The following is a 115,343-nucleotide window of genomic DNA, read 5'->3' on the forward strand; positions in this document are numbered from 1 at the left end:
AATCACTCGAAAGTGAATTAGTTCTGCTGTTAGAACTCAATCTGTACGAGTGCCCACACAGATGATTGCTTCATATTTTTAAAGAACAATTTATGATTACGCTTTGGTAATCAAGGCGGTGATGAAGCGCTTTGCTTTATCTCGCTAGGGCTGCGCATGTTACGCTTTCCTATTTTTTTGTCAATACTTAATTTGAAGTTTTTGTTTTACTAAAAAGTCATTTTAAGTTTTACTCGACGCTGACTCGTTTTGCTTTGCTTGTTAGCGCCGCTCTCCGTGTCAGTGGGGTCGCATTATAGGGCGATCCTTTTTTTGATCAAGTGTTTTTTTCAACTTTTGTTAGATAAATGAGAAAAACAGCCATTTCGAGTGAAAAGCATACTGAAATAGCTTAAATCTCAGCTTTAAGGAAGATTTTCCTCATCAAAATATAAAATGCCGCTTTATTTGAAGCGGCATTTTTGTATTTTACTTCTAGTTAAGCATCATCAAACTTTATATTTAGCTACTGCATCTTTGAGTACTTTAGCTTGCTCAGAAACTTCCTCGCTACTTTGTGCATTTGCTTGCGCATGCTCAGAAGCAACCTGCGCAATGTCACGAATACGCACTACATTTTTATTAACTTCGCTGGCTACTTGGCTCTGTTCATCGATTGCCGTAGCTATATGAGTGCTCATATCCATAATATTTTGCACGTCTTCTGTAATCATACTCAACAACTCACCCGCCTTTTCCGCTTGCGCAACACTTTCTCCACCTTGATTACGACACTGCTGCATTATATTAACGACCTCTTGAGTTCGCTGCTGTAACGTGGAAATAATGCTTTCAATTTCTTGTGTCGAGTCTTGAGTTCGCTGTGCAAGCGATCTCACTTCATCCGCTACAACCGCGAAACCACGTCCTTGCTCACCTGCTCGAGCAGCCTCGATTGCGGCATTTAACGCAAGTAAATTAGTTTGTTCTGCTATACCTCTTATAACATCAAGTACAGATCCAATCGTTTCCCCATCTTTTTCTAACTGTGAAACAACATTTGAAGCACCACTTAGCGACTCTGACAATGCAATTATATGCTTAATAGTAGCATCAACTTCTGAGCGACCTTGCTGAGCATTGCCATTTGTTGACTCTGCTTTTTGAGAAGCAGCTTCTGTATTATGTGAAATATCTTGAATAGTCGCTTGCATTTGGGTTGCTGCAGTTGCCACCATATCAGCCTCATGGAGCTGCTCGCTCACACCTGCACTAGTTTGTGCTGTTGATTCTGTTAAATGAGAAGTTGCATCATTAATTGTATGCAATGCACTATTCACCTCTGTTATTAAAAGCTTAAAGTCATTAATTAAACTATTAAAGTCTTGAGTCATAATAGTAATTTCATCGTTACCGCTTTGCTCTATTTGCAACCCCAAGTTATTTTCCTTACGGATCCGCTCTATGGTTAAATAAACCCGCTCCACAGGTCTAACAATAGAGTTACTCGTAGATAATACCAGCGCCATAACTATGATTGATGCTGTAGCAAAAACAGAAAATGCAATGAATTGAACTGAATCAGAGCTTGTTGAGATCACTTTTTGAGTTGCTGCTACTACTTCGGTGACCAACTCTTCGCTTCTTTCGACGCTACTTTTCATTTGACCTAATGCGCCGTCATCTAAATGCAAACCTAATTCTACTTGAGCATCAACCAAAGCTTGAAATTTAGTTTGATATTCGTTGAGTAAACGAAGCAGTTCATTTTGATACCCACTCGGAAAGCCTGCTGATTTAATTTGCTCACTAAATGTTGATACCAAACTCAATAATTTAGTTAAATATTTTGTATCCAAACGAAGCATAAAATCTTTTTCTGCTCGTCGTAAGTGCAGCATAGTCGACAACAACTCATAATTTTCGCGCTCTTTTAATAACGTTTCAACACCATGAACAGCCGCCCTCAATTCACCGTAAAGGGCATCTTTCGGATGTAAGCCGATTGCTTTTTGTAGCGTCACCACATGCTGAAAATCTGTATTATATTGTTTTGCCAATCGCTCAAAGTCATTAAGCTTGTTAGCTTCAATGTCAAAATGTGCAAATGTTTGCTCAAGTAATGCTAATGTATTTTGTAACTTTGCATACTCGTCATCAAATTTATCTAATGAGTTTTCCTCTTTGTAAAACAAAAAGTTTTTTTCGTGTTTTCTCATTGTAAGTTGATGAACATTGAGTTCTTTTGAATATTGAATAGCATTATTAAGCTGCAACATCATTTTTGCTTCATAAATGATCACACCCAACATAACAACCAAAGCAATACCAACAACCAAAGCGTTTAACTGCAAACGCCGCTTTATTGTCAAATTCTCTAACAAAGCCATACTGTTACCCAAATAAAATAAACCTAAGGCAAGTATAGCTGAGAACTATATTTACTGCTGCAGTTAACATTGCACAATTTGGAACTTTCCTACAGAAGGTACAATTCTGTGATTTACGCTGCGTTTGACAACTTAGAGCTTATTGGTTGCCACAATTTGTTATGCAAACCCTCAACATCATCCCACTTGCTATTTATTAGCCAATTTACTAAAGGCGAAGGGTCTGATGGAAAGTGGACTGCCTCAGCCATAGGCAGCTCTAAAAACTCTTCTAACGCATTAGTACTTAAATAATGCATGACTTTCGCTCGCCCCATACTTTCTAACGTTAACGCATTACTTAACTGCTCAAATTGACCATTTAAAGGTTTTAATAACAGCTTTTTGCCGAATTTCATCGCTTCACTGGAAAGCTCAAAACCGGCGTTTGCGACGATGCCACTGGTATTTGCTAAGTCTTTCAAAAAGCCACTCCGACTGGGAGAGCGTAAATGGATATTGGCCAAAGACTGGTTTTGTGCATTTGGGTGATAACAATAAAACTCTTTATCAGGAAAATCCTGTAACAACTCAATAATTTTATTTAACTCTTCAAAAGGTAAATATACAAGCACCTTATTTGCCACCGATTGACATTGTTTATCTGGTACTTCATAAGGGATAAATGGTGGAATTATATTCTTTGCAAATGGTTGCCAATGTACCCCCAAATATATATCGGCAGGGGCAAATTGTTTCAGTAACGTGCGTTTTATAAGCCCTGCCCCCTCTACGGGTACTTCTGGAAATAAAAAAGAGGCTTGGTGACTCATCGCAATAACAGGCACCTTCGCCAACTTTCCAGCCCAAGCGGTAACTGGCTCAAAATCATTAAAAACTAAATCATAACGAGCAACATCTAAATGACGTATGTCCTTATAAAGCTGGCCTAGTTTTAGCTGTTTAAGTGTATCAAACTTGTTTACCTGACCACTTTGAGTCGAAAAACTCAAACCATCTCGGCTTTTGTAGTCACCAAATACACTCATGTCAAAATACTTTTCCCTTCGCCTACCTGAGAATAAATAATCAACTTCTACGCCGTGTTCAGCAAAACACGCGGCCATAATTCGCGCACGTGTTGTATGACCATTTCCGGTACCTTGTACTCCATACAATATCTTCATAGCATTCCTACTAGCCCAATAGCCAAACTGGCACAACCTATTCCCATTAAAGCCCCCACTACTACATCTAATGGATAATGTACTCCAACTACAACCCTAGACAACGAAACACCTGTAGCCCAAATCAATAATGGAATAGACAAGATGGGAATGTGCTCTGATAGACATGTCGCATATAACCATGCCCCAGCACTATGCCCCGATGGCAAACTAAATTTATCACCCGGTGTTAACAAAGCCTTTTGTGAAAAGCAGTCACAAGGGCGCACTCGAGCAATACGCTTTTTTAAATAAAAATAAACTGGTCGCTCAAGCGCAAACGCTAACACAGCAGTTAATGCAAACTGTTGCCCCAGCTGTTCTAGAAAAATGGCACAAATAATAGCTAGCAACACATATAAACCACCATTACCGCTTTTAGATAAGCCTAATGCTACAATTCGCCACCAATGCTTAGGGCTTGGAGTGAAAACTGCAAAATATAAAGCCGTATCAAGCTGTGCTAGTTTACCTTTCATGATGTTTAACTCACATATTGTGGATAAATTCAGCATAGAAGAGCTAAATAACAAAACCGTGACAATTATGAGACACTAATATGTAACTTACTGTTTGGCATTGCTAAGGTTATATATGGGAGTATACTCACCCTGACTTAATGTTATTTTCTGAGGATAATAGTTATGGATTACAGCACTTCCGATTTATGTGACCACTTTGCTGATGTAGTTGATGTACTCGAACCAATGTTCATTAACTTTGGTGGCCAGGCTTCATTTTGTGGCCGTATTACCACAGTTAAGTGTTTTGAAAATAACGAGCTCATCCAGAGCATGCTAGAACAAGATGGAACTGAACGAGTCTTGTTAATTGATGGCGGCGGTTCTACACGTCGTGCGCTTATTGACATTGACCTTGCAGAACTTGCTGTAGAAAATAACTGGCAAGGTATAATCGTTTATGGTGCTGTTCGTCACGTAGATGAACTTGAAGAATGCGACTTGGGGATCCAAGCAATAGCCTCTATCCCTGTCGCCGCAGATAGCGAAGGCTCAGGCGAACAAGCAATACCTGTCAACTTTGCTGGAGTGTCATTTTTTGAAGATGACTTTTTATACGCAGACAGTACAGGCATTATTATTTCTGCACAAGAACTACTCTTAGAGCCTGAAGAAGAACAAGAATAATTGGTATGAATAACTGGTTACATGTTTATAGTGAGGCTGATGTTATCAACCTCACTTCGACAAGAGAAAATGAGCTGAGGTATTGGCAGTCTCTTACTTTTTTAGAGCCCAACTCACAGCTTAATGTAGCACTAAAAGATGCAGCAGCATTTGGTATTAAGTATGTATTAGTTGGTATTAATGAAGATTTTGGACCAAAAGCAAATTGCGGAAAAGGAGGCGCGACATTAGGCTGGCAAGCATTTTTACAGCGCTTTTTAAATTTACCGTGTAATGACTTTTTAACGCCAAAGGATGTACTGCTATTAGGTGAAGTTAATTGTGATGACTTACAACAACAAAGTAGTAATTTGGATAACTCTAATCCTGAACAACTGGTTGCCCTTCGACAACTATGCGAGCAATTAGATGAAAGAGTCGTATATGTTTTAAGTATGATATTTGCTGCAGGGCTTGAGCCTATTATTATCGGTGGTGGTCATAACAATTGCTTTGGTATTTTAAAAGCGCTCGCACAAACCAAAGGAACAGCATGCCATGCTATTAACTTTGATCCACATGCAGATTTTAGAGCATTAGAGGGCAGACACAGTGGCAATGGGTTTCATTATGCACATCAAAATTCATACCTTTGCGACTACCATGTAGTAGGGATGCATGAACAAAAAAATAACCAAGCTATTATAGCTGCTTTGAACCAAGCTCAATATAGTTATATCAGCTATCAAGATATTTTAGTAAGTCGCAAATATTCATTAACTCAAGCTTGCGAGTTAGGCTTGAAACGCTTTGCAAACAAAGCGCCTTTAGGTGTAGAGGTAGATGTTGATAGCATTAGTTATATGCCTGTAAGTGCTTTTACTAACTGTGGTTTTAGCGTCAGTGATGCAGAACACTTTGTCTATTTGGGCGCTCAACAAGCAAACGCTTCTTATTTACACCTCTGCGAAGCGGCACCTGGCAATCACCCTCAAGGTTTAGCCCAAGGCATGCTTGAAGCTGGGCAAGTACTTAGTGGCTTAGTATGCAGTTATTTACGTGCAAAAAGGCATAAAGCCTAATCCTTTCGTTGAGCCTTAAAATTATGTAGCCAACCAATGAGCCCTTTACAGCTCATTGGTTGAGCTAAAAAATGCCCTTGAATTGCATTGCAACTAAGCTGCTCAGCAAATTCTAACTGCACTTTATTTTCAACTCCTTCACATATCACTTTTATACCCCTTTCATGTTGCATCGCAACAATGTTATGTAAAAGAGCTTCAACGCCAGCAGGTTGAGGTTGCTCAGTTAATGCTGAAGAGAGCTTAATAAAATCAACTTGTAGATTAAACAAATTGCTCAATTTCAGTGCTGATTCACCAAACCTATCAATCCCTATATGAACACCCAGCTGTCTTAATTGAGTTATACAAACCTGTGTTTGTTGATCTATATTAGTAAATAGGCTGGCTGGGAACTCCAATAAAATTTCACCGTCCTGCAAATAATGCTCTAATAAAATATGTTCCATAAAGCTCAAAAAGTCTTTTTGCAACATTTCAGGGCCAAAAATATTAATGCTCAAAGGCACTTTAAGGCCTTCCATCTTTATAGCCATTGCTATTTCTGCAGCACGCTCAATAACAAAATGCGCTACGGGTAAAGATAAACCAGCTAAACGTATATCTTCAATAAAGTACTCTGCAGTCAACAGCCCTTGTTTAGGGTGTGGCCAACGCAATAACAATTCTAAGTAAGCGATTTCTCCGCTTGGATGCGAAAAAGCAGGCTGAAAATATACTTCTAACTCCTCACTTATCATCACTTTTGCCAGTTCCCTCAATCGAGTTTGCTGCTCTACTTGGCTAATTTGCATCTGCTGCTGATACGCACATACCGCCTGATTAGAGAGTTTATCTAGTGCCAAGTATGCACACGCTATCAAACTATCAATTTGACCTAGCTCTTCATCACAATTGACATAACTTGCTCGAGCCGATATATCTAAGGTACAACTACCAACATGGAATGGTTTTTCAACACTTAATAAAATATCATCAATAAGCTGCTCATGAAGATATTCAAAACGTCCCAAACGACACACAAATGCAAAGTGTAACCCTCCTAGGTGTGCGAGTCTTGATACCGAGTTGCCATCAGGAATAGGAAAAATGTCTGTAGCACTATTAAGCTGCTGCTTTATTCTATTCGCTGATTCAGCAAGCAAGGTATCCCCAAACTCTCTGCCTAAATGAATATTAACTTGCTCAATTCCCTCTAAAAATATTAAAACAAGCATGGCAGGCCCAGGGTCTAACTTTCTTTGTATCTCATAGGCATGCCTCAAACTCGCTCGGTTAGGTATACCTAAGTCATTACCACTTAGCTCTTTATCATAAGAAGTTGAGCGCTGCTCTTCACGAGTTTCATTGATAGTGGCATAAAGTAGTCCGAAATAAATAGGAAAAAGCGCAATAACAGCTAAATTCACAGGCCATTGCGACAATAAATAGCCACTTAAAATAGCGGCATATATACATGTACTGGCCGCAACTAACCTACTTATCCACGATACAGAAAATGAAAAAGAGTAGGCAAGATAAATAGCAAAAACGATAACCAGCACAAACATTGCCAGCGGCACATTTAAAAATAGTAAAAGCAACGTGATAATACACAAAGAGAAATGTAAGCCTTTTAGTAATAGCTCTTTGGTAACAACACATAACATCACACCGGCGGTAACAATACCACCCGCAGACAAGACATCAAACAACGGCACTGAGTGCGCCGTTGTATCTGAGAGTGAAGGTAATAAAGCGGCAAACCAAGTTAATGACTGTAACAACACCTGCTTACCATTAAATAAACGATTAGTAGTGAATAAGTTTACCCGAGATCCACAAATTTGATAGGTCACTTACGCCAAATTGATAACTTAGTTCTGCAGGGTGATCTACTTGCCACAAAGCAATATCTGCTCGCATACCGACTTTTAGCATACCTCTATCGCTTAGTCCTAGGGCTTTTGCAGCGTTAACTGTTACCCCCTCTAACGCTTCTAGTGGTGTCATACGAAATAGTGTACATGCCATATTAAGCATTAAACGTAATGAACATAGTGGTGCGGTGCCTGGGTTAAAATCACTGGCAATAGCCATTGATACTTTATGTTTTCGCAATAGCTCAATCGGTGGTAACTGAGTTTCTCTTAAGAAATAAAATGCGCCAGGTAAAACAACCGCCGTAGTGCCAGCTTTTGCCATAGCCATGACACCTTGTTCATCTAAATACTCAATATGATCTGCTGATAGGCCTGCAAATTCCGCCACTAACTCACTACCATGCTGGTTAGATAATTGTTCAGCATGACATTTTATTTTTAGTCCTAATTGCTGTGCCTTTGTAAATACTTTTTTGGTTTGTTCGTAGCTAAAACCCACATTTTCACAAAATACATCCACAGCAACGGCCAGACCTTGCTCAGCAACTTGAGGAAGCATTTGCTCACAGACTAAATCAATATAGTCATCTGCTCTATCTTTATACTCGGGAGGAAGTGCATGTGCACCTAAAAAAGTACTTTGCACATCAATTGGGTGACATTCATTTAGTAACTTATTCGTTTGTAGTAATTTCAGCTCGTTGTCACAATCTAATCCATACCCTGATTTACTCTCAACCGTTGTTACACCTTCACGCAACAAGCTATTAAGACGCTCTTTGCCTGTAACAAATAAAGTTTGTATGTCAGCTTGTCGAGTCGCACGTACAGTACTTGCGATACCACCACCTTGTTGCGCAATATCTTGATAAGAAACTCCATTTAGCCGCTGTTCAAACTCAGCTGCTCGGTTTCCAGAAAATAAAATATGTGTATGGCAGTCAATCAATCCTGGTGTTAGTAACTGACCTTTTGCATCATGAAGTGGTGTTGCTAGCACATCAAACTCAGGCATATTACTTTGCTCTCCAAGCCAAGCAATGCTACCCGCTTTAAGCATAATAGCGCCCTGTTCAATTAATCCGTATGGATTCGATATATCAGGGTCCATTGTGGCGAGTGTGACATTGGTGATCACTAAATCTACTTCCAGCATAACAGCCTCTTTAAATAGTAAAACTGTAATGAGTGTAGCAATCTAGCTTGTATATACAAGACATGTGTGCCATGTTTATTTTAATAAGAAGCGTGTAGAGCAGAAAAATATGGAAAATACACCAAAGTTTGCACAAATAAAGCAGCATATCATCGACAATATCCGAGCAGGCGTTTGGCATGAAAACCAACAAGTTCCCTCTGAAAACGAGCTAGCTAATCAATTTAAAGTAAGCCGTATGACAGCTCGACGTGCGCTAACCGAGCTAACTGATAGTGGTATTTTAACCCGCAGTCAAGGGCTGGGCACTTTTGTCGCAAGTTTTAAGTCACAATCATCATTGTTAGAGATAAAAAGTATTGCCGAAGAAGTTCGTCAAAGAAATAGTCACTACTCATGTACTGTTTTATCTCTGGAGTCTATCGCAGCGCTTGCACCAATTGCTATTGCTTTAGGCGTTGAAATTGATAGCCAGGTTTATCGTAGCGTATTACTTCATAACGAAAATGATACACCACTGCAAGTGGAGGAACGTTTTGTTAATCCAGCACTTGCGGCCGATTATTTACAACAGAACTTTAGTGAACTTACCCCTCATGAATACTTATCAAATGTTGCACCACTTACCGAGGCAAGACATACCGTCGAGGCGATTATGCCCAGTGAAGAAGTTTGCCAATGGCTCAATTTATTCAACGAAGAGCCTTGTTTACAAGTGATCCGTCGCACATGGTCATCTTCAGGCATTGTGAGCTTTGCACGCTTGGTTTCACCAGGCAGTAAATATCGTCTAGGGGGTCATTTAACATTTAAGCGACCCATTTAAACGTAATAAACCCAACCACCCTTATCTAAATGTCATGCTGGTAACTAAAACCTAATTGATGAATTGCTGAGCCGTCAATTATACGCTGTGAATGTTCCTCACTTGCATACGTTGGCACTTGAGTATCAAATTGTGCGCATTTTTGTTGGTAGTAGCTTGCTCTTGTTGGGTGCCAAGGGTTACACACATTGTAAATTCTTGCTGCTTTTTGCCACGCGTCCAATAGGCAGAATATGGCTTCAATTACATCTTGTTGATGCACCATATTAATTGCCCCTTGAGATGAGCTTGCTAGTTGCTTACCCGAAACAAAGCGCCCCGGTTCTCTATTCGGTCCAACTAAACCAGCCAAACGAAGCACCTTTCCGTTCATATTAAGCACCATTTGCTCTGCTTTTTGCAAAATACTTTGCCGAGCATCGACAGCTTGAACATCATAGCTTTCGTAATATCTACCACTTTCTTTCGGGTAAACTCCCGTACTTGAGCATAACAAAAAGCCTTTACATGTAAATCGCTGGCTAAGTTTTAAAGCGTTATCTAACAACTGTAAGTAGTTACTGCTTTCATGTCGAGCTCTGGGGGGAATAGCACACACCCAGTAAGCCTCATTAAGAGAAATACTGCTGATTAATTGCTCATTTTCCAAGCGAAATATACGTTCATATTCCTGCTCGCAATTATCTTGCGTACGCGTGCCTTCAACAAGCCACCCTTTTTGTTTGGCTTGCAAACACAAAGGTTTTCCTAACCAACCAGCTCCTAACACTACGAGCTTATTCATAAAGCCGATGACCTCTAAAGAAATTATGTATTACATGCAGGCAAAACAACTTCGGCGCTTAAACCTCCACCGTTTCTGTTTCTGAGTTTAACTCTGCCACCATGGGTGGTGACTATGCGTTTAATAATAGCTAAGCCTAGACCACTCCCTTCACTACCACGTGCTTGATCTCCTTGTTTAAATGGCTCAAATACGCTTTCTAATTCAGCTTCAGGAATACCAGGGCCACGGTCTTTTACTTTTATCATGACCTCTTTAGTTCTGGCACTGTAATGCGTACTGACTTCTATTGCGTCATCGGAATAACGTATGGCATTTTCAATCATATTGGTTAATACGCGTTTGAGTGCAACGGAGTTCATAAGTACTTTGGGCACATTTTGCTCTTTGATAAAGCCAATAGTGCGCTTATGTTTCTTTTCTGCTTGGACAACATCCTCTACCAATGCGTTTAAATTTTCAGGAGACATTTGTCCACTATGATGGTGGCGAAGGTATTCTATAAATTGATCAATAATAGCATTCATATCTTCGATGTCGTCAATGATCCCTTCTTTTAGATAATCTTCTTCATCAGCCATCATCTCTGTTGCCAATCTAATGCGTGTAAGCGGCGTGCGAAGATCATGAGACACCCCCGCCATTAATAATCTTCGGTCATTTTCAAGCTCAGCTATTCCTTTTGACATCTGATTAAAAGCGCGAGTTACTTCAATCACCTCTGTAGAGCCTCGTTCGACCAAACGCGTTGAAAAATCCCCAACGCCAACACGGCCTGCGGCCATTTGCAATGCTTTTAAAGGTCGATTGAGATGACGAGCAAACCACCAACCACCAAGAACACTCAAAAAACCAATACTAGAGAGATAAAAAACCAAAAACTCTAGCTTGGCTTCACTGAGCCCTGTCAGTGGCACCCTCACCCAATAACCGGGGGCTTGAGGCGCTTCTACCCAATATACTATAGGGTCTCCTTGGCTGATCCGTACTCGTGCTGAGCCATTTAGTTGCTCTGACATACTTTGTGATAACAAGCTGTATTCTTTAGCCCTATCTAATCCATTAATATAAGCCTGCCGTTGAGTCATTACTTCAATACCTGTAATTTCAAAAAACTTTTCCGACAGTTCATCATTGACCTCTACACCCTCTTCCCAATCTATAAAAACCGTTTTAACCTGTTTCGCAAGCATTAAATTCACTTGCTCAAATGTTGGTTTAAATACATAAAGAGTGACGGTAATGTAGGAAACAATCTGATTTAACAGCAGCAGCGCACCAACAAAAAAAACGGTTTGTCCGAAGGCGCTTCTTGGGAATAAACTCATAAAAAACAACTAACCTTGACCGTCAGGTACAAATACATATCCTAAACCCCATACCGTTTGGATATAACGCGGGTTAGCTGCGTCATCTTCGATCATACGCCTTAACCTTGATACCTGAACATCGATACTACGCTCAAGCGCACTGTAATCACGCCCGCGCGCTAAATTCATTAACTTGTCACGACTAAGTGGCTCCCTTGGATGGCTGACCAGCGCTTTTAAAACAGCAAACTCACCACTGGTTAGAGACAGTACTTCATCCCCTTTTTGCATTTCTCGTGTTGCTAGATTGAGCTTAAAAATACCAAATGACACTTCGTTTTCTTCTGAAGAAGGCGCACCTGGCACTTCTTTGGCTCGACGACGTAAAATTGCCTTTATCCGTGCAAGTAACTCTCTAGGGTTGAATGGTTTTGGGATATAGTCATCTGCACCTAACTCCAAACCTATAATACGATCTACTTCATCACCTTTTGCCGTCAACATAACAATTGGAATTTCATTTTCTTTTTGTCTTATTCGTCGGCAAATAGATAACCCATCTTCACCCGGTAACATCAAGTCTAAAACCATAAGGTGAAAATTTTCACGCTCTAGTAAACGATCCATTTGTTCACTATTGGCAGCTGTACGAACAATAAAACCTTGCTCAACAAGGTAACGCTCGAGCAAACTACGCAAACGCATATCATCATCGACAACTAATACTTTGGTGGTTTCGCTTCCCATACTATGTTCTTCTTGTTATTAAATACCTTAGCTTAATATAATTGAAAAATGACAAACTAGACACCATACCTTATAAGAACTTTTGTTACTGAACGTTACAAATTTAGTAACTGGATAAATAGCAAACAATGTCGTGCCTGTCTCATTAGGCTTACTTAACTTTAGCGTTCAATAAAATTGACTAAATACCAAATATGAAAACCAACTTGATCACCCCTGAAGGATATCGACAACTTCAACAAGAGCATGACCATTTATGGCATGAGAAGCGCCCTGAAATTACCAAGATTGTGTCATGGGCTGCAAGCCTAGGGGATCGTTCAGAAAATGCAGATTATACTTTTAATAAGCGTCTATTAAGGCAAATAGACCGTCGTGTACGGTACCTACGAAAACGCTTACCTGATCTAAAAATCGTAGAATACTCTGAACAACAGGCCGGTAAAGTATATTTTGGGGCTTGGGTAGAAATAGAAAATGAACAAGCTGAGACAAAACATTTTCGCATTGTTGGACCTGATGAAATATATGAGCGTAAAGATTATATTTCTATTGACTCACCCATGGCGCGCGCCCTACTTGGTAAACAAGTAGATGATGAATTTAGCGTTCGTACCCCTGAAGGCGAAAAAACTTGGTTTGTAAATAGCATTGAATATAGTATCTGAGGTTATTATTCATCGCTGCTATGGTATTATTTGTATTATTCACGCTCATCATGCACAAAGAGCGTATATGACTGAACTTTATAAGGATTTTGCATGAGCAACATCTCGGCTCGTTTAGCACAGGAGCTAAACGCCAAAGAACAACAAGTATTAGCAGCCACAGCTTTACTTGATGAAGGCGCCACTGTGCCATTTATCGCACGTTACCGTAAAGAAGTAACGGGAGGCTTAGACGATAGTCAATTGCGCCTGTTAGAACAACGTTTAGGTTACCTCCGTGAGTTAGAAGAGCGTCGTACCTTTATTCTTAATACTATTGCTGAGCAGGGAAAGCTATCTGACCCTCTCGCATTAGATATCAACAATGCTCAAAGTAAAACTGAGTTAGAAGATCTTTATCTGCCTTACAAACCTAAACGTAGAACCAAAGGTCAAATAGCAATTGAAGCTGGCTTAGAGCCTCTTGCAGACGCGCTGTTTGCCAATGATAGCTTGGTGCCTGAAAACTTAGCTGCTGACTTTATCAATGTTGATAAAGGCATAGCCGATACCAAAGCAGCATTAGATGGTGCTAAATTTATTCTTATGGAGCGTTTTGCAGAAGATGCCAAGTTACTCGCTAAGTTCCGTCGTCATATTCAACAAAATGGCCAACTTGAAGCTACGGTGATATCAGGAAAAGAAGAGACAGGTAGCAAATATCGCGACTATTTTGAACACCATGAAACGTTAGCTAAAATACCATCACATAGAGCGCTCGCTATGCTAAGAGCACGCAATGAGGGTATTTTGCAGCTTGCTATAAACCCTGAACCTGAAGTAGACGACCCACAACAGTTCTGTGCACAAATGATTGCAGATCACTACCAGCTTAATATCAGCACAGCTAATGCAAGCAAGTGGTTAATGACTATTGTGCAATGGGCATGGAAAGTAAAGCTGGCCTTACATCTAGAAAATGAGTTTTTAGGTGCACTGCGGGAGCGTGCAGAAACGGGCGCAATTGATGTCTTTGCTAAGAACCTAAAAGATTTACTAATGGCTGCGCCTGCTGGACCAAAGGTTACCATGGGTATCGACCCCGGCTTACGTACTGGTTGTAAAGTTGCGGTGGTCGATGCAACAGGAAAGTTATTGGCTACTAATACCATTTTCCCGCATGCTCCACAAAACCATTGGGAAAAGTCACTGCGTACATTAGAGCAAGTATGCCGCCAATACAAAGTTGAATTAATTGCGATTGGTAACGGAACAGCGTCTAGAGAAAGTGACAAACTAGCTGCAGAATTACTGAAGATAGCCAGTGAATTGAAACTAAATAAAATCATGGTCAGCGAAGCTGGTGCTTCCGTCTATTCGGCGTCTGAATTTGCAGCTAATGAATTTCCGGATCTTGATGTTTCCTTAAGAGGTGCAGTCTCTATTGCACGCCGCTTACAAGACCCTCTTGCCGAGCTTGTAAAAATTGAACCTAAATCTATCGGTGTAGGTCAATACCAACATGACGTATCGCAAAGCCAGTTAGGCCAAAGCCTGACCTCCGTTGTTGAAGATTGTGTCAACTCAGTGGGTGTCGATGTAAATACAGCTTCAGCTCCGTTGCTAACACGTGTTTCAGGGTTAAACAAAACACTGGCGACGAACATTATCAAATATCGCGATGAACATGGTTCTTTTACCAACCGAAGTCAATTAAAAAAAGTTGAGCGATTAGGGCCCAAAGCCTTTGAGCAAGCAGCTGGGTTCCTAAGAATTGTAAACGGTAAAGACCCACTTGATGGTTCAGCAGTGCATCCAGAAGCATATCCTGTAGTAAAGCAAATATGCGAAGTAAAACAGGTTCCTGTCTCAAATCTAATTGGTAATACCGAACTACTGAATAAACTTGTCGCCAATGACTTTACGAATGAAAAGTTTGGCCTACCCACAGTAACAGATATTCTTAAAGAGCTCGATAAGCCAGGCCGAGACCCTCGACCTGAATTTAAAACTGCCACATTTAAAGCTGGCGTAGAGAAAATTAATGACCTTAAAGTAGGTATGATTTTAGAGGGCGTAGTATCCAATGTCGCTAACTTTGGGGCTTTTGTAGACGTTGGTGTACATCAAGATGGTTTAGTACACATATCTGCAATTACTAACAAGTTCATCTCAGATCCGCGGGAAGTTGTTAAAGCCGGTGACATTGTGAAAGTGAAAGTAACCGAAGTGGATGCTGCACGCAAACGTATTAGCTTCACAATGCGCCTAGATGATGAAACCCATCATGCACCTAAAACGCAACAAACCACTACAAGTTTGAAAAAACCAAGCTCAACAAAGGCAGCCAATAAACCAAAGTCTAAACGAGATGCTGGTAATGCCGCTATGGGCAATGCTTTTGCTGAAGCTTTTGCGAAACTGAAAAAGTAAATGAAAAGCCGTATCCGCAGATACGGCTTTAATACACTATTTGCCTAAACGCTGAGAGATAAAGATGCAGGCGTATCAGGCGAGGCTATATGTTGATAAAAATCATTAATTCTCAGTGCTCTAGCTTGGATCTGAGGATCTCTTTCAATAGGCAATGCCATAGCGTAAGGATCAACATCTTCTTTTAACCTCACCCGTTCTTCATCAGAAACTCGCCCATCTTCTTCACCTTCTTTTAAGCGGCGAGTTTGATAAGTGCCAATTGGGGCTCGTTCAGATTGTTCGTCATTTCCACTAATACGCTGTTTTGCTAACTGTGCTTGCGCCGCCGATAGCTTCTGCGTTGCATCAGCAGCAATAGCTCGGTCAGCGCCTGACGGTTCTGCTGGTGCAAGCGCAGCAGCCCTAACAGTTTGCATTTTATCAATCGTCTGTTGCGGGTCACCAGGCACCTCAGCAACATCGATCATCACCTCACCACCAACGGCATAATTATTACCGTCAGGGCCTCTTTGATACTCATAACTAGGAGAACCAGCATATTGCCCACCAACACGGGCATGTGCTTGCTCATGCAATCTAACTTCTTGATCTCTGGCTTTGAGCTCTTGTATTTCTTGCTGCTTTACCTGCTCTTCTTGCTCATTATTAACCTCTTTGCTTTCATCCTGCGCACCATCACCTTTTTGTTGCCCTTGTTGACGACCTTGCTGCTCTTTGTCCTCAATGGTCTTGTTTTTGTCTGCTTGTGCATTTGAGCTATAAAGAGGTGAATCATCAGGCGAATTTGCCTTTGCTTTGTCGCCTTCATTTGCGCTTTTATTTTCTGTAAAGCTTGCTGCTGCGGGAGGTGCTTTTGGGATTATTTCGCGCACCTGATTGTCACGCCTAGCAGTTTCAGTGTAAACGTTTGCAGTATTGAGGTTCATCGCCGGTGGTGGCGTTACTATGTTCATAACATATTTATAAATCTAAACCCTAATATCAATTAAGGTGCCTAAAGCTTCATCCGCTGTTCGGATTGTTTGAGTATTTGCTTTAGCATTAAACTCTTCGACTTTTAAATTAACCAAAGACTCATCTATCTTTGCGGGCTGTGAAACGGGCGCTGTCGTTGCTTCATTTGCACTGGCTGCTTGCAATTGACGCTGTTGCGATTGCTCCTGATCACTTTGATTTTGCACCGTAGCACGATTAATTTCAGCACTAGCACGTTCGATGCCTTGACTGGCTCTATTAAAACCTTCCAAGCCTGTATTTAATACGTCACCTATTGGCATATCTCTCTCCCGATACAAATACACATGATTAATTATTGCTCAAAAAGCAGTAAAGATAAAGTATTAGTGACTAAAAAAACTACCATTCAAAAGCGCTAGTTTTAAAGTATTGATTTTAGATAGGATATAAATTCATCACGATGAGAAATAAAAGGAGCATGAGATGCTTTTTCAATCATTTTGTAGCTAAAGTCAGGGTTTAGTTCTGACATCCGTGCGCAAACTCTTTTGGGCACCAACGTATCAAGACAACCGAAAACACCATACATAGGTATAGATAAGCGACTAAACAAAGTCCGCAAATCTTGCTTTTGAAGTAATTCCAACCCAACAGATAAGGCTTGCTTACTTGCAACCGGTTGCAGCTTAAGTAGTGCCCGTAGAGCTTTGATATCTTCTTTTGCATGCTCGCTACCCATTGCTTGGATAGCCAAAAACCTGTCTATGGTTTTATTACTATCTTGCACAAGTTGATCTTTAAATTTATCAAGTACTTGTCCACTAACCCCTTCCCATTCGTCCTGTTCAACAAAACAAGGTGAAGACGAAACTAACACAACTTTAGAAACTTTTTTGGGGTAATACTTGGCTAGGTATAATGCAAACAAACCACCTAAAGACCACGCAACAATTGTGCTATTGTCATTTATCTGCTTAGCAAGTTGCTGCACGGCAGAAGCCAATGAATATTCTTTATCAGGTACCGCAGCACCGCCAAAGCCCGGTAGATTTAAGCTATAAATAGCGCCGTTATACTCATTACTCAGCTCTTTTTCACACAACTGCCATACCGACTTGTTCATTCCCCAACCATGTAAAAGAATTAGGTCGTTTTGCATTTTTATTATCCTATACCACACTTACCATTATGATAACCACTTAGCCTGATAAAGTAACGAAAGGACTCAATATGCTTTTAGATTGGTTGTTTTCAAAGCAATGCCCATGCTGTCAAAGTGCGCTAATTAACACACAAGGATTATGTGCTCACTGTTTGTACGACTTCCCCTTATTTTGCGTTAATCAAGGAAACCTTTTATTTCGACCTGATATTAATAGAATTATCACCTTAAAAAATTGTGATGGCCTATTTGCTTGTGGCTGGTATCAAGGTTGGTTGCAAACTTGGCTCAGTGATTACAAGTTTCATCATCGTACGTATTTAAAGCAAATCCTAAAACAGCTTATTCATTACCAAATGCTACAGTTTTGGCAATCCAATTACTTTATGCCTGATATTTGCTTTTTCATGCCATTGTCACAAACTCGATACATTAGAAGAGGATACAATCAAGTCGCGCAAACTTGGCTTCCCTCAATAAAGCCCTACACTCATATTAGTCTTGGACTCACTAGAATAAAAACGACAAAACCACAAAGTGAGCTTTCAAAAAAACAGCGTAAAGATAATGTAAAAAATGCATTCTTAGTACAAGAAGATATTAAAGATAAAAAAGTGGCGATTATTGATGACGTCATTACAACGGGCAGTACAATGAGCGCGGCAGCACAAGCATGTATACACGCGGGCGCTGCACAAGTTTGGGCTTTTTCGACAGCCTTAACGCCCTTGAACGCTCAGTAAGTCACCAAAAAATATTGCATTGGTTAACACTCTGCTTGTGCCATACCAATAGCCTCTAAATACGGGGTTATCGGTCATTGCTATCACTCCCCCTTGACCATAACCATGTGCCAAAATGCTGGCTTTATTGGCGATTTTAGCTACGTTTTCAGGCGCGCTGTAACCTGCCATGAGGGGTGTACTTGTATATTTTCCCACTGTGACGAAAGGCTGCTCTGATGGCTTTAAGAGCCAAGTACTATTTTTGAATACAGGCAATAATGCACGCTGAAATCCATAGTTCAAGGGATGAGAAAGATCGACTTCAGTAGCAAATATAGCGCCTGCAATACGTTGCTTTGCTGATAACTTGTCACGGTCTTGATAACTTAGCTGATGCGTATCAAATTGCTCCGCCATCTCTTTACGAGAAATACTTTGTGCTTTTAAAAGTTGATTTGCTAATAACCATTTGGCACCGCGTTTGTGGCCCCAAATTATGCCTCCCCCCTTAACCCAACGCTTAATATTTTTAGTTACTCTCTCGTTAAGATCCGAATACAGCCCATCGACTAAAATTATATGGCTATATTTTTCAAGTGAAATTTTCGATAGGCGACGTTGTTCAACTAAAGTGGGGGCTACATCTAAATGCTTATCTAAATGATACCAAACCTCCCCAACTTCATACTGGCTAACTCCCTCACCACCAACGAGTAATACTCGAGGCGCTTTGAGTGGACGCATAAAACGCGAACCTAAGTCTATCCCTTGTGCTGTTAAGCCACTGTGAATGCCAAGCACTTCAATATCAAATTTTTTCTTTGCTTGATTTAATGCCTCTAACCACTTTTGTTCCGTTTGTAATACAGCTGGAATAATAATACTGCCAGATTGAAACTGTTGTTTACCATCTGTTGTATCTGCAGTAAATTCACTCAAAGCAACTCGAGCCTTCACTCCTTTTTTTAATAAGAAATTTAACATTTTTGGTGCATAGAAGTGTTGCCAAGAAAAACCATAAGCATAAGTGCTTTGCAAATCAGCTTTAGGCATTGCTTTTTCAGGGAGCCAAGCCTTGCTTGCTAATTTTAAGTTACGCTTATTTTTAATTTTTTCAAAAGGTAAATTAAAGGCATGCGGTAAGGTCCACCCTGATACATCATAAAATGTATTGTCTTTAAACGATGTTTGCTCCGAAAAAGCGGCTTTTAACAAACGATATTGAGGTTGATCCAGTGGAATAAATACATCACCTTTACGGTAAGCTTTATAACTTGCTTGAAGCGAGTATGACTTTATTTTATGTTGCTTAAGTAGAGTTAAAAAAGCTGTGAATTTTTGTTTATCACCATCCGCAGCAACAAGGTAGCCGGCAAAGTTTTCTGCCTTTGCAAGCTGGTTAGCCTCATTATAAAATTTACGCTGATAGGCCAATAGTTGTTCTTTATTCTCTACCACTCCCTCAAAAGTAGACAAACTAGTAGTTAGCTGATTTTTTATTGTTTGAGCAAATGTCAACTCACCATTAATTGTATCTTGCACATGGCCTCGACTACTGGCTTGTTCAAACAATATTCCAATTGCACCATTAATATCTGGATAAGTTGAACCTTTACCGTAATAAAAATCATCAAAGCTTTCTTGTGTAAAATACAATTGCTGCTGTTTATCCAGTGCCCTAACATGGTATTGAGCTAAAATATTCGTTAACTCAATATTTTTCTGCGGAGTTATTGGATGCGTTCGAGATGGGACGCCAGGTTGAAAGAAATAACTACTATTAGAGCCCATTTCATGAAAGTCAGTTAATACATTCGGTTTCCAGTGGTGAAATTGAGCAACCCGAGCTCGCGACTCTGGGTGCTGTAATAATAACCAATCACGATTTAAATCAAACAAAAAGTGATTAGTGCGTCCTGAAGGCCAGCGCTCTACATGCTCTCGATGGTTCGGATCAGCAGATAAAACACGGCCTCTATTGCTATTGGCCCACTGTGCAAAACGCGCTAAACCATCAGGGTTCAATGACGGGTCAAGTAAAATCACCGTGTTGGCAAGTAGCTGCTCAATTTCTTTTCCTTGGGAAGCTGCCAAGTAATAAGCAACCAACATAGCTGCATTACTACCTGAAGACTCATTTCCGTGTACACTATATCCCATCCACAGTACCGCAGGCCCTCTATTATCGCTTGTCATATCAATTAAGCGTGTTAAGTGTTGCTGGCGCACCGTATCTATATTATCTAACTGACTTTTACTGCTAATTGTCAATAACAACAATGGACGCTGTTCATGGCTATAACCAATTGTATTAATATTTATACGCTCACTTTGCTTTGCAAGTATGTGTAAATACTGTACGAGCTGATCATGCCTTACATGCCATTGCCCAACTTCATAACCTAGCATTTCACTGGGCTTTGTTATATTGGTATCAAATGTGACTTCATCTGAAAAATAGAAGCTTAAAGGTTTTGCCACAGCCAAAAAGAGACTTTGCATTACCATCAAGACCATAAACAAAACAATACGCATAAAATACACTCTAATAATTTTTTATATGCAAACGCTAACAGGGCAAACAAACTGTGCCAAATTTTTACGTTCAACACTGGCGACAATACGACGAGGGGAGTATCATAGGCATTACCCGAGTAATTTAGTCAAGTATAGTAAAGTTATGATCACAATTTCAGAATCAGCACAAACACATTTTGCAAAACTACTTTCAGATCAAGCACCAGGCACTAATGTCAGAGTGTTTGTGGTTAACCCTGGTACTTCTCAAGCCGAGTGTGGTGTATCTTATTGCCCAGCCGACGCTGTTGAAGAGACCGATGTCCGTTTACCTTTTAATGGTTTTGATGCTGTTGTCGACACCGAAAGCGCACCATTTTTAGAAGAAGCAGAGATTGACTTTGTCACAGACAAAATGGGCACTCAGCTAACACTAAAAGCGCCCAATGCAAAAGCTAAAAAGCTGAGTAATAATGCATCATTACACGAGCAAATTGAGCATATGCTTACCACTGAAGTAAATCCACAGCTAGCAAATCATGGTGGTCAAGTCAGCTTAATTGAAATTACTGCACAAGGTATTGCAGTCGTACAATTTGGTGGTGGATGTAACGGTTGTTCAATGATTGATGTCACTTTAAAAGAAGGCATTGAGAAAGAAATGATCGCTAAGTTTGATGAAATCACAGGTGTAAGAGATATTACAGAGCACCAAGCAGGCGAACATTCATATTACTAGATGATGTTCAAACAAGTTATTTACCGGTTAGGCCAACAGCCTAAATTAAGCCTCAAACGATTTTTTATCGGCTTGGGGCTATTTTGTATTGCTGTTGGCACGATTGGTTATGGATATTATTACCAGCCAATTGTGCAGTTAATTGGCCTAATACTCTTAGTACCCGCACTGTTTTTTGCTCTGTGGGGTTATTTGGGTATATTTGCAAATCGATTTGCTCAAATTATTGTAACAATATCCCCTGACGACGAAGCTGTTGATAACGATAAAACAAGCTAACACCTCTGAGCGCCATAAAACATGTCATGGAGAACCACAAACCATGGTTTTGCCATGATGTTGTCAACATAAATGGTAAGAAAAACCCCATTGTTGCCGCTAAAAGCATGCTATTACGCATTTCTCTCGCACGTGTTAACCCGACAAAAACACCATCAAACAAAAAACATGCCATGGCAATGATTGGCAGTATAATAAGCCAAGGTAGGTAGCGGTATGCATGTGTTATTACTTCTGGAATATCAGTTAATAACATAATAATTTGATTACCAAATATAGCGAAAAGTAAGGAATAGAGTAGCGCAAATACCGCCCCCCAAAATACACTCAGCTTTACCCATAATTGAATTTTATTTGTATCATTTTGCCCTTTAGCATGTCCAACTTTTGCCTCAGCGGCATACGCTATGCCATCAAGTGCAAAACTCACTAACATTAGAAAGTTCAATAACACCGCATTGGCGGCCAAAGTCAACTCACCAAGCCTTGCACCATAAAATGTCATAAAACTAAAGCACAGTTGCAACATTAAAGAACGTAAAAAAATGTCGCGGTTTAATGTCAGTAACTGTGACACTTCAGTACGTGCAGGCAAATGCCACAACCACGCTATTTCATTTCTTTTAAATAGACACTTTACTAACAGTAATGCAAAAACCAAACCGCTATAATCTGCAATAAGTGATGCCCAAGCTGCGCCTGCTACCCCCCAATCAAAACCCACCACAAATACAATATCTAGTACGATATTAATTAAATTAGTAAACAAGACCAAATAAAAAGGCCCTTTCCCATAGTGCATTCCTAACATAAAACCCAGCAACACTAAGTTACACATGGCTGCTGGAGCACTGTAAATACGAATCGAGAAATATAAATTAGCCTGTTCTATCACTTGCTCTGATGCACCTGACAACTGCTCAATTGCCGTCAAAAAAACACCCTGTAGTGAAACAATGAGCAATGCAAAACTCACCGCAAGTAATAAACTACTTTGTAATAACATAGTTAGCTTTCGAGTGTTTTTTTGCCCAAATGCTTGTGAGATAACGCCAGTGGTGCTCATCCGTAAAAAGCTAGCTAACCAAAATAAAACCGAAATTGTACTAGCACCCAGTGCTATACCTGCTAGATAATGTGCTGATGACATATGACCAATCACCGCGGTGTCAACCAACCCTAGCAGTGGAACGGAAATATTTGATAAAATCATTGGCCCAGCCAAAAGTAATAGACTCAGGTGGTAAGATTTATAATGGTTAAAAAACTGCTTCATTTATTGACTCTGATATTTTTATTAAAAGTACAACACGCAACTGCAGCGGTGATCTTACAGTATCATCATGTCAGCGAAAAGTTACCGCCAGTCACTTCAATCAGTGCAGAACAACTTACAGCACACCTTAATTATTTACGCGATGGGCAGTTTAACGTGATGCCACTAGATGACATGCTAAATGCGCTAAAAAATGGCAAAGAGCTGCCCTCCAAAAGTGTTGCCATTACCTTTGACGACGGCTATGACAATAATATCGAGCAAGCAGCACCAATATTAGAAAAGTTTGGATTTGCCTATACAATATTTGTGAACCCTAAATTAATCGATGAAAAACAAGATTATGTCATGACATGGGAGCAACTGAGAACACTAGCCAAAAAAGGCGCGCTTATTGCCAATCATAGTGCCAAACACGATTACTTACATCACCTTAAAAAGAGTGAGACGATAAAACAATGGCGAACAAGGGTTGCCGAAGATATCACTTGGTCAGAGCAACGTATAAGTGCCGAAGTTGGCCATAATGCAAAATTGCTGGCTTATCCTTATGGTGAATTTAATCGTGAATTACAAAAACTGGTACACTCTCTTGGCTTTATAGGTATTGGACAACACTCTGGTGCTGTAGGAAAATACACTGATTTTACGCGTGTCCCTCGATTCCCTGCATCAGGAATTTATGCAAATTTGAATACATTAACAGTTAAACTCAACTCACAACCATTTGACATTGCTAAATTAACTTACGCCGATACAGTAACTAACCAAACTCAACCAAGTTTAATTATCGATTTTGAACACAAAAACTTTCTTCGTCACCAGTTTGCTTGTTACACGTCAGGGCAGGAAAAGGCCGATACAAAATGGTTAAATGAGCTACAGGTCATTATTACCGCCAAAGACAGGCTCTCTAATGGTAGAGCTCGCTATAATTGTACAGCACCAGTTCAAGGCCAAACTAAACAGTTCTTCTGGTTCTCTCAGCCTTGGGTAATTGCAAAATCCTAGGGACTGTTGATCTTTGAGGTATGAATTTTTTCAAATCAAAGGCTTTCATTACGCAAATAAGCAATGCAGCATAATAGTTTATGTCAGTTGCGAATGACAAAGTAGTGGAAACCTTTGGTTGAGCTCTTTGGGCAGCGCCATTCGGGCATTTTTCTACGTTATCACCTAGCTTACATAAAACACTATGGATGCAGGTTCTGCCTTGGGAAAATACCCAAATGACTGCTGCAAAAACACATAGCAAAGGTCAATAGCCCCTAATACAATTATTTTTTACATGCTGTGAGTAACGCATGCGTTACTTCTTGCAGTGGTACAATCGAGCGCGCTGCCTTCAGCTCAACTGCAGCGCGTGGCATTCCCCATACTACAGATGTATTCTCATCTTGCGCTACCGTAAATGCACCAGCTTGCAACAGGCGTAACATTGCTTTTGCTCCATCACTACCCATACCAGTTAACAAAGCAGCACAAACAGCTTCACCAAGAGGAAGTAACGAGTCGAACAACACATCAACCGCAGGTTTATGCCTATTGACTGGCTCTGTATCATCAAGTTCACAAACGAGCTTTCCGCCTTTTTTTACCACTTTTAGATGCTTATCACCAGGAGCAATAAACACGTGGCCCGCTAAAAGCTCATCTCCAACTGCAGCTTCTTTTACTTTGACGGTACAGCACTTGTCCATCCTTTGTGCAAATGACGTACTAAATACAGGTGGAATATGCTGTGTCACAACAACAGGTGGTGCATTTAAAGGTAACCTAATCAACACCTCTTTAATTGCTTCTGTGCCACCCGTCGATGCACCAATCGCCAAAACCGCACCACTTTTAAAGTACATATTAGGGATCTTTGCAGTGCTCGATTGACTAGCCAGCATCTTATATGAACGCACTCGTGCACTGGCTGCTATTCTTACTTTTTCATGCACTGATTGAGTATAACTTTTCAATTGATTCACTACATTGGAAACAGGTTTAGCAATAAAATCAACCGCACCAATTTCAAGTGCTTCAATTGTTGCTGGAGACCCCTGCTGCGTTAATGTCGATATCATCACAACAGGCATAGGTCGAAGCCGCATCAAATTTCTTAAAAAGCTAATGCCATCCATTTTCGGCATTTCAATATCTAATGTTAAAACATCAGGGTGTAAAGACTTTATCATTTCTCTAGCTTGATAGGGGTCTGCAGCGGCACCAACTACTTTGATATCAGACGCTTGATTTAGAATTTCTGTGAGAATTCCTCGGATCAGAGGGGAGTCATCAACAATAAGCACTTTGATCATACTCACCCCTAAAACAACTCAATATCAGTTTTAGCATCTTGAGCCTCAATATCATGTAAGTAACGCACCTCACGCTTTTCAATCGTATCATTATGCATTTCTCTTAACTTTTTAACTTGTGCTTTGCCAGTTTGTGGGTGAAACATAACTTTTCTTGGCCAAGGCCCTCCCACATCATGAGAAACCAAGTTTAGGCCTTCCTCTTGAACATAAGCATGTGCAAAACGAATATTACCCACTCCTATATCAGTCATAGAGCGTATAATTTTCCCTCCACCAAATAGCTTAATCTTCAAATTGGCTCGTGCTGCGCCATTTTTTATTACTTCATTGATTAAGAATTCCATCGCCCAGTTGCCATATCGGCAATTTAAATCATCAGCATGGATATCTTCTACATTTTTTGCCCCAGGGAGCATAAAATGATTCATCCCCCCTATACCTCTAACTTCATCATACACACAAGCAGCAATACAAGACCCTAAAACAGTAGAGATATATTCATCATTTCTTGATACATAGAACTCACCCGGTAATACTTTTGCAATCACGGCTGCACGACCAGAATCCCAAAACCGTTTTACGTGCTCAAATCCAGCCAGTACCGGTGCTAAGTCCCTATTCATAAGAAGCCTTTTGATACATGGTTTTCCCTAAATTAATAAATTCCGTGTGCTCTTTTCCCATAGTCTCAGAATGACCAATAAACAAGTGGCCACTTGGTGTTAATAATCTGTGGTATCCTGAAAATAATTTATCTTTAGTTTCTTTATCGAAATATATGAGCACATTTCTACAAAATATAAGATCAAAGGGCCCTTTCATAGGCCAACTTTCTAGCAGATTAAGACGTTTAAATGAAATCAAAGATTGAAGAGTTGGCTTCACTTTGTAAGATTCACCATCTGCGCTTTTCAAAAACCACTTTCTTAATTCTTCCTGCTCTAAACCATTAATGCTACGCGCACTATAAACACCTTCCTGAGCTTTAGCTAACACACTAGAATCTAGATCAGTTGCAAGAATCTTCACATCCCAATCAGTAGGAAAACGGCCTTGAATCGTCATTGCGATGCTGTAAGGCTCTTCACCTGTGGAGCACCCAGCAGACCAAATACGTACTCTTTTAGATGCTGAGTTCCTCTTTATCATCTCACTTACTAATACATTAGATAAATGTTCAAAGTGATGACTTTCCCTGAAAAAAGACGTTAAGTTTGTAGTTATTGCATTGATAAAGTGGCTAAACTCTTGCTCTGAATCATTATCAACTAATGCTATATATTGCTTAAATGACGTTAGCCCATTGGCTCTAATTCTACGAGCTATCCGAGAGTACACCATTTCTTTTTTATGCGGCCCAAGAACAATACCGCACGCCTTATACACACGCTTTGATAACCCTTGAAAATCATCGTCCGTAAAGAGAAACTCTCTCATGTTTACTCCAATTTAAAAAAACCTCTAATATGAGCGGCGCTTAGCCGCTCGGGAAGCACGCTTAGAACTCTTCCCACTCTTCAGAGGCATCGGCAAACTTGTTCCCGTTCGACATAGGTTTATTCTCTAACTTAGTATGCTCAGTCGTCTTATGGCTTTGTAAGTGAGAACTGGTCGTTACGTTGGCGGTAGACATTTGAGGAGGGAGCATTGCTTGCTCATTACTGTTATCAATCACAAAAAAGTGAAGCTGCTTGCGCATATCATTTGCTTGTTCAGCCATGGATTCCCCGGCTGCAGAAGCCTGTTCAACGAGCGCAGCATTTTGCTGGGTCATCTCATCCATTTGTGCCACGGCTTTGTTAACTTGCTCTATACCCGAACTTTGTTCCACTGACGCTTCGGCAATGTCTGATATCATTTCTGTAACACGCTTAACCGAAGCAACAATATCTTTTAGAGTTGACCCTGACTCGTTAACAAGCAAAGTACCATCTTCCACTTTTCCTACACTATCTCTGATTAAGTCTTTAATTTCCTTTGCGGCACCAGCGGAACGCTGAGCCAAGTTGCGTACTTCACCAGCAACTACCGCAAAACCACGACCTTGCTCTCCTGCTCTTGCAGCTTCTACCGCTGCATTTAACGCAAGTAAGTTTGTCTGAAATGCTATTTCATCGATTACACCAATAATATCGGCTATTTTCTTACTAGATTCATTAATAGCCGACATGCTTTCCACTGCACGACTGACCACTTCACCACCAAGAATCGCTTTATCACACGTCTCCTCAGCCAATCCATTCGCTACTTTGGCATTGTCCGCATTTTGCTTCACTGTACTGGTCATCTGCTCCATACTAGAGGCTGTTTCTTCCAATGATGAAGCTTGCTCCTCGGTACGCTGGCTCAAATCTGCATTACCTTGAGATATTTCCTCTGCACCACTGGCAACCAATCCTGCTGATGAGCTAATTTTGTTTATCACATCAGTTAATCTGTCAGCTGTACTATTTGCATCTCGTTTTAATTTATCAAAAGCGCCTTCGTACTCTCCTGTAATACGACGAGTTAAATTACCATTGGCCAATGCGTCTAGCATCTGTGCAGTATCTGACACCGCATCGTCTACAATACCAATTAACTCATTTAAGCCCTTGGCCAGACGTAAATAAAACCCATCCTTTCCTTGTTCATTTAAGCGAATGCTCAAATTACCTCCACCTGCAGAGATAACTAAATCATTCACTTCTTTTTCAATTGCGACTTCTATGGTTCTATCATCCCACTCCACAACCGTGCCAATTCTCTCACCTTCGTCATTAAGAATCGGATTGGCAACTAAACCAAATGTGCGCCCACCAACTGAAATTTCAGTTTTGTAAACTGTTGTCAGCTTATCTAATAAGCCTCGTTGGTGAGCTGGGTTCTTGTGAAATACATCCACATTGGCTCCAAGAAGTGAATTGACATCAAACTGAGGCAAGTCTTTACGAATATCACTTTGTGCATTACTCATCATATTTGTCACCGCTTTATTCATATAAACGATGTCATGTTCGTGATTGGCAATCATGGTGTTTGTCGCTACATTATCAAGTGCTCGTTTCACTCGTACATTTTCATAAGCTGCTTCTTTTTCTTTTTTCTCTCTTTCTAATCGTTCAGTTTTATCTTCCCATTCAACCACTGTGCCTAAACGGTTATTCTCTTCATCAAACACTGGGGTTGCAATTAACCCGAACGTAAATCCTGCTACTTGTATCTCAGTGATATAGGTTTCAGTTAATCCCTCTAGTAACTTACGCTGGTGACTTGCGTTAACGTGAAAAACATCGATGCACTCACCAATCAGGTTCTTTGTGTCGAAATTAGGCAACGCTTGGCGAAGTTGAGCTTGATTCTCCCCCAGCATTTGTAATACAGAGTGATTAGCATAAACAATATTACAATCTCCATCAGCCAGCATGACATTCGCTTGGCAAACATCCAAAGCACTAGAAATCCTTGCATTATTCGCTGCAAGCACCGCTTGCTTGTGTTCAGATGCAAGCTTTTCAGTAATATCTTTCCACTCAACTAAAGTTGATATACGTTCATTTTCAGCGTTAAAAACGGGGGTTGCGATTAAATCAAAAGTCAGACCAGAAACTTCAATCTGCGTCGTATAGACCCTGTTAAGGGTGGCTAAAATACCTCGCTGATGAGCTGGGTTTTTGTGAAAATCATCAATATTAGTACCAACTAAACTATCTACGTTAAATAGCGGTAAGCCCTCTTTTAAACGGCTTTCGTTTGCCTTAAGCATTTTCCGAACTGACTCATTTAAATATGTAATATTCAAATTAGTATCTGCAATCATGATGTTAGCCTGGCAGGTATGTAAGGCATTGAGCAGACTCTCAATATGATTTTTATCTTTATCAGCTTCGACATTTGTGCTAACTGCCCGTGCCAGTTCAGGCAAAGCACTCAAATCTAATCTAGCAAGCACATCCTGATCGGTTAACCGCAAGTAAGGTATTGCCGTATTTAAACAAACAAGCTTACGAGTAAGGCTATCAAGAAGTTGCTTCACATATAAAGTAGCAGCCAACGTAACTATCACTGGAAACCCGATAATTAAGCCACTTTTACCAGTGATTGTTATACCCAATAGCTGGAATGATCCTATAATTGCTGCCACCAGCACTACTGCAATAACTAATAACTTATTATTGTTCTCACTTTGCATGCTCTCACCCTTTCCTTTAATCTCAACCTTTGCGCGATTTACTTTGCATTAAGATCCAGTACTTTTGCTAAGTTGAGCAAAACCACCATTTTTTCACCTACATTGACTAAACCAGAAACATATTGTGCATTGTTAGAATCTTGAAAGTCTGGAACATCCTTTGCTTTTTCTTCCGAAATGCTATAAACATCTGATACTGCGTCAACAACCAACCCCATTACTTTTTGCTGTTCGCGTATGTATACAGACACCACAATGACAACTGTAAGTGGTCCGTAGTCGATACTAGAGATCCCAAATCTAAGCCTGAGATCTATAATTGGTACTATCGTGCCGCGTAAATTAATTGCACCCTTAACAAAATCAGCCGCATTAGGGATAGCGGTGATCTCCTCCCAGCCTCGAATTTCTTGCACAGCTAATATATCCAGGCCATACTCTTCATCGGCCATCATAAACGTTAAATATTGGTTTTCGTCCTGCTGCTTCCCAAGGCTTAACTGCTGGTTTAACTGAATACGCTCACTCATCAAGCCACCTCACTACCCTGTTGTTCAACCAACAACTCCTGTGTTCCTGGCCGCTTTAAACCGCTTAACTTTATTAACCCTGTGATGTCTACTATCAAAGACACTCTACCATCGCCTAATATTGTCGCACCTGAAATGCCATCAACCTTTTGATAGTTAGCTTCTAAACTTTTTATTACAACTTGCTGCTGTGCTAATAGATCATCAACGAGTATGCCTACTTTGTGATTATCACTTTCAACCACCACCAGAAGAGTCTTATCTAGCTCTTCGATTGCGCCTTGATGATTAAAAATATCGTACAAACGTAAAATAGGTATGTACTCATCTCTGAGTCTAAGTACATCTAAATCTTTGCCCACTCTACTCACTTTAGTGATATCAATTTGCAAGGACTCAACAATCGAAATAAGTGGAATAATATAAGTATGACGTGCTACCTGAACCAGCTGCCCATCAAGAATGGCCAAAGTTAACGGCAAACGAATGGTAAACGTAGACCCAACGCCTGACGCAGAAGCGACTTCAACAGAACCATTTAGAGCTTGAATATTTCTCCTGACTACATCCATGCCAACACCTCGTCCAGATATATCACTCACTTCATCAGCCGTAGAGAAGCCCGGCATAAAAATAAGCTCGTTGATCTCATCTGCTGTCAGTTCATCGTGTGCTTGGATTAGGCCATTTGCGATGGCTTTACTACGAATTTTATCAGTATTTAATCCCTGACCATCATCCATAATCTCAATCACTATATTGCCTCCTTGGTGGAAGGCATTAAGCGTAACGGTACCGACTGGTTCTTTACCTGCTGCAATGCGCTTGTCGGGCGTTTCTAAGCCATGATCCAATGAGTTGCGCACCAGATGAACCATAGGATCAGATATTTTTTCCATAACTGTTTTATCTAATTCTGTTTGCTCACCAATTAATTTAAGCTCCACTTGCTTATTCAGTTTTTGGGAAATATCTCTAACTAGCCTCGGAAAACGACTAAACACAAAACTGATTGGTAACATCCGAATACGCATAACATTCTCTTGTAAGTCTCTGGTGTTATGCGCTAACTGGGCAAGGCCTTCTTGTAAGGCTGTTATTGTAGACTCGGTGATCTCTTGCTCACCAATTTGACTCAGCATAGCTTGGGTAATCACCAATTCACCAACCATATTAATTAATGAGTCTACTTTATCTATCCCAACACGAATTGACGTAGAGGTGGATGACTCATTGTTTTTTTGCGGTTCTGCTTTTTTGTTGATTTCTTTAGGTGGCGTAATGGACGCTGAAGATATCTCTGCAGATTTACCATCTGCGCTTTCAGGTTCTGATAGTGTTTCTGTAGATGCTTCAAAAATACCACCGCATACAGTTATCGTGATCTCGGCATCATCTTCTACCCATTCAAATATCTCTTCTATTGCTTTGCTGTCACTGTCTGTAGTTAAGAAAAAGCGCCAACTTAAAAAGCACTCATCAGGATGAAGCTGCGCAATGTCGGGGATCGCATCATGAAATACTTGTGTTTCAATTTCTCCTAGCTCCCCTAATTCACTGATCATAAATAGCGGCTCATTACCTGTTTTAAACAAGTGCGCTTTAGGCTTAAAATCAATTTGATAGGTGCTTTGTGTTATCTCATCGGCTTTTTCATCATTAGACTCACAAGCAGTGGCCTCTGCAATGCCTAAAATCTCTTCAAACTTACTTCGTAACGCATCAGCTTCAGTCAAATCAGGCTCTTGCTCTGATTGTAGCGCTCGCAGAAGGGTTCTTAAGCAATCGACCGACTTTAACAGCAAATCTACATGTTCTGTGGTGAGGGTACGCCGACCATCACGTACTTGATCCAGCAAAGTTTCAAGTACATGGGTAAAATCGGATACAGAAGTAAAACCAAAAGTACCGCTGCCGCCTTTAATAGAATGTGCAGCACGAAATATGGTATTAATTGTTTCGCTGTCTTCTTTGCCTGGTTCCAAGTTCAATAACTCAGACTCCATTGCATCGAGTCCTTCAAAACTTTCTTCAAAGAACACCTCAAAAAACTGGCTAAGATCAATACTCATAAACCCAGCTCCTTAAGTTAACGTATTACTTTTTTCAACACTGCTAGTAACTGCTCGGGATTAAAGGGTTTTACTATCCAGCCTGTTGCGCCTGCAGCTTTGCCTTCAGTCTTTTTTTCTAGGCCTGACTCAGTTGTCAGCATCAACAAAGGCGTAAATTTATAGTTAGGTAGATTGCGTAACTCTCGAATTAATGTAATGCCATCCATAATGGGCATATTCACATCAGAGATAACAGCATCAAACCCTTGTTGTTTTGCAATACTTAGAGCCTCACTACCATCACGTGCTTCGGTAACATCAAACCCCGCTTTTTTTAATGTAAAACCGACCATTTGCCTCATTGATGCAGAATCGTCCACAGCTAAAATTTTCTTCATACCAACCCCTTAATTTCTATCATTGAGAGCCAAGAATTCCGTTAAACCAAGCTCTTCAACTGAATTTAAAAGTGCTTGGCTGTTTCCATGCCAAATGAGCTTGTGGCTAACTGTAAGAAAGTGCTTTTGCAATGCACAAAGCAATTGAATTGACGCTGTATCAATACGAGTTACTTCAGATATGTCTATAGTTATATCCTGTTCTATCTCCAGTTCTTGTAATAGTAACTGGTGTAACTCTTCAACTTGGCTAACAGCTAACTCTGAAGGAAGCTTTAACATATATGGGCACAGTTTAGATTTAATAACTCATAAATTTAGCTTAGACGTAGATATCAAAAAAGCCATAAAACTTATGCTAATAAAGACAAATTAATGAAGGTGTTAGAGAGTAATGCGAATGTCAGCACGCCAACTAAAATTTGTTGGCATACTGTGCGGCAATGATTTGAAAGTCTTCAGCAATTAAACTTGCATCAATAAGTGGCACTTCTCCCGCCAAAAATTTAGCTTTAAAGATTGCGCTTAAGTTACCTTGAGGATTTATCAATGCAACTGATGCACTGTGATCAACATAATAGTCAGGCTGGTCTGAATTACTAATTGCATAGATTAAGCCCATATTTCTCACTAATGGAAAGAGCTGAGCGTGAACATTACTTAATCCTTTAAACTCTTTATTGAAATAGTCAATATATGCTCTTCGTTTTGAGGCATCATCTCGATTAGGATCAACCGAGATAAACCATACGGTTAGCTTGTTATTCACCTGCAATTGATCATAAACTTGGCTTAGTTTTGCTAATGTCATTGGGCAAATATCAGGACAGTGGGTATACCCTAAAAAGACCAAGGTCCACTGCCCTTTCAAGTCTTTATTCGTGACCATCTGTTGATGTTGATCATATAATTCAAATGCACTCAATGACTTTGCGTTTTTATAGTGAAGTGTATGCTCTGAGACCTCTGGCAGTTCAGTACAAGAGGCCAAAACCATCACAACTAATATCCATAGCCATTTCATTGTAGCAACCATTGGTCAATAAATAATGCAATGAATAATATCAGTAAATAGCTGATAGAAAAACGAAAAAGTGCCATCGCTTGTTGCTCACTCTGGTGCCAGTATAAGTTAATACTTTTACTGATAAATACAGCGTTGAGTAAGCATGCACTACTCAAATAAACCCAGCCTGACATGCCAATTAAGTAAGGTAATAAGCACACAATGCCCAGCAACACACTATAGGCGATAATACATAACTTAGTAAAAGCTACACCATGCGTTACTGGCAGCATAGGAATATTAGCTCTTTGATAATCATTTTTACGCGCTATTGCCAGTGCCCAAAAGTGAGGTGGTGTCCATGTAAATATAATCATCACAAGCAGCCAAGGTGGTGCACTTAAAGTGCCTGTTTCACTTACCCAACCCAGCAATGGCGGCATCGCACCGGCGAGCCCACCTATCACTATATTTTGTGGTGTGGCTCGTTTCAAAAACAAAGTGTAAATCACAGCATAGCCAACCAATGCGCCAAGAGTAAGGATTGTGCACAGCAGGTTACTCCAAATAATTAACAGCGCACAGCCTAATATGGAAAGTATCAAAGCAAACAGCAGTGCATTTGTGATACTCAGTTGGGCACTGGCAATTGGTCTATGCCGAGTTCTAGCCATTTTTTTGTCTATTTCTCTATCTACAATGTGGTTAATGGCAGCAGCAGCCGCTGACAAAAAACCAATCCCTAGCAGACTCATTACTTGAGATACCCAACCACGTTGCATATCTGGTGCCAGTGCAATACCAATCCAAGCAGTCAATACCAACATAAGTACAACTTTAATTTTACAAATTGCTAAGTAGTTGCTTAACACTTGTTTTGGAGATAAATGCCACTTGGCAGGCACATGTAATACTGTCATATTGCAACTCCTTGTTTAGACGTTAATAAAAAGCATAACCGGACCATAGCAAGCAGTAACAATGCTGCCATAATGTTATGAAAAAGAGTAAGCAGTAATGGAAATTGAAGATGAACTATCAATCCACCAAGTACGAGCTGCGCCACTAAAAACGTACAGACTAGTTTTACAGCACTTTGTATTTCAACGTTTTGTTCTTTATAAAAAATTCGCCAGCTAACCCAAAAAAGAGTTACTGCTGTAACAACAGCCCAAATACGATGTAAAAAGTGAATAGATAACCTAGTTTCAAACGGTAATACACCAAATTCATAGTTACTTTGCCCAACGGGTAAATGAAGTAAGCTTTTGATGGAGAATAACTCAATGTTACTGCAAATAGGCAAACCGGAACAATGTGGAGCCGCATAGTTAGCTGCAACCCAACCCCCTAGTGCAATTTGTATAATCAACACACAGAGTGCAAAAATTGCTAATAAAAAAGACCTGTGCTGGTTAGGCCTCGCTTGCGTTATACCACTGTGATGTGTACGTAATAGTAACAACACCAATAACGCGAGAATTGTAAACCCTCCTAATAAATGGCCCATTACAATAAACGGTTGTAGGTTCATAGTAACCGTCCACATACCGAGCATCCCTTGAAACAGCACCAGTACCAGTAACCCAATTGAATGCTTCAATCGAGGACTTACGTGAGGACCATTAGAGAAACGATATTTGAATGCGATAATACATAACACCACGATTAACAACCCCAATAGGGATGCAAAGTAGCGATGTATCATTTCAATCCACGCTTTTTTGGGCTCCACTTGCGCATTCGGAAAATTTTCCTCAACAACAGAAAGCTCATGAGACTCATTAGGCACCGTTAAAAAGCCATAACAGCCTGGCCAGTCTGGACAACCAAGGCCGGCGTTACTTAAACGCGTATATGCACCTAAAGACACCACAACCAAAGCCAACATACAACTTGTCAAAACTAGCAGCTTATATCCTTTATTCATCATTTATTCCTTAGCTACTACGCGCATATTTTAATAATTTTTTTAGATCTTTAATGAGTCCTTTTTGTTCGATACGATTTTTATCCTGATCATCAAAATATGCATACTGTAATACCAACAACCCGCGATGATCTATCAAGTACAAACTTGCTGGTGGCAGTTTCTCATGTAAAGTATAGCTTTGATATTGAGGTGAAATTTGCTCACCAAATGTTCGGTTAAATACCACCAGAGAAACATCTTTTTGATGTTTCCCAAGTGCGATGTAGAGCTTTTCCAATGCTTCAAATTGTACATCACACTGACTTTGACAAGAGTCGGGGGCATTAATGGCAATGCTCCAAAGCTGCTCCCCCTTTGATTGCCAACTGGGAACTCGTAACTCTGAAGGTAAAAACTGACCATGATTTGTAGTGTGCTGCGGTAACCAATCAAGTTTTATAGCAGCATACGCCAATATCAAAGGTACTAAACAGCAAACGATAAAGATTCCAAGAGGCCTTTGTATCATTCGTATTTTCCTCTTTTAATAGCAAAAAAAGCGATGGCACCTGCAGCAACAGCAATTAATAGCCACTGCAATGCATAAGCACGGTGTTTATCAGCAGGCATAACAACATGTTGGTAATGTGGGATTGCCACAATAGCATCAACACCTTGTTGATAAGCGACCAATTGAAATAAGGACTGCTGCGTCGATCGACTTAAAAACTCTAAATCCACATATTGTAAAAGCTGTGGTTGCTGTATATTCATATTTGACTTAGAAGCTAAGGTGAAGCCCTTGATATCTTTGGACTTGATAATCACTTCAAGGGATACCTCATGTTCAGGTAAAGAAATAGAAGGTGTTTTGCGCATACCCAAAGCTTCAACAAACCCCAAATTGACCAACACCTTTTTGTTTGGATAGTCATTTAAGGTAAAAAGTGCCAAAGCGTCAAACCCCGCCTTACCATTGAGTACTTGGTTGTCTAGAAACCAAATTAAGTGAGAAGAGAAGCGCCCTTTAAGTATCGTAGACAAACCGTTATTTTTTGCAGCCGATAATGAAAGTGTTTGTATTGCACTTAGCCCTAACTGCAAATCTTGTTGCTGTTGCAGTTGTTGTTTATCTGCAGCACGCTGCCACTGCCAAAGCGCTAATGCTAAACAACTAAAAATTACTACGGTGACTAACACCAAGGTAATAACTGAACTAGACTTGAGCTTAACTCTTTGCTGCATAAGGACTCACTATGCTAATTAAATTTATTATTATTTTTTTACTGCTATTTATTATTTTTAATTTATTTAGAGCATTATTTTTGATGCTGCAAAATCCTACTGAAGGAAAACCCATGTCGCTCTATTTAGGTCGTCGAGTTATTTTCTCCGCAGTTGTTTTAATCATTATAATCATTGCTGCGAAGTTAGGTGCGATTCAATTGAATCGCACCCCAAGCCTTACAGCACATATACAAATACAAATAAACATAACCAAACAACGTCCACAAAATGCCAATACCAAGCAGCTGCTTGAAAGGCAAAATGTTGTTTAGCAGTAAAATGTCCTTTGAAAAGTCTTAACAATACAATCAATAACAATATTGTTCCTAAAGTCACATGCACGCCATGAAAGCCAGTAAGCATGTAGAAGGTATTTCCATAGATACCCGCTTGTAAAGTCAAATCTAAATCAGCATATGCATGCATATACTCAAGTACCTGTAGCGCTAAAAATATACATCCCAGCGCTACCGTTGCACCCAAGAATAGTTTTACTTTTGCACGTTGGTCTTGTTCAATTGCCACATGTGCAAAATGTAAAGTAACAGACGAAGTAAGTAGTATAAGAGTGTTGATCAACGGCAATCCCTGCCATCCCATTGCTTGTGTCGTCTCTCCTGCAGGGGTTGACAGCAGGGGCCAAACAGCTTCAAAAGTAGGCCACAATACCTCATTGGTCATTGCGTTATTACCCGCACCGCCAAGCCAAGGAACAGACAGCACTCTTGCGTAGAATAAAGCACCAAAGAATGCTCCAAAGAACATTACTTCAGAAAATATAAACCAACTCATACTTTGTCTAAATGAGCGGTCCATTTGAGCTGAATACAGCCCAGTTTGAGACTCATGGATAACATTTTTTATCCAACCAAATAGCATATAAAACAGAATAATTAGGCCTGCATATAATACATATTGGCCATAGCCCACATCACTGGATAACTGCATTACCGTAAGGCCTGCGCCTACGGCTATCAAAAACATCGCCACGGCTCCAACTATTGGCCAATGACTTTGCTCGGGTACATAATATTGCTCATACTTTTCCATTATTATCTCCTAACCTGCCTGTTGCTTAGCCGCTACCGTATTGCTTGCCGTAGCTTCGCTAATATCAAATACGGTATACGACAGGGTAAGCTCTTCAATCTCTTCGGGTAATTCAGTATCTACATAAAATACTAACGTGAATTCAACTTCTTGGTTGGCAGAAAATGGCTGCTGATCAAAGCAAAAACACGCCATTTTATGTAAATATTTAGCTGCCTTACCTGGACTAACCGAAGGTACTGCTTGCATAACCCTTGCTTCAGAGCTGAGGTTCTTCGCACTAAACTTCACTTCTACCATTTCGCCAGGGCTCACATTAACGCTATATTGGCGTGAATTAACTTCAAATGGCGCATTTCTTTGACTGTGGGTAGTGAAACTCACATCAACAGTCCTAGAAGTAAGTACCTTATTACTCTCAGTAGCTACTTCTAAGGACGGTTTTCCATTTAAGCCTGTTACATCGCAAAACACATCGTAAAGTGGCACCAACGCAAAGGCAAAGGCAAACATACCAATCACTACTAGTGTCAGCTTTTTTAACAAGCTACTGTGAGGCATTACTTCACCTCTGGCGGTGTTGAGAAAGTATGATAAGGCGCAGGCGAAGGCACTTCCCATTCTAGCCCCTCAGCACCATCCCATACTTTATCTGGCACAGCTGCACCGCCTTTCGCACACTTGTATACAACGGCAACAAACAGGAGTTGAGATAAACCAAAAGCAAACCCACCGATACTTATCAGAGCATTAAAATCAGCAAACTGAAGTGCATAATCAGGGATCCGTCTTGGCATACCTGCAAGACCAACAAAATGCATTGGGAAGAACAGCACATTGACACTCACTAAAGATAACCAAAAGTGTAATTTTGCTAACCTCTCGTTATACATATGCCCAGTCCACTTTGGTAACCAATAATAGGCACCAGCCATGATTGAAAATATTGCTCCAGTCACTAACACATAATGAAAATGTGCCACAACAAAGTAGGTATCATGATATTGGAAATCTGCAGGTGTAATTGCCAACATCAACCCAGAGAAACCACCTAAGGTAAACAATACAATAAATGCAATTGAAAATAGCATTGGCACTTCAAAACTAATTGATCCTCTCCACATCGTTGCGACCCAGTTGAATACTTTCACACCCGTAGGTACTGATATCAACATGGTTGCGTACATGAAAAATAGCTCTCCAGCTAACGGCATTCCCGTTGTAAACATGTGGTGTGCCCATACGATGAATGACAATAAAGCGATGGATGATGTGGCATATACCATCGATGCATAACCAAATAACTTCTTGCGAGAGAAAGTAGGTATGATGGTAGAAATAATACCAAACGCAGGTAAAATCATAATGTACACTTCAGGGTGACCAAAGAACCAAAAAATATGCTGGAACATCACGGGGTCCCCCCCACCTGCCGCATCAAAAAAGCTAGTACCAAAATACTTGTCGGTCAAAACCATTGTGACAGCACCTGCCAATACGGGCATGACTGCAATTAACAAAAATGCCGTGATCAACCAAGTCCAAACAAATAATGGCAGCTTCATCCAAGTCATACCTGGGGCTCGCAAATTCACTATAGTTACAATGACATTAATGGCACCCATAATAGAGCTAATACCCATAATATGAACGGCAAAAACGAATAGCGCTGTATTGTCATTACTGTAAGTTGTAGAAAGAGGTGCATAAAAAGTCCAACCAAATGCAGGTCCGCCTCCCTCCATAAACAAAGACATCAATAAAATTGCAAAGGCAAACGGTAATATCCAAAAGCTCCAGTTATTCATTCTAGGTAATGCCATGTCAGGCGCACCGATCATCATCGGGACCATCCAATTTGCAAGGCCAGTAAAAGCAGGCATAACAGCCCCAAATACCATAATCAAACCGTGAACTGTTGTCATTTGATTAAAAAAGTGAGGGTCAACTAACTGTAAACCTGGCTGAAAAAGCTCAGCTCTAATTACCATCGCCATGGCGCCGCCGATTAAAAACATCGTCAGCGAAAAAATTAAATATAATGAACCAATGTCTTTATGATTGGTGGTATATAACCAACGTTTAAATCCCTTAGCTGCATGATGATCATGATGATTTTGTTCTGATTGCGCTACGGTGCTCATTTACCAGCCTCCTTATTTGCATCTATACGTGCCTGTACTTCGCTCGGTTGTATTACTTGGTCTAAGTCATTTCCCCAGCTATTGCGCTTATATGTCACAACCCCTGCAATTTCTTTTATAGATAATTGCTTGGCAAATGCTTGCATTGCGGTTCCAGGTTTACCATGCAAAATAATATCAATGTGATCTTTGACCTCACCTAACACAATAGGGCTGCCTTTAACCGCAGGAAAGACACCGGGTAAACCCATACCTGTAGGCTGGTGACAAGCGGCGCAATATGCCATGTACACTTGTTCACCTGTTTGCATTAATTCGTCTTTACTGAGGGTTTGATCTAACAGTGCAACGCTTGCAGCAGCAGCCTCTAGTTTTTGCTGCTTTGCATTAGTTAACCAATGTTCAAACGCTTCTGGCGAGCGCGCATCTACCACAATCGGCATAAAACCATGATCTTTACCACATAGCTCAGCACACTGACCTCTGTAGATGCCCTCTTCATTTACACGTGTCCAAGCTTCATTGATAAAGCCTGGATTCGCATCTTTTTTAACCGCAAAATCAGGTACCCACCACGAGTGAATTACATCATCTGACGTCATTAAAAAGCGTACTTTTTTGTCTGTAGGAATAACCAAAGGCTTATCTACCTCTAGTAAATAGTTTTCTGATTTTTCTTCTAAATCATCAATTTGTGCTCTTGGCGTAGATAGCACAGAGTAAAAGTCAACATCATGCCCCATATATTCATAATGCCACTTCCATTGTGAACCAGTTACTTTAATGGTTAAGTCAGCCTTACTCACATCCTCCATTGCAATCAGAGTTTTTGTCGCCGGAACAGCCATGGCTACTAAAATAACAAAAGGAATTGCAGTCCAGAGTATCTCAACCTTTGTGCTTTCATGAAACTGCGCTGGTTGAGCACCTTTAGACTTTCGATGGTAGATCATAGCCCAGAACATTACTGCAAAAACCACTACCCCTATTGCACAGCAAATCAAGAATATAGTCATATGGAGCTGATAAACATTTTGACTGATATCTGTGACACCTTCGCGCATGTTAAATGCACTATTGCCATAGGAAAATAAAGGAGTAGTAAGCAAAAATGCACTGACCACCGATAGGTATTTGTTCATTTGACGCCTCCTGCGTTATCCATTTGCTAACTGAGGCAAACGATGAATAACCATTATTATTATTTGGATGACTGTCTAAACATGTGAACTTCATCACAAGTTAACTACACGACAACTAAACAATTAGTCAATAAATGAACAATTAGCAAGTTTTAGCTGTTTTTGATATAAAACTTTGGAAGTGCTTGATTGCAAGAGAAACTACTTAGTGCATTTTCACATCAAACAACACAATAAAGACACAAAATAGTCTATTTAACTCATATTTTTAGATTGCTTAGAGCATTGGCAGCGCATATAAGCAAATTTGTTTAATCATAAGGGTTTTGCAGTTTGTACCTGCTTACCTAATACTAGGTTTAAAGTGACTGTTTTTTATAAAATATTCGACCTTTAAACAAAATAATATCAGATACGTTCATATATATTTTCTCCCCTTCGATACTGGTTTCCAGACTTAAACCGTAAACAAATGATGACAAAGACCCCCAAATCAACACCATTTATTTCACACTAAATTTACATTCAATCTATAATCAATGAGCCGATTGTTTAAAAAGGATACAACATGAAAACAATATCAACTGCATTAATACTAGGTAGCTTACTACTCTCAAAAGCAGTCATAGCACAAGGGCAGCATAGTCACATCAGTGAATTCACTTTCGATGAACAGGCTCTTAAAAGCCTCCAGTTATATTCAATTCAAGTAATAGAAGAGCAGTCTTTCTTGTTTAGTAATTCGTTACAACATTATGATTTAGAAAACTTCCTCATGAGTTATGCTCCACATTTAGAAAGTAAAAAAGAAGTCCTGCTGCACTGGTCAGGTTATAGCAGCATCAGCCCTAAGTTATTACTTGCTTTGATGGAAACACAGAGTCAAGTGCTCAGCACACCCAATAAACAAAACTTAAATGCACCGTTTGGTAACCTTTCAACTCATAAAGGGTTTGATAAACAAGTTGAAGATATCGCGCTGTCACTCAGTAAACGCTATTATGCATATCAGCAATATGTCGAACTGAATATAAAAAATACGCTTGTGTCCACTAATGCCAGCACCGTAGCGATTGTGAGCATGTTGGAAAATCAGCGCACTGATTTAAATAAACTACTTGTTCAATACGAGCTCTTATTTGGTAAAAGCATGTTGCAAGCCAATGAAAAAAACCATATTCAAGTGCAAAATGTACAGCCACAAGTCAATTTCACTATGCGACTACCTTGGCCTTCTGGAAATGCATGGTACAGCGGTGGAGCTCATTCAAATACAGGCTCAGGTTACCCTTATTCTTCATTAGACTTTAACAATGGTTCAGGTGGCTGGGGAAGCAACACGCCCTGGGTACAAGCATCCCACAGTGGGCGTGTTACTCGCTACTCATCTTGTAGTATTCGCGTAACTCATTCTAGTGGCTACGCTACTCAATACTACCATATGGACAACTTGCAATATCAAAGCGGCGATACGATCTCCTCGGGTGCGTGGCTAGGTCGTTATGCTAACAATAGAAATCAAGCTTTATGCCAAGGAGGTAGCTCTAGCGGGCCACATGTTCACTTTTCATTACTTAATAATGGCCGTTTTATCTCGTTACATAACTGGTACATCAGCGGCTATCGAATAGATGTAGGCAACTCGAACTATGATGATAATTGTTGGAATTTTTATTTTGAAAAAAATGGCTATGTGACTTGTGCATGGAACCGTTTATATAAGTAAATTCTTATATTGCACACTGACTAGTAACTGTAAGTTAAGTGTGCATCTTCCTCATTTATTAGGCTCTTTTTTACAAGCTGTAGGTGCGCCATCAATTCTGCTATCTCAACTTGTGCAATGTAATAATTACTTTGCTGCTCCCCAAAATTACTTGCCAAAGATAACAAAATAATGGGCTGTATTAACAAGTCTTTAAGGTGATAACAAATAGGTAGCTCAAATTGCGGAAGTAAACTTTGAATATATTCATCAGAACGCTGTTTTAAAGGATTTATTTGCAACTCATTTGATATTAATAACAACTGCGAAATATAGTCCACGCACTGTGATTTTTGATCAGCAAATACTGCGAGCATGGTTTGCGCCGTGATATGAAGCTCATCACTTTGTGTTTTAAGCGCTTGCCGCTTTACATCTGCATATAAAGCAAGCTGTAACTTTTGTAGCTGTTCACTATATGTATTCAACAAAACCAACAATTTAGGCGAATCATGCACTTGCAAAGATTTATTTTGCTCAATACACGCTGTAATAACTACACATGCTATTATCACAGCGAATGTTTTAATCATTAAAATTGTACCTACTCAATGCCAAAAACTATAAAAAAAGCCGCATTGACGCGGCTTTTTTTAATTATTTAGTATTAAGGCATCGCATCAAGATCGGCGCCTTCTTTTTCTACTTCAACTGGAATTAAGTCTTCTTTACTTACCCCCATTGCAACAGCAACTGAGCTGGCAACATAGACAGAAGAATAAGTACCGATGAAAACACCAAACAACAGTGCTGTGGCAAATCCATGAATTGTTTGTCCACCCCATACAAATAACGCGACCAATACCAATATAGTGGTAATTGATGTTACTAATGTACGGTTAAGTGTTTGAGTTAAAGAAATATTAATTATTTCAATTGTATCGTCAATGCGCACTTTTCTGAAGTTCTCACGGATACGGTCTGAAACAACAATCGTATCATTTAACGAGTAACCTATAACAGCCAAAATCGCAGCTAATATGGTTAAGTCAAACTCAAGATCAAGTAACGAAAACAATCCCATCGTCAAGATCACATCATGGAACAAAGCAGCAACCGCACCAAGTGCAAAACGCCACTCAAAACGAAATGCGACATAAATCAAGATACAGATCATGGCAGTTAACATAGCTAAACCACCTTGTTCTTTGAGATCCTCACCGACACTTGGTCCTACAAACTCGATACGACGCATTTCTACACTACTATCAGCCTGTTGTAATGCAGCAATAAGTTGATTACCTATCTCTTCAGCTTTAACATCATCGCCACGAGGCGCTAAGCGAACCAGTACTTCTTGACTGGTACCAAATAGCTGTACCGATGCATCTGCAAACCCATTTTCAGCGAGTACATCGCGAATATTTTTTAAATCAGCTGGCTGTGAAAAACCAACTTCAACGGCAGTACCACCCGTGAAATCTAAGCCAAAGTTCAATCCACGAATTGCCATTGAAGCAATTGACGCCACTATCAGCAGCGCAGAGAAAGCCATTGTAAGCTTTCTTGCCGACATGAAGCGGATAGTGTCTTTTAAGTTTAATAACTGCATACCCGTCTCCTAGATAGAAAGCTTCTCAACACGTTTACCACCAATACAAAAATTGATCACCGCACGGGTGCCAACGATGGCTGTAAACATGGAAGTAATAATACCAATCGCCAACGTCACTGCGAACCCTGCAATTGGTCCTGTACCAACTGAGAACAAAATAATTGCAGCAATTAGCGTGGTGATGTTAGCATCAAAAATTGTGCTAAATGCACTATCATAACCGTGATGTACAGCTTGCTGAGGACTACGACCATCGGCTAATTCTTCTCGAATGCGCTCAAAAATAAGCACATTTGCATCCACAGCCATACCTACCGTTAACACAATACCTGCGATACCCGGTAAGGTTAGTGTCGCCCCAGGGATCATCGACATAACGCCAACGATTAATACTAAGTTCGCCGCTAATGCAAGGTTTGCAACTAACCCGAAACCTTTGTAATAAGCCAACATAAAGGCTAATACAAATGCAAAACCTAGCCCCACAGCCGTCATACCTGCATCAATATTTTCTTGACCTAAACTTGGACCTACCGTGCGCTCTTCTACAATTTGGATTGGTGCAACCAAAGCGCCTGCACGAAGTAATAAGCTCAAGTTATGTGCTTCGGCGGGGTTATCAATTCCAGTAATACGGAAAGAGTTATTTAACCGTGCTTGAATTGTTGCAACATTAATGACTTCTTCGACTTTAATTGGCGGTAGTGCTTTACCACTTGCATCTTTCTTACCTGATGGTTTGTACTCAATAAATACTGTTGCCATGCGCTTACCGATAGCACGTTTAGTAAACGCATTCATTTTTGCGCCACCTTTACTATCAAGGTTAATACTCACTTGTGGACGCTGGTATTCGTCCATGCCAGACTGCGCACCAGTTATATGACTCCCTTCTAGGATGATACGTTTTTTCAATACCACAGGAAAGCCATCTTTGTGGTTAATGACTTCAGTACCCGGTGGAATACGCCCTTGTGCAGCAGCGCGCACATCAGCATTTTCATCCACTTCACGGAACTCTAAAGTGGCTGTGGCACCTAAAATCTCTTTCGCTCTTGCAGTATCTTGTACACCTGGCAATTGCACAATAATACGCTCGGCACCTTGTCGCTGAACATTGGGCTCAGCAACACCTAGTTGGTTAATTCGATTGCGGATGATAGTTTCGTTTTGCTTGATAGCATAGTCACGAATTTCTTTAAACTTCTGATCGCTTAAATTCACATAAAATGCAACATCATTGCTACTGTCATCAATAAAGTTATAAAGCGGATAACGACTTTGTAAGAAGCGCTCTGCAGCTTCTTTATCAGTCGCCTCACGCATCGTTACTTGTAATCTATCGCTGCCAGCGACGCGACGTACTGAGCGATAACGTAACTTTTCTCCACGCAAGTCGCTCTTAAAATCTTGTTCCATGGTCTCAAGCGCGTTATCAAGCGCAGTAACCATATCTACTTCCATAGTAAAGTGCACACCGCCACTTAAATCCAAGCCCAACTTCATTGGATTACCACCTAAGGCTTTTAACCATTCAGGTTGTGCAGGGCTCATATTAATCGCAGAAATATAGTCTTCACTCAAATTAACACGCAATATGTCTTGCGCTTTCAGTTGCTCTTCTACATTTTTAAACCGCACCAATACTTGACCATTCTCAAATACTGACGACTTTACTGTGATGTTGTTCTTTGCGAGTGTATTATTTACTTGATCTAGCACGCTTAAGTCAGCACTAGCACCTTTGGTACCAGAAATTTGTATAGCCGGATCACGGCCATACAAATTTGGTGTGGCATATAAGATACCCACAGCCAACACAACGAGTACCAGTAAGTATTTCCACATTGGATACTTATTTAACACTGGATTATCCCTTTTATTATTTTTCTTACAGTGACTTCATTGTACCTTTCGGTAGAACAGCAGAAACTGCTGATTTTTGTACCGTTACTTCAGCTTGGTCATTAAGTGCAATAACGACAAAATCTTTATCATCAGCAACCTTCGTAATTTTACCTACCAAGCCACCTTGAGTCAGTACTTCATCACCCTTCGCTAATGCACCCATTAGGCTTTTATGATCTTTAACACGCTTAGCTTGTGGACGGTATATTAAGAAGTAAAATACCAGACCAAAAATAGCCAGCATAATCAACATTTCCATACCACCACCTGCAGGCGATGCACCTGCAGTGCTTGCATGCGCACTCGACATAAATAAACTCATAACACTTCCTCTTTAAATTTTATATTTAATCTTATTCAGTTTCTGCTAACGGTGGTACAGGTTGACCACGGCGTGCATAAAAATCTGCTACGAAGGCATCTAACTCACCTTTACTGATAGCATTGCGTAATCCTTCCATAACACGTTGATAATAACGTAAGTTATGAATTGTATTTAAGCGTGCTCCTAAGATTTCATTACATTTATCTAAATGATGTAAATAAGCACGAGAATAATTTTCACAAGTATGACAGTCACACTCAGGGTCTAATGGACCCGTATCCGTTTTATGTACTGCATTGCGAATTTTAACGATGCCACCGGTAATAAATAAATGACCATTGCGCGCGTTTCTTGTAGGCATGACGCAATCAAACATATCAATACCACGCCTTACGGACTCTACTAAATCTTCAGGTTTACCAACTCCCATCAAATAGCGAGGTTTATCTTCTGGCATTTTATAAGCACAATGATCAAGGATGCGGATCATATCCTCTTTCGGTTCACCGACAGATAATCCACCTAAAGCGTAACCATCAAAGCCAATATTTTCTAAACCTTTTTGTGACTGTGCACGCAACTCTGGATACATCCCACCTTGAATAATGCCAAACAGCGCAGATGGATTATCACCATGCCCTTCTTTAGAGCGTTTAGCCCAGCGCAGTGACAATTCCATTGAATCTTTAGCTTCTTTCTCTGTTGCAGGATAAGGGGTACATTCATCAAAAATCATGACGATATCAGAGCCTAAATCACTCTGTACTTGCATCGCTTTTTCTGGAGATAGCATGATTTTCTCACCATTTACTGGTGATTGAAACATAACGCCTTCTTCAGTGATTTTACGCATAGCACCTAAACTAAACACCTGAAAACCACCAGAGTCAGTCAATATAGGCTTGTCCCAGTTCATAAAATCATGAAGGTCACCATGTTGTTTAATAATTTCAGTACCTGGGCGCAACATTAAATGAAAGGTGTTACCAAGACAAATTTGCGCGCCAGTGCCTTTTAACTCATCAGGAGTCATACCTTTAACAGTACCATACGTACCCACAGGCATAAATGCGGGGGTCTCTACTACACCTCGTTCAAAAACAAGACGACCACGACGCGCTTTACCATCTGTACAGTCTAATTCAAATTTCATTATTACCTCAAAGTCGGAAAAACAGTCCAACGTTAACAGTTGCTAACAACAAAGCAGTTTAACAATCTGGTGAAAAAACTGCCCAATTCTACCTTGTTTGCTTGAGTAATTCTAATTATTGGGCCGAAAATACGGTTTTAAAGATAAGGGAGAGTAAAACAACGTAAACAAATAAAAAACCCAGCATTCGCTGGGTTGATATTATTTTACTTCAAGTTTGGATAAGGGTTTTCAAATATGGAATACTTTGTCACCTATATTACTTGCATCCAATGATGATATCTCTTTCAACAGAAAAACAATCCAGAGAATAAGCACTACAGCCTTATTAGACAAATTCGCTTATTCAGAACTAAGACTACTTTGTAAGCTGTTTAGATAAAAACATTGCATCACCATAACTGAAGAATCGATATTTTTGTTCTATCGCTGTGTTATAAGCCTGCATAATATTATCTTGACCAGAAAATGCACTTACGAGCATTATCAAAGTTGATTCTGGTAAATGAAAGTTAGTCACCATCGCATCAACTACGTTAAATTCATATCCAGGGTAAATAAAGATATCAGTGTCGCCAGTAAAAGCTTTTAGTTCTCCACCATGCACCTTAGCTGCTGACTCCAAAGAGCGCACTGAAGTAGTTCCAACAGCAATAACTCTCCCGCCTTTAGCTTTTGCTGCCGCAATGGTATCTACCACCTGCTGTGGTACTTCAATATATTCGCTGTGCATGACATGCTCATCAACCGACTCTACACGCACGGGTTGGAATGTACCTGCGCCTACATGCAACGTAATAAACGCCATTTCTATGCCTTTATTTTTGATGTTTTGCAACAGACTTTCATCAAAATGCAGCCCCGCTGTTGGCGCTGCGACAGCACCTGGCTTTTCATTGTAAACGGTCTGATAACGCTGTTTGTCTTCTTCTTCATCCGGTCTATCAATATAAGGTGGCAAAGGCATATGGCCAATTTCTTCTAGAATATCAAATACACCTTGCTCACCAGCAAATTGTAATTCAAACAACTCCCCCTGACGACCTAACATTTTAACTTCGGCTTTACCTTCAAGAATCAAAGTAGTACCCGCTTTAGGCGATTTACTAGAGCGAACATGTGCCAACACTCTATGCTCATCCAGCACACGCTCGACTAATACTTCGACCTTTCCTCCTGTCGATTTTTGTCCAAACATACGTGCTGGAATCACTTTAGTATTGTTAAAAATCATGACGTCATTGGGTTGCAGCATATCCACAATATCAGTAAAAATTTTATGGGAAATAAGACCGCTATTTCCATCAAGAGCCAGTAAACGGCTACTTGAACGCTCTTTTTTTGGATGACGAGCAATTAATTCATCTGGAAGTTCAAAACTAAAATCAGCTACGCGCATGACAACATCTCATGTAAGGAAATTGGCGCCAAGTCTAGAGATCCCTGTAGGCTAAATCAAGTGCTTGTAACCTTGCGAAAATAGCATTAACCTAGCACCGTTATATAAAGCCTAAAGTTGATAATTTGCAAGTAATTATAAATGTTCTGTTATTTGAAGTGATTAACAATAAAAATCAGCTAGTTAAAGTTTATTCAGTACCGAGGTGTCGCTTGTTGTTTAATTTTAAATTGGAGTTAAGGCGTTAATTGTGGCCAAACAATTAAATTTATTGATTGTAAACTCTAGTGAGCAAGAGCGAAATACAATAAAAAATACCCTACATAGCCTTGATGTCTTCACTTTTGTTGAATGTGAAGACAGTCAAATTGCCTTGCAGTTTCTCAAAAAGCAGGCTGTCGATGTGGTAATTACTGGGCTGGACGTTGGCAAAATAGATGGCTGGCGTTTTTCACGTATGGTTCGTTCAGGTTTACTACAAACCCCAAAAAATACACCTATTCTATTAATTCCACCTATTTACTGCGAGCGTATAGCTGAAACAACAGCTAGAAGCTATAGCATTGATGCTGTATTGCCTTTTGAGCGCCATGCTCAACTGCCACATACTTTAGCGAACGTGCTATCTACACATTTAGAGAAAAGTAGCCGCCTAAACCTTTTATTACTTGAACCAAATCAGCAAAGAGCTGATGAAATTTGCCAACACCTATCTCTGGGCTTTGCTTGCCAACACGTCCATACCACCCATGATGCCTTATCGCTTTTTAGGCAGCAAAGCTATGCTATTATTTTACTTGATGCAACAGCAACCCGTGGTAATGCAGCTAAAGAACTTGTTGGCAGTATTTTAAAACATAACCCCAACCAAGCTATTGTCACCATAATTGATAGCAGAGATGCCGATTATGCTGAACAGCTATTATTACTTGGTGTGACCGATTTTGTTCGTGAGCCCTACGATATTTCAATTTTAAGCAAAGTCTGTGACCACGCTGCTCGTCGTGAAGATTTTATGGTTAGTTATGCTGAATTTGAAGAAAAGGTATCGCAATTAAGTCGCAGCGAACAAAACTATAAGGACCTATTTTCTGCGCATCAGCGTATCTTATTACATCTCAATACGGTCGTCATGGAATTAGATCAACAAGGGTTAATCCGCTTTATTAACCCTGCTTGGGAAGCATTATCTGGGTTTGGCATCAAAACAAGTTTGGGGCAGTCTCTGTGCCAATTTGTCACAGCAGAGCATCGTAATGCGCTACAAGAAGTGCTTAAAAAGATAATTAATGCGCAGCAGCAGCAAGCCAAAATAGAACTACAAATAGCTCACCAAAAGCAACATCAAATATGGGTTGAGTGTCGCTTTCAATTAATCAAAAATAGTAAAAGCAAAGTAACGATTACAGCAACGCTAGATAACATTCATGAACGAAAACAAGCAGAACTACAACTACGCCACTTAGCACTACATGATACATTAACGGGTTTGCACAACAGATATTATTTTGACCAACAACTGAACAAAATATGTGCTTCAGTAACACAATCTAAACATGTAGAGCATGCTTTACTGTATATAGATTTAGATCACTTTAAAATCATCAATGATAGTAAAGGACACCAGCAAGGCGACATTGTTTTAAAAGAAGTGTCGCAGCTGTTTGGCAAAAATATCAGTGATGAACATTTAACCTTCCGCATTGGCGGTGACGAATTTGCAATTATTTTAAGCAATACCAACTTACTTGATGCGCATATAGCTGCTGAAAGTATTTGTATGGCAATTGAAAAACATAAATTTCACTCTGAAGAACATAGCTACTCGATAAGCTGCTCAATTGGCTTAACACAAATTACGATAGAAAATCATGATGCGAATGAGTGCTTAAAACAAGCGGATATTGCCTTATACATTGCCAAAAACTTAGGCCGTAACTTAGTGCATTGCTACACTAAAGAAGACGCTAATAATAGCACATTGCAAGCAGGTTTAGAGTGGGGACATAGTGTCAGAGAAGCGCTGCAAAACAACCTAATAGAGCTACACTATCAACCCATTTGGGACTTTAAAAATAATACCATAGCCTATTTTGAGGCACTATTGCGCTTAGTTATAAAGAACGAACTCATTTATCCAAATCAGTTTATACCTGCACTGGAGCTACTTAATGATACTTTCTTGATGGATCAATGTGTGATTAAAAATGCCATTGCAGCTGTGGCTGCTCACGACTCACTAAATCAAATAGCAATCAACCTCTCTGCACAATCATTTTTAGATGAGCGACTACTTCCTCATATACAAGCCTGTTTAGTAGAACATCAGGTGGCAGCTGAAAACATTATTTTTGAAATTACAGAATCTGCAAGCATCAATAATCTTAGCGCAACTCAGTCTATGATTGCGAAACTAAATCAACTAGGTTGTCATTTTTCAATTGATGATTTTGGTACTGGTTTTAGCACCTTTAGCTACTTAAAACAGCTACCAGCACAGCATGTAAAAATTGATGGCTCATTTGTGCGCGATATGCTTAATGACCCAATTGATTTAGCATTAGTAAAAGCCGTGCACGACATTAGTCATTCGCTAGATAAGCGCTCTGTTGCGGAGTATGTTGAAAATATCGAAATATTTAAAGCGCTAAAAGAAATTGGTGTTGATTATGGCCAAGGCTTCTTTATTGCTCGCCCAATGCCTATTTATGAACTCAAAAAAGCCATTCCAACTATTTTATCCTGTAAAACAATCTGATAAAAGATTTATACAAAAGTCGACTTTTCCTTCCGGTAAAGTCATCTATAATTACCTTATTATAGGCTGTCCAGCTAAGCTGTTGATTTTTGCTTTTTAACTGGACATTCAATGGATTGAGTTACATCACCTTATGGATGGCTAGGAGTGTAATCATGTACCAATTAATGATTTTTATTTTTATAATCAACACGTTAATCGCTATTCAATGTTACCGTAATGCGCGAATAAAAGGCTATCCCAGTAAGCTATTTGCTGTTTTGGGCTTGATACCTTATTTCAATTTAGTGGTTTGGGTTTATTTATTGTTCTTACCTAACCTTAGCTCAGCTAATAAATTTGAGCCTTCTTAGAGCGCTTTGCGCTCTAATTTTCTTTTTTTGCTTGCTCACACTGTTGATTTACAAACTCTCCAACTTTTTCGCTAAATAAACGAAAATCGTGGATCCGACCCGTTGTTTTACGCCACAATAAGCCAATCTCTCTGTATGCATCACCCAAAACCCCATTAGTAACAATAGGCTTACCTTGTAAAATACCCGCATTAAGCGCCATTTGAGGTAAAAAAGTAACTCCATTTTGATACTCAACCATGCTCAGCAAAGTATGTAAGTTAGCGGCTTCAAACGGATTAATACAATCACTTCTATTTAAATGACAAGCACTCAACGCATGACCTGTCATGCAATGTTCTCTTTCTAACAAAAAAACACTTTTATCTGGTAGTAAATTCAGGTCGCTAACATCAGCGGCAATTTCATAATCTTGGTGATGCACCAGTGAAAAATGATCTTTAGCCAATACTTGCGTATGAAAACGCTCTGTATGATAGGGTAAAGCCAACATGGCCATGTCGATATGCCCATGCTCTAATTTATCTAATAATTTGTCACTGGTATCCTCAACGAGCACCAATTGCAATTGATTAAACTGCTGTAAGCAAAATTGATAAAGGGGAGCCGCTATAAAGCTGGCCACAGTGGGGATCACTCCAAGTGTCAATTTGCCTGATAATGGGTGCTTATAGCTTTTAGTTAGCTCTTTTACACTCATGGTATCAGCGATTATTTTTTTCGCACGTATTACTACTTCCTCACCTATATCGGTGAACATCAAACTTCGATTTTCACGCTCAATCAGCTGACAACCTAAGGTCTCTTCAAGCGTCTGAATCGCACTACTTAATGTAGACTGACCTATAAAGCAGGCTTCGGCTGCTCTACCAAAGTGCTGATGTTGATGTACGGCAATTAAATATTGAAGTTGTTTGATACTTGGCAAGTTGGTCACGATACATGAATTTACATAGAAATATAATGGCACTCAGTATAACCATGATAACTAACTAGTAAAACCTTCTTTACCAATTACATTAAATAAATGATCAGATATTGCGATAGATAAATAACTTAGAAACAAGGAAAAATTCTGGTATGTAATTCTTCAAAATGAGAAGTTTTGAACGCAATTAGCATCAAATCAGTTCCCCAAAATGATTAAGTGTTATTGCAAATTGGTATTAACTAAAAGGACCCATATAAATAAAAAGACCCCAGCACCAGGTACTGAGATCTTTTCAAGCTAAAAGTCTGTCTTTCTAAGTTTAAACGCCGAAGGCAGTTCTTAAAATGTAGAATATAACAATAGCAAGCGCAGCGCCAACTGGCAATGTAATCACCCAAGAAACTACAATGTTTCGGATAACACCCATATTCAGTGCGGCAATTCCACGAGCCATACCTACACCCAATACAGCACCAACCAACGTTTGCGTAGTAGATATCGGTAAGCCAGTACCCGATGCAATTACAACCGTTGATGCTGCAGCTAACTCTGCCGCAAAACCTCGACTTGGTGTTAAATGAGTAATCCCTTCACCAATGGTTTTAATTACTTTTTTACCGAGAATAGCAAGACCCGCAACAATACCTAAGCCACCTAAAGGTAAGATCCACCAAGCAAGTGCAGCTTTTGCAGTCATCATACCTTCATTCTCAACAATATTAACAACAGCAGCTAATGGACCTATTGCATTGGCAACATCATTAGAACCATGTGCAAACGCCATACAACAGGCCGTTAATACCATTAATACCGCAAATACTTTTTCAACATTATTAAACTGCATTTGCTTATCGGCTTGAGGGTCTATTTTCAAGCGAGCAATAGCCATCTTACCAACCAGTCCTACCACTACCGCAATACCAATCGCTAAAGCATACCCTTCAACGGCGCCTAGATTAACTCCGATATGCTTTAAGCCTTTTTTGATAGTGACTAGCGACATGATAAAGCCCGCTAACCCCATATATATAGGTACATAACGTTTGGCATTTTGTAGCGGTGCAGAAGTGTCAAATATGAGTTTCTGTGCACTCATAAAAATCAAATAGGCTATAAAACCGGAAATAGCAGGAGTAACCACCCAGCTACCAACAATACCCGCAACTTTACCCCACTGAATTGCTTCACTACCCACAGCAACAAGTGCAAAACCAATAATTGCACCAATAATAGAATGAGTTGTCGAAACTGGCCAACCTAACATTGAGGCCAATAATAACCAAGCTCCAGCGGCAAAAAGTGCCGAAATCATACCTAAAACCATTAGCTCAGGAATATCAGCAAAAGGTGTGGCATCAATAATGCCCTTACGAATTGTTGAAGTAACTTCACCACCGGCTAAGTATGCACCCGCAAACTCAAAAACCATGGCGATCAAAATTGCCTGCTTGATAGTTAGCGCTTTTGAGCCAACCGACGTACCCATCGCATTAGCAACATCGTTTGCGCCAATACCATAAGCCATAAAAAAACCAACTGCTGCTGCAATTAATATCAGCACAGTGCCGTAGGATGCAATGAATTCCATTGTAAAACCTTAATTATAAACGTCTTAATTTCTTAAATTAGCGTGCGAGCATCAGCTCTAATCGAGAGCCTACACGCTCTGCAATGTCTGCCAGTTCACCAACCCATTCAATGATTTTATACAAAAACATCACATCAACAGGGTTTAGTTCAGCTTCAACAACACGTAACTCTTGGCGGATTTTAATTTGCATTTCATCCGTATCTTGTTCGATCGCATCCAATTCGACCAACATTTTTTCTACCAAGGTCACTTCACGGCCACGGAAGCCAGTCTCTAGCAACTCATCAAGCTCATTGATAGCGTTAGATGCTTGCTTTGTTGCATCTACACAACGTTGTAAGTAAGCTAAAAAGTCAACTTGGATAGATTTGGGGATCACCATTTCACGGCCCACAACGCGACCAGCGATGTCTTTGGCCTTATTGGCAATTTTATCTTGGTGGGTAATCAGTTCTAGTAGATCAGTTCTCTCTACTGGCATGAATAAGCCGCGAGGTAACTGTAAGCGAACTTCTCGCTTCAATTTATCAGCATCGCGCTCTAAATTACGGATCTGAATCCGTAGCGCTTCAGCTTCGGTCCACTCTCCATTGAAGACGTGATTAAAAAACGGGATTAAAGCTTTACTGGCTTTATGAACGATTTTAATGTGCTCTTCCACAGGCTTTATAGGCGATTTTGCAAAAACCCCTAAAAACGCATTAGTCGGCATAACTGACCCTTAAATCATAATTGTATGCTTTGCGATAGGTGATTTTACAGCATTGAGCAGCTTTGTGAACGATTTTTATTGATAAGATAGATTAAGTTGACCTTAACATACTATGTAAAGGTCAACTTATTTAATATAAATTAGAGAGACTTTTCTATATCTTCTTGAGATATATGACGAATATCTTTACCATTTACGAAGTAAATTACATATTCTGCAATATTTTGACAGCGATCTCCTATACGCTCCAAAGAACGTACAGACCAAATTAAGTCCATTATTTTTGGAATAGAACGTGGGTCTTCCATCATGTAGGTCATAATTTGACGTGTAAGCGCTTCATACTCTCTATCAACTTTAGCGTCTTCTTTATGCACTTCAAACGCACGTTGTGCATCCATCCGCGCAAAAGCATCTAATACATCATGTAGCATTTTGGACACTTGGCGACCCATATTTTCAATATTAACCAACAAGTCTTGCTGGTCTTTAGTAAATGAGTCTAAAGCCACACGAGCAATACGCTCTGCTTCATCACCAATGCGCTCTAAATCAGCAATTGTCTTTGCAATTGCTACCACTAAACGAAGATCACTTGCAGCTGGCTGGCGTTTGGCAATAATCCGAGTACATTCTTCGTCAATATTTACTTCCATTGCATTAACTTGATAGTCGTTTTCACTGACCTTACGTGCTTTTTCTGCATCACACTCATTGACCGCGTCTAATGCTAGATTAAGCTGTTGCTCAACTAATCCGCCCATACTCAATACATGGTTGCGAACACTTTCTAGTTCATCGTTAAAACGACCAGAGATGTGTTTATTTAAATTATGTTCCATATTAAACCCCTTTAATCAGCCAGTTAACCGTAACGACCTGTTATATAGTCTTCGGTTTTTTTCTTCGATGGGGTAGTAAATAACGTGTTCGTATCCGCATATTCAATCAACTCACCCATGTACATAAATGCAGTCTGATCAGATACACGCGCTGCTTGTTGCATGTTATGAGTAACAATCACCACCGTATACTTATTTTTTAAGTCATTAATAAGCTCTTCAATGACCAAAGTCGAAATTGGATCTAGTGCCGACGTTGGCTCATCTAGCAGCAATACTTCGGGTTCAATTGCAATTGATCGAGCAATAACTAGACGTTGCTGCTGACCACCCGATAGACCAAATGCACTATCATGAAGTCTATCTTTCACTTCATCCCAAAGGGCTGCACCACGTAACGACTTTTCAACTACCTCATCTAACTTACGCTTATCTTTAATACCTTGTAAGCGTAAACCATAAACCACATTTTCGTATATTGATTTTGGAAAAGGATTTGGACGCTGGAACACCATACCCACGTTACGACGCAATGCAGCAACGTCAACACGCTTGTCATAAATGTTCTGACCATGCAAAATAATCTGGCCTTCAATGCGGCAACTATCAACCAAATCATTCATGCGGTTAATACAACGAAGTAATGTTGATTTACCACAACCTGATGGACCGATAAACGCAGTTACCTGACCTTTTGGAATCAGCATATTCACATTGCCAAGCGCTTGCTTATCACCATAGTAAAGATCTAAGTCTTTAATCTGCAGAGATGTCTGCTCTGGAGTCAAATTTGCAAGATCTAGCTTTGTTTGGCCATTGGCCTGATTAACTTCTGGAGCTACTGTAATCATTACTTTTACCTACTTAAAATCTTTACTATTAATGTTCTAGTGATCTGAACTTCTCACGTAAATGGTTACGAATACCAATCGCAGTAATGTTCAATGTAATAATCACGGTCACTAACAAAAATGCAGTTGCATAGACTAATGGTCGTGCTGCCTCTACATTTGGACTTTGAAAACCCACATCATAAATATGGAAACCCAAGTGCATAAACTTACGGTCTAAATGAATATACGGGAAGTTACCATCTAGCGGCAAAGTTGGTGCCATTTTCACGACACCAACCAGCATCAGTGGTGCAACTTCACCCGCTGCCCGTGCAACAGCCAAAATCAGACCCGTCATAATAGCAGGGCTTGCCATTGGTATAATAATTCTCCATAACGTTTCTGCCTGAGTTGCACCTAGAGCAAGAGAGCCATGGCGCACTGTACTAGGAATACGTGATAACCCTTCTTCTGTAGATACAATAACCACAGGCAACGTTAAAATAGCTAAAGTTAATGCTGACCAAAGCACGCCGGGGGTACCGAACACAGGACTCGGCGCGGCTTCTCGATAGAATAATTCATCAATAGACCCACCAAGCATATATACAAAGAAGCCTAAACCAAACACACCATATACAATTGAGGGTACACCCGCTAGGTTAATAACAGCAATTCGAATCATTTTTGTCACCGCATTTTTCGCGGCATACTCATGTAAGTATATTGCAGCAACTACTCCAAACGGCGTCACAATTACAGCCATTAGCATAACCATAAAGACGGTACCAAATATGGCCGGGAAAACCCCACCTTCGGTGTTAGCCTCGCGAGGATCGTCACTCACAAACTTACTAATTTGAGTAAAATAGTGCCCTACCTTGGCAAAGTACCCCATATCATTCGGGAACCACACGTCTAACACTTGATATAGTGGTAACGTTACTAACTCACCGCGCATATCACGTACAATAACCTGATCACGCTTCGCTTTTTTACGCAATGCAAATAAACGCTCTTCAAGTACTTTGTAATCGTCACGCAATTGCGCTCGCCTAGCCTGCAATTGCGCCACTCGCTCGTCAGTTAACGCGTTATCAAATACATAGCCTTTTTCTGTTAGTCGTAAGCGCTCTAATTCATAATTTATATGACCTATATCACCATTTTGTAAGTCAAGGGCGTCTTCATTTAACTCAACAGCACGCTCAACTAACTCATACAAGCGTTCTGTTGCGTTGTCTGTGACTACATTTCCATTTTCGATAACCTGCTCAACATAGCCATAAAAGTTACCATTTTTACTACGTTCAAAAACGGCAAGTTTTTCAGGTGCAGACTGCTGCTTAATATCAGTTGAGAGTACCCAGCGAAAATCTAACTCTACATATTCACGGTTACCAGTTTTAACGAGTATACGTTCTATAAATTCACTGTCGTATGCTGATAAATCAAAACCTGCCGCTTCAAGACGAGATTTAGGTACTTGCTCACGGTCGTAAATTTCACCAATCACAACCTGCTCACTAACAGAGCCATTTAAATGCAACTCAACAACTTGTGAAGGCCAAAAAAAGCTAAGACCTTTCCAAGCAATCATCGCTAATAAACCCAGTACCGAGATTAAGCTAATACTAACGGCACCGCCTGTCATCCAGATCCAAGGAGACCCTGACTTAAACCACTGTTTTACCATGTCATGAACTCCAATAATTACATTGAACTGTATTTTTCACGAAGCTGCTGACGAACAAATTCAGCCACCGTGTTAAATACAAAGGTGAAAATAAATAAAACGAATGCCGCAAGGAAGAGAATTCGATAGTGTGAACTTCCCACTTCTGACTCTGGCATTTCAACCGCAATGTTAGCTGCGAGCGTACGCATACCTTGAAAGATACTCCAATCCATAATTGGCGTATTACCTGTTGCCATCAGTACAATCATAGTCTCACCTACAGCACGACCTAACCCCATCATAACCGCTGAAAATATACCCGGACTAGCGGTAAGCAATACCACTCTAACCAATGTTTGCCACTGCGTAGCACCTAAAGCCAGTGAACCATTAGATAAATGTTTTGGTACACTAAAAACAGCATCTTCAGCAATCGAAAAGATTGTTGGAATAACCGCAAAGCCCATGGCGATTCCAACCACAAGAGAGTTACGTTGGTCAAATGTCATGCCAAGTTCATTGGTTAAATATTGACGAACGTTACCATCAAACACCCATTCTTCTACACCACTGCTGATAGTAAACGATAACCAACCTACAAATAACACAACCGGAATCAGTAGCATCGAGTGCCAACCGTCAGGCACCTTATGACGAATATTTTCAGGCAGCTTTGTCCAGAAAAATGCCGTTGCGATAATCGCCGTTGGCAGTAGCAATAGTAATGCAACAATGGCTGGTAAATGAGCTTCAATCAAAGGTGCTAACCAGAGACCAGCAAGGAAACCAAGAATTACTGTCGGCAGAGCTTCCATAATTTCTACTGTCGGTTTTACCACTCTTCGTAATTCACTTGACATAAAATAAGCAGTGTATACAGCCGCAGACAATGCAATTGGCACGGCAAAGAGCATTGCATACATCGCAGCTTTAATAGTACCAAACGAAATAGGCACCAAAGAGAACTTTGACTCAAAATCGTCTGAAGCTGATGTTGACTGCCATGTATAGGCCGGTTCTGGATAGCCCTCATACCACACTTCTTGCCACAATGCAGACCAAGTAACTTCAGGGTGCTCATTATGTACATCAAATACGGATAACTGCTCACCTGAAAGTAACAATACCGCATTAGATCGTGGAGATACCGCGAATAACTCAATGGCACCATCAGTGACTTTACCCTGCCATAAATGCGCCTGACTCGTGGTGTAGTAAAGGCCTAAGTCTCCACTACTATTGGTTGTAAAAAATGTGCGACGATAATATTCGCTATAAATATCTACTTCACTATTTTTAGGCGTCTCAAACGCTCTAATTTTTTGAAACTTACGACCCGTATCTGAGTTCACTTCAAACCACTGAGATACTTCACCATTATCGTTTGCAAGCATCAATGAGTTGGCGCCAGCAAGTAAAGAGATACCGACTAAGTTTGCGTTTTCTTCATTCGCGGCAAGAACCTGAAGTTGCTCAACTTCACTAGGGTAACGCGTATCAAAAATATAAACTTGATTAGCAGAACGAACAAAAGTACGTGTGGTATCAGGTGTAATAAGTAGTTCGTCAATCCGGCCATCAATTTCAAGCTCAGTGCGCTCAACCACCCACTCTACTTCACCGCTAAACATGTTTTCTTCAGCCGTAAATGAAGCAAAAATAATGCGTTTATCTGCGGTTAAAGCCACAACGGCTGTTTTATCTTCATAATGGCTGAATGCAAAACGCTGTATCGCTTCGCCTTGCTCATCAACAAGTAGTTGTTTGCCATCAAGGGGGTAGCTTAAGCGCGGCGAAATAACACGCTCATTACCGGGAAAGGTGACTAAAAACGAAGGCTTGACTAAATTAACTTGACCGTTATCTAAGCCGTACGCATATTGCCCTAGAAAAGGAGCACTTTTAGCGACACTAGTCACTTGTCCATCAAGATTAACAGAAAGACGTTCAATCAGCCCACCGGCCTGCTTACCTTTAACATGATAAAAGTCTACATGCCCTGTATTACTTAATAAATAAGCAATTTCAGTTTGCTCCTCAACACCAACACCAACATATTGTTGCGCATTACTTAACGTGACATCAACACGCTTTTCTACTTTTGCTGATTCAAATATTGGCTGAACTACATAGAGTAAATAGAAGAAGATCAACAATAATGCGATCAACACCATCACTCCACCAGCTGATATACCAAACTGTGCAAACCGGTCTTTGAATAGACGGCTTCTATCCGTTTTAAAAGACGGTTTCTGCGGATTGGAAGACATCAAAACACCCTTTCATTTTAAAGTTGGCGGGCATTATATTTCATCAAGATGACAGTTGTGTTACATCAAGTTCGACCAAGCATTATAATATAAGGTATTATTTGTGACGGTATTATTACGCTCATAAAAGAAAAAAGAGCATTCGTCACTAAGTGTTTTGTCGAGTTAGTTACCAAAGTTGCGCTATATTACTCTACTGATTAACGAGCCACTCACTTCAATGATTGAGCAAAAAAAGAGCTGTAACGGCTTTTTTCTAAGCCATCTCGCCACATGATTATTCATTATTCACGTACAATACAACTCTACATACCTCTTTTTGAGACATTACATCACTATGAATTAGAAAGTACATACATCAAACAAGCATACATACATACATACATACACGTAAGTAGAAATCGTTTTCATTTCTTTACAAACTAACAAATAATTCTGTTGGACATCATAGTTTGGTGAACTAATCTTAGAGCGCGGTATCTACCTTTGTAGGCTATGTATAAGGATTGTACCCTCATTTTCTTAAACCGTTTTTTTTCCACAGCTATGCTTATTTGAATAGCAAAAATAATTAAAGAGACACGCATTATGAAGCAGTTAGTTTTAACAATAATAGGAAAGGACCGACCCGGTCTGGTAGAAGAGATATCTTCAGCCGTACTAGCGCATCACGGCAACTGGCTCACAAGTAACCTTAGCCACTTGGCAGGGCAGTTTGCAGGGATTGTTCAAGTAGAAGTGGCCGAAGAACATATGCAACAACTTCAGGATGGTTTGAGCACGCTGCCTGGACTCGATGTAAAAATGGAAACTGGGGATATTTTAAATGATAATAATGCTCCTGAAACCATTAACCTTGTAATAACTGGTAATGATAGAAAAGGTATAGTACAAGAACTTGCGAGCGTAATCCGTCATAAAGGTGCCAACATCACCCACCTTAACTCTCGTCAGCAAAGTGCGCCTAACTGGGGTGTACCTATATTTAGTGCTTTTGCCACAGTGACACTGCCTGCTGGTATGAATAAAGAAAACGTTATTGATGCGTTAGAATCCATAACCAGTGATTTAATCGTGGATATTGAAACAGAGTAATTGCAACTCACAGGCACTTCATTATCTTTTCACCAAAAATATTCCTATATGACAAGTTGTCAATTTACAAGACACTTGTCATACCTACGTCACATAGTGGACCTATATTTGACGCAGCGTATTTTTTGTGGGTGTCACAATGCAAGCTCTGCCTTCTCAGCCTAAAACGGTTAGTTATTTTGCCAAAGAATTAAGTTGGCTGTCCTTCAACGAACGAGTGTTACAAGAAGCTAAGGATAATAACAATCCAATTATCGAACGTATTCGCTTTTTAGGTATCTTTTCCAATAACCTTGATGAATTTTTCCAAGTGCGAGTCGCTGATGTAAAACGTCGTATCTTGCTCAACAACTTACCTAATACAAACTTTGATGAAGACGAGGCTCTGCTAAGCCAAATTAATCAGAAGGTTTTGCAGCTAGGAAAAAAATTCAATTACATTCATCAACTAATTTTAGCTGACTTAGAAAAACATCAAATTCACCTTAGCCAACCACAAGTATTATCAGAGTTTCACCAGTCATGGCTAAAAGATTATTTTGAAGATCAAGTTTTGCCTAATATGTCTCCAATATTATTGGCTGAAAGCAAAGATTATTCAGATAACATGAATGACACCATGACCTACCTATTCGTTCACATGAGTGGTGAAAAACAGCACTATGCTCTTTTAGAGATCCCCACTGATCGACTAGCTCGTTTTGTTCAGCTTCCTCCTGAGCGTTCGCGCCGTCAAAAACACATTGTTATGCTCGACGATATTGTGCAGTTTTTTTTAGCTGAAGTATTTAAGAGTTTTTTTAATTTTGACAGTATTGAAGGCTATGCAATTAAGTTAACGCGTGATGCACAGTATAATCTTGATGATGAGATTGAAGAAGGGTTACTAGATAAGATGTCTAAGGGCTTAAAACAACGCCTTTATGCAGAGCCTGTTAGGTTAGTTTATAACGAATCAATGCCAGAACACATGCTGAAGGTCATGAAAAAGCGCCTTGGCGTCACTAATCAAGATGACCTAATACCTGGTGGTCGCTATCGAAACTTCAGAGACTTTATCGCCTTTCCAAATGTAGGTAGACGCCATTTAGAAAACAAGCCATTACCCCCACTACAAAGCCAGGCATTTAAAAAGCATGCCAGTGTTTTCTGTGCCATTACAGAGCAAGACATTTTACTGTATTACCCTTATCACACATTTAATCATATGCTCGAATATGTTCGTCAGGCGGCATTTGACCCGAATGTGACACAAATAAAGGTCAATATTTATCGTGTGGCGCGCCAATCAAGGTTAATAGCATCACTGATCAGCGCGGCTAAAAATGGAAAGCATGTCACGGTTATGGTTGAACTTAAAGCGCGCTTTGATGAACAGAATAATATTGAATGGGCTAAGCATTTAAGTGAGTTTGGTATTAAGGTTATGGTAGGGATCCCGGCTTTAAAAGTACATAGTAAGCTGTGCATAATCCACCGTAAAGAAAAAGGCAAAATAGTCAAATATGCTCATATTGGTACCGGTAACTTTCATGAAAAAACCGCAAAAATATATACTGATTTTAGCTTATTTACTCGCCACCCAGATATCTGTGAAGAGTGTGATAGTGTATTTCGTTTCATAGAAAGCAGTTATCGTCCTTTTCATTTTGAACACTTAATGATTTCACCACTCAATGCAAGAGACCGTATTTTAGATCTGATTGATCAAGAAGTGAAACATGCTGAGCAAGGGGAAACCTCTAGAATAACAATAAAGATCAATAATTTAGTGGATAAACAGTTAGTTGACAAACTCTACTTTGCAGCCCGACATGGGGTGAAAGTTCGGATTATTGTGCGCGGTATGTGTGCGTTAGTTCCGGGGTTGCCGCGTTTTAGTGAAAATATTAAAGTTATCAGTATTGTTGATCGATTTTTAGAGCACCCTCGTGTTATGGTATTTGAAAATATGGGCCGACCTTTGGTATATATTTCGTCAGCTGATTGGATGACCAGAAACTTAGATCATCGTGTTGAAGTCGGTGTACCAATTTACAGCAAAGAGCTAAAACAACTTATTATCGACACCCTTGAGCTACAATTTAGAGACCGAACTAAAGCGCGGATCATTGATGCCGAACAAAAAAATAACTACGTAAGGCGTGGCAATCGCAAAAAAATTCGTTCACAAATTGCCATCTATGATCACCTTAAAAAGTGGGAAAGCAACAAGAGTACCCTATGACAGAATACCCTCCCATAGCAGCAGTTGATTTGGGCTCAAATAGTTTTCATTTGTTAGTGGCTAGAGAAGTCGATGGCAGGTTTCAAGTGCTTCATAAAGAAAAGCAGCGAGTAAATTTAGCAGCGGGCTTAAGTGCTGACATGGTGCTATCCAATGAAGCAATAGACAGAGCGCTTGCTGTGCTTAAGCAATTTTCAGCTACTTTACAAAACTTCCCTCACAGTAACGTACAAGTAGTTGCCACCTACACTTTAAGAAACTGTAAAAATATCAAACAGTTTTTGGCTAAAGCTAAGCAGTGCTTCCCATTTAAAATTAATGTAATATCAGGTCAAGAAGAAGCTCGGCTAATTTATCAAGGCGTAGCTAATTATGAACACAGTGAAGGAAACCGCTTAGTCATAGATATTGGTGGCGGTAGCACTGAATTAATTATTGGTGAGCATTTTACTCATAAACTGCTAACTAGCAGAAACATGGGATGCGTTAATATCACCAAAATGTTTTTTAAAGAAGATAGGCTCAATGAAAAGCGTTTTACAAAAGCACAAATAAAAGCACAACAGTTATTAGAACCCATCACGGCTAGTTACAAAAAGCTCGGTTGGCAACGCTGTTATGGTACATCAGGCACGATTAAGGCACTTAGTGCCATAGCACAAGCTCACTTTAACACGCACATACTCACCCACTCGATACTCTTACAAATAAAAACGCTAATTTTACAAGCAGAGCACTGTAATGAATTCGCTATTGAGGGCTTATCAGATGAAAGAAAATCCAGCATTTGCGGTGGAATAGCTATATTGATAGCTATTTTTGAACAACTTGATATAAGGCAATTATTTTACAGTGATCATGCACTTCGCGATGGCTTACTACATGAAACTTCAACAAATAAAGCGTTTGATATACGAGCTAGAACAATTCAAACACTCAGTGAACACTATAATGTTGACAGGCAACATAGTGAACATATTTGCCATACGCTAACACAGTTTTATCAACAGATTTCATCAAGCTGGTCTTTAAAAGAGATAGATTTGCAAATGCTGTACTGGGCTGCGAAGTTGCATGAAGTTGGGCTTGCTATTAATTCATCAGGATTGCATAGACACAGCGCATATATAGTCAGCCATAGTCAACTACCTGGCTTCACACAAGAGCAACAGCAACTTTTGAGTAACCTGATCCGATTTTATCGCAAAAAAATCCGTATTTCAGAACTCAAACTATGTAGTTCAATAGAGTTAGGGCACTTTTCCAAGCTCTTGAGCCTCTTTAGACTTGCAGTATTACTCAATGCAAAAAGGCAAGATAACTTGTGTACCGAGGTAAAGCTCAGCAGTTATGCGGATGCCTTGCTGATAGAATTTAAACCAAATTGGCTTAATGAACACTCATTAATGGTGGCCGATCTCAATCAAGAACAACAACATTTAAAAAAGCTTAATCTTACTTTAGTGTTTAGTTAACTTTTCACTACTGAGAAAACATCATCAGCATAATCCCTGCTTTGCATTGCAAAGTTGTACAGCAGCTTTGTTTGGGTTGCGGGGCGAATTGCTTTTAGAATCACCTGTGCCTCCTGCCAGTCATTTTTTTCGACCTGCAAAGTTAATTGCAAAGCGCCACCCAACAAGCCTTGATAACTTAATAAAGCACTACTCAATGAGCTATCAAGTGAGAATTCAGCAACAATAATAGACAGCTCTACTTCCAATACTGCATCCAATACCGACATTAAGCCAATCAAATAACCTTGCTCAGCCATTTCATCACCACCTGGGGCCAAAAATAGCTGCATAAATTTAGCACGCATAAGCCCCATTTTGGTTAATTCAGCTGGCTTATCAACGCCTAACTCACTCAATGCTAAAACTCGAACAAACTGTCGAATAGCATCTTCTCCAAGGTAAACCACGGCTTGTGAAATAGACTTCATCTCTATTTTATTCTCACCCGCCTTCGCGTTTGCAAGTTTAAGTACTCTAGCCGTTAAACTTAAATCTTTTGCAACACGTTGCTGCACCTCTTTAAAACATATATCTCTTTTAGCTGTGCAGCGCAGCAAATCAAACACGATCAATTTTGAAGGTTCAACATTGCCATGATTTAGCATTTCAGGACGAGCAAAAAAGAACCCTTGAAAATAATCGGCTCCTGCATTTTTAACAAACGCATAATGCTCTTGTGTTTCAATGCGTTCAACGATGATTTTAATATCAGGGTAACTGCGTTTGAGCTTTTTGATCATCATTGTCGTTTTGATAATGGGATCTTCTATTTCTAACTTAATGTACGACATCAATTCGACTAGCGGCTGCCACTTTGCGTCCCCATCGTAGTCATCAAGAGCAAAACGATAGCCTTTCTTTTTAAGCGCCACGACTGTTTTTACGAGTTCGGGAATATTTTTGGACCGCTCTACAATCTCTATTACGAGATTATTAGGCTTTAATAATTTAGGAAGCTCTTGTAACAACGATTCATCAGACAAATTTATAAAAGCACAATGACCCGCAGCCAAACGTTCAACACCAACAAAGATCAAAGAATTAAAAAACATCCTGCCAGTTGCTTGGCCATCGGACACGCCCATAGGGAATGCATTATCGTTGGAGTCTCTATACAAAAGCTCATAAGCGTAGACATTTTGCTCGGTGTCTAGAATAGCCTGACGAGCAATGTATTGTACGGCCGTGTTTTTCACTTTTGCAACAGTACCACTCATTAACATCTATTTCCTTTTTTAGCGCATCAATAATTGATACCTTATTTGAGAATACGTTAACCACTACGACCGAGCAAATAAAACTTCATGTTTATTGCGATGAGGATAGCTAACATGCAATCGAAAATATATAAAATTTCCTACAGTGAATTTTTTATACGAGTATAATTTTTTATGCGGACTTTAATAATCATAGCTGCTTTTTGCGTCAGCGACCTGTCAAGCGCAAATACATATACACAACTACTACAGTGTCAGTGGTTTAAGAAGCTATTTCCCCTATTATACGTATGATCTCGTGCACCTAGGTATCTTACCTAAAAAGTAGAGAATGCTATTTTACGCGAAGCTAAAATTGATGGTGCAAATATTTATTACTATGGTACGGGTTGTTGAAGTAATCATTAAACACGGCGCACAAACACTCTCTTCCACTGGCACACAATCAAACTGAGCAGTATAATGCGGGTTTTGCCGACGGAAAAAGTTATGAGTATCGAGGCGACCCTCCAAACACGCAGCACAAATCAGTGTGAGTTATGCACAAGTACAAGTGAGCTATCTGTTTATGAAGTGCCTCCTGTTGTTGAAGCACACTCTGATAAGAGTGTTTATTTATGCCAAAGCTGCCTTTTTCAAATAGAAGAAAAGCGTGATTTAGATGTGAACCATTGGCATTGCTTAAATGATAGCATGTGGAGCCAAGTACCTGCTGTACAAGTTGTGGCCTATCGCATGTTGAAACGCTTATCTGTAGAAAATGGATGGGCACAAGATGCATTAGATATGCTCTATTTAGAAGATGAAATTCGCAGCTGGGCAGAACAAGCATTAGCTCAGGAAGAAGAAGTTATTCACCAAGACAGTAATGGCGTGCGTTTAAATGCGGGTGATACCGTGGTTTTGATCAAAGATTTAGATGTTAAAGGCAGTTCTTTAGTAGCCAAGAGAGGGACTGCGGTTCGAAATATCGGACTAACCTCAAACCCGGAACATATTGAAGGTAGGGTCGATGGTCAACGTATTGTTATTCTGACCAAGTTTGTAAAAAAATAATCATACAAAGCCCCTAAAAATAGGGGCTAGCTTTGAGCGTATTTAGCTTCAGGTTTGGATAAGGGTTTTGGAATAAAAATATTTTGTAACCAAACATTACGTACAATCCAATGATGATATTTTGTTCAATATCAAGGCGCTTTTATGCAGTCATAGCGGGCTATTACAAATGAAAGCAACGCCGAGAGTGAGAAAAATAGCTTTATTGAGCAAATTCGCTTATCCAGAGCTGAGGTTATTTAACCAAACTCATATTTTATTCATCAACTAACTGCTGAATTCTAAAAAAACCACTATCTTGACTTAACAGTTCAACCAGCTCGGGTAATACCTCATCCATTGCTTTTTTCAAAGTCCATGGTGGGTTTATCACTATCATACCTGATGCGGTCATACCATGTAGCTGTGTATCTTGCTCTGTTGCAAGTTCAAACAATTGTATGTTTTTCATCCCGGAATCTATCAGTGTTTGCTCTAAGAGATCAATGCGCTGGCGATCAACAACTGGATACCAAATCATATAAGTACCAGATGAAAAGCGTTTATAGGCTTTGTTGATCATTAACGCAGCCTGTTGGTAGTCCGTTTTTATCTCATAGGGTGGATCCATCAATATGCAGGCCCGTCGAGATGCCGGGGGAACTAATCCTAATAACCCTTTAAACCCATCTTCCCCTCGTACTCGTAACGATTTTTTACCTTGCATATTTTGTTCAAGCAATTGTAAATCTTTAGGGTGCAATTCAAAAAACCAGCCTTTGTCTTGTCGACGTAAGTAACGCTCAGCAATTTTTGGTGAGCCAGGGTAAAACGCCAAAGACTCGTTGTTAAATGATTTTATTAAGTTCACATAATCTACAAGTGCGCTACTCTCACCTTGATACTCCCAAAGCTTAGCAATGCCTTGTTGGTATTCTTGCGTTTTTTGTGCGTCAGCACTGTTAAGCTCAAACAACCCTGCTCCTGAGTGTGTATCAATATAATCATACCCAGCCTCTTTACGCGTCATATACTCGAGCACATGTGCCAATACCAAGTGTTTTATAATGTCTGCAGGATTACCTGCATGAAATGAATGTCGATAGCTAAGCATAGTGTCGCCTGTTGCTAAAACGGTGCAATTTTGCTGAACCGTTTCTGAATATAATGATGTATTAGCGCTATTATCACTCAAAGTCACATAAAAATCAGTATAAAGCCGTGTATTCACTAGCATCCGAGGCGACTTTGTTTTACATTTGCATGACAAAACACTGTGATAAGAGCGCATTTATGAATAATGAAACACTTCCCCAACTCGAACAGCTAATTGATCAACTTATTGCTCAAAATAATCGTTTAAATAACGAACTTTCTGAGCTTAAAGAACAAAAGACTAAATTAATTGATGAAAATGAAACTTTACAATTAGAAGTCCTTGAAAGTGAAGAAAAGCAAAAAGATACAAGTAACACTTTAGCTAATTTGCTAGAAAAGCTACAAAGTGCGACTCAGGTTAGCTAATGACTGAGAAAAGCAATCAGGTTGAAGTCACCTTATTAGGTAAGACTCATCAATTTGCCTGTACCGAGGGGCAAGAGCAAGTGCTCCTCGATGCTGTTGCTTTACTAAATAAAAGAGTTGAAGATATGAAGCAACGTTCAACGGTCAGAAACGAGCAAAATGCACTGCTGCTAGCAGCTCTGCATTTATGCCACGACTTACAAGCACAGCAACAGTCCAATAAATCTCAACAAAGTCAACAACAAGCCCTTATTGATAAGCTTTCAGTATATTTAGACAATCATTAGCTACTTCCCAATGAACGCATTTTCGGTTAAATTATCATCTCTTTTGTTATAAATAAAAGGCGACTATGCGTTTAATTTTTGCAGCTGCGCTGTGCCTACTTACTAGCATAACTTATGCTAATCAATGGCATAATGTTGATGATACGACTTGGTTAGTATCACCACCTAAAGTCGCGCGTTATATTCAGGCAAATCAAGCTATCATCATTGGTAAGCGGTGTGCCGCAATTATCAATGCGCATGGTAATTTTGTAGCGCTGGAAAAAATGATTAATACTGCCAAGCGCAAATTACAAGTACCTGTTTGTTACTTACTTAGCCCCTCAGCTGAAGCTCATCAAATAACCGGCATGGCAATGTTACAACGCGCATTTCCAAGTGCAAAATGGTATGCAGGAGAAACCGTTGCAGATAACTTAGTACTTTATCAACAAGCTCTAACGCAGCAGTTGTCACTTCACGAAAAAAGCATTTCACTGAGCACCAAGCGACTATCTTTGTCTGAACAAGACAATCCACAACTCAAAGCACACATTGAAATAGCAAAGCAACGATTAGCTGATTGGCAAAATCTAAGCTTGCAGGCGCCATCAGTATTACCTCCTAACACGCAGCATATGCTACAGCTCGGTGAAAATAAATTAATCCTCAATACCAAACGTGCTTTTAGCACGGGTGATGTGTTTATTTTCAATCCTATCAATGGCGCGTTGTTAGCAGGTAATAGCGTTGATATCTTGCCGGATGTGAGACATGAGCGGCTATCTACATGGCTAAATCAACTTAAAAACCTACAAACTGATAACAGAATCAATTGGCTACTGCCGTCATATGGTAAACCTTATAAAAAAGAGGCATTGAGCCAGCCTATAACTTTCCTCTTAGCACTTACTCAAGGCCTTGATGTCACCGAAGCAAAGCAATACTTTATGACTCATTACCACAATCTGGATGATGATGAGCAAGCACGCTTACTGAATTACTATCAACTCGCCCAGCGCCGTTTAAGCGCATCAACAAAGAACCAAAATGATGTGCTGCATTAACGTAAAACCACAAAAAATGCAGCTAAAGTATCACTGCATGATCGGTCTTTTGATATTGTTGCTTTGTGCTTGTCAATCAACAAAACCTAAAGCACCCACTCAACAAGATGTCGCAGCGATAAGTCAATCATTGTTGCTAACTCAAACTACCAAAGAAAATTTAAAATCCAACTCAGAAAGTACCGAGATAGCACCAGTAAAAGTGTTACCTGAAGTGGCAAAGAAACCTAAAATCACCGATCTTTGGCTACGAATTAGCACTAAACTGAGCTTTGCAAATGATCCAAATGAGCGGCTAAAAAAGCGACTCAATTGGTATTTATCACAACCAAACTATCTAGTTTCAGTGTCTAAGCGTGCAAGTCCTTACCTTTATCATATCGTAGAAGAGATAGAGCGACGTAACCTCCCTATGGAGTTAGTACTTTTGCCTTTTGTTGAAAGTGATTTTAGACCTGAAGCTGTTTCTTCAGAGCACGCTGTTGGAGCATGGCAGCTAGTCAATGCAACGGCTTATCATTTTGGCATTACCACTGATAGATGGTACGACGGAAGAAAGGATGTGCTAGCGTCAACACATGCAGCACTAGAGTATTTAAGTTATTTGCATAAACGTTTTAATGGTAATTGGTTACATGCATTAGCTGCATATAATAGTGGTGAAGGGCGTGTAAAAAAAGCCATTGCACGAAATAAACGCAGAGGTAAAAGCACGAATTTTTGGCACTTATCTTTACCTAAAGAAACGGCAGAATATGTACCAAAGTTAATGGCACTGAGTTATTTATTGCAAACCGAACACCCTAATTTTAAACGCCCTAAATTACCAAACTATGCACTCACTAGCCCTTTAGATATCGGTCAACAGTTTGATTTTTCAATTTTGGCATCAATATCAGGAGTCAGAAAAGCAGCTCTACACAAACTAAATCCGGGCTATTTGCTCCATGAAAGCTCACCAAATGGCCCACATAAAATATTACTCCCCTTTAGTGAGCAAAGTTTGATAAAAAGTGATTTTTTTCAACGATACTTTAGCCAAACATACACTGTTCGCAGCAATGATACACTTTATCGACTCGCTCAACGCTTTAACACCTCTATCAGTAACATTAAGCTTTTGAATAATAAACAAAGCGATATGATACGCATTGGCGAAGTGTTAAAGGTAAAACAAACTCAGAAATTTGGTAATTTACTCGTGGACTACAAGATTAGCCCCTACGTTGCGAAAGTTCAGCAACCTAAACCTTTGACCATGGAGTTTCACCACACCATTAACGACGGTGATTCATTATGGAAAATAAGTAAACACTATAAAGTGTCAGTCAAAGACCTTTTAGTGTGGAATGAACTTAACGCGAATAAAGTGTTAAAACCCGGTAAAGTACTCATTTTACATTTACCAAAAGCCAACGAAACCCCAAAAAAACCGAATAAGAGCGTTTTTTTATCTGACCTTGAACAACTTGTAAAGCCAGAAACTCGCTCGAATCGCTAGCTCTAAGTGCTATGCTCACGTAAAATGACAGCAAATGGATAGAAAACGAGATAGTTATGCAAATAGCCAAAAATACCGCGGTTGAATTTCACTACACATTAAGTGAAGCGGAAGAGCAAATTGAAACAAGTACCACTGATGAAGCACTTACTTACCTACATGGCAACGATAGCATGCTGCCTGGCCTTGAAAATGCGTTGGAAGGCAAAACTAGTGGAGATAAATTCAGTGTTACTTTAGCGCCTGAAGATGCGTATGGTGAATTTAAAGAAGGCCTTATTCAGCGGGTTCCAATTAAGCACTTGCAAGGCTTGGGCAACAATAAAGTTTGGAAACCTGGTATGCCCGCTATTGTTGAGTCAAATCAAGGCCGTCACCAAGTGACGGTTGTAAAAGTAGGCCGTTTTAACGCGGATTGCGACCTCAACCACCCGTTTGCAGGAAAAACACTGACATTTGATGTGGAGGTTATCTCTGTTCGTGAAGCAACAGCCGAAGAGCTAGCACATGGCCACGTTCATAGCAAAGATGGCTGTGGTCATTAAGGGCATCGTAAAATGAGTAAAGTTGCCATTGTAACCGGTGGCAGCTTTGGCATTGGCCTAGCCATTGTCGAAAAGCTGCTGACCCAAAAGTTCCAAGTCTTCAATCTTGATATTAACCACTGTGAAGTAGGTCAGTATATTTACTGTGACGTCAGTAATACATTGGAAGTGAAAGAGAAAATAGACCTAATAGTTGAACAGACAGGCCGCATTGATGCCCTTGTTTCAAACGCTGGAAAACACCTCAGTGCTAATATTGAAAATACCGATGAAGCCACTTTAGACAGCTTATTTGCGCTGAATGTTAAAGGCGCTTATGCAGCGACTAAAGCGGTACTGCCTACTATGAAACAGCAAAATAATGGCGCGATTGTATTTATGTCTTCAGATCAAGCATTAGTAGGGAAAACAAACTCATTTGCCTATAATCTGACGAAATCAGCACTTGCATCTATGGCACGCACCACAGCTCTTGACTATGCGCCATTTAATATTCGTGCCAATGCAGTATGCCCTGGCACCATAGAAACCCCACTATTTCATGCAGCTATCGATAATTACTGTACAAAAAGTGGGGCAAATAAAGCAGAAATTGTGGCCGAAGAAGCTAAACAGCAACCACTAGGACGACTTGGACAAGCCACTGAAGTGGCGGCATTAGTCGCATTTTTACTCAGTGATGATGCTAGTTTTATCACAGGTAGCCTACAAAGTATTGACGGTGGGTACACAGCCCAATGACGCCAATTATTGACCCACATCTACACTTTTTTGATTTAGCTCAGGGTCAATATCAATGGCTAAGGGGCTCCACACCGCCACCCTGGCCAAATTTAGAGAAAATAATTCGTGATCATAGCCTAATTGATTTACAGCTAGACAGTGAGTTTTATCTGGCGGGCCTTGTGCATATAGAGGCCGGATTTAATAATACGCGCCCTGATGCAGAACTTTACTGGCTGGCTGAGCATATCAAAACACTTCCCTATCAAGCCATCGCCTATTTAGATATAGCCCAAGACCCAACTGCCTTTAGCATGCAGTTAAACTTGCTCAAGAACGCCCCCGGGTTTATAGGCATACGAGATATTACAGAGGGGCATGAAGCACAAAAATTACTTCATCCAAATACAGCAATTAACCTTAGCCGCTTAGCCGAGCTTAATATTATTTTTGAGGCGCAGTTTGAACTCGAACAAACGGATGTAACTAAACAATTCTCAGCTTTGTGTGCACAGCTAAATACATTACAAGTCATCATTAATCACAGTGGCTTTTTACGTCAAAACACAAACTGGCAAGCCGGGTTACATCAAATGGCAACCTGTTCAAATATCGCTATCAAGTACTCAGGTCAAGAACATGTAACGAAGCCCTTAAGCAACACAGCACAATTGGCTTTTTTATTAGATGCATTTGGGCCAGAACGAGTTATGTTTGCCTCTAACTACCCAGTATGTTTGATAAGAGCAGACTATGCAAAAGTTTGGCGTCAGTATTACCAGTTAGTTGACGATACAAAATTGTGGGAGAGGTTAAGCTTTACAAATGCTAAGCGTATTTATAGGCTTTAGGAGCGGATCTGCACCAAATCATAAGCAGCTAGAGTGGGTACTATTTTTTGTAGGCGAGTTTCAGTCTCATCAAGTGTATTAAGACACTCACAGTATTCTTCTGCTTTTTCTTCTAGCTGTTGTGCTTTTTTCTGCAGTGACTTATCTATCTCTTTAGAAATAATATCCATACGCTGACCCATATCAGTGATCCTATCTTCAATATTGCCCTCTCGTGACTTAAAAGCATCACCTAAAGATACTAAAATAGCGCCAAGCGACCCGTGTACTGCAGAGTGAATTTTCTTACTGATTTCTTTTGTAAAAAAATCATCTATCTTTGACAATGACTGAGGTGCAATAAAGAAAAAATCCTCGCCTTTTTTAAACTTATCCATTAAAGCGCGTTCAACATATTGTAATTGGGTTTTAAGTACTTCAGGCTCTTTATCAGACATCCCTTCGACAACTTGCTCAATGGCACTTAAACCTAAGTTAACGCCATCTGTAGCCAAGTTAACCAACTCAGGGACAGTATCTCTTATGCCACGGGCATATTCATGAAGAACTTGTGTATCTTGCTCTGAAAGCTCTACCCAATAGCCCCTAATCAACAGTTGATTATCATTATTAATTTGCACTCGCGTTTGGCCATTATCAACAATGCGAATTTCGCCATCTGTAATAATCAACCCATGACTTAGCTCTACATCACACTTATTTTTTGCCATTGCAAAACAAGAGTTCATAAGTATTAATGTTGATAAACAAGCTAAACGAAACAAAGTGCGACTACTCCCGATTAGAAAACGACTCAAAGAGTAGCAAATTTTTACCTAATGCCAAAGCTATTTGGCATACCTTACAAGGCGTAAGAAAACATCGGAGGTTTTAGCTTTAAGGTTATTCTTCCCATCAGCAAGTTGATAAGCCCAAGCATGATCGATTTGCGACCCCCCTGTCGTACTTGTCCAATAATTGTCATTTTGTGTAGAAGTAAATATTGCTTGATTAATCGCAGGCTCTACACAGCGGTGTTCAATGATACTCGCAAGCTCTTTTACATTGGGTACATGCCAGTCATTAAATCCAGCATACACATTATTTTTAGCCGCAACGAGTGCTTGCTGCCAGTCAACTTGTAAAGCAGTGCTGGTACAACTTTCAGAGTCTGAGTCATAATCTTGGCCAAACTCACATGTTTGCCACATCAACCCCGTTTCGGTATCAGTAACAGTCCCATCAACATTTTTAATAAAGCGCTCTGTAGGTGTTGTGCTAGGAACACTCGATACATCAAAACAAGTTTGCTCGGCCATGACTACTAATGGACTTAGCAAAAAAGTACATACAGAGATAACTTGAATACCTTTATTCATGGTGTTCTCACTAATCTGACATAAGCTGTATCCGATTTAGGATACGCTAAATCATTGCCGGTTTGCATATCAAAAATAAACGCTTGAGTTAAACTGCGCCCGTCAACACTAGTTTGAGCAGTCCAATAATATATATGCCCCAATATTGAAACATCTGGGGTATTCGCAAAGAGCTCAGTATCTAGCAGCAATGTACTGTTCTCACTTCCGTAGTCAATTAAGCTTAATAGCTCAAAATAACTTGGTAGGCGCCAATTACTTCCGCCACAAAAATTACTGCTATTTACCGTATCAATGTATGCTTGGATGCCACAATTTTCATCGCTTGAGCAAGTAGAGTTTGCTGCACCAGCAATACTTCCAGCAAAAACGCTGCCCTCTTGCGAAGTTAAATACCATGTAAAGTGATTTACACTATCTCGAACATGAGTATTTGGAATAACCCCGGTATTAGAGAGTTTAACTTCCCAAATAAGGCCATTTATGTTGTCTCTAACACAACTAAACTCTGTTGCATCATCGGGTAATTCATCTGCAAACTCATTTAACTTCGTATAATCAAAAGCAGCCCTACCTTGCCCGGCTTTATCCAATAGTGATGCAACACTATCTCTACCAATATCTGCATCTTGTTTTGGGTAGCTAGTATCTTTACAATTTATTTGTGCACTATCGCTAAAGCACTTTGTCAGCCCACTATCTTGAATAAGTCCTAAAGCTTTAGGTTCTAACTGCACAATTGTTGTATCTGATGCATCAAAACCACCGCCATCCGTTACCGTTACCTGAAAAGAAACCGTCGTTGCCACATCAACATCAGGTGCTGTAAATTCAGTCATACACTGCTGTGGCTGTTTAATCTGCACAATTGTATTTTGGCTAGAACTTTCGACTTGTTGCCATAAGCAAGTAAACTGCCCTGATGCAGTTTTACTTTTTGAAGCATCCAAAATAACCATGTCAAACTCACTAACAGTTTGATTATCACCAGCCTCAGCTATCACGGGTGTAGCAGCTTGAAGTAATGGCACACTAAACTCAGTGCTTGCACTGCCACCTTCATCATCTTGTACGGTCAGTCTAAATATTGCGACATCATTATTGACCAGCAATGGATGTATAAACTGCAATGTCGACTCTGCCGTAGTATTTAACACAATATTAGGCCCAGATACTTGCTCCCACAAATATGCGACTACTTGGCCATTCTCATCAGGGTCTGAAGATTCTTCAGCACTAAACTCGATGGTATCTAAGTATTTGGCAAGCCCATCTTCAGGTAAAGTTTGCGAAACTGCCGGTATAGGTAATTGGTTTTGTGAAGTAATACTGACCGTTATTTGATCAGAAACTTTTTGTCCGTTAGGCGCGATATAATCAACAATAAAAACGACATTACTATCCGTTTTTACATCTGGCGCGGTGACTTGTGCCTCAAGCTCCTCTTTGGGAAAACCCTCAATACTAGGGCCACTCAATACTTGCCAACTGATGGTTCCATCAGCAGGGGAAACCTGGGCAGTCAGCGTAAAATCCGACTTTTCTAACACAGTAAAATCTTCGCCTGCATTAATGCTTGCATTTTCTGTATTCGTTCCTGAATCTGAGCTCCCCCCCCCACAACCAACCAATACAAGGCTAAGCAGCAGAGGAAGTGTCTTAGTGACTGCCATTAAGGTTCCTTAGTAGCATGTTATAAGTAACTGTCTTGATGGATTCTCACAAATAGCTTAGTGCCTATTTTTGAGTAATCTACTTTATACTCACGCCCATCAAGTGCTTGTATAAACAGCAAACGCTTAACTTCACCAAAAACTTCCGCAGCCGAAACATTCACCACTTCAATATAACGCTCTTTAGCTTCTCTGCGGTTTCTTGGTAGCTCTTCTTTAAATGGCACAAGGCCCATGGGCGTTACTTTAATTTTAGGGTGCGCTTCACCATTCACAATAACTAAGTCGAGCTTCTTTTCTTTATGAATAATGGTATTACGACCACTTGTGATAAAGGCTCTTTCTGTGCTCATGAATTGTTCCTGTTACTTCTTTCATTGTGGTTATTCGCTATTCCAGCAGTACCTTAACCACCTCATCTGGGTTTAATTTCCAGCGATTTAATAATATCGAAAAATGCCATATATCCCTATCCAAAACATTCGCCGGTAACAGTAAATCATACCCCGTCAATGTATTTAGATTATGCATTCTATTTGCAAACATCGCTATCAAACCGGTATATCGAGTGCCGGATGTTGAGCGATAATCATTCGGTTCAACTAACCATTCTGATGGGCAGTTGTCGCTTTTGCAATGTATTTTAACAGCTTGTAAAAAAATGTAACGCTGTTCTATCAACAATTTTCCGGCCAACCTAGGGCTTAAAGTACACAGAAATAAGTCAATATCCTTAAGTTTAATACCAACTGCATTTAACTCAAGAATTTCAAGCTCCTGTGATACAGATGGTACCCCAGCGCGGTAAAAATTATCGTGTTCTAAAGACCATATACCAAATTTGTGAATATAGCATATCTGTTTACTATCAATGGTTAAGCTATAATATGGCTGCTGACTTTTTAAAAAACCTAGCCATATTGCTAACAATGCAACTGCGCTTAATAAAATTTCAACTATGCTGATGGGGGTACTTCGCAAAGAAACAAACGCCATGATGATAACCAAACAGATAGCACCAACAAGCATGAACTCGATACTATGGCGGTTTGCCGTTGCCCGTATTTTTGCTTTTCTGCTAGTCATAAAAACCAAAGTAGAAGACAAACATTAAAAGTGCCCATAACATCACATATCTTGCAGTAATACACTTACTACAAGACTTTCGTTTTGGCTGTATTTTTTTTACGGATTGCTTAGATTGTTTCAACACTGTCAATTTTTTCGGCCAACACACAAAATTATGAGATACCTAACTATATGTATACGAGCTGTATTTTGTACACTAGTAGCATCTCTTTTTGCGGTATATTTTTATGTTTACACAACAATCCGGCAAAGCACTATTTCCATTTATCATTATTTTACTCATTGCCAGTATCGGTTATCTATATCTTCCCAGTAGTCAAGGGAAAATGAATCGTAGCACTAACTCAGCAACTCAGGTAAACGCTCAAACTGCTACCGTGCAAGATAAAACAATATTCATCTCTGCTGTAGGCAGCGCTCGAGCGAACCAAGCCATCCATATTTCCAGCGCTCAAAGCGACTACATCACTAACATTTACTTTAACGATGGCGATGTAGTAAAGCAAGGTGAAAAGCTGGTGCAACTACAAAATCAAAAAGAGCGCTTAGCGGTTAAGGCACTCAAAATAAATTTAAAAGAACAACAAAGGCAGCTCAAAAGGCTGGAAAACCTAGCTAAAAGCCAGTCTGCTGCTCGCTCGCAACTTGAAACCCAATACTCTATTGTTGATGCACTTCAAGCAAACCTGCAGTTAGAGCAAACGCGCTTAAGCGAGTTATTGATCAATGCACCATTTGCAGGTCTGCTAGGCAAACGGTTAGTTTCTATAGGTAGCTTTGTTAACCCGAACACACCATTAACAACTTTAGATGATATCAGTATCATTAAAGTTGATTTTCAAGTACCAGAAAAACACCTAGCCATATTAAAACTGGGAATGACAGTTCAAGGTCAAAGTGATGCCTATAGCACACAACCTTTTACCGGTAAAATAACCCATATCGACCCTCGTATTGATAGCGACACCCGAAGCATCCAAGTAACTGCCAGTTTTGATAACCCACAAGCTTTACTACGCCCAGGGATGTTGATGCATATAGAGCTTCAACTGCAAACATTACACGCTGTGATGCTACCAGAAAAAAGCGTTATTCCTCGCCAAAACAAACACTTTGTTTTTATTATTGATGAACAAAATAAAGCAAAACAAGTACAAATTGAGATACTTGCCCGATTTCAAGGGTGGGTTGCGATCTCATCTGGCGTAGAGCAAGGACAACAAGTGATCACCGAAGGGGTGATAAAAATCCGCTCTGGCAGTAACGTGTCAGTTAAAGGTTAGGGGTAGAACGTGAAGATTACAGATACCGCCGTTAAACGGCCCGTCTTTGCTGTAGTTATCAACTTACTATTGCTGACCTTTGGTATTGTCGCATTTAGTATGTTGCCACTTAGAGAGTACCCTGATATTGAAAGCCCCATAGTAAGTGTAAGCACAAACTATACAGGTGCATCGAGTGAAGTCGTTGAAGCAAAAATAACCCAAGTACTGGAAAATCGAATCTCCGGCATTGAGGGTATAAAAAGCATTAACTCTTCAAGTCGAAATGGGCGTTCAAACATTACCATAGAGTTTAACATTGACCGTGATATTGACGCTGCAGCCAACGACGTGCGAGAGCGCGTATCAAGGGCGTTAGATAGCCTGCCTGAACAGGTTCGCCCGCCAGAAGTGTCTAAATCAAATTCAGATGAAAGCCCCATAGCTTGGTTTGTACTAAATAGTGAAACTATGGATACCTTACAACTTTCAGATTACGCACAGCGCTTTATCGTTGACCGTATCGCGGTCGTTGATGGCGTTTCTAACGTGCGTATTGGTGGCGAACGTCAATACGCCATGAAGGTTTGGCTTGATAGACGCGCGATGGCAGCACGCGATATTACCAGCAGTGATATAGAACAAGTACTAAGGCGCGAAAATGTGGAGTTGCCAGCTGGAGAAATTGAATCACTTGATAGAGATTTTGCTGTTCGTATCGCTCGAAGCTATAAAACGCAAAGTGACTTTGAGAATTTAGTCATCAAACGTGGTGAACAAGGCTACCTTGTGAGACTAAAAGAAGTGGCTAATGTCCACCTCGAGGCGGTAGATGATGAGAGTACCTTTCGTGGTAATGGTAAAAACATGATAGGGCTTGGGATTGTCAAACAAGCTAAAGCAAACACCCTCGATGTCGTCGATAATGCTCGACAAGAACTAGAAAAAATTAAGCGCAATTTACCAACAGGTACCACCATACAAGACAGTTATGACTCCTCTGTATTTATCCGCGAATCGATCAATGAAGTTTACCGTACTCTCGCCATTGCAATGGCTCTCGTCGTAGCGGTGATTTTTCTATTTTTAGGTAACATAAGAGCAACTTTGGTGCCTGCAGTCACAGTGCCTGTAGCACTCATATCAACATTTATGTTTTTGCTCGCCATGGGGTATTCTATAAATCTACTCACTTTGCTCGCACTCGTTTTGGCGATTGGCCTTGTGGTTGATGATACCATCGTTATGCTAGAGAACATTCACCGCCGAATTGAACTAGGAGAGCCCCCCCTTCTTGCAGCATTTCGTGGCGCTCGACAAGTTGGGTTTGCGATTGTTGCCACTACTTTAGTACTTGTCGCTGTCTTTGTACCTTTAGTGTTTATGGATGGTCGAATTGGTGCGCTGTTTACAGAATTTGCCATGGCAGTAAGCGCTGCAGTGTTGTTTTCAAGCGTGACCGCACTGACTCTTTCCCCTGCACTATGCTCAAAAGTACTAAAGCCAAGTAAAAAAGAGAACCGCTTTACTCAGTGGGTGGAAAAGCGACTTGTTAGTTTAGAGCAAAGTTATCAAAAAGCTCTGCAAAATAATCTAGCCCGCAAGTACAGCTTGATAATAACCCTTGCACTTGCTGGGTTTGCAAGCTTTGCATTGCTACAGCAAATACCTTCAGAGCTGACGCCAAAAGAGGATAGAGGGACATTTTTCATTATGATGAATGGCCCAGAAGGTGCCAGTTATGAAAATAACTTAGCAAATATGGAGCAAATTGAGCAACGTTTATTGCCTTATGTTGATAAAGGTGAATTAAGTCGAGTGCTAGTGCGTGTACCCGGCTGGGGCGGCCAAGGTGGTGTTGCTATCGTTGGCATGCCAAATTGGGATGAACGAAAACGCTCATCTTGGGATGTAATGGCAGAGATAAGTAGCACTATGCGAGAAGTTACAGATGTACGTGCTTTCGCAATTATGCGCCGAGGCATTGGTGGTGGTGGTCAATCCAGACCCATCGAGTTTGTTCTACAAGGTAATGATTATGATGAGCTCGTTCAGTGGCGTGATAAGATTATTACACGCGCCCAACAAAACCCAGGGTTAGTTAGAATTGATCATGACTATAAAGAAACCTTCCCACAATTTTTAATTAGCATAGATAAAACAAAAGCAGCCGATTTAGGCGTCTCAGTAAATGACATTGGTCAAACTCTTGAGACCATGCTCGGTCAGCGCCGAGCGACCACCTTTATCGACCGCGGCGAAGAGTACGATGTGATTTTAAAAGGCACTAAATCAGACTTTAATGCCCCTAATGACATTCACAATATCTTCGTCAAATCTCGCACTGATGAGCTGGTTCCTTTAGATAGCTTGATCAGCATACATGAAGAGGCCACTGCAGCCAGCCTAAATAGATTTAACCGTATGCGTGCTATCACAATTACCGCCAACTTGGCTGATAACTACACATTAGCCGAAGCTTTGACATTTTTAAATGATGTTGCCGCACAAGAAAATAATATAGATGGTGCCGTTGATTATAAAGGTGAGTCGCAGCTCTACTACGAAGGAGCATCTGCTATGACCTACGTATTTATTTTGGCCCTAACTGTCACCTTTTTAGTATTAGCCGCACAATTTGAAAGCTTTGTTCACCCTCTTGTTATCATGTTAACGGTGCCTCTTGGACTCGTTGGTGCATTGTATGGGCTACATATCACAGGTAATAGTCTCAATATTTACAGTCAAATTGGGATAGTTATGCTCATAGGGTTAAGTGCTAAAAATGGTATTTTAATCGTTGAATTTGCCAACCAACTACGCGATAAGGGTATCGCATTTGAGCAAGCAATTATCGATGCATCTGTACAGCGTTTACGCCCGATAATCATGACTTCATTAACCACGGTTATGAGTGCTATTCCATTGGTTTTAGCAACAGGACCTGGGGCTGAGAGCCGTATGGTTATTGGCGTGGTTATATTTGCAGGGGTAAGTATTGCAACCATACTTACCTTGTTTATTATTCCATGCGCCTATAATCTTCTGGCTAAACATACCCAGTCCCCAGAATTTATCAGTCAAAAGTTAGCGACTCAAGCAAATGAGCACAAGGAGTTAGAAAATGACTAAGTTACAAACAGCCACCTTTGGTGGTGGTTGCTTTTGGTGTATTGACGCCGCTTTTCGCCAAGTAAAAGGGGTTTTAGAGGTACGCTCAGGTTATAGTGGCGGACACACAGAGCAGCCGACTTATCAGCATATTTGCCAAGGCAATACCGGTCATGCTGAGGTTGTAGAAATTCAGTTTGACAGTGAAATCGTCAGTTATGAGCAACTCTTAGAAATGTTTTTTACCTTACATGATCCCACGCAACTTAACCGCCAAGGGAATGATACTGGCACACAATACCGTAGTGTGGTTTTTTATCATGACGATCAGCAACAGCAGCAAGCTAAAACCATGATCACAACCATTCAAAGCCAATATACCAACCCTGTGGTCACCGAGCTCAGTAGTGCAAGCACATTTTACAGTGCCGAGTCTTATCACCAAGATTACTACACAAATAACCCTAATCAGGGCTATTGCAGTATCCTCATTGCACCTAAATTAGCTAAGTTTCAGCAGCAGTTTCAAAGCTTATTAAAGTAAATAGAGCACATGAAAAAAGCCAGTTATATCAAACTGGCTTTTTATATTTAACGACCGCAATTAAAAATTAACCGTCGCTCCTACATAAGCTTGTCTACCTTGTGGTACATACCCTAAAGTACTCCCATCGGTAGCAATACCAGTACCTGCAGTAATATACGCTTTATCCGTGATATTATCTAATCTTGCCGTTAACTTAAGGTTATCAAATAACGCATAATTAGCCGCTAAGTTAAATATGGTATACGCACTTAAAGTTCTTTCAAATGCGTTAAACTGGCTATCATATAAAGCAATACTCGGTCTTGAAGAGCGATATTGCATTGCAACATTCACATCTAACTTATCCCAAGACTTTGACAACGTATAATTAAAAGTAGTATCCGGTCTGCGCACCAGCTTTTTACCCGTGCTATTATCTTTGGCATCTAATAAGGTTAAATTAATTGTATGCTCTAACCCCCATACCGAAGCTGAAGCCGATAGCTCAACGCCTTTCATACTCGCTTTATCAACGTTGCTGGCAATATACTTGCCCGTTTCATTTGGCAAGTTAACAATCAACTTGTTAATACGATTATTGAAGATTGCCACATCATATTGTCCCCAGCCTGTCTCAAGAGAAACGCCCACCTCACTGTTACTTGCTTCTTCAGGCTCAATATCAGGATTTGGTATGTACCAAGGACTATTTTTAACGTAGGCTTGCGTCAGTGTTGGTGCTCTAAAAGCGGTGCCATGATTAACCCTAAATGTCACCGTATCATTAGGTTTAAAGCCAAAACCTGCCGTGTAAGTGTTGGCACGGCCATGAAAATCATAATCATCGCTTCTTGCCACAATATTTGCTAGCCATGGACCTTGGTTGTAAAACCCACCCACAAATACGGCTTTATTAGTACGCTCAGAATGCGTAAATTCTGCCGACGCTTCTGAGAGGTCTTCATTTAAACGGTTCATACCAGCGGTCAGTTGCACCGCTTTAGACCAGCGATACAAGGCTCGATACTCAAGTTCAACACGCTTTGTGCTATAAATATCATGCTCAGGCGTACCTATTTGAGTATTTTCTTCTTGTGATGTACTTACACTTGCATAGTGCCCAAATACACCTTGCTGCTTTTTCCAAGCAAACTTTGCAGTATAGTTTTCAAACTCATAGGCATCGTTGCCCCAAGCATTATCATACTCAGCATCGCCTTCACTGTATTGCGCTAATGCAGAAAGCTGCCCTATATATGCATTATCGTAGCTAAGGTTAAAGCCTACGTTTTTATTATTGTAGCCATCACTATCATGATTTTTACCCCGTGCCATAGCAGCATCTTTACCTGTTACGTCATACCCTTTTGTATCTTCATAACCAAGATTAAAGCGCAAAGACAAGGCGTCAGATGACATGTATCCAGCTTGCTGGTAAGCCACGTAGTTGTGGCTACCAGACGTTAAGCTAATTTGATGTTGCTCGGCTTGACGTGTAATGATGTTAATTACGCCAGCTAATGCATCGGAGCCGTAAATCGCAGCTCTAGCACCTTTAACGACCTCAACGCGCTCAATACTATTAAGTGGAATATTAGTAAATGACACGCTACCAGAATTTGCATCACTAATACGCACCCCATCAACCAAAACCAATACATGTTTAGTCGCAGCGCCACGTAAAAATACGCTAGTTTGTTGACCAAAGCCGCCATTTCTTATTATATCAACACCCGCAACGGTATTAAGTAACGAAGGTAAATCTCTTACATTACTTCGCTCTATTTGCGCACGCTCAATCACATTGACTGTTGCCAATGTATTATTTATTGCCTGCTCAAATTTGTTTGCCGTAACTGTAATTCGCTCAATGTCGTGAAAGGTTTCTTGTGCACCAACACAAGAAGACACAGCAGCTAAAATTGCCACCGCCAAAATAGATTTGTTTTGCATGATATTCCCAAACCTGCGCCCACCGCACAAGTAATACAAGTAAGTTGACTTCAAGGCCGGTCTCCGGACTTTGCCTATAAAGGCATCACCGTTGCGGGGGCAGTGTTGGATTACAGTCATTCCTATGACTTTCACCAACTTCCCGATTATCTTAGCAATTAAACTGATATTTTCACTATCACGATAATACACTGTATTATTATCGAGCTAAGCACCTTGAATAGAGGCGCTATTGTGCGAACTTTAGAAAGGATTGTCAATGGACGTCTAGAAACCTAAAGTAAGCATTTTACTTACTTTAGGCTGTATTGAGGGTATTGGCACGCAGCCTATTAATCGCGAAAGTTCTTAAACTGGAAAGGTTGACCAAGTTCAGCACCACGTACTAACTGCATAGCTTCTTGTAAGTCATCACGCTTTTTACCTGTTACACGTACTTCTTCACCTTGGATTGCAACTTGAACCTTAATTTTTGCATCTTTGATGAGTTTCACTAACTTCTTGGCCATCTCTTTTTCGATACCTTGTTTTAGCGTCACTTTACGTGAAACATGCTTACCCGCACGTTCAATATCTTTTAATTCAAGACTGGCAACATCTAATCCACGCTTAGAGGCCTTACTCGCTAGTATGTCAAATAGTTGCATAACTTGAGGGTCAGCTTCAGCCTTTAAAGTAATGACCTCACTATTGAGTTCAATAGACGCGTCAACTCCCCTAAAATCGTAACGGGTTTCTAGTTCTCGTTTGGCGTTATCAACGGCATTTTTTGCTTCTGTTATTTCGATTTCAGACACAATGTCAAAAGAAGGCATGTTATTCTCCTAAAATATGAATGACTCAATTATATCAATCAAAATAAGAATGTGGGTAAAAAAGTGATATTCACCCACCAGCCAGTTTTCGATGATATACTGACCGCCAAAATTAGCGGCTATTATTCAAGTAGGAAGTTTTGTGACAAGGCGGGTTTATCAAGTTTTACTTTTAGTAACTTTAGCTGTATGTACTTATTTATTTGCTAAAGAATTTCAACATTCAGGCGTACGCATTGAACATGCTGATAAAATAGTACATTTTGTGATCTTTTTTGCGCTAGCTTTTATCATGCACCATGCCTTTAAGTGGCCCATGATAGTTCAACTGGTACTATTAGCCAGCTATGGCATTGGCATAGAAGTTATGCAAGGTACACTACCTCACCGACAAGCGTCATTGGGTGATTTTATTGCAGATTTTTGCGGCGCACTTAGTTATTACCTCTGCTATTTAATATTTACTAAGTGGCGCTCAAAAAAGTATGGCTAACGTCCATATTCTTGGCGCTGGTGCCGTTGGTCTCTCATTTGCTCATGCGCTCAGTAAGCAACATAATGTCACGATTATATCGCGCCACAATGTAGTGCATGATTGGCAATATAGTGAGCAACAGCAAACTGCAAAAATTAATGCTCAAACTCTTCAGTTAAATCACCTTAAGCCATACAAAGAGGCGATAGAAAACTGCTTTATTTGCGTCAAATCTTATCAGCTCTGGCAAGCGATTACAGATGTGCTACCACATTTAGCTGACCACGCTAATATCTTAATAAGCCATAACGGAATGCAAGATATTAAAGCCGTCAGTAAACAACTAACACCGAATCAGGCACTGTACTTTGTGAGTACTGCAAGAGGCGCTTTAAAGCTTAGTGCATATCATGTACACGCAACCGGCCAAGGCGACACTTATCTAGGCGCTTGTAACGAGCTAGCTCGCAGCAATATTCAATCCATATATCATAATTTTTTTGCAACCTTGTTATCACCGAGCTTTATGCATGACGATATTCAGCTATTGCGTTGGCAAAAGTTAATCGTCAACATTGCGATTAATCCACTGAGCGCACTTCATCAGATCCCTAACGGTCATTTACGTCACCCCCGTTTTGCCAGCACCATTTTAGTATTACTTAACGAAGCCTGCGTTGTTGCAAAAAAAGTAGATATCAATTTGCCATTATCAGATGCATTAGACAGCGCGTATCTCGTTATGAAACGCACTAGTTGTAACTACTCATCGATGGCGCAAGATGTAAAGCATGGTAGGAAAACTGAAATTGATGCCATTTGTGGGTACGTCGTAACTCTTGCCAAGCAGTTTAACATTGCAGTACCACAGAATGAACAACTACTACAGGCTATAAAAAGTAGGCATTAAAAAAGCCGAGTTACCTCGGCTTTTTTAATCAATTAAACCTTTATTCAGGCTTATAAACTTTAACATTCATAAAACCATTCTCATGTAAGATCAACGCCTGAAGTTGGCTCATAACACCTTTTGCACAATACAAGTAGTACTCCTTATCTTGCGGTAAATCAGCAAACTTAGTGGCGATGCGGAAAAAAGGTAAATGCACAACGTCAACACCTTCTATCTCTAATGGGTTGGCATCTTCTTCATCAGGGGCACGAATATCTAAAATAACCCCATTGGCTGGTAACTCGCTAGCGCTTTCGGCTTCTTTAACTTCTTCTTTAGCTTCAGCTTCAATATCTCGAATGTCTTTAACTGTAGCGTTTTTAACTACCGTATCTAAGATATCAAAATCGAATTTTTGCTCTTCAGCTAAAATAGTTGCCAATTTAGCTTTTACCGTTGGTTTTTTAGAAATAACCCCACAATATTCAGGCATCGCTTCTGCCATTTCTACAGTGCCAATCTCTCGCGCTATTTTTATAATGTCCGCTTTATCATGCTGAATAAGCGGGCGCACAATGAGTGTCTCGGTCACACGGTCAATTACATTTAAGTTAGCCAACGTTTGACTTGATACCTGACCAATACTTTCACCAGTGACAAGGGCAGGAATATTAAGCTTTTCTGCGACTTGACTGCCTGCTCGCATCATCATGCGCTTGAGTACAACACCCATCTGGCCATTTTCAACATTTTCTAATATTTCCGCGACCACAGGCTCAAAATCAACAGTAATAAACTTCACTTTATGCGTAGAGCTATATCGTTTCCATAAATAATGACTAACTTGTTTAACACCAATTTCATGGGCTGCTCCCCCTAGGTTAAAAAACAAGAAGTGAGTGCGAGCTCCTTTACGGATCATTTGATAAGTAGCCACCCCTGAATCAAAACCACCAGAGATAAGTGATAACACATCTTCTTGACTAGGCAGCGGGAATCCACCAATTCCATAATGAGTATGAGTAACGATATAAGCTAGCGCATCTTTAATTTCAATCTTAACCGTTATATCCGGTTTGCTGAGTTTTACTTTGGCACCGGCAACATTTTGATTCAACCCACCACCGACGTAGCGCTCAACGTCGCTAGAAGTAAAGTCATGTTGACCATTGCGCTTTACTCGAACACAAAAAGTTTTATTTTCAATTGTGTGACCCGCTAACTCTAGAGTACGCTGATAAATATCATCAATACTTTCATAAGCTGTTTCTTGCACTTCAATAAATTGCACTATACCGGGCACACGCTTTAAATTATCAATAAGCGCTTCACGCGTTTGAGCATCTGATTTATCACTCACTACTGTAATATTGTCCCAGTTATTTTTTACTTTTACCTGTTCATCAAAGCGGCTTAGGATAATTTTAATGTTCTTCTCTAATAACTTAGTGAAGCGTTTACGGACTGATTTACTTTTTATGGCAATTTCAGGGTGCAGTTTGACGATAAATTTAAACATAGAAACAACTCTTTTGCGTGGCGAATGCGCGCCGGAACATCGGGCGCGCGATTATAGCAAATTTCTAAGCGTCTAGGAAATAAACAAACCACTTTAGCGATTTATTACGCAATACTTGGTAGCGATTCGTCGGCAAGCGTTTGATATTGCAATTGTAAGCTTTGAATTTTATCAACGCTTAAATCTGTACAGTATGGCTTAAATAGCATAAGCACTTTAACAATCCCATTATAGATATCTTGTTGCTCTAAAACGCCTGTCATTCTGCGCGCTTTGACATAAGGCGTCCAGAAGCTCACCGTCATTTTTAGCATATGCGCCAACTCTTTGGCATCTTCATCAGTAATATCAATCACTTTGCTGGTTCTTAAGCCAATGACGACCGAACGAACTTGCTCGAAAAGATCGGTTTGAAACTCTATATAGTGTTTTTTTAATACCCCATCTCTTGCCAAGATATCAGTCAGATTGTCGTAAAAAAAGTGATAACGCCACATTAAATCAAATAGCGAGTCCAGATATTTAGTCAGTTGCTCAAGTGGCTCAAATTCGGTATCCAATGGTTTAAAGTGAATACTTAAATGCTCACGATATAAAGAAAATATATTACGAATAATGTCTTCTTTATTTTTAAAATGATAATACAAATTGCCCGGACTAATCCCCAAGTTGGAGGCAATATGATTCGTCGTAATCGCTCTTTCACCATGAAGGTTAAATAGCGCAATGCTGGTACGAATGATTTTTTCCTTGGTATTCATATCCTGATCTCTTTGACACGCGATTAATATTAGGGTGTGTTTCACTAACTGGGTCAGTATAGTCAATTAGTAACTCTGAAAATAGCACTAAAGGGTATATGATATAAGCCTAGATAGTGCAAAGCAGACCAGTGAAATATCTGTAAAATATTGCTACCATAGGGCAAATTTTTTAGCCGGCACAGTGTTATGAAAGTTACAGCTTTATACCCAGGTACTTTTGATCCCCTCACTAATGGTCATGCAGATTTAATTAAACGTGCAGCAAAAATGTTTGATGTTGTTTTACTTGCGATAGCACACAATCCAAATAAGCAACCCTGCTTTTCGCTGGATGAAAGAGTGTCACTCGCTGAACAAATACTAGCTGAGCATAAAAATGTTAAGGTCATTGGTTTTTCAGGACTTTTAGTTGATTTAGCAAAGCAGCAAAATGCCAATGTTTTGATCCGAGGAATACGTGCAGTATCAGACTTTGATTACGAATTTCAGCTCGCTAATATGAATCGCCGTCTTAACCCTGACCTCGAAAGCGTGTTTTTAACCCCCTCTGAACGTAACTCTTTTATCTCTTCTACTTTGGTAAAAGAAGTGGCTTTACACAAAGGGGATGTGAGTGAATTTGTTCACCCGCTCGTAGCTCAAGCTTTACAGGAAAAATTACACGGATGAAATTATCATATTTAAGTGCCGTACTTTCACTCACATTAAGCAGCTATGCATTTGCAAGCCCTTGGATAAATGCCGATGAAAGTGAGCTTAAACACTCTGTAGATACACTAGTCAGTCATGGTTTAATCAACCGACCAGTAAATCAGTACCCATTATTGTGGCAAGGTTTGATACAAGACTTAGCTCAGATAGAGAGTAGTGAGAATCATAATATCCCAGAGCAAGCCCAGTTTGCATTAGCGCATGTTCGCCATGCTCTAGCGCAAGCCAAACGAGAACGATACTCTAGCGTAAAAGCACATTTTAATGATGAGCCTGCATTACAAGAAGGCATGGGGGAGCGACAAGCATCTCAATCTGGCGTTTCAAGTTACGGTGTTATTACAGGCAACCATGTTAGCGCTAAAGTACAAGTCAATTACACCGACGACGCATTAGATGCTAAACAAATCAACCATTACGGTAGTCACTTAGCAATACTATATGATAATTGGGCACTTAGTGTAGAGCGACTTAATTATTGGTGGGGGCCTGCCAATGACAATGCATTAATGCTGTCAAACAACGCCGCACCAATGACTGCAGCACGTATTAGCCGTGCCAATAGCAATTACTCTGGACCATCATTATTTTCATTTATTGGCCCATGGCAAGTAACCGCCATTGCAGCTAAACAAAAACCGAACTTGACCAGTAAGCGCAACGGCGACTTTTGGGGGTTGCGCCTATCAAGCTCACCACTTAAAGGGCTAGAACTGGCATTTAGCACGACATCAAGTGACTTTGTATTTGAGCAACCCATACTCGAGGAGCAGCCCAATATAAAGCAGCGCCTAACCAGTATTGATGTTAAATATGCAGGCATTTTATTTACACAACCAATAGCTGTTTATGCTGAAGTTGCAGGTAATAACGACAATGGTCCATTGCCAAAGGAGCAGTTATTTACCATTGGCGTAGAACACTACGCAGGTAATGCTGAATATCGCTTAAAAAGTTATCTGGAATACACCGATGGTACCACTGATTGCCAAGCCCAACAGGCAAGTTTTCAATGTGGCTTTGCAACGCAAGCTGGCGGTTCAGACTATACCCAGCGTTCACAATGGTTAGGCATGGCTATTGGTCCACAAGCAAAAAGCGTGACATTGGCAGCTGATTACCGTCGCCTTGGCGGGGTTGGTGGCTATACCAAACTAAAGTTTATCGACTTTGAACGTTTAGCGTTTGAGCGCACCTTACTTGAGGTTGGGTATCAACAGGGTCTGTTAAGTGGCTTAATGAAAACAGGCATCAGCATTTGGCATGACAATAACACCAACGACACCAAAAGTGCCGTTAAACTAAGCTGGGAGTACCAGTTTTAATCAACATTGAGTAAAGTGATACCGCTATATTTGTGGCTCACTTTGCTCTTTAACCAAACACTTTTTGCTGCCAAATCTCTTAGTGAGTGCTTGTTTCAGTACGCTTAACTTCAAAAAGTCTTTGTTGGTGAAAAGAGCAATAATAATTAAGGCATCAAATACTTTGATTGCTGTTGAATAAAAATACCAAAACCACCAAACCTCGTTAGTGCCTACTATATTTCTATCTATATATATAAGTGCATATAAGCAACTGTTGCATACCAAACCCAAGCATACATAAATAAACGAGTAAGTGTGCTCGATTTTAAGTAACTTATGTAATGCCCACAGCAGAAAGATAAGCTCAGCGTCATAGATAATCCAAAGCAGATATAAATTAATCAATTCATTAAAACTATATAAGTAGCTGCTCATCGCATATGAAGCTGTGACTAACCCTGACGTAATAATTAAAGATAAATTATTAACTTTTTTCAGCACAACCTTTGCAACAGCATGATAAGCAAAGGCCAATATCATACTAAAAGTAACTACCTTATCAAATAATAGCGGTAGCTCTTGGAAGAAGTAAGTATCATTTATCACTTTAAAAGCCGTTAATTCGACTGAACTTCAGAACGACTAAAATGCTTCGTTATTTTTCGTCCACCTTTGACTATGAACAAAAAATCTCGATTTATAATTAGCGCAACTACCATTAAAAAGTCAAATACATTGACCAATATGCTATAAGTTGTCCAAAACCACCAATGCTGCCTGTTCGCTAATAAGCTAATATCAATATGCATCAAGAGAAATAAGATACTATTTATCGATAAGCCAAGAAAAACATAAGTACTGGCTGTTGAAAACCGCAGTTTTAGCACTTTGTGCAGTAACCATATAAAGGATATTGTTACCAAATCAAAAGCAAGCCATATTAAATACTGAAAGCTAGTACCTAGAATTAGATCAAAGAAATGATTGCTCAAAAAATAAGAAATTGCCATAACACCAGATGAAAATAAAAGAGAACTATTTTGACTTAGCTTAAGTAAAAAGAAACTTAAATTAAAAATGAACGCAAGGATAAAGCCTAACACAACAATCGTTTCAAAATGCAGACTCAGTTCACCAAACAAAACAACCCCCTTTTAATTCTAAATATTAAAAACGAGTACTCTTAGGAGGGTAAGCACCACCACCACGAGCACCACTGATCTGTGATAATAACTCTTTATTTGATAGCACTTTAGCAGAAAGATCAAGGCTATGACTAGTCTCTGCATATGTACTTGTTCGTTTTTTAGATACTTTCATTGATTTAAGTAATTTCATTTTAACCTCATTTAGTAATTTAAGATGATAAAAATTATGTTAACTTTTCAGTTACAATTATGAGGCACTTAAAAGCAAAAAGTAGACCACTTTTTATTGGCGCTATCGAAGCTGGGTTAAATAAACAATTAAACAGGTTAAATAACAAAAATAAAAAAGGCGCTTGGGATCAGCCAAGCGCCTTTTGTCGTCTTCAGGGAGTTTAGGCAACAAATTGACACGGGATCACCGTACTTTTTGCCGCCTTTAATATAAATTCCATTGCCACTTCATCGCAGTTTTCTTTTCGCAAACACAGTTCGCAATCTTTCATTACTTTTTCTGGCAAAGTATCTTTGGTGCAATAACTGAACCCTTGCTTAGTGAAAAAGCCAGGTACGCGCGTTAACACAATAATGCGATTGAGAGCCAATTTGCGTGCTTTTACTAATAAATGCTCAACCAATTGCATACCTTGGCCTTTAACTGGTGCTTGAGGGTCAACACCTAATGAACGGATCTCAGCAAGTCCTGTGTCATAAATATATAAAGAGGCACAGCCTGTTACCTTGCCATTCACCACAGTAACTGCAAACTCGTTAATGGAGTGGATCATGTCACTTTTGGCACGCGGCAAGTTTTCGCCCACTTTAGCCCAGTGCTGAATGAGCTCTGCAATTGCGCCTACATCATCAAGTGTTGCGTCTCTGACTAAGATCTGCTGTTTTTTTTTCGCCACTCGCACTGCGCTTTCAACTTGGGTTACTGATGTTCCACCTAATGCCTGACGTGCAGCAATGCCCGCGTCAAGTTCAAGTACGGGATAAACCCCTTCATCAATCACATCACACACTTCTTGGAATGTCTCCAAGCTTAATTCTTCAAGGCTTTTGCCTTGTGCAATAGCGATTTGTACTAATTGACCAACAATATGATGCCCTTCTCTAAATGGAATACCCTTAGCCACCAAGTAATCAGCAAGTTCTGTGGCATTGGCATGCCCTCCTTTTGCCGCCTTGCGGGTTTTTTCACCATTGACCTTTATACCTTCAATACATGCTTGTGCCATATGAATACACGCAAGCCATGTTGGCATAGCATCAAAAAGCCCTTCTTTATCTTCTTGCATGTCTTTGTTATACGCCAGTGGCAATGCTTTTAAAGTCATCATCATGGCACTAAATGCCCCAAAGACCCGACCGGTTTTACCACGAATAAGCTCTAATGCATCTGGGTTTTTCTTTTGCGGCATTAAAGACGAGCCTGATGTAACATTATCCGCCAACTCGATAAAACCGGCTTCACCTGAGTTGTAAAAAATAAGGTCTTCAGCAAAACGAGATAAATGCATCATAGAAATGCTGGCACAACTGAGTAATTCAACCACAAAATCTCTATCGGATACCGCATCTAAGCTGTTACGACACGCGTGGCTAAACCCTAAATTCGTCGCCAATGTTTCTCTATCAACAGGGTATGCGGTGCCTGCCAAAGCACCACTGCCAAGTGGGCACACATTTAAGCGCATCAGTGCATCATGCAAGCGCGATTCATCTCGCTCCAGCATTTCAACATAGGCCATACACCAATGACTGAACAACACAGGTTGCGCACGCTGTAAATGCGTGTAGCCTGGCAAAATAGTGCCAAGTTCACGCTCTGCCAGTTCAACAAAAGCAGATTTAAGTGCACCTAAAGCCGCTAGCAATTGCTCTGCACTTTGACGGCTCCACAATCTAAAGTCGGTGGCTACTTGGTCGTTTCGACTACGCCCTGTGTGTAGTTTTTTAGCCAAATCTCCGACTTGCTCTATCAGCTTTGCTTCAACATAAGAGTGAATATCCTCATACCCAGCACTGGCTACCGCGCTTAAATCTTGTTGAACTTGCTCAAGTAACGCGTTTAAAGCACTCACTAAGTCTTGATGCTCTTGCTCGCTAAGCACTTTGACTTGCGCCAAAGCACCCGCCCAAGCAATAGATCCGACGATATCTTGCTCTGCCAATTGGTAGTCAAATGGCAAAGAATCATTAAACTGTTTAAATGCTGCATCTGGACCTGATGAAAAACGCCCGCCCCATAACGCCATGATATTTCTCCTAACGCGTTAAATTACGAGTTTTTATTTAATGCTGCTATACGACTAGACAGCGAAAATAAACGAATAAAGCCTTCGGCATGAGATTGGTCATACACATCATCTTCGCCAAAGGTGGCAAAGTCTTCGCTGTATAAACTGTTGACTGATTGCTTTTGTACCGCGCTTACTTGGCCTTTGTAGAGCTTTAATATTACTTCGCCAGTGGCCAATTCTGATAACGCCTCTGCACCGGCTAAAATTGAATCTTTAAGTGGTGTAAACCAACGCCCGTCATATACCAAATGGGCAAATTCGCCACCGAGTGTCTCTTTCCACTTTCGACTCGATTTATCAAGTACTAATTCGTCAATCGCTTGCAAAGCCGCCATAATAACCGTACCACCGGGGGTTTCGTAGCAACCGCGAGATTTCATACCAACCAAGCGGTTTTCAACAATATCAACACGCCCTACGCCATGTGCTGCAGCAATTTGATTAAGTTGTACTAAGCATTGATATGGGCTATAACGCTCGCCGTTAACAGCTACGACTTGTCCTTTTTCTACTACCACACTCACAAACTCCGGTTTATCTGGTGCTTGCTCTGGCGCGACTGTCATTGTCCAAACTTGCTCACTCGGTGGATTCCAAGGGTTTTCAAGCTCCCCGCCTTCATGAGAGATATGCCAAGCATTGGCGTCGCGACTATAAATTTTTGTGGCTGAAGCTGAACAAGGAATATTGCGCTCAGCTAAATAATCTAATAACGACTCACGGCTCGACAAGTCCCACTCTCGCCAAGGGGCTATTACTTTAAGATCGGGAGCTAGTGCAGCAAAGCATGCCTCAAAACGCACTTGGTCATTACCTTTGCCTGTACAACCATGCGAAAGGGCATCTGCGCCCACTTTTCGTGCCACTTCAACCTGCGCTTTAGCAATAATTGGTCGTGCCATTGATGTGCCAAGCAAATAAGTGCCTTCATAAATAGCCCCGGTTTTGAGAGTGGGATAAATATAGTCGCTTACCATCTGCTCTTTTAAGTCAACAACATGACACTCTGACGCACCTGAGGCAATGGCTTTTTCTTCAACACCAACAAGCTCCTCTTCGCCTTGACCCACGTCCGCTACAAAAGCAACTACTTCACAGCCATAATGCTCTTTTAGCCAAGGCACAATTGCAGATGTATCTAAACCACCAGAATAGGCCAATACAATTTTTTTAATTTCACTCATTTATTTTACATCCTTACACGTAATTTGGATTTAACAGAGAAACCAGCAAGGCATTCTGGGCATGCATGCGGTTTTGTGCTTGTTGAATAATTTTCGCGTTTTTGCCATCCATTACCTGTGAAGTTATCTCATATTCACGATGTGCGGGTTGGCAATGCAACACCGTACTAGCTCCTGTTTTTTCCAGCAGAGCTTGATTAATTTGATATGGCATAAAGGTTTGTTTGACCTGTTCAAGTGGTACATCATTACCCATCGATACCCAAGTATCTGCATAGAGAGCATTAGCCCCTACCGCAGCCTCAACACGATCGCTTATCAATACCGAAGCACCATTAGCGGCCGCTATTTGTTCCGCTTGCTTTACAATTTGCGCATCTGGCGAGTGACCCTTAGGACATACGGCAACAAAATCAGTCCCAAGTGTTGCTGCAAGCAACATTAAAGAGTGAGTCACGTTATTACCCTCTCCCAAATAAGCCAGTTTTAACTGGCTCACATCACCGTGAACTTCTTGCAAAGTTAAAAAATCTGCCAATGCTTGGCACGGATGATATAAGTGACACAAACTATTGACGACAGGCACTGATGCGTATTCGGCCATGGTAGTCAATGTGCAATGGCTGTTTACTCGCGCAACAATGCCATCAGCCCAAGTAGATATATTTAGTGCAAAGTCTTGCACTGATTCTCGGCTGCCCATCGCGCCATTTTGTTGGTCTAAGTAAACGGCATGTCCACCAAGCTTGTTGATGCCAATATCAAACGATAAACGTGTCCGTAAGCTCGGTTTTTCGTACAAGGTCACTATTGACTGTCCGGCCAATGCTTGTGCATATTCTTTTGGCTGATTTTTAATGTTCTGTGCCAAAGTGAGGAGTTGTAAAACTTGTGCCTGTTTGAGTTCAAGGCCAGTTAAAAAATGCTGAGTCATATTTAATTCCTATGGAGTAATCTGCGTACCAACATGAGCGCCATCGACTAAAGCGCTCAAATTTTGTGGCTTTTGCCAACTTGAGATATACACGCCACGTCGTAAATGTTGGGCTGCGCGAAGGCTGGTCTTAACTTTGACCTCCATTCCGCCCACTATGACTCCTGCTTCTATCAATGCTTCTATTTGTGCTTGATTTAACTGATTAAGTGGTTGCTTATTGCCATCAAGCACCGCTTCTACATCCGTCATAAAAATTAATTCGCCATTGAGTTGACTGGCAATAGCTGATGCCGCTTCATCAGCATTCACATTATATAATTGACCATCGTCACCTAACCCGACAGAGCTCACTAAAGGCATGTGGCCCAGCTCAAGCAATGCGGTTAATATGCCCTTATTGTGAGGTACACACTCACCTACTTGTCCTAATGCTTTAAGCTTTTGCTTTGCCATCAAGCCCGCTTCATACAAGCAGCAGCCGACAGGCTGCAAACTTGCTTTTATTGCATATGCCATTAATTGCTTGTTTGCGCATCCGGCCAATGCACCCGCGATATAGGGCATCTGTTCTTTAGGGCTTATTCGTAAGCCTTGATGTTTTGCTGTGGCAAATCCAGCATCAGACAACCAACGATCAACCAATGATCCGCCGCCATGTACCAATACAAACTGATTTGATGAGCTATTGATGCTGATTTTAGCCAGTTCCTTAAATAACGCACTGGCAGCATATTCGGTATCTAAAACCGCCCCACCTATTTTTATCACCCAGGTTTTCATGACCACACTCCATTGAGACCAAGCTCTGGCGCTAACCCATGGGCAAGGTTCATACATTGCAATGCCTGACCAGCAGCACCTTTAAGCAAATTATCAATCGCAACAACCACTATCAGTTGGCAGCCTTGCTGCTGCCAGCCAATATCTACAAATGGCTGCCCTACAACACCTTTAATTGAAGGTAACTGATCACCTTTGAGGCGAATAAGTGGTTCATCTGCCAGCACTTGATACGCTTGCGCAACCTGTTGATGAGTAACCTCTGGGTTCAGCTGTACATAAATAGTCTCTAAAATACCACGCGCAAAGTTACCTAAATGCGGTGTAAACAACACATCATGATCTAAATATTGTGTAATTTCGGGCGTATGACGATGATTGAACAAGCCATAAGGTGACAACGACACTTCACAAAAGTGCGTATTTATATTGGCTTTTCTGCCTGCGCCAGTTACACCAGAAACAGCATTGATAATGATTTGCTGCTGCGACAATAAACCGGCTTGTTTAAGTGGCTTTAATGCGTTGAGTGCTGCTGTAGGGTAGCATCCAGCTACGGCAACTAATTGAGCTTGGCTGATAGCTTTAGCATTCCATTCTGCTAGGCCGTATTCTGCTTGTTCCAGCCACTGCAAAGAGGGGTGACTAAAACCATAATAGTGCTCGTAATCCGCATTGGTTGCTAAACGAAAGCCACCAGATAAATCGAATACCCTCTTACCCATTGCTAAAAATTTTGGTGCTAGGGTGACACTAACTTCATGATCTGTACACAAGCAGACATAATCAGCTTGAGCATTTATCTCGGCAAAAGCGCTATTTGATAAGGGCAATAAAGGCGTGTCGAGCAAAACTCCATGCTCAGGATATAACTGGCTCAATAATTTGTTTTTATCCAAGCTTTGCTCTGACACGTAACAACCCGACAGGGAGAAGTTGGGGTGTTTGGCTATCAAGCTGGCAAGCTCTGCGCCGCTGTATCCGCTGGCGCCAACTATGGCTACTTCTTTAGTCTTACTCATCATTTTTTAATTAAGCTCTCTAATTTGTATTGCGTTTTCTAGTCAAAATGAAATTAAATGGTGAATGAGTATCGTCGCATGCCAGCCCCTAAATATATTTATGCTAAAAAAGTGAATTGATATTCATAGTAAACACCTTTAAATTGTTATGCAAACACTTTGAATAAATATTTTGGATTTTTTATGACGACCCCTACTTTTTTAACTATGTACCAACAGTTGATAGCCAACCCATCGGTGAGTGCGTTAGACAGCACTTTAAATATGAGTAACCGCCCTGTGATTGATTTACTGGCAAGTTGGTGTGAAGCATTAGGTTTTAGCGTTGAAATCACAGAGCTTGAAGCCGCTCCTGGAAAGTTTAATTTGCTTGCCAAACGAGGCATTGGTCATGGTGGACTAATGCTCGCAGGTCATACTGACACAGTGCCATTTGACGACAGCCGCTGGAATTTTGATCCTTTTCAATTAAAGCAACATGACAACCGTTTATATGGCTTAGGCTCTATTGATATGAAAGGTTTTTTTGCTTTTGTACTCGATGCAATAAAAGTTTTAGATGAACAAGCAGTTACACAAACACAACCACTACTATTGTTAGCCACAGCCGATGAAGAAACCACCATGGCAGGTGCTCAACAAATTGCCAAGCATGCTGATTTAAAACCAGCTCGATGTATTATTGGCGAACCCACAGACATGACACCCGTTTATACTCACAAAGGCCATATGAGTAGTGCTATTAGAGTCACTGGGCGCTCTGGTCATAGCTCAGACCCTGAACGTGGTGTAAATGCCATAGAAATCATGCATACCGTGATTGCAAATTTATTACAACTGAAAGAACAGTTAAAGAATAAATATTCAATAGAAGATTTTGTGATCCCCTACCCTACGTTAAACTTAGGCCATATTCATGGTGGAGATAATGCAAACCGCATTTGTGGTTGCTGCGAACTACATATTGACTTACGGCCACTGCCAGGATTAAGCATAAAAGAGCTACAAATGTTATTACTTGATGCAGTCTCCCCCATTAATCGGCAATTTCCAAATAGCGTGGAGGTGATTGACTTACATGAGCCTATTCCTGCCTTTAGCAGTAACACAGATAACGCCTTAGTAAAACTGGCTGAGCAGGTGTCAAAAAGCAAAGCGGTTGCAGTAAACTATTGTACCGAAGCACCTTTTATACAACAGCTAGGTTGCGAAACCATCATAATGGGCCCAGGTTCTATTGAGCAAGCGCACCAGCCTGATGAGTTTTTAGCAATAGAAAAAGTAGCGCCAGCTCAACACATGATCCAACAAATAATCCAAAACAGTTGTTTTAACAATGTTGATTGAGAGGTAGGTTTGATAGAAAGAGCAAATACGCCAAGCGATGCTTGGCGTATTATACCAATTGGCTTAAATATTTAAATCGGCGATCCCGGTGGCATTTTAAGTGCTTCAAAGCCTTTAGGCCATTCGCCACTTTCCAAGAACACATTAATTTGTCTTGCTAACTCATGACGATAAGCCGTCTCTTCGCTCACACTACTAAAGAGTGATTGCTCATCAAACTGCTTTGCCACTCGCAGCAATTGGAACCTCAGTAATGCTTGTACTTCTGGCTCAGTTTTAGCAGAACTTGCTAACTGTGCCATACGCGCCGCAGTTAAATATTGCACGCGTTGAGTTAGCTTTTGCGCCATCGTGCTGTTAGCTTGCGCATCAAATACTTTGCCATACAGCGCATTTAAGGTTTGCGCTAAACTTAAATATTGGCTGCTACGTGCATGTTGTTGTGATAGGCGATTCAAACGCTCCGCATTTAAAAGCAAACCTAAACTATGGTTAACTGCAACCTCTGGTAATGCCATTGCATCAAGCACAAGCCCTGTTCTACCATAAATACTTTCGCGGGTTTTTTGCTCGCCATATGCTTTGGGTGGAATAAGCGCTAATACGCTTTCAGGTATACGTAATTGTGTTGCATCTAGTGTTTGCAGCATTGCTTCTAAGGCTTGTAACTGAGTCGCTTTGTCGACTATCTTAGCGCCCTTAATCGTCTGCTCACCACGTACTTCATAGTCATAATCCACGCCACCGATAAGCTTAACCGCCGATTCCACTTGATAACGATGGAATAAATACAAAGGTACAAGTTTTTCTTCCAACTGTGACAATGCCACGCCTGTTTTTATGTTATTAATACCAAAGCTATTAAGCGCTTGCTGGCGCACTTCTAACACACGAAGCAATTCTGCTGATGGGTTTTCACCGTTATCCCATAAATGGGCCGTTGGATGCGCGCCCCCTTTTGCTCTAGCGTCACTATCAGAAATAAACTCTAAACCAAGGGCGCGATTTTCATCCAAAATATCTGCTAATGCTTGGGCTTCATCGCTATTACCAAAGTCACTATAGCCATATTTAACGACCTGTGTATCCCACTGTCCCATACCTTTTGCGTAACCTTGAGTAATATCTAATTTGCCATTGTTATCAAAGGCAACCAGTGGGTGTGGATAATCCATTACTGATGATCTGTCTTTAATCGAACCTGAAAAATTGTGTGCAATACCCAATGTATGACCAATCTCATGAGCACTTAGCTGACGAATACGGTCCAAGGCCATCTCGTGCAAACGCGTGACGGCTTCATCACCTTTTATAAATGGTGCAGCTAACGCTTCGGCGATTAAGATATCTTGACGAACTCGAAGCGATCCTAAAGTCACATGACCTTTAATTATTTCACCCGTTCGAGGGTCAATCACTGACGCACCATATGACCAACCACGCGTTGCACGATGCACCCATTGGATCACGTTATAGCGAATATCCATCGGATCAGCACTTTCAGGGAGTATTTTAATCTGAAAAGCATTTTTATAGCCCGCTGCCGCAAAAGCATCATCCCACCATTTGCCACCTTCTAATAAAGCGGTTTTAACAGGCTCTGGTACTCCTGGGTCGAGGTAATAAACAATAGGTTCAACTGGTTCACTAATTTCAGCTGCGGGGTCTTTTTTGGCTAAACGATGACGTGGGATATAACGTACCAACATCGACTCCCCCAAAGGGGCTGAGTAATCTTTATGCTCAATGCTCCAATAACCCGACTGAGGGTGGAACTTGCGGGGTTGATAGTTGTCATCAGGCAGTTTTACTAATGAGTGGTGTTGATGCACGGTAATGGCATAAGGGTCAGCGCTGGCTTGACGTACATACTCACCGGGTTTTGAGCCTGTAAATGTAAGCACAGCTTCAAGTTCGGTATTATGTACAAACGCTTTACTGCGCTCCATAAATACCGCGCTACGCGATTTATCTAAACTAAAACTGCCCTGCTCTCGCTGCGCTAAAGTACGGCTCACAGCATGTACATCCGATAATAAATAAGGTGTGTAGTCTATTAAAACACTATCCATATCTTCGGCAACAACACTAAAACCTTGTAAAATGCTAGACGCAAATGCCTCATTAACACTTTGTTGTTCAGCAGGATTAGAAGAACTTGCACGGTAATAACTATTAAGTGCACGTAACATCACTTTGTCTCCAAAGCGCTCAAACTGAACTAGATACGTACCACCTAATTGGCCCCTATCTAACCCTATATCGTTAGAGCCTACCCCGTAAGGTAAACTATGCTGAAGCAAGAATGGCTGCTTAAGTTTATCAACATCTAGGTAGATTTTGCCGCTGCTGGTATCGGCATAAAAAGAGTAATATCCCGGAAAACGATTTAACTTGTCAGTAAACTCGTCAATGGGCTTAATTGCTGCGACTGCTTGAGTTATCATAGCGCCTAGCAAAGTACAAAATATGAAAGATAGCTTGCCTATTTTTCGCATGATCTTACCTTGTTATTAGTGGTTTTAATGGTTGATTTAAATCCAGTATATAAAATTGTATACAAAGTTCAGCCTTTTAAGACGAAATTAATTGCGGTTCATGGCTTCCTCTCACATCATTAAAGCTATGAGCACAACGTTATCAGGATAAAAAACTATGCGTAGACTCCCTCCAGTAATGATTGAAGACGGTTGTTCAAGAGAGTTGCTCTCTCTTATCCGTACTATTTTAGCGGCCTGTAAAGAGATTTCATTCCGTGTTGGTCAGGGCGCTTTATCTGGCGTACTCGGTTCAACGCTTGATGAAAACATTCAAGGTGAAACGCAAAAAAAATTAGATGTACTGTCTAATCAGCTACTAAAAGACATTTTACTTGAGTCTGGTTACGTTAAAGCCATTGCATCAGAAGAAGAAGATTTTACCGTTGCAGGTAACCCTGATGCCGACTATATCGTCGCATTTGACCCACTAGATGGCTCATCAAACACCGATATAAACTCGCTTGTTGGTACTATCTTCTCAATCATGAAAGCACCAAAAGACTCAGACCCTGCTGATCAAACTATTTTCATGCAACCAGGCCACCAGCAAGTTGCTGCAGGTTATGTGCTTTATGGTCCGTGTACTACGTTAGCACTAAGTATTGGTAAAGGCACTCGTATTTTCACGTTGGATAAAACCCATGGCAGCTTCATGCTCACCGAAGACTTTGCAAAAATTCCTGAAGATACCAAAGAGTTTGCAATAAACGCCTCTAACCAGCGCCATTGGCAACCACAAATGCAGAACTACGTAAACGATTTACTCGCAGGCGAAGCAGGCCCTCGTGGTAAAAACTTCAATATGCGTTGGATAGCGGCCATGGTTGGTGATGTGCATCGCGTATTGTGCCGAGGTGGGTTATTTACTTATCCAGCCGATAGCAAAGATCCTAACAAACCATTTAAACTACGTTTATTATACGAAGCCAACCCTATGGCCATGTTAGTTGAACAGGCTGGTGGTATCGCTCACACGGGTGAAGAGCGTATTTTGGATATTGACCCGCAAGAAATTCACCAGCGTGTGCCAGTGATCTTAGGCTCTAAAAACGAGGTTGAAGCCTGTTTAAGTTACCACAAGTAAGATATACAGGCTGAGCGAGCTAATTTAGCTCGCTTTTTTCATTACTTCCCACTGCGGCAAAGGTATTTCACGGCCAACCAACGCTGGGCTTTCAAATCCCCATTTATCCTTTAGCCAGAACATCATGACCTGCTCTAAAACTGGCTCTAGCTCAATAAGCGCTTCATCTAACCAGTAATGCAGCTCACAGTCATAGCCAACAACTGTGCTTGCACCAATATACACCGTGCCAATACAGTTTTTATCTTCACTATCAAACACACAAAATCCGTACGCAAGATTTTCATTGAACTCATATAAATGGTGTTCCATCGCTACCGTATTATCTGCCACTGTCATATCTGGCTTAGGCCAATCGGTTTGACCGGCAAATAACTCACGAAGTCTGACTTGATTGCGCATCACCAGCTCATAATCAAGCACACTAAATTTGGGATGCATAATATGCAATGTAAAATACCTATCTTGGTAATCGTGATGAACCGCTTTAGGCGTAAGAGGCATATTATTTTCCTTATTTTTTAAGTAATGTCAGTAGCTGAGACACTTTTTCATGGCTTATTTCACCCATTTGCTCTGGGTTTGCGAGGGCATACAACACCCCTTCAACGCAACTATGATCAATATCACCACGCATCTCCAGTAAACTGGCCCACAATTCAAGCTCTTCAATATCAACACGCCCCAGCTGTACTTGCTCTAGCGCAGCAATCACATCAGTGCTACTAAGCGTATAAATAACTGTTGTTTGGGGATAGCGTGTAAGTTCTCTGTAAAGCTGCTGATAGCCAGAAGCCAGGCGTACAATTGTTTTTAAATCTTGATAATGGCCTGTGTTATTATTCTCGTTGTTATTCATCATGCCGGTAAAGTAATGCCTTGTTCTAATTGTGGCCAATCGTTTAATTGTGAAGCCAATACAAACTGTTGGTGTATGTCGCTGCCCAATATTTTACCCTTATCTGAGACTCATGGCTGCCTTTGCCGCAGCTGTTTGGTGAAAAAAATACGCAGATATATCGAAAGCTTAAGCACACACTCCATTGCTGAACAACGCGCTTTAGCTCGCCCTTTTAAACACTCTGGCGTTGTTGAGGGTTTAGATTATGATATCGAAAACGGCCTATTGGTAATGAGTCGTTGGGCACACCTAAAGCGTGGCCGTTGCTGTGGCAATGGTTGTCGCCACTGCCCATTTAATTAGCACCGATTTCAACAGGTAAGTTACTCGGTTGCCCCCATTCGCTCCAAGAGCCATCGTATACGCTTAACTGTGCATAACCACACTCATCAGCAGCCATAGCTAAAATACAAGCAGTTACACCGGAGCCGCAACTAAATTGCAATGCTTGGTTGGTGATACCACACTCTGTAAAAAGAGCTTGCAGTGCATCGACTGATTTTACTAATCCTTGCTCATTTAATATTTGCTGATATGGCAAGTTTTTACTATTTGGAATATGACCGCTGCGCATATTACATCGCGGTTCAGGGTCTTCGCCACTAAAGCGTTTAGCCGACCTTGCATCTAACAAACATATCGACTTATCGTTAATGCTTTGCAGTACTTGTTGGCTATCAATAAAGTAATTGGGTTGCGCTTTAGCGACAAAATTACCAACTTGCGTAGTAATGGCATAACTAGGTGCTGTTGGTAACCCAAGCGCTAGCCAATGCGACAAACCACCATCAAGCACATAAACCTGTTCAAAGCCCATGCTTTTAAGCATCCACCAAGCACGCGGTGCACTAAATAAGCTCATATCATCATAAACAACCACAGTGTCATGCAGATTTATGCCCAGTTGACGCATAGCAGCCTGAAACTGTGCACTATCACACATCGTGTTCGGCAAACTGACTTTTGGGTTAGTTAATGCGCCACTGATATCAAAACGCTTTGCCCCTGCAATAATAGCTGTTGGTGAATAAGGCTTGTTTACGCCCGGCTTTACTATTCCTGCATCCAAAACATGCACCTTATTTAGGTGCTGAGCAAGCCACTGACAGCTTTTCAGATTTTTCACTTTACCTCCTTTGTTACTGATAACAGGTGAAATAATACTTAGTCTCACGTTATACTACTGCCATCCTAATGTGAAAGACAGCAACGATATTATTTTGAAACCACTTCACACAAAAGAGGTTAATAGTCCTATTCTCGTCGTACTCCCCAAATTTATTGGCGATGCGATCAACACCCTGCCCGCCTTAAAGCTATTACGCCAGCTTTACCCTGCGCAGAAAATTGTCATACTCGCTAATGGTGCTATCTGCGAGCTGTTCAAAAAAGTTGAACTAGCAAATAGTGAAACGCTTAGCCTCAATAGCTTTGGCAAAAAAAAGTGGTCGTTAGATTTAATTAAAGCACTGCGCAAGTTTGAATTTGCACTTGGTTTTTTATTTAGAGGCTCTCTAGGCGATGCGATATTATGTAAAATGGCGGGTATCAAAACCCTAATAGGTTACGCACAAAATGGTCGTTCAGCTTTATTAAGCCATGCTCTACCACTGAACATCAACCAACATTATATCACCCGTTATTGTCGATTGGTGAATGAACCTCATGGCAACCCTTTTAAATGCTTTGAATCACCAAAGCTGTCACATGCTCATATAGAACGCGCATTCCAAAGCGAGCAAAAAGTTATCAGTGTATACATGGGCAGTGCCAATAAGAACAATCGATACTACCCTAGTCATTATGCAAAAGAAGCCCTACTAGAAATATCTAAACATTCAGTATGCAGCTTTAACCTTTTGGGGAGTTGTGATGAAGCATTTGAAAATAGCCAGCTATGCGACCTGCTAAAAGCAGACAATATTGCCGTTACAGACTTAAGCGGAAAAACCAGCATTACGGAGCTTGTTGATACAATCGCTCAATCAGATTTAATGATAAGCATCGATTCTGGACCAATGCATATCGCGTGTGCAACGGGTGTTAATTGCATTACACTTGTTGGCCCTGGGACCAGCCCTTGGTCATGTGTGCAACCTGTTACCCCTTATTGCAAACCTATTTTTGCTAACCCACTTTTACTTAATGATAGTGACAAGCTGTCTTCAATCTCACCATCCAAACTTGCATTATTGGCCATAAATACTCTTAATTCACAAAACCAAGGGAACTCTCATGATGAATACCCGATCAATTGATAAAGCCATTCCTGTTAGTGTATTTATTGTCACACTCAATGAGCAGCAGTACCTCGCACAAGTGCTAGAGAGCGTAAAAAACTTTGCAGAAATCATCGTGGTTGATTCTGGTAGCAGCGATAACACCGTAAGCATTGCAGAAAGTTTTGGGGCAAAAGTGTATCACCAAGATTGGCTTGGGTTTGCCAAACAAAAACAATTTGCATTAGAAAAGTGCACTCAAAAATGGGCATTAAACCTTGATGGCGATGAAATATTAACTCGCGAATGCATTGCAGAAATAGTAAAGCAAATAGAGACTCAGAAATATTCCTCCGTGCGTTTTTTGCGTGACGATATCTTTATTTATAAAAAATCAGCTTCATTGACAAGAAAAGACAACCACCTGCGTTTTTTTCAACGTGATAAAGCCAACTTTGACAAACAACAACTAGTACATGAAAGCGCACAAGTTGAAGGGGCAGAGTTAAAGTCGAACGCGACGTTTATCCACCACGGTTACAATGAAATCCAAACGCTTGTTTTAAAAACAAACACCTACTCAACTTTAAAGGCAGAAGAAAAATTCAGTAAAGGAAAACAAGCGTCTATCGGCAAACTTTTCCTCGCGTTTCCTGTTGCCTTTATAAGAGAGTACTTATTACACAGAAAAATATTTTCAGGACGCCGAGGGTTTATTTTATCTATGATCAATGCGCAATATGCGTTTATCAAAGAAGCTAAACTATTTGAACTCGCAGAAAAACAAAAATATCATCAAGATTAAATTTTAATGATATTTCTGCGCATAGGGGCTAGCTTAGCAAGTACTTTATTCTGCACAGGGTGACTAATACCGACTTCATTCATAGCGGCAATGAGTAAGTCTACGGTATGATTAAAATCATACTCACTAATGTTCATTCCGGTATGGATTTGCACCATATTGTCGCCTTGATACTGACAAGGTCCATCTAGCACTGCACACATATGGCTAATAAAACCAGTGCGAAAATGACTCACATTCGTTTGTTTAAAATAGTGAAAAACGACTTTATCTTGACCAATCTGGTTAATAAAAGCATCGGTTAAACGTTCTAAACCTGCCTGTTCCCCTACCTGATGATACAAAGAAGTTGGTGTGCTTTGACATCCAGAAACGGTAATCATCACGCTCAGCGCAATAGCGACTTTTTGACACCTTGCTACCAGACTCATTTAAAAATACCCTGTTATTGATACATACCAACCCGTTTGCCTATCTACACCTGCAATTGAGCCCAAATCTAGCCATGCAGCCGTAATACTCACTGATTTATTAGGCAGCCAAGCTATAAAAATATCTCGCCAATGTGTTTCCCCCAAACCGAGATTGTTTGGTTTTTCACGAAACTCCACACCCAATGCTATTTCTCTCGATAAAAATACCGCACTGCTGGCCTCTAATAACCACTGTTTATTTGCTTTGTCGCCACCAAAGCCTAGCAAGCCAATTTGATTGGCCTCACTGTATCTGGCAGTAACGTTCCAAAACCAGTTGTAGCCATAAAACACACCTAAATGAAGTTTACTTGCAGCCAAGTAAATATCATTACCACGGGTATCATTAGCACCCAATAGCTTTGCCACATTGCCATCTTTTAGTGACTTATGCTGCATCCCAAAGCTTAGTTGCGGCCAAGTGCTATACACAATATCTCCGTACAGCCGAACTTTTGCACCACTGACCTTTTGCTTTATGGTTGTCTTGAGTGCGGGCACATCAAAGTTTTGTTCAGCATAGCTCAGCTCTACTCGGTCAAATAAGTTGCCTTGAATACCACAGACATCAAGGCGGTAATTTTTTACATTACCACGACTGCAAAATCCGCTCATCGCCCACTCATCTTCACTGGCATACCCTGCAAGCTGTGCCCAAGGTACTATCCCCCCACCAGCACTGCCTTCAATTTGCGATACACCTGGTGTAGCAAGCAATTTACCACCGGCAAAAATGTGCTGGCTATACAGAAGTATTATTAATGCGCTAAACCACCTCATTGTAGCTTCCTAACCAATCTAAAAACTCTTTTGTGGGAAGTGGGCGGCTTAAGTAATAGCCTTGTGCATAATCACAGCGCATTTGTTTAAGTAACTTAAGCGACTCTGCATTTTCTACTCCCTCAGCAACCACCGAAAAACCAAGTTGATGGCCCAAAGAAATGGTTGACTGAACAATACATTGATCTTGATGGGATTCATTCAATTTTAAAATAAATACTTTATCTAGTTTAAGTTCATCAATAGGTAACATTTTTAATCGCCCTAGTGATGTTTGCCCTACACCATAATCATCTAACGATATCATCACACCCAGCGACTTTAAGGCCTTAAGCGCATTAATACCTTGCTCCTCATTTTCTATCATGTCGCGTTCTGTCAGCTCGATGGTGATCAAATTCGCTGGTACTTTATGTTTAGCTAACGCACGTTCTAGGTGTGAGAAAAATTCTTTATTGGCAATATCTTGTGCTGATACATTAATTGCAGCCTTCATAGTTAACCCTTCGTGTAGCCAACTACCAACTTGCCCAACTACGGTGCTAACCACCCATTGAGTTAACTCAACAATTAAACCCGATTGCTCTGCTAAATCAATAAAAAACTCTGGAGAAACCCACTGACCATTACTGCGTTTCCAGCGTATCAATGCTTCAACTTTATCAATTTTACCACTACCCATATTGAGTTTAGGCTGATAAGCCATAAACAACTGCCCACTGTCATTTTTTAATGCGTGTTTTAACTCATCAATAATTTGAAGTCGTTCAAGGTGTGCTTCATCTTCACCATTTTGATAGTAATACACTTCATGACCATCTTGTGCGGCAGCATCAACCGCAATCAATGCTCGGCGGATCATATCTTCTGGCGTTTGTGCTTGTTCAGGATATTGCACAACACCAACACTAAAACGCAAACTTATCTCTAATTTTTGAATAACATAATATTGATTAAGTGCCAGTCGTAATTGCTCAACACAGTGTTGCTTGGTACTGTCAGGTTTGACTTCTACAACACTTAAAAACTCATCGCCGCCTACACGCGCATTAAAACCATGGAGTAAGTGGGTTGATTCTTTTATTCGCTGAGCAACCGCTTGAATGCAGCTATCGCCCACTCTTGGGCCTAATTTATCATTAATATGTCGCAGTCCCTTTATATCGATTGCTATTAGATAATAAGAGCCTGTTTCTTCTGTATAATTTGATAAAAGATCAAGCGCGGCGGTACGATTATAAAAGCCTGTTAACGTATCGTGGCGTGCCTGAAAGCGGATTTGCTTTTCACGCGTTTGAATGTCTTCGCCCATTTCTTGAAATGCATCTACCAGCTCACATACTTCTTTACTCGGCCTTGACTCTGATATGTTAGCCAAATAGTTACCTTGGGCAAACTGTTTCGCCATTACGGTCAGTTGCTGTAACGGCGTGGTTAAATTATTTGCTAAAATACCACTGGTAATAAAACCTAATACGATAGTGCCAAACGACAATAAAATAACGGTTAATACTAATTTATCAAATTCTTTGTAATGCTCACTCAAATCAGCACTAAGCACCACATTAATAGGGTTATTTACCAAACCTGGTAGGTGCAATTTAGCACTTAAATAAACGGGGTCTTCACTAAACCAGCGGTCCACTATCTGGCTATCTATATATTCGAGTAAAGGAAGATGTGATGGATGTTCTGCCATGGTGGTTGCCTTAAGGCCTGTGCGCACGGCAATAAAACTAATTTCCATCCCTGTTAGCTCTTTAAGCTCTTTGGCAACGGTCGCATCAATAGCAAACCCTACCATACTGTATGCGATGGTTCTAGGCGCTTTGACTGGCAAAACAATTACTTGATACAGCTTGTTACTGATTACCATGAATGTAGAGCTATTACCTTGTGCCAATAACTGCTTCATTAATTGAGGCGTATCTGCGGGTAATTCGATGTTACTTTGGTTGGCTGAAATGAGTTGCCCACGGGTATCAAACAACAACATTAAATCTGCGTCTATACGCTGGCTATGGTTATACAACACACTACTGATAGTATCAGCATCTCGCGTTGCAACCGCTTGTTTAAAGCCAAAATCAGCAGTCAGCACAGTAGCTGCCGTCATCAACAATCGCTCTTTGGCCTTTAAATATTGTTGATAGACATTTTCTGCCACTTGCATATCTTGCTGTACTTGGCTTTCATTAAAATGACTAGTCGACCACCAAAAGCTCACCAAACTCGCCACTGCAGTAAGTAATACTAAGCCAACACACAGGGTAATAATACGATGCTTTAAGCTAGTTCCCATGAGAATCCTTAAACATTTCACCAAATGTATTACGTGGGGCAGGCGTAACCAGTTCAATTTCTACTTTGCTATGACTGTTATCTTGAGGCCAAATATGCTCACTGCGCTCTCCCAGTTCTTTATCTTGCTCCGGATGCCATAGTAAGTAAGAACTTGTATTATCAGGTAAAACAACTTTGCCTTGCACATCAGTCAAAAAATGAGCCTCCGATTGCGCCACATAAATATAGCCAACCATCGAGTCGTGAATATTGCACCCTAAAACCACCACCCCTGATTGCTCGAAAGTAAGCGGTGCTTTTGGTGTACCTGCATATAACTTTAATTCAAAAGGCTTAATAGGTGAAAAAGAATATACATGATGGCGAATATCATCACTATTAGGAAATGCGACCTGTTGACCTTTGACAATAGTGAGTAACTTTGGCTCAAATTGTTTATTTACTTGATCCATCACTGCAACTTGTAAAGGCTTATCATTTTTAACAGGTTGCAACAGCTCAATGACCGCGAGCTCTACAGGACGGCCATGCTGATCAACAATGGTTAATGTTTTTGCTTTAACGGCAATACTCACGCTACCAATCAGTAGCATGCTTAGTGCAATAAAGGAGCACCCTTTTTTAAAATAAAATGGCATACCTTGCCTTGAACTATTTTTACTCTGACTGTAAGTAAAATTGACTAAGAACACAATTGCAAGGCATTTACGAGATAACAGCCAATAAACACACTAAATACATGTTTATTGGCTAAGTCTATGGTAGATTAACTGTTTTCTATGAGATCATATTCACTGTCAAGGATAGCAATGACTTCTGAGCGGGGGTCCGCTGGAATAGTCAGCTCTTTGCCTACTATTTTACTAGCAATACCTACATAAGTATCAGAAACCGACATCATTACATCCATCGGTAATTGATAATTCTGAGCCAATGCCTCACGCTCATCCATACGTCCTTTGTTCAACAAAACATCAGAGTCTGGGACATTATTGATCAAAAGTTGGCGAAACCCCTCTTTTGAATTTTCAATAATCCGACCATCTCGATAAGCTGGGCCATCCCAAATACGCGATGAGTCTGGTGTGCCAACCTCATCAATATAAATTAACTTTTCTTGGCCATTAGTATCTTCTATGTAGCCAAACTCAAATTTGGTATCCACAAAAATCTGATCAAGCTCAGCCAGTTCTTTACTAATTAGCTCAAAGCCCTGCTTAAGTAATTGCTCATATTTAGTCACATCATCATATGATTTAAAATTAAATGCCGCTAAGTTATCGGTGATATTTTTACGGCTGATGTTGACATCATCCACTGCTGGCACATCGTCAAGGCCTGTAATAATGCCCTTCGTTGATGGTGTGATCAAAAGTTCAGGTAGTTTCTGGTTGGCATTTAACCCTTGTGGTATCTCAATACCACAAAAATTACGAATACCCTTAGCGTAATCACGCCACATACTGCCAGTAATATACTGACGTGCGATGGCTTCAACTTTAACTGTACGCGCTTTGCGAACAATCCATACATAAGGATGAGGAATATCAACAATGTGGTTACCTGCAAGGCCTGCTGCATCAAACAGCTTAAACCAATGTGCAGCAACACTATTTAACGCAATACCTTTACCTGGTACACCATTTAAGCCATTTTCACCTTGCCAAATACAATCAAATGCAGAGATCCTATCTGAGATCACCATGATAGCCAATTCAGTACCTGATGGTACGTCATATCCTTTTTCAGAAATTAGGCGTGTACTATCTTCGTCGGTGAGCCAGTAAACTGAACGTACTTTACCACTGTGCACTGCACCTTTGGTGCGAATTGGTAGATCGTCATTGACGTCTAAAACTTTGTAGCTACTCATTATTACTCCAAGGCCGGATGCACCTTGCTAAAGGGTGCAAAAAAATGAGGGGGTTAGGAGGCCTTATAATAATCGTTCAGCAACAAAATCACAATCAGCAACGCCATTTGCCGCACAAAGTTTAGATTTTAACGACACAAGGTTTAGCCCCATGCAAATCTGAGATACCATCATTCACTCAATAGCATTGATGGTGAACAAATGATTGAAATTAACGATTTGCTCTACACATGGCAGAAACAAACACAACCTACTTTGACCATCAAGCACCTACATATCGCCAGAGGTGAAAAGTTATTTTTACATGGCCCAAGTGGCAGCGGAAAATCTACCTTATTGGGGTTACTCGCTGGTATCAACCCCATTCAGCAAGGTGAGATAAACATTTTGGGCCAGTCACTTACTAAACTATCTAATGCTAAGAGAGATCGCTTTCGCGCCGATCATATAGGCACTATTTTTCAAAATTTTAATTTACTTCCATATTTAAACCCGTTAGAAAACGTGATGTTAGGCTGTGAGTTTTCCTCCTTGAGAACAAAACAAGCACAACAAGAATCTGGAAGTATAAAAACACAAGCAAGTAACTTATTAACTGCACTCGGTTTAAAGCCCCAGCACTTAATCAGTAGCGTAGCCAACTTGAGTATTGGTCAACAACAGCGAGTGGCTGCAGCTCGTGCATTTATTGGTCGTCCAGAAGTTATTATTGCCGATGAACCCACTTCCTCACTTGATACCGACACGCGAGAAGCGTTTATAAAAACCTTGTTCACTCAGGCTGAAAAATATCAAGCAACCATTATTTTTGTAAGCCATGATAATAGTTTAGCCAGTTTATTTGACCGCAAAGTCAGTTTGCAAAGTATTAATGGAACAACCTTATGACCTTATTAAAACTGGCACTTAAAAGTAGTTATAACCGCCGCGCTAGCGTATTGCTCACTTTATTTACTATTGCTATTAGTGTAATGCTGTTACTGAGTATTGAGCGTGTTCGAATTGATGCAAAAAACAGCTTTAGTAATACTATCTCAGGTACTGATTTGATTGTGGGTGCGCGCACCGGCGATATTCAATTGCTTCTTGCTAGTGTATTTCGTATTGGCCATAGTAATAATGCACTAAAATGGCAAAGCTATCAGGATATAAAACAACGCCGAGGTGTAGCTTGGACCATACCAATTAGCTTGGGTGATAGCCATAAAGGTCATGCTGTTTTAGGTACTGACAGCAACTACTTTGCGCATTATCGCTACGGAAAAAAGCAAGCATTAATATTTCAAGCTGGTCGAGCGTTTCACAATGGCCAAGAAGTGGTGTTAGGCAGCGAAGTTG

At 40.4% G+C, this 115,343-nt stretch carries 108 protein-coding genes and 1 riboswitch (1 of these 109 running past the window's edge); of the genes, 38 read left to right on the plus strand and 70 right to left on the minus strand.

Annotation, left to right across the window (positions count from 1 at the left end):
• Positions 1-488: 488 nt before the first annotated feature.
• The 3 genes from OCI93_RS06360 to OCI93_RS06370 form a co-directional block, all read right to left on the minus strand.
• Positions 489-2,369 carry a methyl-accepting chemotaxis protein gene (locus OCI93_RS06360; RefSeq protein WP_261626055.1) on the minus strand — a complete coding sequence of 627 codons (1,881 nt, stop codon included), beginning with the start codon at positions 2,367-2,369 and terminating at the stop codon, positions 489-491.
• Between the two features lie 113 nt (positions 2,370-2,482).
• Positions 2,483-3,535, minus strand: a complete 1,053-nt coding sequence (locus tag OCI93_RS06365) for an MJ1255/VC2487 family glycosyltransferase (RefSeq protein ID WP_261593057.1) — start codon at positions 3,533-3,535, stop codon at positions 2,483-2,485.
• The gene (locus tag OCI93_RS06370) at positions 3,532-4,053 is read right to left on the minus strand and encodes a phosphatase PAP2 family protein (RefSeq protein ID WP_261593059.1); all 522 of its coding nucleotides are present in this window, start codon (positions 4,051-4,053) and stop codon (positions 3,532-3,534) included. The genes OCI93_RS06365 and OCI93_RS06370 overlap by 4 nt, the downstream gene beginning before the upstream one ends.
• A gap of 165 nt (positions 4,054-4,218) precedes the next feature.
• Between OCI93_RS06370 and rraA the strand changes: the two genes are divergently transcribed.
• Both rraA and OCI93_RS06380 read left to right on the plus strand, forming a co-directional pair.
• Positions 4,219-4,722 carry a ribonuclease E activity regulator RraA gene (gene rraA, locus OCI93_RS06375; protein WP_261593060.1) on the plus strand — a complete coding sequence of 168 codons (504 nt, stop codon included), beginning with the start codon at positions 4,219-4,221 and terminating at the stop codon, positions 4,720-4,722.
• Positions 4,723-4,727: 5 nt separating this feature from the next.
• The gene (locus OCI93_RS06380) at positions 4,728-5,783 is read left to right on the plus strand and encodes a formimidoylglutamase (protein ID WP_261593061.1); all 1,056 of its coding nucleotides are present in this window, start codon (positions 4,728-4,730) and stop codon (positions 5,781-5,783) included.
• Here OCI93_RS06380 and OCI93_RS06385 read toward each other — a convergent pair.
• Together OCI93_RS06385 and hutI are read right to left on the minus strand one after the other, a co-directional pair.
• Positions 5,780-7,552 (minus strand): EAL domain-containing protein, encoded by a 1,773-nt coding sequence (locus tag OCI93_RS06385; RefSeq protein WP_261626056.1) that lies wholly within the window; start codon positions 7,550-7,552, stop codon positions 5,780-5,782. The two genes, OCI93_RS06380 and OCI93_RS06385, sit on opposite strands and share 4 nt — an antisense overlap.
• Before the next feature lie 22 nt (positions 7,553-7,574).
• A complete protein-coding gene (gene hutI, locus OCI93_RS06390) occupies positions 7,575-8,801 on the minus strand; it encodes an imidazolonepropionase (RefSeq protein ID WP_261626057.1) in 1,227 nt (408 codons plus the stop codon).
• A 109-nt stretch (positions 8,802-8,910) separates the two neighbouring features.
• Between hutI and hutC the strand changes: the two genes are divergently transcribed.
• Positions 8,911-9,627 (plus strand): histidine utilization repressor, encoded by a 717-nt coding sequence (gene hutC / locus OCI93_RS06395; protein ID WP_261626058.1) that lies wholly within the window; start codon positions 8,911-8,913, stop codon positions 9,625-9,627.
• Between the two features lie 25 nt (positions 9,628-9,652).
• Here the strand turns inward: hutC and OCI93_RS06400 are convergent, their stop codons facing one another.
• Genes OCI93_RS06400 through ompR form a run of 3 tightly spaced genes read right to left on the minus strand, consistent with a single transcriptional unit; the run spans position 9,653 to position 12,468 of the window.
• Positions 9,653-10,411, minus strand: coding sequence for a Rossmann-fold NAD(P)-binding domain-containing protein (locus OCI93_RS06400; protein ID WP_261626059.1), 759 nt, complete (start codon positions 10,409-10,411; stop codon positions 9,653-9,655).
• 23 nt (positions 10,412-10,434) lie between these two features.
• On the minus strand, positions 10,435-11,739 hold the full coding sequence (envZ, locus tag OCI93_RS06405) for a two-component system sensor histidine kinase EnvZ (RefSeq protein WP_261626060.1): 1,305 nt from the start codon (positions 11,737-11,739) through the stop codon (positions 10,435-10,437).
• A 9-nt stretch (positions 11,740-11,748) separates the two neighbouring features.
• Positions 11,749-12,468: an osmolarity response regulator transcription factor OmpR gene (ompR, locus tag OCI93_RS06410; protein ID WP_261593067.1), complete on the minus strand. Its 720-nt coding sequence runs from the start codon at positions 12,466-12,468 to the stop codon at positions 11,749-11,751.
• A gap of 194 nt (positions 12,469-12,662) precedes the next feature.
• Here ompR and greB point away from each other — a divergent pair, with 194 nt between their 5' ends.
• On the plus strand, positions 12,663-13,136 hold the full coding sequence (gene greB / locus OCI93_RS06415) for a transcription elongation factor GreB (protein WP_261626061.1): 474 nt from the start codon (positions 12,663-12,665) through the stop codon (positions 13,134-13,136).
• Positions 13,137-13,229: 93 nt separating this feature from the next.
• Positions 13,230-15,548 (plus strand): Tex family protein, encoded by a 2,319-nt coding sequence (locus tag OCI93_RS06420; protein WP_261593069.1) that lies wholly within the window; start codon positions 13,230-13,232, stop codon positions 15,546-15,548.
• 44 nt (positions 15,549-15,592) lie between these two features.
• Here OCI93_RS06420 and OCI93_RS06425 read toward each other — a convergent pair whose 3' ends face one another.
• The 3 genes from OCI93_RS06425 to bioH form a co-directional block, all read right to left on the minus strand.
• The gene (locus OCI93_RS06425) at positions 15,593-16,504 is read right to left on the minus strand and encodes a putative metalloprotease CJM1_0395 family protein (RefSeq protein WP_261626062.1); all 912 of its coding nucleotides are present in this window, start codon (positions 16,502-16,504) and stop codon (positions 15,593-15,595) included.
• A gap of 15 nt (positions 16,505-16,519) precedes the next feature.
• A complete protein-coding gene (locus OCI93_RS06430; protein ID WP_261593071.1) occupies positions 16,520-16,828 on the minus strand; it encodes a hypothetical protein in 309 nt (102 codons plus the stop codon).
• Between the two features lie 101 nt (positions 16,829-16,929).
• Positions 16,930-17,667 carry a pimeloyl-ACP methyl ester esterase BioH gene (gene bioH, locus OCI93_RS06435; RefSeq protein ID WP_261593072.1) on the minus strand — a complete coding sequence of 246 codons (738 nt, stop codon included), beginning with the start codon at positions 17,665-17,667 and terminating at the stop codon, positions 16,930-16,932.
• Positions 17,668-17,738: 71 nt separating this feature from the next.
• Here bioH and OCI93_RS06440 point away from each other — a divergent pair, with 71 nt between their 5' ends.
• The gene (locus OCI93_RS06440) at positions 17,739-18,413 is read left to right on the plus strand and encodes a ComF family protein (RefSeq protein ID WP_261626063.1); all 675 of its coding nucleotides are present in this window, start codon (positions 17,739-17,741) and stop codon (positions 18,411-18,413) included.
• On the opposite strand, the gene OCI93_RS06445 is transcribed toward OCI93_RS06440, so the two are convergent.
• Positions 18,390-20,930 carry a M14 metallopeptidase family protein gene (locus OCI93_RS06445; RefSeq protein WP_261626064.1) on the minus strand — a complete coding sequence of 847 codons (2,541 nt, stop codon included), beginning with the start codon at positions 20,928-20,930 and terminating at the stop codon, positions 18,390-18,392. The two genes, OCI93_RS06440 and OCI93_RS06445, sit on opposite strands and share 24 nt — an antisense overlap.
• Positions 20,931-21,075: 145 nt before the next feature.
• Here OCI93_RS06445 and nfuA point away from each other — a divergent pair, with 145 nt between their 5' ends.
• Entirely contained in the window at positions 21,076-21,651 is a 576-nt protein-coding gene (nfuA, locus tag OCI93_RS06450; RefSeq protein WP_261593075.1) for a Fe-S biogenesis protein NfuA, read from the plus strand.
• A gap of 3 nt (positions 21,652-21,654) precedes the next feature.
• Positions 21,655-21,930, plus strand: coding sequence for a hypothetical protein (locus OCI93_RS06455; RefSeq protein WP_261626162.1), 276 nt, complete (start codon positions 21,655-21,657; stop codon positions 21,928-21,930).
• On the opposite strand, the gene dinF is transcribed toward OCI93_RS06455, so the two are convergent.
• Positions 21,875-23,206 carry an MATE family efflux transporter DinF gene (gene dinF, locus OCI93_RS06460; protein WP_261626065.1) on the minus strand — a complete coding sequence of 444 codons (1,332 nt, stop codon included), beginning with the start codon at positions 23,204-23,206 and terminating at the stop codon, positions 21,875-21,877. The genes OCI93_RS06455 and dinF overlap by 56 nt on opposite strands.
• Between dinF and OCI93_RS06465 the strand changes: the two genes are divergently transcribed.
• The gene (locus OCI93_RS06465; protein ID WP_261626066.1) at positions 23,186-24,217 is read left to right on the plus strand and encodes a polysaccharide deacetylase family protein; all 1,032 of its coding nucleotides are present in this window, start codon (positions 23,186-23,188) and stop codon (positions 24,215-24,217) included. The genes dinF and OCI93_RS06465 overlap by 21 nt on opposite strands.
• 266 nt (positions 24,218-24,483) lie before the next feature.
• On the opposite strand, the gene OCI93_RS06470 is transcribed toward OCI93_RS06465, so the two are convergent.
• The 13 genes from OCI93_RS06470 to OCI93_RS06530 all read right to left on the minus strand — a co-directional run bounded on the left by OCI93_RS06470 (position 24,484) and on the right by OCI93_RS06530 (position 36,831).
• Positions 24,484-25,512 carry a protein-glutamate methylesterase/protein-glutamine glutaminase gene (locus OCI93_RS06470; protein WP_261593078.1) on the minus strand — a complete coding sequence of 343 codons (1,029 nt, stop codon included), beginning with the start codon at positions 25,510-25,512 and terminating at the stop codon, positions 24,484-24,486.
• 8 nt (positions 25,513-25,520) lie between these two features.
• Positions 25,521-26,138 carry a chemoreceptor glutamine deamidase CheD gene (gene cheD / locus OCI93_RS06475; RefSeq protein WP_261593079.1) on the minus strand — a complete coding sequence of 206 codons (618 nt, stop codon included), beginning with the start codon at positions 26,136-26,138 and terminating at the stop codon, positions 25,521-25,523.
• Positions 26,131-26,952, minus strand: a complete 822-nt coding sequence (locus tag OCI93_RS06480; protein ID WP_261626067.1) for a CheR family methyltransferase — start codon at positions 26,950-26,952, stop codon at positions 26,131-26,133. Before OCI93_RS06480 ends, cheD begins: the two co-directional genes overlap by 8 nt.
• A 61-nt stretch (positions 26,953-27,013) precedes the next feature.
• The gene (locus tag OCI93_RS06485; RefSeq protein ID WP_261626068.1) at positions 27,014-29,686 is read right to left on the minus strand and encodes a methyl-accepting chemotaxis protein; all 2,673 of its coding nucleotides are present in this window, start codon (positions 29,684-29,686) and stop codon (positions 27,014-27,016) included.
• A gap of 38 nt (positions 29,687-29,724) precedes the next feature.
• Positions 29,725-30,219, minus strand: coding sequence for a chemotaxis protein CheW (locus tag OCI93_RS06490; RefSeq protein ID WP_261593084.1), 495 nt, complete (start codon positions 30,217-30,219; stop codon positions 29,725-29,727).
• A complete protein-coding gene (locus OCI93_RS06495; protein WP_261626069.1) occupies positions 30,216-32,288 on the minus strand; it encodes a chemotaxis protein CheA in 2,073 nt (690 codons plus the stop codon). Before OCI93_RS06495 ends, OCI93_RS06490 begins: the two co-directional genes overlap by 4 nt.
• A gap of 17 nt (positions 32,289-32,305) precedes the next feature.
• A complete protein-coding gene (locus OCI93_RS06500; RefSeq protein ID WP_261593086.1) occupies positions 32,306-32,668 on the minus strand; it encodes a response regulator in 363 nt (120 codons plus the stop codon).
• Between the two features lie 9 nt (positions 32,669-32,677).
• A complete protein-coding gene (locus OCI93_RS06505) occupies positions 32,678-32,950 on the minus strand; it encodes an STAS domain-containing protein (RefSeq protein WP_261593087.1) in 273 nt (90 codons plus the stop codon).
• Positions 32,951-33,083: 133 nt separating this feature from the next.
• Positions 33,084-33,692 carry an SCO family protein gene (locus tag OCI93_RS06510; protein ID WP_261593088.1) on the minus strand — a complete coding sequence of 203 codons (609 nt, stop codon included), beginning with the start codon at positions 33,690-33,692 and terminating at the stop codon, positions 33,084-33,086.
• On the minus strand, positions 33,689-34,594 hold the full coding sequence (gene cyoE / locus OCI93_RS06515; RefSeq protein WP_261626070.1) for a heme o synthase: 906 nt from the start codon (positions 34,592-34,594) through the stop codon (positions 33,689-33,691). Before cyoE ends, OCI93_RS06510 begins: the two co-directional genes overlap by 4 nt.
• The gene (locus OCI93_RS06520; RefSeq protein WP_261626071.1) at positions 34,591-35,604 is read right to left on the minus strand and encodes a COX15/CtaA family protein; all 1,014 of its coding nucleotides are present in this window, start codon (positions 35,602-35,604) and stop codon (positions 34,591-34,593) included. Before OCI93_RS06520 ends, cyoE begins: the two co-directional genes overlap by 4 nt.
• Positions 35,605-35,614: 10 nt before the next feature.
• Positions 35,615-36,115, minus strand: coding sequence for a transmembrane cytochrome oxidase associated protein (locus tag OCI93_RS06525; RefSeq protein WP_261626072.1), 501 nt, complete (start codon positions 36,113-36,115; stop codon positions 35,615-35,617).
• Entirely contained in the window at positions 36,112-36,831 is a 720-nt protein-coding gene (locus OCI93_RS06530) for an SURF1 family protein (protein WP_261593091.1), read from the minus strand. The genes OCI93_RS06525 and OCI93_RS06530 overlap by 4 nt, the downstream gene beginning before the upstream one ends.
• Positions 36,832-36,842: 11 nt before the next feature.
• Here OCI93_RS06530 and OCI93_RS21070 point away from each other — a divergent pair, with 11 nt between their 5' ends.
• Positions 36,843-37,145 carry a DUF2909 family protein gene (locus tag OCI93_RS21070; RefSeq protein WP_315942707.1) on the plus strand — a complete coding sequence of 101 codons (303 nt, stop codon included), beginning with the start codon at positions 36,843-36,845 and terminating at the stop codon, positions 37,143-37,145.
• On the opposite strand, the gene OCI93_RS06540 is transcribed toward OCI93_RS21070, so the two are convergent.
• From OCI93_RS06540 to coxB, 4 genes are read right to left on the minus strand one after another with little or no spacing between them, the layout of a single operon-like run.
• Positions 37,051-37,926 (minus strand): cytochrome c oxidase subunit 3, encoded by an 876-nt coding sequence (locus OCI93_RS06540; protein WP_261593233.1) that lies wholly within the window; start codon positions 37,924-37,926, stop codon positions 37,051-37,053. The two genes, OCI93_RS21070 and OCI93_RS06540, sit on opposite strands and share 95 nt — an antisense overlap.
• A gap of 6 nt (positions 37,927-37,932) precedes the next feature.
• Positions 37,933-38,484, minus strand: coding sequence for a cytochrome c oxidase assembly protein (locus tag OCI93_RS06545; RefSeq protein ID WP_261626073.1), 552 nt, complete (start codon positions 38,482-38,484; stop codon positions 37,933-37,935).
• On the minus strand, positions 38,484-40,067 hold the full coding sequence (ctaD, locus tag OCI93_RS06550) for a cytochrome c oxidase subunit I (protein WP_261593093.1): 1,584 nt from the start codon (positions 40,065-40,067) through the stop codon (positions 38,484-38,486). Before ctaD ends, OCI93_RS06545 begins: the two co-directional genes overlap by 1 nt.
• Positions 40,064-41,209 (minus strand): cytochrome c oxidase subunit II, encoded by a 1,146-nt coding sequence (gene coxB, locus OCI93_RS06555; protein WP_261626074.1) that lies wholly within the window; start codon positions 41,207-41,209, stop codon positions 40,064-40,066. Before coxB ends, ctaD begins: the two co-directional genes overlap by 4 nt.
• A 568-nt stretch (positions 41,210-41,777) precedes the next feature.
• Here coxB and OCI93_RS06560 point away from each other — a divergent pair.
• Complete coding sequence (locus OCI93_RS06560) at positions 41,778-42,935, plus strand: M23 family metallopeptidase (RefSeq protein WP_261626075.1); 1,158 nt, start codon at positions 41,778-41,780, stop codon at positions 42,933-42,935.
• Positions 42,936-42,955: 20 nt separating this feature from the next.
• Here OCI93_RS06560 and OCI93_RS06565 read toward each other — a convergent pair whose 3' ends face one another.
• The 6 genes from OCI93_RS06565 to queA all read right to left on the minus strand — a co-directional run bounded on the left by OCI93_RS06565 (position 42,956) and on the right by queA (position 49,314).
• Entirely contained in the window at positions 42,956-43,507 is a 552-nt protein-coding gene (locus OCI93_RS06565; protein WP_261626076.1) for a hypothetical protein, read from the minus strand.
• Between the two features lie 74 nt (positions 43,508-43,581).
• Positions 43,582-44,526 (minus strand): protein translocase subunit SecF, encoded by a 945-nt coding sequence (gene secF, locus OCI93_RS06570; RefSeq protein ID WP_261593097.1) that lies wholly within the window; start codon positions 44,524-44,526, stop codon positions 43,582-43,584.
• Between the two features lie 9 nt (positions 44,527-44,535).
• Positions 44,536-46,395, minus strand: a complete 1,860-nt coding sequence (secD, locus tag OCI93_RS06575; RefSeq protein ID WP_261626077.1) for a protein translocase subunit SecD — start codon at positions 46,393-46,395, stop codon at positions 44,536-44,538.
• A gap of 25 nt (positions 46,396-46,420) precedes the next feature.
• Positions 46,421-46,759 (minus strand): preprotein translocase subunit YajC, encoded by a 339-nt coding sequence (gene yajC / locus OCI93_RS06580; protein ID WP_261593099.1) that lies wholly within the window; start codon positions 46,757-46,759, stop codon positions 46,421-46,423.
• Between the two features lie 31 nt (positions 46,760-46,790).
• Complete coding sequence (gene tgt / locus OCI93_RS06585; RefSeq protein ID WP_261626078.1) at positions 46,791-47,915, minus strand: tRNA guanosine(34) transglycosylase Tgt; 1,125 nt, start codon at positions 47,913-47,915, stop codon at positions 46,791-46,793.
• A 358-nt stretch (positions 47,916-48,273) separates the two neighbouring features.
• The gene (gene queA / locus OCI93_RS06590) at positions 48,274-49,314 is read right to left on the minus strand and encodes a tRNA preQ1(34) S-adenosylmethionine ribosyltransferase-isomerase QueA (protein ID WP_261593101.1); all 1,041 of its coding nucleotides are present in this window, start codon (positions 49,312-49,314) and stop codon (positions 48,274-48,276) included.
• Positions 49,315-49,564: 250 nt separating this feature from the next.
• Between queA and OCI93_RS06595 the strand changes: the two genes are divergently transcribed.
• Together OCI93_RS06595 and OCI93_RS06600 are read left to right on the plus strand one after the other, a co-directional pair.
• Positions 49,565-52,072 carry a GGDEF/EAL domain-containing response regulator gene (locus tag OCI93_RS06595; protein ID WP_261626079.1) on the plus strand — a complete coding sequence of 836 codons (2,508 nt, stop codon included), beginning with the start codon at positions 49,565-49,567 and terminating at the stop codon, positions 52,070-52,072.
• 155 nt (positions 52,073-52,227) lie between these two features.
• Positions 52,228-52,425, plus strand: coding sequence for a hypothetical protein (locus tag OCI93_RS06600; protein WP_261593104.1), 198 nt, complete (start codon positions 52,228-52,230; stop codon positions 52,423-52,425).
• 13 nt (positions 52,426-52,438) lie between these two features.
• Here OCI93_RS06600 and OCI93_RS06605 read toward each other — a convergent pair whose 3' ends face one another.
• The 7 genes from OCI93_RS06605 to OCI93_RS06635 all read right to left on the minus strand — a co-directional run bounded on the left by OCI93_RS06605 (position 52,439) and on the right by OCI93_RS06635 (position 61,282).
• Positions 52,439-53,362 (minus strand): hydrogen peroxide-inducible genes activator, encoded by a 924-nt coding sequence (locus OCI93_RS06605; RefSeq protein ID WP_261593234.1) that lies wholly within the window; start codon positions 53,360-53,362, stop codon positions 52,439-52,441.
• Positions 53,363-53,675: 313 nt separating this feature from the next.
• Positions 53,676-54,944: an inorganic phosphate transporter gene (locus OCI93_RS06610; RefSeq protein WP_261593105.1), complete on the minus strand. Its 1,269-nt coding sequence runs from the start codon at positions 54,942-54,944 to the stop codon at positions 53,676-53,678.
• Between the two features lie 37 nt (positions 54,945-54,981).
• On the minus strand, positions 54,982-55,659 hold the full coding sequence (locus OCI93_RS06615) for a TIGR00153 family protein (RefSeq protein WP_261593106.1): 678 nt from the start codon (positions 55,657-55,659) through the stop codon (positions 54,982-54,984).
• Positions 55,660-55,799: 140 nt separating this feature from the next.
• Positions 55,800-56,501, minus strand: coding sequence for a phosphate signaling complex protein PhoU (gene phoU / locus OCI93_RS06620; RefSeq protein WP_261593107.1), 702 nt, complete (start codon positions 56,499-56,501; stop codon positions 55,800-55,802).
• A gap of 23 nt (positions 56,502-56,524) precedes the next feature.
• Positions 56,525-57,352, minus strand: coding sequence for a phosphate ABC transporter ATP-binding protein PstB (gene pstB / locus OCI93_RS06625; RefSeq protein ID WP_261593108.1), 828 nt, complete (start codon positions 57,350-57,352; stop codon positions 56,525-56,527).
• 28 nt (positions 57,353-57,380) lie between these two features.
• Positions 57,381-59,030, minus strand: coding sequence for a phosphate ABC transporter permease PstA (gene pstA / locus OCI93_RS06630; protein WP_261593109.1), 1,650 nt, complete (start codon positions 59,028-59,030; stop codon positions 57,381-57,383).
• 17 nt (positions 59,031-59,047) lie between these two features.
• Complete coding sequence (locus tag OCI93_RS06635) at positions 59,048-61,282, minus strand: ABC transporter permease subunit (RefSeq protein WP_261626080.1); 2,235 nt, start codon at positions 61,280-61,282, stop codon at positions 59,048-59,050.
• A 588-nt stretch (positions 61,283-61,870) separates the two neighbouring features.
• On the opposite strand from OCI93_RS06635, the gene OCI93_RS06640 reads away from it, so the two are divergent.
• The 3 genes from OCI93_RS06640 to OCI93_RS06650 all read left to right on the plus strand — a co-directional run bounded on the left by OCI93_RS06640 (position 61,871) and on the right by OCI93_RS06650 (position 66,079).
• Positions 61,871-62,377: a glycine cleavage system transcriptional repressor gene (locus tag OCI93_RS06640; RefSeq protein ID WP_261626081.1), complete on the plus strand. Its 507-nt coding sequence runs from the start codon at positions 61,871-61,873 to the stop codon at positions 62,375-62,377.
• Positions 62,378-62,516: 139 nt separating this feature from the next.
• On the plus strand, positions 62,517-64,604 hold the full coding sequence (gene ppk1, locus OCI93_RS06645) for a polyphosphate kinase 1 (protein ID WP_261593113.1): 2,088 nt from the start codon (positions 62,517-62,519) through the stop codon (positions 64,602-64,604).
• On the plus strand, positions 64,601-66,079 hold the full coding sequence (locus OCI93_RS06650; RefSeq protein ID WP_261593114.1) for a Ppx/GppA phosphatase family protein: 1,479 nt from the start codon (positions 64,601-64,603) through the stop codon (positions 66,077-66,079). The genes ppk1 and OCI93_RS06650 overlap by 4 nt, the downstream gene beginning before the upstream one ends.
• Here OCI93_RS06650 and OCI93_RS06655 read toward each other — a convergent pair.
• Entirely contained in the window at positions 66,076-67,344 is a 1,269-nt protein-coding gene (locus OCI93_RS06655) for an EAL and HDOD domain-containing protein (RefSeq protein WP_261593115.1), read from the minus strand. The two genes, OCI93_RS06650 and OCI93_RS06655, sit on opposite strands and share 4 nt — an antisense overlap.
• Before the next feature lie 483 nt (positions 67,345-67,827).
• Here OCI93_RS06655 and OCI93_RS06660 point away from each other — a divergent pair, with 483 nt between their 5' ends.
• On the plus strand, positions 67,828-68,394 hold the full coding sequence (locus OCI93_RS06660; protein ID WP_261593116.1) for a PhnA domain-containing protein: 567 nt from the start codon (positions 67,828-67,830) through the stop codon (positions 68,392-68,394).
• A 256-nt stretch (positions 68,395-68,650) separates the two neighbouring features.
• Here OCI93_RS06660 and OCI93_RS06665 read toward each other — a convergent pair whose 3' ends face one another.
• Positions 68,651-69,487 (minus strand): 23S rRNA (adenine(2030)-N(6))-methyltransferase RlmJ, encoded by an 837-nt coding sequence (locus OCI93_RS06665; RefSeq protein ID WP_261626163.1) that lies wholly within the window; start codon positions 69,485-69,487, stop codon positions 68,651-68,653.
• Between the two features lie 179 nt (positions 69,488-69,666).
• Between OCI93_RS06665 and OCI93_RS06670 the strand changes: the two genes are divergently transcribed.
• The 7 genes from OCI93_RS06670 to OCI93_RS06700 all read left to right on the plus strand — a co-directional run bounded on the left by OCI93_RS06670 (position 69,667) and on the right by OCI93_RS06700 (position 74,850).
• On the plus strand, positions 69,667-69,897 hold the full coding sequence (locus tag OCI93_RS06670; protein WP_261593117.1) for a DUF904 domain-containing protein: 231 nt from the start codon (positions 69,667-69,669) through the stop codon (positions 69,895-69,897).
• Entirely contained in the window at positions 69,897-70,184 is a 288-nt protein-coding gene (locus tag OCI93_RS06675; RefSeq protein ID WP_261593118.1) for a cell division protein ZapA, read from the plus strand. Before OCI93_RS06670 ends, OCI93_RS06675 begins: the two co-directional genes overlap by 1 nt.
• Before the next feature lie 65 nt (positions 70,185-70,249).
• Complete coding sequence (locus OCI93_RS06680) at positions 70,250-71,230, plus strand: hypothetical protein (RefSeq protein WP_261626082.1); 981 nt, start codon at positions 70,250-70,252, stop codon at positions 71,228-71,230.
• A gap of 37 nt (positions 71,231-71,267) precedes the next feature.
• Entirely contained in the window at positions 71,268-72,731 is a 1,464-nt protein-coding gene (locus OCI93_RS06685; protein ID WP_261626083.1) for a LysM peptidoglycan-binding domain-containing protein, read from the plus strand.
• A gap of 56 nt (positions 72,732-72,787) precedes the next feature.
• Entirely contained in the window at positions 72,788-73,276 is a 489-nt protein-coding gene (locus tag OCI93_RS06690) for an FKBP-type peptidyl-prolyl cis-trans isomerase (protein WP_261593121.1), read from the plus strand.
• 12 nt (positions 73,277-73,288) lie between these two features.
• Positions 73,289-74,017 (plus strand): SDR family NAD(P)-dependent oxidoreductase, encoded by a 729-nt coding sequence (locus OCI93_RS06695; protein WP_261593122.1) that lies wholly within the window; start codon positions 73,289-73,291, stop codon positions 74,015-74,017.
• Positions 74,014-74,850, plus strand: coding sequence for an amidohydrolase family protein (locus tag OCI93_RS06700; RefSeq protein ID WP_261626084.1), 837 nt, complete (start codon positions 74,014-74,016; stop codon positions 74,848-74,850). Before OCI93_RS06695 ends, OCI93_RS06700 begins: the two co-directional genes overlap by 4 nt.
• Here OCI93_RS06700 and OCI93_RS06705 read toward each other — a convergent pair.
• From OCI93_RS06705 to OCI93_RS06725, 5 genes are all read right to left on the minus strand, one after another.
• The gene (locus OCI93_RS06705) at positions 74,847-75,560 is read right to left on the minus strand and encodes a YggN family protein (protein ID WP_315942708.1); all 714 of its coding nucleotides are present in this window, start codon (positions 75,558-75,560) and stop codon (positions 74,847-74,849) included. The two genes, OCI93_RS06700 and OCI93_RS06705, sit on opposite strands and share 4 nt — an antisense overlap.
• A 117-nt stretch (positions 75,561-75,677) precedes the next feature.
• On the minus strand, positions 75,678-76,208 hold the full coding sequence (locus OCI93_RS06710) for an Lcl C-terminal domain-containing protein (protein WP_261626085.1): 531 nt from the start codon (positions 76,206-76,208) through the stop codon (positions 75,678-75,680).
• On the minus strand, positions 76,205-77,881 hold the full coding sequence (locus tag OCI93_RS06715) for an Lcl C-terminal domain-containing protein (protein WP_261626086.1): 1,677 nt from the start codon (positions 77,879-77,881) through the stop codon (positions 76,205-76,207). Before OCI93_RS06715 ends, OCI93_RS06710 begins: the two co-directional genes overlap by 4 nt.
• Positions 77,882-77,901: 20 nt before the next feature.
• Positions 77,902-78,234, minus strand: a complete 333-nt coding sequence (locus tag OCI93_RS06720; protein WP_261593127.1) for a hypothetical protein — start codon at positions 78,232-78,234, stop codon at positions 77,902-77,904.
• 37 nt (positions 78,235-78,271) lie between these two features.
• Positions 78,272-78,967 (minus strand): DUF2982 domain-containing protein, encoded by a 696-nt coding sequence (locus OCI93_RS06725; protein WP_261593128.1) that lies wholly within the window; start codon positions 78,965-78,967, stop codon positions 78,272-78,274.
• 230 nt (positions 78,968-79,197) lie between these two features.
• On the opposite strand from OCI93_RS06725, the gene OCI93_RS06730 reads away from it, so the two are divergent.
• Genes OCI93_RS06730 through msrA form a run of 3 tightly spaced genes read left to right on the plus strand, consistent with a single transcriptional unit; the run spans position 79,198 to position 83,887 of the window.
• On the plus strand, positions 79,198-80,253 hold the full coding sequence (locus OCI93_RS06730) for an efflux RND transporter periplasmic adaptor subunit (RefSeq protein ID WP_261593129.1): 1,056 nt from the start codon (positions 79,198-79,200) through the stop codon (positions 80,251-80,253).
• A 9-nt stretch (positions 80,254-80,262) separates the two neighbouring features.
• On the plus strand, positions 80,263-83,364 hold the full coding sequence (locus tag OCI93_RS06735) for an efflux RND transporter permease subunit (RefSeq protein WP_261626087.1): 3,102 nt from the start codon (positions 80,263-80,265) through the stop codon (positions 83,362-83,364).
• Positions 83,357-83,887: a peptide-methionine (S)-S-oxide reductase MsrA gene (msrA, locus tag OCI93_RS06740; protein ID WP_261626088.1), complete on the plus strand. Its 531-nt coding sequence runs from the start codon at positions 83,357-83,359 to the stop codon at positions 83,885-83,887. The genes OCI93_RS06735 and msrA overlap by 8 nt, the downstream gene beginning before the upstream one ends.
• Positions 83,888-83,947: 60 nt before the next feature.
• On the opposite strand, the gene OCI93_RS06745 is transcribed toward msrA, so the two are convergent.
• Together OCI93_RS06745 and OCI93_RS06750 are read right to left on the minus strand one after the other, a co-directional pair.
• Positions 83,948-85,822, minus strand: a complete 1,875-nt coding sequence (locus OCI93_RS06745; RefSeq protein WP_261626089.1) for a TonB-dependent receptor domain-containing protein — start codon at positions 85,820-85,822, stop codon at positions 83,948-83,950.
• A gap of 37 nt (positions 85,823-85,859) precedes the next feature.
• Positions 85,860-86,011: riboswitch (cobalamin riboswitch) on the minus strand.
• Between the two features lie 143 nt (positions 86,012-86,154).
• Entirely contained in the window at positions 86,155-86,637 is a 483-nt protein-coding gene (locus tag OCI93_RS06750) for a YajQ family cyclic di-GMP-binding protein (RefSeq protein ID WP_261593133.1), read from the minus strand.
• Between the two features lie 142 nt (positions 86,638-86,779).
• Here OCI93_RS06750 and OCI93_RS06755 point away from each other — a divergent pair, with 142 nt between their 5' ends.
• Both OCI93_RS06755 and OCI93_RS06760 read left to right on the plus strand, forming a co-directional pair.
• A complete protein-coding gene (locus tag OCI93_RS06755; protein ID WP_261593134.1) occupies positions 86,780-87,130 on the plus strand; it encodes a VanZ family protein in 351 nt (116 codons plus the stop codon).
• Positions 87,123-88,022 (plus strand): ketopantoate reductase family protein, encoded by a 900-nt coding sequence (locus OCI93_RS06760; protein ID WP_261626090.1) that lies wholly within the window; start codon positions 87,123-87,125, stop codon positions 88,020-88,022. Before OCI93_RS06755 ends, OCI93_RS06760 begins: the two co-directional genes overlap by 8 nt.
• A 40-nt stretch (positions 88,023-88,062) precedes the next feature.
• Here OCI93_RS06760 and thiI read toward each other — a convergent pair whose 3' ends face one another.
• Complete coding sequence (gene thiI, locus OCI93_RS06765) at positions 88,063-89,523, minus strand: tRNA uracil 4-sulfurtransferase ThiI (RefSeq protein ID WP_261626091.1); 1,461 nt, start codon at positions 89,521-89,523, stop codon at positions 88,063-88,065.
• Positions 89,524-89,627: 104 nt separating this feature from the next.
• Positions 89,628-90,284, minus strand: a complete 657-nt coding sequence (locus OCI93_RS06770) for a TetR/AcrR family transcriptional regulator (RefSeq protein ID WP_261593137.1) — start codon at positions 90,282-90,284, stop codon at positions 89,628-89,630.
• Between the two features lie 189 nt (positions 90,285-90,473).
• Here OCI93_RS06770 and coaD point away from each other — a divergent pair, with 189 nt between their 5' ends.
• On the plus strand, positions 90,474-90,956 hold the full coding sequence (coaD, locus tag OCI93_RS06775) for a pantetheine-phosphate adenylyltransferase (protein ID WP_261593138.1): 483 nt from the start codon (positions 90,474-90,476) through the stop codon (positions 90,954-90,956).
• Positions 90,953-92,323, plus strand: a complete 1,371-nt coding sequence (locus tag OCI93_RS06780) for a capsule assembly Wzi family protein (RefSeq protein WP_261593139.1) — start codon at positions 90,953-90,955, stop codon at positions 92,321-92,323. Before coaD ends, OCI93_RS06780 begins: the two co-directional genes overlap by 4 nt.
• Positions 92,324-92,347: 24 nt before the next feature.
• Here OCI93_RS06780 and OCI93_RS06785 read toward each other — a convergent pair whose 3' ends face one another.
• The 7 genes from OCI93_RS06785 to argC form a co-directional block, all read right to left on the minus strand.
• Positions 92,348-92,911 carry a hypothetical protein gene (locus tag OCI93_RS06785; protein WP_261593140.1) on the minus strand — a complete coding sequence of 188 codons (564 nt, stop codon included), beginning with the start codon at positions 92,909-92,911 and terminating at the stop codon, positions 92,348-92,350.
• Between the two features lie 561 nt (positions 92,912-93,472).
• On the minus strand, positions 93,473-93,643 hold the full coding sequence (locus tag OCI93_RS06790) for a hypothetical protein (protein WP_261593141.1): 171 nt from the start codon (positions 93,641-93,643) through the stop codon (positions 93,473-93,475).
• 202 nt (positions 93,644-93,845) lie between these two features.
• Entirely contained in the window at positions 93,846-95,711 is a 1,866-nt protein-coding gene (gene argH, locus OCI93_RS06795) for an argininosuccinate lyase (protein WP_261593142.1), read from the minus strand.
• Positions 95,712-95,734: 23 nt separating this feature from the next.
• A complete protein-coding gene (locus OCI93_RS06800; RefSeq protein WP_261593143.1) occupies positions 95,735-96,940 on the minus strand; it encodes an argininosuccinate synthase in 1,206 nt (401 codons plus the stop codon).
• A 13-nt stretch (positions 96,941-96,953) separates the two neighbouring features.
• The gene (locus OCI93_RS06805) at positions 96,954-97,874 is read right to left on the minus strand and encodes an ornithine carbamoyltransferase (RefSeq protein WP_261593144.1); all 921 of its coding nucleotides are present in this window, start codon (positions 97,872-97,874) and stop codon (positions 96,954-96,956) included.
• Between the two features lie 9 nt (positions 97,875-97,883).
• Positions 97,884-98,663, minus strand: a complete 780-nt coding sequence (gene argB / locus OCI93_RS06810) for an acetylglutamate kinase (RefSeq protein ID WP_261626164.1) — start codon at positions 98,661-98,663, stop codon at positions 97,884-97,886.
• Positions 98,654-99,679: an N-acetyl-gamma-glutamyl-phosphate reductase gene (gene argC / locus OCI93_RS06815; RefSeq protein ID WP_261626165.1), complete on the minus strand. Its 1,026-nt coding sequence runs from the start codon at positions 99,677-99,679 to the stop codon at positions 98,654-98,656. The genes argB and argC overlap by 10 nt, the downstream gene beginning before the upstream one ends.
• Positions 99,680-99,862: 183 nt before the next feature.
• Between argC and argE the strand changes: the two genes are divergently transcribed.
• A complete protein-coding gene (gene argE / locus OCI93_RS06820; protein WP_261626092.1) occupies positions 99,863-101,026 on the plus strand; it encodes an acetylornithine deacetylase in 1,164 nt (387 codons plus the stop codon).
• Between the two features lie 71 nt (positions 101,027-101,097).
• Here the strand turns inward: argE and OCI93_RS06825 are convergent, their stop codons facing one another.
• Positions 101,098-103,524, minus strand: a complete 2,427-nt coding sequence (locus OCI93_RS06825) for a zinc-dependent metalloprotease (RefSeq protein ID WP_261626093.1) — start codon at positions 103,522-103,524, stop codon at positions 101,098-101,100.
• 157 nt (positions 103,525-103,681) lie between these two features.
• On the opposite strand from OCI93_RS06825, the gene OCI93_RS06830 reads away from it, so the two are divergent.
• Positions 103,682-104,650 (plus strand): class 1 fructose-bisphosphatase, encoded by a 969-nt coding sequence (locus OCI93_RS06830; protein WP_261593148.1) that lies wholly within the window; start codon positions 103,682-103,684, stop codon positions 104,648-104,650.
• Positions 104,651-104,674: 24 nt separating this feature from the next.
• On the opposite strand, the gene OCI93_RS06835 is transcribed toward OCI93_RS06830, so the two are convergent.
• Positions 104,675-105,154, minus strand: coding sequence for a hypothetical protein (locus tag OCI93_RS06835; protein WP_261626094.1), 480 nt, complete (start codon positions 105,152-105,154; stop codon positions 104,675-104,677).
• Between the two features lie 10 nt (positions 105,155-105,164).
• Positions 105,165-105,512, minus strand: coding sequence for a hypothetical protein (locus tag OCI93_RS06840; RefSeq protein ID WP_261626095.1), 348 nt, complete (start codon positions 105,510-105,512; stop codon positions 105,165-105,167).
• A gap of 135 nt (positions 105,513-105,647) precedes the next feature.
• On the opposite strand from OCI93_RS06840, the gene OCI93_RS06845 reads away from it, so the two are divergent.
• The gene (locus OCI93_RS06845; protein WP_261593152.1) at positions 105,648-105,854 is read left to right on the plus strand and encodes a DUF5522 domain-containing protein; all 207 of its coding nucleotides are present in this window, start codon (positions 105,648-105,650) and stop codon (positions 105,852-105,854) included.
• Here the strand turns inward: OCI93_RS06845 and OCI93_RS06850 are convergent.
• Positions 105,847-106,677: a sulfurtransferase gene (locus tag OCI93_RS06850; protein WP_261626096.1), complete on the minus strand. Its 831-nt coding sequence runs from the start codon at positions 106,675-106,677 to the stop codon at positions 105,847-105,849. The genes OCI93_RS06845 and OCI93_RS06850 overlap by 8 nt on opposite strands.
• 70 nt (positions 106,678-106,747) lie before the next feature.
• On the opposite strand from OCI93_RS06850, the gene OCI93_RS06855 reads away from it, so the two are divergent.
• Together OCI93_RS06855 and OCI93_RS06860 are read left to right on the plus strand one after the other, a co-directional pair.
• The gene (locus tag OCI93_RS06855) at positions 106,748-107,809 is read left to right on the plus strand and encodes a glycosyltransferase family 9 protein (RefSeq protein WP_261626097.1); all 1,062 of its coding nucleotides are present in this window, start codon (positions 106,748-106,750) and stop codon (positions 107,807-107,809) included.
• On the plus strand, positions 107,787-108,575 hold the full coding sequence (locus OCI93_RS06860; RefSeq protein WP_261593155.1) for a glycosyltransferase family 2 protein: 789 nt from the start codon (positions 107,787-107,789) through the stop codon (positions 108,573-108,575). The genes OCI93_RS06855 and OCI93_RS06860 overlap by 23 nt, the downstream gene beginning before the upstream one ends.
• Here the strand turns inward: OCI93_RS06860 and OCI93_RS06865 are convergent.
• The 5 genes from OCI93_RS06865 to OCI93_RS06885 all read right to left on the minus strand — a co-directional run bounded on the left by OCI93_RS06865 (position 108,572) and on the right by OCI93_RS06885 (position 114,005).
• Complete coding sequence (locus tag OCI93_RS06865) at positions 108,572-108,958, minus strand: group I truncated hemoglobin (protein WP_261626166.1); 387 nt, start codon at positions 108,956-108,958, stop codon at positions 108,572-108,574. The genes OCI93_RS06860 and OCI93_RS06865 overlap by 4 nt on opposite strands.
• Positions 108,959-109,006: 48 nt before the next feature.
• A complete protein-coding gene (locus tag OCI93_RS06870; RefSeq protein WP_261593156.1) occupies positions 109,007-109,828 on the minus strand; it encodes a DUF3034 family protein in 822 nt (273 codons plus the stop codon).
• Positions 109,815-112,130 (minus strand): bifunctional diguanylate cyclase/phosphodiesterase, encoded by a 2,316-nt coding sequence (locus OCI93_RS06875; RefSeq protein ID WP_261626098.1) that lies wholly within the window; start codon positions 112,128-112,130, stop codon positions 109,815-109,817. Before OCI93_RS06875 ends, OCI93_RS06870 begins: the two co-directional genes overlap by 14 nt.
• A complete protein-coding gene (locus OCI93_RS06880) occupies positions 112,120-112,770 on the minus strand; it encodes a methylamine utilization protein (protein ID WP_410007618.1) in 651 nt (216 codons plus the stop codon). The genes OCI93_RS06875 and OCI93_RS06880 overlap by 11 nt, the downstream gene beginning before the upstream one ends.
• Before the next feature lie 128 nt (positions 112,771-112,898).
• The gene (locus OCI93_RS06885; RefSeq protein ID WP_261626099.1) at positions 112,899-114,005 is read right to left on the minus strand and encodes a phosphoribosylaminoimidazolesuccinocarboxamide synthase; all 1,107 of its coding nucleotides are present in this window, start codon (positions 114,003-114,005) and stop codon (positions 112,899-112,901) included.
• 201 nt (positions 114,006-114,206) lie between these two features.
• Here OCI93_RS06885 and OCI93_RS06890 point away from each other — a divergent pair, with 201 nt between their 5' ends.
• Both OCI93_RS06890 and OCI93_RS06895 read left to right on the plus strand, forming a co-directional pair.
• Positions 114,207-114,893 (plus strand): ABC transporter ATP-binding protein, encoded by a 687-nt coding sequence (locus OCI93_RS06890; protein ID WP_261626100.1) that lies wholly within the window; start codon positions 114,207-114,209, stop codon positions 114,891-114,893.
• On the plus strand, positions 114,890-115,343 hold the 5' end (the start) of the coding sequence (locus tag OCI93_RS06895; protein WP_261626101.1) for an ABC transporter permease. Its footprint extends 878 nt past the window's final position; 454 of the gene's 1,332 nt are visible here — the first part of the coding sequence; the start codon lies at positions 114,890-114,892; the stop codon falls past the right edge of the window. The genes OCI93_RS06890 and OCI93_RS06895 overlap by 4 nt, the downstream gene beginning before the upstream one ends.

This window comes from Pseudoalteromonas holothuriae, assembly GCF_945859825.1.
In the GTDB taxonomy this organism is placed as follows: Bacteria; Pseudomonadota; Gammaproteobacteria; order Enterobacterales; family Alteromonadaceae; genus Pseudoalteromonas; species Pseudoalteromonas holothuriae.

Bases quoted from the DNA above. Each gene is read 5' to 3' on its own strand.
- OCI93_RS06360 (WP_261626055.1), bottom strand. From the start codon at position 2,369: ATGGCTTTGTTAGAGAATTTGACAATAAAGCGGCGTTTGCAGTTAAAC.
- OCI93_RS06365 (WP_261593057.1), bottom strand. From the start codon at position 3,535: ATGAAGATATTGTATGGAGTACAAGGTACCGGAAATGGTCATACAACA.
- OCI93_RS06370 (WP_261593059.1), bottom strand. From the start codon at position 4,053: ATGAAAGGTAAACTAGCACAGCTTGATACGGCTTTATATTTTGCAGTT.
- rraA (WP_261593060.1), top strand. From the start codon at position 4,219: ATGGATTACAGCACTTCCGATTTATGTGACCACTTTGCTGATGTAGTT.
- OCI93_RS06380 (WP_261593061.1), top strand. From the start codon at position 4,728: ATGAATAACTGGTTACATGTTTATAGTGAGGCTGATGTTATCAACCTC.
- hutI (WP_261626057.1), bottom strand. From the start codon at position 8,801: ATGCTGGAAGTAGATTTAGTGATCACCAATGTCACACTCGCCACAATG.
- hutC (WP_261626058.1), top strand. From the start codon at position 8,911: ATGGAAAATACACCAAAGTTTGCACAAATAAAGCAGCATATCATCGAC.
- OCI93_RS06400 (WP_261626059.1), bottom strand. From the start codon at position 10,411: ATGAATAAGCTCGTAGTGTTAGGAGCTGGTTGGTTAGGAAAACCTTTG.
- envZ (WP_261626060.1), bottom strand. From the start codon at position 11,739: ATGAGTTTATTCCCAAGAAGCGCCTTCGGACAAACCGTTTTTTTTGTT.
- ompR (WP_261593067.1), bottom strand. From the start codon at position 12,468: ATGGGAAGCGAAACCACCAAAGTATTAGTTGTCGATGATGATATGCGT.
- greB (WP_261626061.1), top strand. From the start codon at position 12,663: ATGAAAACCAACTTGATCACCCCTGAAGGATATCGACAACTTCAACAA.
- OCI93_RS06420 (WP_261593069.1), top strand. From the start codon at position 13,230: ATGAGCAACATCTCGGCTCGTTTAGCACAGGAGCTAAACGCCAAAGAA.
- OCI93_RS06425 (WP_261626062.1), bottom strand. From the start codon at position 16,504: ATGAACATAGTAACGCCACCACCGGCGATGAACCTCAATACTGCAAAC.
- OCI93_RS06430 (WP_261593071.1), bottom strand. From the start codon at position 16,828: ATGCCAATAGGTGACGTATTAAATACAGGCTTGGAAGGTTTTAATAGA.
- bioH (WP_261593072.1), bottom strand. From the start codon at position 17,667: ATGCAAAACGACCTAATTCTTTTACATGGTTGGGGAATGAACAAGTCG.
- OCI93_RS06440 (WP_261626063.1), top strand. From the start codon at position 17,739: ATGCTTTTAGATTGGTTGTTTTCAAAGCAATGCCCATGCTGTCAAAGT.
- OCI93_RS06445 (WP_261626064.1), bottom strand. From the start codon at position 20,930: ATGCGTATTGTTTTGTTTATGGTCTTGATGGTAATGCAAAGTCTCTTT.
- nfuA (WP_261593075.1), top strand. From the start codon at position 21,076: ATGATCACAATTTCAGAATCAGCACAAACACATTTTGCAAAACTACTT.
- OCI93_RS06455 (WP_261626162.1), top strand. From the start codon at position 21,655: ATGTTCAAACAAGTTATTTACCGGTTAGGCCAACAGCCTAAATTAAGC.
- OCI93_RS06465 (WP_261626066.1), top strand. From the start codon at position 23,186: ATGGTTAAAAAACTGCTTCATTTATTGACTCTGATATTTTTATTAAAA.
- dinF (WP_261626065.1), bottom strand. From the start codon at position 23,206: ATGAAGCAGTTTTTTAACCATTATAAATCTTACCACCTGAGTCTATTA.
- OCI93_RS06470 (WP_261593078.1), bottom strand. From the start codon at position 25,512: ATGATCAAAGTGCTTATTGTTGATGACTCCCCTCTGATCCGAGGAATT.
- cheD (WP_261593079.1), bottom strand. From the start codon at position 26,138: ATGAATAGGGACTTAGCACCGGTACTGGCTGGATTTGAGCACGTAAAA.
- OCI93_RS06480 (WP_261626067.1), bottom strand. From the start codon at position 26,952: ATGAGAGAGTTTCTCTTTACGGACGATGATTTTCAAGGGTTATCAAAG.
- OCI93_RS06485 (WP_261626068.1), bottom strand. From the start codon at position 29,686: ATGCAAAGTGAGAACAATAATAAGTTATTAGTTATTGCAGTAGTGCTG.
- OCI93_RS06495 (WP_261626069.1), bottom strand. From the start codon at position 32,288: ATGAGTATTGATCTTAGCCAGTTTTTTGAGGTGTTCTTTGAAGAAAGT.
- OCI93_RS06500 (WP_261593086.1), bottom strand. From the start codon at position 32,668: ATGAAGAAAATTTTAGCTGTGGACGATTCTGCATCAATGAGGCAAATG.
- OCI93_RS06505 (WP_261593087.1), bottom strand. From the start codon at position 32,950: ATGTTAAAGCTTCCTTCAGAGTTAGCTGTTAGCCAAGTTGAAGAGTTA.
- OCI93_RS06510 (WP_261593088.1), bottom strand. From the start codon at position 33,692: ATGAAATGGCTATGGATATTAGTTGTGATGGTTTTGGCCTCTTGTACT.
- cyoE (WP_261626070.1), bottom strand. From the start codon at position 34,594: ATGACAGTATTACATGTGCCTGCCAAGTGGCATTTATCTCCAAAACAA.
- OCI93_RS06520 (WP_261626071.1), bottom strand. From the start codon at position 35,604: ATGAATAAAGGATATAAGCTGCTAGTTTTGACAAGTTGTATGTTGGCT.
- OCI93_RS06525 (WP_261626072.1), bottom strand. From the start codon at position 36,115: ATGATACAAAGGCCTCTTGGAATCTTTATCGTTTGCTGTTTAGTACCT.
- OCI93_RS06530 (WP_261593091.1), bottom strand. From the start codon at position 36,831: ATGCAGCAAAGAGTTAAGCTCAAGTCTAGTTCAGTTATTACCTTGGTG.
- OCI93_RS21070 (WP_315942707.1), top strand. From the start codon at position 36,843: ATGCTAATTAAATTTATTATTATTTTTTTACTGCTATTTATTATTTTT.
- OCI93_RS06545 (WP_261626073.1), bottom strand. From the start codon at position 38,484: ATGCCTCACAGTAGCTTGTTAAAAAAGCTGACACTAGTAGTGATTGGT.
- ctaD (WP_261593093.1), bottom strand. From the start codon at position 40,067: ATGAGCACCGTAGCGCAATCAGAACAAAATCATCATGATCATCATGCA.
- coxB (WP_261626074.1), bottom strand. From the start codon at position 41,209: ATGAACAAATACCTATCGGTGGTCAGTGCATTTTTGCTTACTACTCCT.
- OCI93_RS06560 (WP_261626075.1), top strand. From the start codon at position 41,778: ATGAAAACAATATCAACTGCATTAATACTAGGTAGCTTACTACTCTCA.
- OCI93_RS06565 (WP_261626076.1), bottom strand. From the start codon at position 43,507: ATGATTAAAACATTCGCTGTGATAATAGCATGTGTAGTTATTACAGCG.
- secF (WP_261593097.1), bottom strand. From the start codon at position 44,526: ATGCAGTTATTAAACTTAAAAGACACTATCCGCTTCATGTCGGCAAGA.
- yajC (WP_261593099.1), bottom strand. From the start codon at position 46,759: ATGAGTTTATTTATGTCGAGTGCGCATGCAAGCACTGCAGGTGCATCG.
- tgt (WP_261626078.1), bottom strand. From the start codon at position 47,915: ATGAAATTTGAATTAGACTGTACAGATGGTAAAGCGCGTCGTGGTCGT.
- queA (WP_261593101.1), bottom strand. From the start codon at position 49,314: ATGCGCGTAGCTGATTTTAGTTTTGAACTTCCAGATGAATTAATTGCT.
- OCI93_RS06600 (WP_261593104.1), top strand. From the start codon at position 52,228: ATGTACCAATTAATGATTTTTATTTTTATAATCAACACGTTAATCGCT.
- OCI93_RS06610 (WP_261593105.1), bottom strand. From the start codon at position 54,944: ATGGAATTCATTGCATCCTACGGCACTGTGCTGATATTAATTGCAGCA.
- OCI93_RS06615 (WP_261593106.1), bottom strand. From the start codon at position 55,659: ATGCCGACTAATGCGTTTTTAGGGGTTTTTGCAAAATCGCCTATAAAG.
- phoU (WP_261593107.1), bottom strand. From the start codon at position 56,501: ATGGAACATAATTTAAATAAACACATCTCTGGTCGTTTTAACGATGAA.
- pstB (WP_261593108.1), bottom strand. From the start codon at position 57,352: ATGATTACAGTAGCTCCAGAAGTTAATCAGGCCAATGGCCAAACAAAG.
- pstA (WP_261593109.1), bottom strand. From the start codon at position 59,030: ATGGTAAAACAGTGGTTTAAGTCAGGGTCTCCTTGGATCTGGATGACA.
- OCI93_RS06635 (WP_261626080.1), bottom strand. From the start codon at position 61,282: ATGTCTTCCAATCCGCAGAAACCGTCTTTTAAAACGGATAGAAGCCGT.
- OCI93_RS06640 (WP_261626081.1), top strand. From the start codon at position 61,871: ATGAAGCAGTTAGTTTTAACAATAATAGGAAAGGACCGACCCGGTCTG.
- ppk1 (WP_261593113.1), top strand. From the start codon at position 62,517: ATGCAAGCTCTGCCTTCTCAGCCTAAAACGGTTAGTTATTTTGCCAAA.
- OCI93_RS06650 (WP_261593114.1), top strand. From the start codon at position 64,601: ATGACAGAATACCCTCCCATAGCAGCAGTTGATTTGGGCTCAAATAGT.
- OCI93_RS06655 (WP_261593115.1), bottom strand. From the start codon at position 67,344: ATGTTAATGAGTGGTACTGTTGCAAAAGTGAAAAACACGGCCGTACAA.
- OCI93_RS06660 (WP_261593116.1), top strand. From the start codon at position 67,828: ATGAGTATCGAGGCGACCCTCCAAACACGCAGCACAAATCAGTGTGAG.
- OCI93_RS06665 (WP_261626163.1), bottom strand. From the start codon at position 69,487: ATGCTTAGCTATCGACATTCATTTCATGCAGGTAATCCTGCAGACATT.
- OCI93_RS06670 (WP_261593117.1), top strand. From the start codon at position 69,667: ATGAATAATGAAACACTTCCCCAACTCGAACAGCTAATTGATCAACTT.
- OCI93_RS06675 (WP_261593118.1), top strand. From the start codon at position 69,897: ATGACTGAGAAAAGCAATCAGGTTGAAGTCACCTTATTAGGTAAGACT.
- OCI93_RS06680 (WP_261626082.1), top strand. From the start codon at position 70,250: ATGCGTTTAATTTTTGCAGCTGCGCTGTGCCTACTTACTAGCATAACT.
- OCI93_RS06685 (WP_261626083.1), top strand. From the start codon at position 71,268: ATGATCGGTCTTTTGATATTGTTGCTTTGTGCTTGTCAATCAACAAAA.
- OCI93_RS06690 (WP_261593121.1), top strand. From the start codon at position 72,788: ATGCAAATAGCCAAAAATACCGCGGTTGAATTTCACTACACATTAAGT.
- OCI93_RS06695 (WP_261593122.1), top strand. From the start codon at position 73,289: ATGAGTAAAGTTGCCATTGTAACCGGTGGCAGCTTTGGCATTGGCCTA.
- OCI93_RS06700 (WP_261626084.1), top strand. From the start codon at position 74,014: ATGACGCCAATTATTGACCCACATCTACACTTTTTTGATTTAGCTCAG.
- OCI93_RS06705 (WP_315942708.1), bottom strand. From the start codon at position 75,560: ATGGCAAAAAATAAGTGTGATGTAGAGCTAAGTCATGGGTTGATTATT.
- OCI93_RS06710 (WP_261626085.1), bottom strand. From the start codon at position 76,208: ATGAATAAAGGTATTCAAGTTATCTCTGTATGTACTTTTTTGCTAAGT.
- OCI93_RS06715 (WP_261626086.1), bottom strand. From the start codon at position 77,881: ATGGCAGTCACTAAGACACTTCCTCTGCTGCTTAGCCTTGTATTGGTT.
- OCI93_RS06720 (WP_261593127.1), bottom strand. From the start codon at position 78,234: ATGAGCACAGAAAGAGCCTTTATCACAAGTGGTCGTAATACCATTATT.
- OCI93_RS06725 (WP_261593128.1), bottom strand. From the start codon at position 78,967: ATGACTAGCAGAAAAGCAAAAATACGGGCAACGGCAAACCGCCATAGT.
- OCI93_RS06730 (WP_261593129.1), top strand. From the start codon at position 79,198: ATGTTTACACAACAATCCGGCAAAGCACTATTTCCATTTATCATTATT.
- msrA (WP_261626088.1), top strand. From the start codon at position 83,357: ATGACTAAGTTACAAACAGCCACCTTTGGTGGTGGTTGCTTTTGGTGT.
- OCI93_RS06745 (WP_261626089.1), bottom strand. From the start codon at position 85,822: ATGCAAAACAAATCTATTTTGGCGGTGGCAATTTTAGCTGCTGTGTCT.
- OCI93_RS06750 (WP_261593133.1), bottom strand. From the start codon at position 86,637: ATGCCTTCTTTTGACATTGTGTCTGAAATCGAAATAACAGAAGCAAAA.
- OCI93_RS06760 (WP_261626090.1), top strand. From the start codon at position 87,123: ATGGCTAACGTCCATATTCTTGGCGCTGGTGCCGTTGGTCTCTCATTT.
- thiI (WP_261626091.1), bottom strand. From the start codon at position 89,523: ATGTTTAAATTTATCGTCAAACTGCACCCTGAAATTGCCATAAAAAGT.
- OCI93_RS06770 (WP_261593137.1), bottom strand. From the start codon at position 90,284: ATGAATACCAAGGAAAAAATCATTCGTACCAGCATTGCGCTATTTAAC.
- coaD (WP_261593138.1), top strand. From the start codon at position 90,474: ATGAAAGTTACAGCTTTATACCCAGGTACTTTTGATCCCCTCACTAAT.
- OCI93_RS06780 (WP_261593139.1), top strand. From the start codon at position 90,953: ATGAAATTATCATATTTAAGTGCCGTACTTTCACTCACATTAAGCAGC.
- OCI93_RS06790 (WP_261593141.1), bottom strand. From the start codon at position 93,643: ATGAAATTACTTAAATCAATGAAAGTATCTAAAAAACGAACAAGTACA.
- argH (WP_261593142.1), bottom strand. From the start codon at position 95,711: ATGGCGTTATGGGGCGGGCGTTTTTCATCAGGTCCAGATGCAGCATTT.
- OCI93_RS06800 (WP_261593143.1), bottom strand. From the start codon at position 96,940: ATGAGTGAAATTAAAAAAATTGTATTGGCCTATTCTGGTGGTTTAGAT.
- OCI93_RS06805 (WP_261593144.1), bottom strand. From the start codon at position 97,874: ATGACTCAGCATTTTTTAACTGGCCTTGAACTCAAACAGGCACAAGTT.
- argC (WP_261626165.1), bottom strand. From the start codon at position 99,679: ATGAGTAAGACTAAAGAAGTAGCCATAGTTGGCGCCAGCGGATACAGC.
- argE (WP_261626092.1), top strand. From the start codon at position 99,863: ATGACGACCCCTACTTTTTTAACTATGTACCAACAGTTGATAGCCAAC.
- OCI93_RS06825 (WP_261626093.1), bottom strand. From the start codon at position 103,524: ATGCGAAAAATAGGCAAGCTATCTTTCATATTTTGTACTTTGCTAGGC.
- OCI93_RS06830 (WP_261593148.1), top strand. From the start codon at position 103,682: ATGCGTAGACTCCCTCCAGTAATGATTGAAGACGGTTGTTCAAGAGAG.
- OCI93_RS06835 (WP_261626094.1), bottom strand. From the start codon at position 105,154: ATGCCTCTTACGCCTAAAGCGGTTCATCACGATTACCAAGATAGGTAT.
- OCI93_RS06840 (WP_261626095.1), bottom strand. From the start codon at position 105,512: ATGATGAATAACAACGAGAATAATAACACAGGCCATTATCAAGATTTA.
- OCI93_RS06860 (WP_261593155.1), top strand. From the start codon at position 107,787: ATGATGAATACCCGATCAATTGATAAAGCCATTCCTGTTAGTGTATTT.
- OCI93_RS06865 (WP_261626166.1), bottom strand. From the start codon at position 108,958: ATGATTACCGTTTCTGGATGTCAAAGCACACCAACTTCTTTGTATCAT.
- OCI93_RS06870 (WP_261593156.1), bottom strand. From the start codon at position 109,828: ATGAGGTGGTTTAGCGCATTAATAATACTTCTGTATAGCCAGCACATT.
- OCI93_RS06875 (WP_261626098.1), bottom strand. From the start codon at position 112,130: ATGGGAACTAGCTTAAAGCATCGTATTATTACCCTGTGTGTTGGCTTA.
- OCI93_RS06880 (WP_410007618.1), bottom strand. From the start codon at position 112,770: ATGCCATTTTATTTTAAAAAAGGGTGCTCCTTTATTGCACTAAGCATG.
- OCI93_RS06885 (WP_261626099.1), bottom strand. From the start codon at position 114,005: ATGAGTAGCTACAAAGTTTTAGACGTCAATGACGATCTACCAATTCGC.
- OCI93_RS06890 (WP_261626100.1), top strand. From the start codon at position 114,207: ATGATTGAAATTAACGATTTGCTCTACACATGGCAGAAACAAACACAA.